At 71.0% G+C, this 114,824-nt stretch carries 98 protein-coding genes, 1 tRNA gene and 3 rRNA genes (2 of these 102 running past the window's edge); 71 read left to right on the top strand and 31 right to left on the bottom strand.

Annotated elements, in window-relative coordinates:
• Both AB8O64_RS08675 and AB8O64_RS08670 read left to right on the top strand, forming a co-directional pair.
• Positions 1-5,439: the 3' portion of a polymorphic toxin-type HINT domain-containing protein gene (locus tag AB8O64_RS08675; protein WP_370418638.1), read on the top strand. The gene continues 1,395 nt to the left of window position 1, outside the view; only the last 5,439 of its 6,834 coding nucleotides appear in the window; its start codon lies off the left edge, out of view; it ends in the stop codon at positions 5,437-5,439.
• A gap of 13 nt (positions 5,440-5,452) precedes the next feature.
• The gene (locus tag AB8O64_RS08670; protein ID WP_370418637.1) at positions 5,453-5,713 is read left to right on the top strand and encodes a MafI family immunity protein; all 261 of its coding nucleotides are present in this window, start codon (positions 5,453-5,455) and stop codon (positions 5,711-5,713) included.
• A gap of 241 nt (positions 5,714-5,954) precedes the next feature.
• Here the strand turns inward: AB8O64_RS08670 and AB8O64_RS08665 are convergent, their stop codons facing one another.
• Positions 5,955-6,512 (bottom strand): hypothetical protein, encoded by a 558-nt coding sequence (locus AB8O64_RS08665; RefSeq protein ID WP_370418636.1) that lies wholly within the window; start codon positions 6,510-6,512, stop codon positions 5,955-5,957.
• A 44-nt stretch (positions 6,513-6,556) separates the two neighbouring features.
• Positions 6,557-7,012, bottom strand: a complete 456-nt coding sequence (locus tag AB8O64_RS08660) for a hypothetical protein (RefSeq protein WP_370418635.1) — start codon at positions 7,010-7,012, stop codon at positions 6,557-6,559.
• A 379-nt stretch (positions 7,013-7,391) separates the two neighbouring features.
• On the opposite strand from AB8O64_RS08660, the gene fabG reads away from it, so the two are divergent.
• From fabG to AB8O64_RS08645, 3 genes are all read left to right on the top strand, one after another.
• On the top strand, positions 7,392-8,111 hold the full coding sequence (gene fabG, locus AB8O64_RS08655; protein WP_130877127.1) for a 3-oxoacyl-[acyl-carrier-protein] reductase: 720 nt from the start codon (positions 7,392-7,394) through the stop codon (positions 8,109-8,111).
• A gap of 5 nt (positions 8,112-8,116) precedes the next feature.
• On the top strand, positions 8,117-8,887 hold the full coding sequence (gene fabI, locus AB8O64_RS08650) for an enoyl-ACP reductase FabI (protein WP_370418634.1): 771 nt from the start codon (positions 8,117-8,119) through the stop codon (positions 8,885-8,887).
• Between the two features lie 187 nt (positions 8,888-9,074).
• Complete coding sequence (locus tag AB8O64_RS08645; RefSeq protein ID WP_365187745.1) at positions 9,075-9,401, top strand: hypothetical protein; 327 nt, start codon at positions 9,075-9,077, stop codon at positions 9,399-9,401.
• Positions 9,402-9,428: 27 nt separating this feature from the next.
• On the opposite strand, the gene AB8O64_RS08640 is transcribed toward AB8O64_RS08645, so the two are convergent.
• Positions 9,429-10,109 carry a FadR/GntR family transcriptional regulator gene (locus AB8O64_RS08640; protein WP_370418633.1) on the bottom strand — a complete coding sequence of 227 codons (681 nt, stop codon included), beginning with the start codon at positions 10,107-10,109 and terminating at the stop codon, positions 9,429-9,431.
• A gap of 55 nt (positions 10,110-10,164) precedes the next feature.
• Between AB8O64_RS08640 and AB8O64_RS08635 the strand changes: the two genes are divergently transcribed.
• The 4 genes from AB8O64_RS08635 to AB8O64_RS08620 all read left to right on the top strand — a co-directional run bounded on the left by AB8O64_RS08635 (position 10,165) and on the right by AB8O64_RS08620 (position 12,624).
• A complete protein-coding gene (locus tag AB8O64_RS08635) occupies positions 10,165-11,490 on the top strand; it encodes a CynX/NimT family MFS transporter (RefSeq protein ID WP_370423821.1) in 1,326 nt (441 codons plus the stop codon).
• Positions 11,491-11,510: 20 nt separating this feature from the next.
• Positions 11,511-11,627 (top strand): SGM_5486 family transporter-associated protein, encoded by a 117-nt coding sequence (locus tag AB8O64_RS08630; protein WP_260420554.1) that lies wholly within the window; start codon positions 11,511-11,513, stop codon positions 11,625-11,627.
• Between the two features lie 187 nt (positions 11,628-11,814).
• Complete coding sequence (locus AB8O64_RS08625) at positions 11,815-12,021, top strand: hypothetical protein (protein ID WP_370418632.1); 207 nt, start codon at positions 11,815-11,817, stop codon at positions 12,019-12,021.
• Between the two features lie 84 nt (positions 12,022-12,105).
• A complete protein-coding gene (locus AB8O64_RS08620; RefSeq protein WP_130877122.1) occupies positions 12,106-12,624 on the top strand; it encodes a histidine phosphatase family protein in 519 nt (172 codons plus the stop codon).
• 267 nt (positions 12,625-12,891) lie between these two features.
• Here the strand turns inward: AB8O64_RS08620 and serB are convergent, their stop codons facing one another.
• Positions 12,892-14,130, bottom strand: coding sequence for a phosphoserine phosphatase SerB (gene serB / locus AB8O64_RS08615; RefSeq protein ID WP_370418631.1), 1,239 nt, complete (start codon positions 14,128-14,130; stop codon positions 12,892-12,894).
• Positions 14,131-14,242: 112 nt separating this feature from the next.
• Positions 14,243-15,880 (bottom strand): streptophobe family protein, encoded by a 1,638-nt coding sequence (locus AB8O64_RS08610; RefSeq protein ID WP_370418630.1) that lies wholly within the window; start codon positions 15,878-15,880, stop codon positions 14,243-14,245.
• Between the two features lie 233 nt (positions 15,881-16,113).
• On the opposite strand from AB8O64_RS08610, the gene AB8O64_RS08605 reads away from it, so the two are divergent.
• Positions 16,114-18,708 carry an FHA domain-containing protein gene (locus AB8O64_RS08605; protein WP_370418629.1) on the top strand — a complete coding sequence of 865 codons (2,595 nt, stop codon included), beginning with the start codon at positions 16,114-16,116 and terminating at the stop codon, positions 18,706-18,708.
• 88 nt (positions 18,709-18,796) lie between these two features.
• Here AB8O64_RS08605 and AB8O64_RS08600 read toward each other — a convergent pair whose 3' ends face one another.
• Entirely contained in the window at positions 18,797-19,504 is a 708-nt protein-coding gene (locus AB8O64_RS08600; RefSeq protein ID WP_370418628.1) for a transglycosylase SLT domain-containing protein, read from the bottom strand.
• Positions 19,505-19,845: 341 nt separating this feature from the next.
• Positions 19,846-20,547: a nitroreductase family protein gene (locus AB8O64_RS08595; RefSeq protein ID WP_370418627.1), complete on the bottom strand. Its 702-nt coding sequence runs from the start codon at positions 20,545-20,547 to the stop codon at positions 19,846-19,848.
• A 258-nt stretch (positions 20,548-20,805) separates the two neighbouring features.
• Here AB8O64_RS08595 and AB8O64_RS08590 point away from each other — a divergent pair, with 258 nt between their 5' ends.
• From AB8O64_RS08590 to AB8O64_RS08575, 4 genes are all read left to right on the top strand, one after another.
• On the top strand, positions 20,806-21,966 hold the full coding sequence (locus tag AB8O64_RS08590; protein WP_370418626.1) for a GAF domain-containing sensor histidine kinase: 1,161 nt from the start codon (positions 20,806-20,808) through the stop codon (positions 21,964-21,966).
• Positions 21,959-22,603 carry a response regulator gene (locus tag AB8O64_RS08585; protein ID WP_370418625.1) on the top strand — a complete coding sequence of 215 codons (645 nt, stop codon included), beginning with the start codon at positions 21,959-21,961 and terminating at the stop codon, positions 22,601-22,603. The genes AB8O64_RS08590 and AB8O64_RS08585 overlap by 8 nt, the downstream gene beginning before the upstream one ends.
• Positions 22,604-22,752: 149 nt before the next feature.
• A complete protein-coding gene (locus tag AB8O64_RS08580; RefSeq protein ID WP_370418624.1) occupies positions 22,753-22,992 on the top strand; it encodes a chaplin in 240 nt (79 codons plus the stop codon).
• Positions 22,993-23,172: 180 nt separating this feature from the next.
• Positions 23,173-23,448: a chaplin gene (locus AB8O64_RS08575; RefSeq protein ID WP_365377193.1), complete on the top strand. Its 276-nt coding sequence runs from the start codon at positions 23,173-23,175 to the stop codon at positions 23,446-23,448.
• A gap of 93 nt (positions 23,449-23,541) precedes the next feature.
• Here the strand turns inward: AB8O64_RS08575 and AB8O64_RS08570 are convergent, their stop codons facing one another.
• Complete coding sequence (locus tag AB8O64_RS08570; protein ID WP_356458596.1) at positions 23,542-24,342, bottom strand: hypothetical protein; 801 nt, start codon at positions 24,340-24,342, stop codon at positions 23,542-23,544.
• Between the two features lie 91 nt (positions 24,343-24,433).
• Here AB8O64_RS08570 and AB8O64_RS08565 point away from each other — a divergent pair, with 91 nt between their 5' ends.
• The 4 genes from AB8O64_RS08565 to AB8O64_RS08550 all read left to right on the top strand — a co-directional run bounded on the left by AB8O64_RS08565 (position 24,434) and on the right by AB8O64_RS08550 (position 27,732).
• On the top strand, positions 24,434-25,243 hold the full coding sequence (locus AB8O64_RS08565; protein ID WP_370418623.1) for an ABC transporter ATP-binding protein: 810 nt from the start codon (positions 24,434-24,436) through the stop codon (positions 25,241-25,243).
• Between the two features lie 119 nt (positions 25,244-25,362).
• Positions 25,363-25,785 carry an NfeD family protein gene (locus AB8O64_RS08560; protein WP_370418622.1) on the top strand — a complete coding sequence of 141 codons (423 nt, stop codon included), beginning with the start codon at positions 25,363-25,365 and terminating at the stop codon, positions 25,783-25,785.
• A 139-nt stretch (positions 25,786-25,924) separates the two neighbouring features.
• On the top strand, positions 25,925-26,860 hold the full coding sequence (locus AB8O64_RS08555) for an SPFH domain-containing protein (protein ID WP_184730966.1): 936 nt from the start codon (positions 25,925-25,927) through the stop codon (positions 26,858-26,860).
• A gap of 104 nt (positions 26,861-26,964) precedes the next feature.
• Positions 26,965-27,732 (top strand): sulfite exporter TauE/SafE family protein, encoded by a 768-nt coding sequence (locus tag AB8O64_RS08550; protein ID WP_370418621.1) that lies wholly within the window; start codon positions 26,965-26,967, stop codon positions 27,730-27,732.
• A 55-nt stretch (positions 27,733-27,787) separates the two neighbouring features.
• On the opposite strand, the gene AB8O64_RS08545 is transcribed toward AB8O64_RS08550, so the two are convergent.
• Positions 27,788-28,291: an HNH endonuclease gene (locus AB8O64_RS08545; protein ID WP_370418620.1), complete on the bottom strand. Its 504-nt coding sequence runs from the start codon at positions 28,289-28,291 to the stop codon at positions 27,788-27,790.
• A 388-nt stretch (positions 28,292-28,679) separates the two neighbouring features.
• Positions 28,680-29,219, bottom strand: a complete 540-nt coding sequence (locus AB8O64_RS08540; RefSeq protein WP_370418619.1) for a YbhB/YbcL family Raf kinase inhibitor-like protein — start codon at positions 29,217-29,219, stop codon at positions 28,680-28,682.
• A gap of 84 nt (positions 29,220-29,303) precedes the next feature.
• Between AB8O64_RS08540 and AB8O64_RS08535 the strand changes: the two genes are divergently transcribed.
• Together AB8O64_RS08535 and AB8O64_RS08530 are read left to right on the top strand one after the other, a co-directional pair.
• The gene (locus AB8O64_RS08535) at positions 29,304-29,771 is read left to right on the top strand and encodes a ribonuclease domain-containing protein (protein WP_370418618.1); all 468 of its coding nucleotides are present in this window, start codon (positions 29,304-29,306) and stop codon (positions 29,769-29,771) included.
• Positions 29,768-30,199, top strand: coding sequence for a barstar family protein (locus tag AB8O64_RS08530; protein WP_370418617.1), 432 nt, complete (start codon positions 29,768-29,770; stop codon positions 30,197-30,199). The genes AB8O64_RS08535 and AB8O64_RS08530 overlap by 4 nt, the downstream gene beginning before the upstream one ends.
• Positions 30,200-30,259: 60 nt before the next feature.
• Here the strand turns inward: AB8O64_RS08530 and AB8O64_RS08525 are convergent, their stop codons facing one another.
• Positions 30,260-31,042 carry a sporulation protein gene (locus tag AB8O64_RS08525; RefSeq protein ID WP_370418616.1) on the bottom strand — a complete coding sequence of 261 codons (783 nt, stop codon included), beginning with the start codon at positions 31,040-31,042 and terminating at the stop codon, positions 30,260-30,262.
• Between the two features lie 53 nt (positions 31,043-31,095).
• On the opposite strand from AB8O64_RS08525, the gene AB8O64_RS08520 reads away from it, so the two are divergent.
• The 6 genes from AB8O64_RS08520 (at position 31,096) to AB8O64_RS08495 (ending at position 39,801) form a co-directional block, all read left to right on the top strand.
• Positions 31,096-31,743 carry a DNA-3-methyladenine glycosylase gene (locus AB8O64_RS08520; protein ID WP_370418615.1) on the top strand — a complete coding sequence of 216 codons (648 nt, stop codon included), beginning with the start codon at positions 31,096-31,098 and terminating at the stop codon, positions 31,741-31,743.
• A gap of 582 nt (positions 31,744-32,325) precedes the next feature.
• Positions 32,326-33,849, top strand: a 16S ribosomal RNA gene (locus tag AB8O64_RS08515).
• Between the two features lie 280 nt (positions 33,850-34,129).
• Positions 34,130-37,254: ribosomal RNA gene (locus tag AB8O64_RS08510) — 23S ribosomal RNA — on the top strand.
• A gap of 110 nt (positions 37,255-37,364) precedes the next feature.
• Positions 37,365-37,481 (top strand): 5S ribosomal RNA (rrf, locus tag AB8O64_RS08505).
• Together the 16S, 23S and 5S rRNA genes form the textbook arrangement of a ribosomal RNA operon.
• A gap of 176 nt (positions 37,482-37,657) precedes the next feature.
• On the top strand, positions 37,658-38,938 hold the full coding sequence (locus tag AB8O64_RS08500; protein WP_370418614.1) for a hypothetical protein: 1,281 nt from the start codon (positions 37,658-37,660) through the stop codon (positions 38,936-38,938).
• Positions 38,939-38,943: 5 nt separating this feature from the next.
• Positions 38,944-39,801, top strand: coding sequence for a hypothetical protein (locus tag AB8O64_RS08495; RefSeq protein ID WP_370423820.1), 858 nt, complete (start codon positions 38,944-38,946; stop codon positions 39,799-39,801).
• An 87-nt stretch (positions 39,802-39,888) separates the two neighbouring features.
• Here AB8O64_RS08495 and AB8O64_RS08490 read toward each other — a convergent pair whose 3' ends face one another.
• A complete protein-coding gene (locus tag AB8O64_RS08490) occupies positions 39,889-41,172 on the bottom strand; it encodes a DUF1015 family protein (protein ID WP_370418613.1) in 1,284 nt (427 codons plus the stop codon).
• A 75-nt stretch (positions 41,173-41,247) separates the two neighbouring features.
• Here AB8O64_RS08490 and AB8O64_RS08485 point away from each other — a divergent pair, with 75 nt between their 5' ends.
• Positions 41,248-42,276 (top strand): HAD-IIA family hydrolase, encoded by a 1,029-nt coding sequence (locus AB8O64_RS08485; RefSeq protein WP_370418612.1) that lies wholly within the window; start codon positions 41,248-41,250, stop codon positions 42,274-42,276.
• Positions 42,277-42,378: 102 nt separating this feature from the next.
• On the opposite strand, the gene AB8O64_RS08480 is transcribed toward AB8O64_RS08485, so the two are convergent.
• Complete coding sequence (locus AB8O64_RS08480) at positions 42,379-43,215, bottom strand: siderophore-interacting protein (protein ID WP_370418611.1); 837 nt, start codon at positions 43,213-43,215, stop codon at positions 42,379-42,381.
• 67 nt (positions 43,216-43,282) lie between these two features.
• Positions 43,283-44,311: an ABC transporter substrate-binding protein gene (locus tag AB8O64_RS08475; RefSeq protein ID WP_370418610.1), complete on the bottom strand. Its 1,029-nt coding sequence runs from the start codon at positions 44,309-44,311 to the stop codon at positions 43,283-43,285.
• A 79-nt stretch (positions 44,312-44,390) separates the two neighbouring features.
• Between AB8O64_RS08475 and AB8O64_RS08470 the strand changes: the two genes are divergently transcribed.
• The 3 genes from AB8O64_RS08470 to AB8O64_RS08460 all read left to right on the top strand — a co-directional run bounded on the left by AB8O64_RS08470 (position 44,391) and on the right by AB8O64_RS08460 (position 47,403).
• Entirely contained in the window at positions 44,391-45,443 is a 1,053-nt protein-coding gene (locus tag AB8O64_RS08470) for a FecCD family ABC transporter permease (RefSeq protein WP_370418609.1), read from the top strand.
• On the top strand, positions 45,440-46,474 hold the full coding sequence (locus AB8O64_RS08465; protein WP_370418607.1) for a FecCD family ABC transporter permease: 1,035 nt from the start codon (positions 45,440-45,442) through the stop codon (positions 46,472-46,474). Before AB8O64_RS08470 ends, AB8O64_RS08465 begins: the two co-directional genes overlap by 4 nt.
• Before the next feature lie 86 nt (positions 46,475-46,560).
• Positions 46,561-47,403 carry an ABC transporter ATP-binding protein gene (locus tag AB8O64_RS08460; protein WP_370418606.1) on the top strand — a complete coding sequence of 281 codons (843 nt, stop codon included), beginning with the start codon at positions 46,561-46,563 and terminating at the stop codon, positions 47,401-47,403.
• Here AB8O64_RS08460 and AB8O64_RS08455 read toward each other — a convergent pair.
• Entirely contained in the window at positions 47,351-47,698 is a 348-nt protein-coding gene (locus AB8O64_RS08455; protein ID WP_130877050.1) for a sterol-binding protein, read from the bottom strand. The genes AB8O64_RS08460 and AB8O64_RS08455 overlap by 53 nt on opposite strands.
• Positions 47,699-47,766: 68 nt before the next feature.
• On the opposite strand from AB8O64_RS08455, the gene AB8O64_RS08450 reads away from it, so the two are divergent.
• Genes AB8O64_RS08450 through AB8O64_RS08440 form a run of 3 tightly spaced genes read left to right on the top strand, consistent with a single transcriptional unit; the run spans position 47,767 to position 49,869 of the window.
• Positions 47,767-48,081 (top strand): hypothetical protein, encoded by a 315-nt coding sequence (locus AB8O64_RS08450; protein ID WP_370418605.1) that lies wholly within the window; start codon positions 47,767-47,769, stop codon positions 48,079-48,081.
• A 13-nt stretch (positions 48,082-48,094) separates the two neighbouring features.
• Positions 48,095-48,910, top strand: a complete 816-nt coding sequence (locus AB8O64_RS08445; protein WP_130877100.1) for a TlyA family RNA methyltransferase — start codon at positions 48,095-48,097, stop codon at positions 48,908-48,910.
• The gene (locus AB8O64_RS08440; RefSeq protein WP_130877049.1) at positions 48,907-49,869 is read left to right on the top strand and encodes an NAD kinase; all 963 of its coding nucleotides are present in this window, start codon (positions 48,907-48,909) and stop codon (positions 49,867-49,869) included. The genes AB8O64_RS08445 and AB8O64_RS08440 overlap by 4 nt, the downstream gene beginning before the upstream one ends.
• A gap of 92 nt (positions 49,870-49,961) precedes the next feature.
• Here the strand turns inward: AB8O64_RS08440 and AB8O64_RS08435 are convergent, their stop codons facing one another.
• Positions 49,962-51,392, bottom strand: coding sequence for a S41 family peptidase (locus AB8O64_RS08435; RefSeq protein ID WP_370418604.1), 1,431 nt, complete (start codon positions 51,390-51,392; stop codon positions 49,962-49,964).
• A gap of 163 nt (positions 51,393-51,555) precedes the next feature.
• Between AB8O64_RS08435 and recN the strand changes: the two genes are divergently transcribed.
• Entirely contained in the window at positions 51,556-53,310 is a 1,755-nt protein-coding gene (gene recN / locus AB8O64_RS08430; protein WP_370418603.1) for a DNA repair protein RecN, read from the top strand.
• A 266-nt stretch (positions 53,311-53,576) separates the two neighbouring features.
• Positions 53,577-54,698, top strand: a complete 1,122-nt coding sequence (locus AB8O64_RS08425) for a glycosyltransferase family 4 protein (protein ID WP_370418602.1) — start codon at positions 53,577-53,579, stop codon at positions 54,696-54,698.
• A 79-nt stretch (positions 54,699-54,777) separates the two neighbouring features.
• Here the strand turns inward: AB8O64_RS08425 and AB8O64_RS08420 are convergent, their stop codons facing one another.
• Positions 54,778-56,418: a PucR family transcriptional regulator gene (locus AB8O64_RS08420; RefSeq protein WP_370418601.1), complete on the bottom strand. Its 1,641-nt coding sequence runs from the start codon at positions 56,416-56,418 to the stop codon at positions 54,778-54,780.
• A gap of 118 nt (positions 56,419-56,536) precedes the next feature.
• Positions 56,537-58,339, bottom strand: a complete 1,803-nt coding sequence (locus AB8O64_RS08415) for a glycoside hydrolase family 15 protein (protein ID WP_370418600.1) — start codon at positions 58,337-58,339, stop codon at positions 56,537-56,539.
• Positions 58,340-58,818: 479 nt separating this feature from the next.
• Here AB8O64_RS08415 and AB8O64_RS08410 point away from each other — a divergent pair, with 479 nt between their 5' ends.
• From AB8O64_RS08410 to AB8O64_RS08370, 9 genes are all read left to right on the top strand, one after another.
• Complete coding sequence (locus AB8O64_RS08410) at positions 58,819-60,483, top strand: CTP synthase (RefSeq protein WP_245381410.1); 1,665 nt, start codon at positions 58,819-58,821, stop codon at positions 60,481-60,483.
• Positions 60,484-60,577: 94 nt separating this feature from the next.
• Positions 60,578-61,204, top strand: coding sequence for an NUDIX domain-containing protein (locus tag AB8O64_RS08405; protein ID WP_370418599.1), 627 nt, complete (start codon positions 60,578-60,580; stop codon positions 61,202-61,204).
• A 185-nt stretch (positions 61,205-61,389) separates the two neighbouring features.
• Entirely contained in the window at positions 61,390-63,717 is a 2,328-nt protein-coding gene (locus AB8O64_RS08400; protein WP_370418598.1) for a tetratricopeptide repeat protein, read from the top strand.
• A 150-nt stretch (positions 63,718-63,867) separates the two neighbouring features.
• A complete protein-coding gene (ald, locus tag AB8O64_RS08395) occupies positions 63,868-64,983 on the top strand; it encodes an alanine dehydrogenase (protein ID WP_356458895.1) in 1,116 nt (371 codons plus the stop codon).
• A gap of 342 nt (positions 64,984-65,325) precedes the next feature.
• On the top strand, positions 65,326-66,456 hold the full coding sequence (locus AB8O64_RS08390) for a ParA family protein (RefSeq protein ID WP_356458885.1): 1,131 nt from the start codon (positions 65,326-65,328) through the stop codon (positions 66,454-66,456).
• Positions 66,441-67,007: a hypothetical protein gene (locus AB8O64_RS08385; RefSeq protein WP_370418597.1), complete on the top strand. Its 567-nt coding sequence runs from the start codon at positions 66,441-66,443 to the stop codon at positions 67,005-67,007. The genes AB8O64_RS08390 and AB8O64_RS08385 overlap by 16 nt, the downstream gene beginning before the upstream one ends.
• 143 nt (positions 67,008-67,150) lie before the next feature.
• Positions 67,151-68,089, top strand: coding sequence for a ScpA family protein (locus tag AB8O64_RS08380; RefSeq protein WP_370418596.1), 939 nt, complete (start codon positions 67,151-67,153; stop codon positions 68,087-68,089).
• Positions 68,086-68,745, top strand: a complete 660-nt coding sequence (gene scpB, locus AB8O64_RS08375; protein ID WP_356458891.1) for an SMC-Scp complex subunit ScpB — start codon at positions 68,086-68,088, stop codon at positions 68,743-68,745. The genes AB8O64_RS08380 and scpB overlap by 4 nt, the downstream gene beginning before the upstream one ends.
• Positions 68,745-70,112: a pseudouridine synthase gene (locus tag AB8O64_RS08370; protein WP_370418595.1), complete on the top strand. Its 1,368-nt coding sequence runs from the start codon at positions 68,745-68,747 to the stop codon at positions 70,110-70,112. The genes scpB and AB8O64_RS08370 overlap by 1 nt, the downstream gene beginning before the upstream one ends.
• Before the next feature lie 88 nt (positions 70,113-70,200).
• Here AB8O64_RS08370 and AB8O64_RS08365 read toward each other — a convergent pair whose 3' ends face one another.
• The gene (locus tag AB8O64_RS08365; protein ID WP_370418594.1) at positions 70,201-70,944 is read right to left on the bottom strand and encodes a DNA polymerase beta superfamily protein; all 744 of its coding nucleotides are present in this window, start codon (positions 70,942-70,944) and stop codon (positions 70,201-70,203) included.
• Positions 70,945-70,996: 52 nt separating this feature from the next.
• Entirely contained in the window at positions 70,997-71,359 is a 363-nt protein-coding gene (locus tag AB8O64_RS08360; RefSeq protein ID WP_370418593.1) for a DUF952 domain-containing protein, read from the bottom strand.
• Between the two features lie 157 nt (positions 71,360-71,516).
• On the opposite strand from AB8O64_RS08360, the gene AB8O64_RS08355 reads away from it, so the two are divergent.
• The 4 genes from AB8O64_RS08355 (at position 71,517) to der (ending at position 75,643) form a co-directional block, all read left to right on the top strand.
• Positions 71,517-72,602: a prephenate dehydrogenase gene (locus AB8O64_RS08355; protein ID WP_130877037.1), complete on the top strand. Its 1,086-nt coding sequence runs from the start codon at positions 71,517-71,519 to the stop codon at positions 72,600-72,602.
• A 157-nt stretch (positions 72,603-72,759) separates the two neighbouring features.
• The gene (gene cmk / locus AB8O64_RS08350; RefSeq protein WP_370418592.1) at positions 72,760-73,464 is read left to right on the top strand and encodes a (d)CMP kinase; all 705 of its coding nucleotides are present in this window, start codon (positions 72,760-72,762) and stop codon (positions 73,462-73,464) included.
• Between the two features lie 62 nt (positions 73,465-73,526).
• A complete protein-coding gene (locus AB8O64_RS08345) occupies positions 73,527-74,129 on the top strand; it encodes a lysophospholipid acyltransferase family protein (protein ID WP_356454759.1) in 603 nt (200 codons plus the stop codon).
• A gap of 53 nt (positions 74,130-74,182) precedes the next feature.
• On the top strand, positions 74,183-75,643 hold the full coding sequence (gene der / locus AB8O64_RS08340) for a ribosome biogenesis GTPase Der (protein WP_130877035.1): 1,461 nt from the start codon (positions 74,183-74,185) through the stop codon (positions 75,641-75,643).
• A gap of 93 nt (positions 75,644-75,736) precedes the next feature.
• Here der and AB8O64_RS08335 read toward each other — a convergent pair whose 3' ends face one another.
• Both AB8O64_RS08335 and AB8O64_RS08330 read right to left on the bottom strand, forming a co-directional pair.
• Positions 75,737-76,063 carry a hypothetical protein gene (locus tag AB8O64_RS08335; protein WP_370418591.1) on the bottom strand — a complete coding sequence of 109 codons (327 nt, stop codon included), beginning with the start codon at positions 76,061-76,063 and terminating at the stop codon, positions 75,737-75,739.
• A gap of 140 nt (positions 76,064-76,203) precedes the next feature.
• Positions 76,204-76,995, bottom strand: a complete 792-nt coding sequence (locus AB8O64_RS08330; RefSeq protein WP_370418590.1) for a hypothetical protein — start codon at positions 76,993-76,995, stop codon at positions 76,204-76,206.
• Between the two features lie 276 nt (positions 76,996-77,271).
• On the opposite strand from AB8O64_RS08330, the gene AB8O64_RS08325 reads away from it, so the two are divergent.
• Genes AB8O64_RS08325 through AB8O64_RS08315 form a run of 3 tightly spaced genes read left to right on the top strand, consistent with a single transcriptional unit; the run spans position 77,272 to position 80,573 of the window.
• Entirely contained in the window at positions 77,272-78,519 is a 1,248-nt protein-coding gene (locus tag AB8O64_RS08325) for a glycosyltransferase family 4 protein (RefSeq protein ID WP_370418589.1), read from the top strand.
• Complete coding sequence (locus AB8O64_RS08320; RefSeq protein ID WP_370418588.1) at positions 78,519-79,472, top strand: hypothetical protein; 954 nt, start codon at positions 78,519-78,521, stop codon at positions 79,470-79,472. The genes AB8O64_RS08325 and AB8O64_RS08320 overlap by 1 nt, the downstream gene beginning before the upstream one ends.
• A 60-nt stretch (positions 79,473-79,532) precedes the next feature.
• Positions 79,533-80,573 carry a helix-turn-helix transcriptional regulator gene (locus AB8O64_RS08315; RefSeq protein WP_370418587.1) on the top strand — a complete coding sequence of 347 codons (1,041 nt, stop codon included), beginning with the start codon at positions 79,533-79,535 and terminating at the stop codon, positions 80,571-80,573.
• Here AB8O64_RS08315 and ctaD read toward each other — a convergent pair.
• Complete coding sequence (gene ctaD, locus AB8O64_RS08310; protein ID WP_370418586.1) at positions 80,461-82,146, bottom strand: cytochrome c oxidase subunit I; 1,686 nt, start codon at positions 82,144-82,146, stop codon at positions 80,461-80,463. The two genes, AB8O64_RS08315 and ctaD, sit on opposite strands and share 113 nt — an antisense overlap.
• 512 nt (positions 82,147-82,658) lie before the next feature.
• Here ctaD and AB8O64_RS08305 point away from each other — a divergent pair.
• Positions 82,659-82,874 (top strand): I78 family peptidase inhibitor, encoded by a 216-nt coding sequence (locus AB8O64_RS08305; RefSeq protein ID WP_370418585.1) that lies wholly within the window; start codon positions 82,659-82,661, stop codon positions 82,872-82,874.
• A gap of 141 nt (positions 82,875-83,015) precedes the next feature.
• Here AB8O64_RS08305 and AB8O64_RS08300 read toward each other — a convergent pair whose 3' ends face one another.
• Positions 83,016-84,023, bottom strand: a complete 1,008-nt coding sequence (locus tag AB8O64_RS08300; RefSeq protein ID WP_370418584.1) for a phosphatase PAP2 family protein — start codon at positions 84,021-84,023, stop codon at positions 83,016-83,018.
• Positions 84,024-84,285: 262 nt separating this feature from the next.
• Positions 84,286-85,476: a mannosyltransferase family protein gene (locus tag AB8O64_RS08295; RefSeq protein ID WP_370418583.1), complete on the bottom strand. Its 1,191-nt coding sequence runs from the start codon at positions 85,474-85,476 to the stop codon at positions 84,286-84,288.
• Positions 85,477-85,659: 183 nt separating this feature from the next.
• Between AB8O64_RS08295 and AB8O64_RS08290 the strand changes: the two genes are divergently transcribed.
• Both AB8O64_RS08290 and AB8O64_RS08285 read left to right on the top strand, forming a co-directional pair.
• A complete protein-coding gene (locus AB8O64_RS08290; RefSeq protein ID WP_370418582.1) occupies positions 85,660-87,345 on the top strand; it encodes an MFS transporter in 1,686 nt (561 codons plus the stop codon).
• 160 nt (positions 87,346-87,505) lie between these two features.
• Entirely contained in the window at positions 87,506-88,693 is a 1,188-nt protein-coding gene (locus AB8O64_RS08285) for an acyl-CoA dehydrogenase family protein (RefSeq protein ID WP_370418581.1), read from the top strand.
• A 187-nt stretch (positions 88,694-88,880) separates the two neighbouring features.
• Here AB8O64_RS08285 and AB8O64_RS08280 read toward each other — a convergent pair whose 3' ends face one another.
• The gene (locus AB8O64_RS08280; protein ID WP_130877026.1) at positions 88,881-89,324 is read right to left on the bottom strand and encodes a cell division protein SepF; all 444 of its coding nucleotides are present in this window, start codon (positions 89,322-89,324) and stop codon (positions 88,881-88,883) included.
• A 271-nt stretch (positions 89,325-89,595) separates the two neighbouring features.
• Here AB8O64_RS08280 and AB8O64_RS08275 point away from each other — a divergent pair, with 271 nt between their 5' ends.
• From AB8O64_RS08275 to AB8O64_RS08240, 8 genes are all read left to right on the top strand, one after another.
• Positions 89,596-90,819, top strand: coding sequence for a DUF5685 family protein (locus tag AB8O64_RS08275; RefSeq protein ID WP_370418580.1), 1,224 nt, complete (start codon positions 89,596-89,598; stop codon positions 90,817-90,819).
• Between the two features lie 501 nt (positions 90,820-91,320).
• A complete protein-coding gene (locus AB8O64_RS08270; protein ID WP_370418579.1) occupies positions 91,321-91,506 on the top strand; it encodes a hypothetical protein in 186 nt (61 codons plus the stop codon).
• 45 nt (positions 91,507-91,551) lie between these two features.
• Positions 91,552-92,580 (top strand): LLM class flavin-dependent oxidoreductase, encoded by a 1,029-nt coding sequence (locus AB8O64_RS08265; RefSeq protein WP_370418578.1) that lies wholly within the window; start codon positions 91,552-91,554, stop codon positions 92,578-92,580.
• Complete coding sequence (locus tag AB8O64_RS08260; RefSeq protein WP_370418577.1) at positions 92,577-93,653, top strand: LLM class flavin-dependent oxidoreductase; 1,077 nt, start codon at positions 92,577-92,579, stop codon at positions 93,651-93,653. Before AB8O64_RS08265 ends, AB8O64_RS08260 begins: the two co-directional genes overlap by 4 nt.
• A 13-nt stretch (positions 93,654-93,666) precedes the next feature.
• On the top strand, positions 93,667-94,461 hold the full coding sequence (locus AB8O64_RS08255; RefSeq protein WP_370418576.1) for a DUF1684 domain-containing protein: 795 nt from the start codon (positions 93,667-93,669) through the stop codon (positions 94,459-94,461).
• Between the two features lie 246 nt (positions 94,462-94,707).
• Positions 94,708-95,631, top strand: coding sequence for a S1 family peptidase (locus AB8O64_RS08250; RefSeq protein WP_356454699.1), 924 nt, complete (start codon positions 94,708-94,710; stop codon positions 95,629-95,631).
• Between the two features lie 204 nt (positions 95,632-95,835).
• Positions 95,836-96,819 (top strand): slipin family protein, encoded by a 984-nt coding sequence (locus AB8O64_RS08245; protein WP_370423819.1) that lies wholly within the window; start codon positions 95,836-95,838, stop codon positions 96,817-96,819.
• A 286-nt stretch (positions 96,820-97,105) separates the two neighbouring features.
• Positions 97,106-98,179, top strand: a complete 1,074-nt coding sequence (locus AB8O64_RS08240) for a S1 family peptidase (protein WP_370418575.1) — start codon at positions 97,106-97,108, stop codon at positions 98,177-98,179.
• Between the two features lie 160 nt (positions 98,180-98,339).
• Here the strand turns inward: AB8O64_RS08240 and AB8O64_RS08235 are convergent, their stop codons facing one another.
• The 3 genes from AB8O64_RS08235 to AB8O64_RS08225 all read right to left on the bottom strand — a co-directional run bounded on the left by AB8O64_RS08235 (position 98,340) and on the right by AB8O64_RS08225 (position 102,220).
• On the bottom strand, positions 98,340-98,777 hold the full coding sequence (locus AB8O64_RS08235; RefSeq protein WP_365209047.1) for a subtilase-type protease inhibitor: 438 nt from the start codon (positions 98,775-98,777) through the stop codon (positions 98,340-98,342).
• 776 nt (positions 98,778-99,553) lie between these two features.
• The gene (locus AB8O64_RS08230) at positions 99,554-101,029 is read right to left on the bottom strand and encodes an NAD(P)/FAD-dependent oxidoreductase (protein WP_370418574.1); all 1,476 of its coding nucleotides are present in this window, start codon (positions 101,027-101,029) and stop codon (positions 99,554-99,556) included.
• A 147-nt stretch (positions 101,030-101,176) separates the two neighbouring features.
• Complete coding sequence (locus tag AB8O64_RS08225) at positions 101,177-102,220, bottom strand: DUF3533 domain-containing protein (protein WP_370418573.1); 1,044 nt, start codon at positions 102,218-102,220, stop codon at positions 101,177-101,179.
• Positions 102,221-102,456: 236 nt separating this feature from the next.
• Here AB8O64_RS08225 and AB8O64_RS08220 point away from each other — a divergent pair, with 236 nt between their 5' ends.
• From AB8O64_RS08220 to AB8O64_RS08200, 5 genes are all read left to right on the top strand, one after another.
• Positions 102,457-103,515 (top strand): vWA domain-containing protein, encoded by a 1,059-nt coding sequence (locus tag AB8O64_RS08220; protein ID WP_356454767.1) that lies wholly within the window; start codon positions 102,457-102,459, stop codon positions 103,513-103,515.
• A 223-nt stretch (positions 103,516-103,738) separates the two neighbouring features.
• Positions 103,739-105,259 (top strand): hypothetical protein, encoded by a 1,521-nt coding sequence (locus AB8O64_RS08215; protein WP_370418572.1) that lies wholly within the window; start codon positions 103,739-103,741, stop codon positions 105,257-105,259.
• Positions 105,260-105,382: 123 nt separating this feature from the next.
• Positions 105,383-108,847, top strand: a complete 3,465-nt coding sequence (locus AB8O64_RS08210) for a DNA polymerase III subunit alpha (protein WP_370418571.1) — start codon at positions 105,383-105,385, stop codon at positions 108,845-108,847.
• Positions 108,844-109,887 (top strand): hypothetical protein, encoded by a 1,044-nt coding sequence (locus AB8O64_RS08205; protein ID WP_370418570.1) that lies wholly within the window; start codon positions 108,844-108,846, stop codon positions 109,885-109,887. Before AB8O64_RS08210 ends, AB8O64_RS08205 begins: the two co-directional genes overlap by 4 nt.
• A gap of 176 nt (positions 109,888-110,063) precedes the next feature.
• Positions 110,064-110,927, top strand: a complete 864-nt coding sequence (locus AB8O64_RS08200) for an esterase/lipase family protein (protein WP_370418569.1) — start codon at positions 110,064-110,066, stop codon at positions 110,925-110,927.
• Between the two features lie 72 nt (positions 110,928-110,999).
• Here AB8O64_RS08200 and AB8O64_RS08195 read toward each other — a convergent pair.
• Positions 111,000-111,087 (bottom strand) — tRNA-Leu (locus AB8O64_RS08195).
• Positions 111,088-111,313: 226 nt separating this feature from the next.
• Between AB8O64_RS08195 and AB8O64_RS08190 the strand changes: the two genes are divergently transcribed.
• The 3 genes from AB8O64_RS08190 to AB8O64_RS08180 all read left to right on the top strand — a co-directional run bounded on the left by AB8O64_RS08190 (position 111,314) and on the right by AB8O64_RS08180 (position 114,023).
• Positions 111,314-112,648: a M20/M25/M40 family metallo-hydrolase gene (locus AB8O64_RS08190; RefSeq protein ID WP_356454724.1), complete on the top strand. Its 1,335-nt coding sequence runs from the start codon at positions 111,314-111,316 to the stop codon at positions 112,646-112,648.
• 143 nt (positions 112,649-112,791) lie between these two features.
• Entirely contained in the window at positions 112,792-113,025 is a 234-nt protein-coding gene (locus AB8O64_RS08185; RefSeq protein WP_370418568.1) for a chaplin, read from the top strand.
• A gap of 137 nt (positions 113,026-113,162) precedes the next feature.
• The gene (locus tag AB8O64_RS08180; RefSeq protein WP_370418567.1) at positions 113,163-114,023 is read left to right on the top strand and encodes a chaplin family protein; all 861 of its coding nucleotides are present in this window, start codon (positions 113,163-113,165) and stop codon (positions 114,021-114,023) included.
• A gap of 99 nt (positions 114,024-114,122) precedes the next feature.
• Here the strand turns inward: AB8O64_RS08180 and AB8O64_RS08175 are convergent, their stop codons facing one another.
• Positions 114,123-114,311, bottom strand: coding sequence for a DUF5703 family protein (locus tag AB8O64_RS08175; RefSeq protein WP_106678739.1), 189 nt, complete (start codon positions 114,309-114,311; stop codon positions 114,123-114,125).
• 47 nt (positions 114,312-114,358) lie between these two features.
• Between AB8O64_RS08175 and AB8O64_RS08170 the strand changes: the two genes are divergently transcribed.
• Positions 114,359-114,824, top strand: the 5' portion of a protein-coding gene (locus tag AB8O64_RS08170; RefSeq protein WP_370418566.1) for a hypothetical protein. 266 nt of this gene lie beyond the right edge of the window; only the first 466 of its 732 coding nucleotides appear in the window; it begins with the start codon at positions 114,359-114,361; its stop codon lies beyond the right edge, outside the window.

The raw sequence follows: 114,824 nt of genomic DNA, 5'->3' as shown, positions 1-114,824 counted from the left end.
CACGGCAACGCGGTCGGCTACTACTACGGCAAGGAGAGCAACTCCTACGGCCGCAACCTCGAGGCCAAGGACGACACTCCGTACACCCGTGGCGGGTACCTCAAGCGGGTCGAGTACGGACTGAAGTCCGCCGACCTGTATGCCAAGCCGTTGGCGAAGGCCGACTTCACCAACGCCGAGCGCTGTCTCCCGCAGGACAAGGACAAGGTGACCTGTGCGGAAGACACGATCGGCGACAAGAAGGCCTACTGGTACGACACCCCCTGGGACCTGAACTGCAAGGCGGGCACCGAGTGCGACAAGGGCCGACTCTCACCGTCGTTCTGGACCCGTAAGCGCCTGACCGACATCACCGCCAGCGTGCTGAAGAGTGATGGCACGTACGCGCCCGTCGACTCGTGGAAGATCGGCCACCGCTGGGGCATGGCCGACACCGACTACCAGCTCCTGCTGGAGTCCGTGCAGCACACCGGTCATTCCGCCAGCCCGGCCATCACCCTGCCGAAGACCACGTTCGCCTACGCCCAAGGCCCCAACCGCCTCGACAAAACCGGCGACGGCAAGGCTCCCTTCATCAAGGAACGGCTGTCCACGATCGCGGACGAGTCCGGCGGCCAGACCGATGTCACCTACTCTTCCCCCGTCTGTGACTGGGGGAAGCTGCCCACCCCTGAGTCCAACACCACTCGCTGCTTCCCGCAGTACCTCAGCGGTGCTGGAAGTGAGGACCCGACCCAGCAGTGGTTCAACAAGTACGTGGTGGACTCCGTCACCGCCACCGACCGCACAGGTGGCTCACCCAACCAGGTCACCCGCTACTACTACCTCGGTGAAGCGGCCTGGCACTTCGATGACGACGACGGTCTGACCAAGGAAAAATTCAAGACCTGGTCAGGCTGGCGCGGCTACGGACATGTGCGTGTCCAGACCGGTGGTCAAGGTGCCGGCGCCATGAAGTCCCAGCAGGACAGCTACTTCCTGCGGGGCATGGACGGCGACAAGAAGGCGACCAGCGGCGGCACCAAGAGCGTGAACGTGACCCTCGGCAAGGACGAGGGCGAACCCATCACCGACCACGAGTCGGCAGCGGGCTTCACGTACAAGACGGAGAGCTACTCGGGCCCGGACGGAAAAGTCCTCGCCAAGACCGTCAGCCGGCCCTGGCACCACGAGACCGCGAAGAAGACCCGCTCCTGGGGTACCGTCACCGCGAACTTCTCCGGCACCGAATCGGCACGGACATCGACGTCCCTCGACGACGGGGCCGGCGTGAAATGGCGCCAGACCGCGACCGCGAGCGTCTTCGACACCGCGACCGGCCGGGCCAAGCAGGTCGACGATTACGGAGACACCTCCACCACAGCCGACGACCGTTGCACCCGGACCACTTACGCGGACAACTCCGACGCGAACATCCTCTCCCTTCCCTCGCGCGTGGAGACGATAGCCACGGCCTGTGACACCACAGTCGTCGACCGGTCCAAGGCGGTCCTCTCCGACGTCCGCACGGCCTACGACGGTGGCGCCTATGGCGCCAGCCCGACCAAGGGTGACGCCACCAGTGTCGCCACTCTCAAGAAGCACGACGGCAGCCAGGCGACGTATCTGGAATCCGCCACCACCGTCGACAGCTACGGCCGCCCCCTGGCCGTTACCGACCTGACCGCCGACATCGTCTTCGATCTCGCGGGCAAGCAGCTCTCGACCACCAAGCGGAGCGATGGCCGCACCACCACTACGGCCTACACACCGGACACCGGATTCCCCACCACCGTCACCACGACCACGCCCCCGTCGAAAGCCGGAGACGGGACCACCGCGCAGACCACGAAGACGACCGTGGACCCGCTGCGCGGCCAGCCGGTGACCAAGTGGGACGCGAACAACAAGCGGACCGACTTCGTCTATGACGCGCTCGGCCGCTCGACGAAAATCTGGTTGGCCAACCGCGCCAAGGCAGCGGGTGGTGCACCGAGCTATGAGTTCACCTACACGATCACCGATGGCAAGCCCGTCAGCGTCGGCACCAGGACCCTCAACAACAAGTCCGGTCAGCTCACGTCATACACCCTCTACGACGGCTTTCTGCGCCCACGCCAGACCCAGGCCCCCGGCCCGGACGGCGGTCGCCTGCTCACCGACACCTTCTACGACGACCGCGGTCTGACGGCCAAGACTTTCGCCACCTACTACGCGCAAGGCACCCCCGCTACCGCGCTCTTCGCACCGGACAACGCCCTCAAGGTGGAATCCCAGGCCTGGAACACCTACGACGGACTGGGCCGTGTCACCGAGAGCAAGCAGATTGCGGGCAACAGCGACGCGGGGAAGCCCCTGGCTACCACCCGCACCCTCTACGGCGGTGACCGCACCACCGTCATCCCCCCGGTCGGCTCCACCGCCACCACGACCGTGATCGACGCCCGAGGCCAGACGAAGGAACTGCACCAGCTCCGCAGCCGCAGCGCCGACGCGGACGCCGATGTCACGCGCTACAGCTACACCTCCGCGGGGAAGCTTGCCGAGGTCACCGATCCCGCAGGCAACTCCTGGTCGTATTCCTACGATCAGCTCGGCCGCCAGGTTTCTGCCAACGACCCCGATAAGGGCACCACCAGCAGCAGCTATGACGACCGCGGTCAGCTGCTCTCAGTCAGCAACGCCCGGAAGAGCAAGAACACGCTCTTCTACGGCTACGACAATCTGGGCCGTAAGACGGAGATCCGCGAAGGCTCCGCCACCGGAAACAAGCTCGCCGAGTGGACCTACGACACCGTCGCCAACGGCAAGGGGCAGATCGCCTCGGCCACCCGCTACGTGAGCAACAACGCCTATACGACCCGCGTGGACGAATACGACTCCCTGCACCGGGCAACCAGCACGAGCACGGTCGTCCCCGCGAACGAAGGTGCCCTGGCCGGCACGTATGTCTCTCGAACCGCTTATGACCCCTCCGGTACCGTCCAGAGCCAGAGCTTCCCTCCCGCCGGCTCTCTGCCCGGCGTCGCCGTCGTCTACATGTACGACGAGACCCTGCGCTCCGTGCAGGCAGGCACTTCCGACGGGCTGAAGGGGGAGATCAGCAGCTACAGCCTTACCGGCAAGCCGCTCCAGTCGAGACTCAGCCACAACGGCGGCAAGGTCACCCAGATAACCAACGGCTACGAGTGGGGCACCCAGCGCCTGGCCAACACCAGGGTCGACCGCCAGGACGCCCGCGCCGCCGACAAGGCCGCCACCTACACCTACGACGAGACCGGCAATGTCCGTGCCGTCTCCGACGCGGCTCCCGACGGCACTGACACCCAGTGCTTCACCTACGACTACCTGCGCCGCGTCACCGACGAGTGGACCCAGCCGACCGCGACTTGTGCGGGCACTCCGGTCGGCAACCTGGTGGGGGGCCCGGCCCCGTACTGGAACTCCTACACGTACGACAAGACCGGCAACCGACTCACCGAGACCCGGCACGACATCGGCGGCAACACATCCAAGGACAGCAAGCGGACCTACACCTACCCCGCCGCAGGCAAGTCCCAGCCGCACACGCTCACCGCGGTGGAGACGACCGGCCCGACGGGCACGGCCAAGGACTCCTACGCCTACGATCCGACCGGCAACACCACCGCCCGCACGCTCGGCGGTGACACCGAGGCACTCGATTGGGACGTCGAAGGCCACCTGGCGAAGGTCACCGAGTCCAAAGACGACAAGGTTGCCGAGACCACCTCGTACGTGTACGACGCAGAGGGCCAGCGCCTCATAGGTCGCACCGATACGGAGACCACTCTCTACCTCGGCGCCACCGAGATCACCCTCGCCAAGGGCTCCACCAAACCGAAGGCCACCCGATACTTCGACCTGGGCGGCGTCCAGGCCGTCCAGAACGATGACGGCACCGCGTCTTTTGTCATCGGAGACCATCTCGGCACCGGCCAGCTCGCGATTGACACGGCGACGACGTCGGCCACCCGACGCCGCACCACCCCCTTCGGTACCCCGCGAGGCGAGCAACCGAAGGCCTGGCCCGGCACGAAGGGATTCATTGGTGGCACGACGGACACGACCACCGGCTTGACCCACCTGGGCGCTCGCGAATACGACCCCACAACGGGCCGCTTCATCAGCGTCGACCCGGTCATGGACCTGGCGGACCCCCAGCAGAACCATGGCTACAGCTATGCGAACAACAACCCGGCTACCTTGTCCGACCCTTCGGGACTGCGACCTGATGGTGCGTGTGGTGGAGCGGGTGCATGCAGGACGAACGACAAAAAGAAAGAGGTCCCGGTCTGGGAGACGTGGGAATACGACGGGGATGGCTGGGAGTGGGGGACGTCGTCGAGCGTAACGAGTAAACCGTGGGAGGAGAACGGTGTCGAATACACCAGGACGGAGTGGTTCGGGAATCAGGGAAATTACTATTCCTACGCCACGACGGTAGACAAGTGGACGCGGCCCGAGAAAAGTGGCCCGTCGGTTGCCTCCATCTTCGCCTCCATCGTGAAGAGTGCGGTTGTTCCCGATTTTCCAGAATGGAAGAAATGCGCTAAGGGGTCGGTGTCCGGGTGTGCGTGGGCCGCAGCCGACCTGCCGAGCCCTCTTAAAGCTGCAAAAGTACTGAAGGTTGCCAAGGATCTAAAGGGGCTGAAGAGGGCTGAGAAGGCGGCAAAAGAATGCCACAGCTTCCTTCCGGGGACGGACGTGCTCCTGGCTGATGGCACCAGTAAGAACATCGAAGAGGTCGAGACGGGCGACAGGGTCCTTGCGACTGATCCGGAGACGGGCAAGACGACAGAGCGGGAAGTCGTCGCAAGCATCATCACGGAGTACGACAAGGACTTCACCGACCTCACGGTGAAGACCGACCAAGGCGAGTCCAGCCTCATCGCCACCGACACGCACCCTTTCTGGGACGCCGGCCTGAAGAAGTGGGTCGACGCCGGCGAGGTCGCCTCAGGTACGCGGCTGCACACCCCGAACGGTGACACGGTCGAGGTAACGGCAGTACGTCATTTCCGCAAGCAGCAACGCACCCATGATCTGACGGTCAACAGCACCCACACGTACTATGTGCTGGCGGGTAAGACTCCGGTGCTGGTTCACAACAGCAACTGTGATGGGGTCGGGCGAGAACTGCTTGGTGACGATGCCCAGCACATCCTCGACGGACACGCATATCCGGGACTGCCTGGAAAGACGGTTTTCCCGAAGGGGTGGAGCCACAATGACATCCTGGACGCCGTGGCGGATGTTGCCACGAGCCCAAACAGTACGCGTGTCTGGAAAACCGGCTCAGCCAATTATGCTGAGAAGACTCTCCGGACGAGGAAGGGCGATCCTGCCGTTCAAGCAATCACTGGAGAGGTGCGAGGGGTTACCATCGAGGTTCGCTATGAACCGCTAACCGGTAGAGTCCTCACAGCTTTCCCGAGGTGAAGGAGCGTGGCATATGGAGAGGTATCAATACCTGCGGACTCTCGTCTCGCAACTCCTTGAGGAATCTCCTCTGACTTCAGAAGAGGTTATTGTCGACGTTCGTCACTTGATGAGCGTCGGCGAAGAGGAGTTGGCATTCGATACGATGTGCTCATGGATCTATGAGGACTCCCTTCCGATCGCCTCGGCCTACTATGAGCGTCTCGTGTCCGCCGCTCAAGAGCTGGGCACTCCGAAATCAATAGATAGACTCGATGAGCTCATCGAGGATTAGGCTTCGAAGTCGGGGCGCCGCTGGAGAATTCGATCTTAAATCGCTGGTTCGGATCGGTCCCCCTCCCCGGGAAGCATAGCCGCGGACCTGAGGCCCCTTCAGCTGTACTTGGCGGGGTCTCAGGTCATTTGCGCAGCGGATGAGATTCGCCAGGCGAGTAGTGTCGTCTTCCGGTTGGTCTGAAGAACGGCCGGGGGGTGGGGCGGCGGCCGTCGTTCACCGGGGGCATCCAGGAACGCGCTCAGCAGCAGCGCGAAGCCGATCTCGGCACGATCTTGAACAGCTGGGTCAGATAGGGCTCACGAGGCACCAGCCACAGGCTGGTGTCGCTCCAGGTGGTCGGTGCCGATTCGCCCTTCTGCCGGTAGAGCGAGTCCTTGGGCGTGACGGCCAGGTGATCGAAGCCCTGGATGGCCGGATGCAGGGTGAAGCTGTCGAGGAGATCGGACCAGCGGACCGTCCAGCGTTCGGTGTCCACGTCCTGGCTGTCCACGACCTTGACGAGCGGGCGGCGGGCGCTGCCGCTGTCCTCGAAGGTGAGCCGCATTCCCGAGCTGATGTTGGTGATGAAGTACCCGCCGGCCTCGGCCGTCTCGAACTTCCACTGGTCGCTCGGCTTGTCGTAGTCACCCCAGTCGCGGTGCAGGACGGCATCGAGGGCGGCGCCCTTGGATTCCGTGCCGGTGACGAGGTGCAGTCCGCTCTGCAAATGATCGATGCAGACGTTGAGCCCGATGGGCACCGGCGCTCCGGGTGGGTCCGGGGTGGGCTTCGGACTGCCGGGCATGGGAGTGGGCACGACGACTTCCCCTTTCTGCTCGGACGGCCGTAGTGCTGTGCCGGCTATGGGACCTGCTGCTGGGAGAGATGGAGGACGCCGACCTGGCCTCTGCCCATGCGGATCTGGCTGCCGATGGGGGTCGTGCTGGCCAGAGCGCTGAAGGAGTAGTCGTATGAGGTGCCGGAGACCACGGCACGGACCGATTCGACCACCAGAGGGTCGCCGGACGCGGGCTCGAACCGGATGTAATTCGGGAAGAGGTCGAGGCTCCGCACATACGTCTGCGGGCTCCGAGGGTCGTTCAGAACGGGGTCCTGGATGCCGTGATCCTCTCCCAGGACGAAGGTGTACGTACCCCCACTTTTTTCGAACTCCTGCTGTTCCGTCGTCGCCGAATTCCGCAGCGTGAATTCGCGTCCTGCCATACCCAGCCGGAGGTACCCCTTGGGGTTCGATCCCGTCGGTGAGACGGCGAACGAGAACGTCACGGTGATTTTCCTGATGGCTTCCGATGACATGGGGGCAGGCTCCCTCGGCTGGATACGACGGTCGTGCCGGGCGCCCGCGAGAAGACGACGTGCACGGCGAACGCACCCGAGTCGATTACCGCCCACCCCCGCAAGCCGCGCAAATCGGCACCGCGTCGACGCAGCGCGGAAACCCGGGTCCCGCGCTCCGGCGGGCCCGCCCCCGCCCGCCCTCGGAGTCGCCCCGCTTCCGCTCGGCCGCCCGGGGGCGGCGACTCCGTCGGCGCCCCGCCCGAGCGCTTCTGTAGAGATCCAACAGTGACTGCCGGTCCCCCCTGTCGCAGGTCGAGTGTCTCTTCGGTGACCTCTACCGATACGTTTCGGTGTAGTCGAGCACGACCTATGCACATGGAAACGGAAGGGTGATCCTTTGAGCCGCTCGGTTCTCGTCACCGGAGGAAACCGGGGCATCGGCCTCGCCATCGCCCGTGCCTTCGCGGAGGCCGGCGACAAGGTCGCCTTCACCTACCGGTCGGGTGAGCCGCCGGCCGAGCTCATCGACCTGGGCTGCCTCGCCGTGAAGTGCGACATCACGGACCCCGAGCAGGTCGAGCAGGCGTACAAGGAGATCGAGGAGAAGCAGGGCGCGGTCGAGGTGCTGGTGGCCAACGCCGGCGTCACCCGCGACCAGCTGCTGCTGCGCATGTCCGAGGAGGACTTCACCTCCGTGGTGGACACCAACCTCACCGGCACCTTCCGTGTCGTCAAGCGCGCCTCGAAGGGCATGCTGCGCGCCCGCAAGGGCCGTGTCGTGCTGATCTCGTCCGTCGTGGGCCTGCTGGGCTCGGCGGGCCAGGCGAACTACGCCGCCTCCAAGGCCGGGCTGGTCGGCTTCGCCCGCTCGCTCGCCCGCGAGCTGGGCTCCCGCAACATCACGGTCAACGTCGTCGCCCCCGGCTTCGTCGACACCGACATGACCCGCGTGCTCAGCGACGAGCAGCGGGAGAGCATCACGAAGCAGGTTCCGCTCGCGCGCTACGCGCAGCCCGAGGAGATCGCCGCCTCGGTCCGCTTCCTCGCCTCCGACGAGGCCGCATACATCACTGGAGCCGTCATTCCTGTCGACGGCGGATTGGGCATGGGTCACTGAACGTCATGAGTGGAATCCTCGCAGGCAAGCGCATCCTGGTCACGGGCGTCCTCACGGAGTCCTCGATCGCCTTCCAGGCCGCCAAGGTCGCCCAGAACGAGGGCGCCGAGGTCATCCTGACCGGCTTCGGGCGGCTCTCGCTCGTCGAGCGCATCGCCAAGCGGCTGCCCAAGCCCGCCCCGGTCATCGAGCTGGACGTCAGCAACCAGGAGCAGCTCGACGGGCTGGCCGACAAGGTCCGTGAGCTCCAGGGCGACGACGCCCGTCTCGACGGCATCGTGCACTCCATCGCCTTCGGCCCGCAGGGTGCCTTCAACTTCCTGGAGGCGAGCTGGGAGGACGTCTCCACGGCCGTCCAGATCTCGGCGTACTCCTACAAGTCGCTGGCCACGGCCCTGCTGCCGCTGATGCCGCAAGGCTCCGCGATCGTCGGTCTGACCTTCGACGCGCAGATCGCCTGGCCGAAGTACGACTGGATGGGCGTGGCCAAGGCGGCTCTGGAGTCCACCAACCGCTACCTCGCCCGCGACCTCGGTCCGAAGGGCGTCCGCTGCAACCTGGTCTCGGCCGGCCCGATCAAGTCGATGGCCGCCAAGTCCATCCCGGGCTTCGAGGAGCTCGCGGACGTGTGGAACCACCGCGCCCCGATCGGCTGGGACCTGGCCGACCCGGAGCCGGCGGGCCGCGGCGTCGTCGGTCTGCTGTCCGACTTCTTCCCGCGCACCACGGGTGAGATCGTCCACGTCGACGGTGGCGTGCACATGATGGGGGCCTAGTTCCCCAGCCGTCGGACGGAGTCCGGCGCAGCCGTCTCCCACAACGGCGTTCGAAGGCCGCGTGACCCCGTCCCCCGGACGAGGTCACGCGGCCTTCGCGTACCCCCGAGTCGAGAACCGCGCCCACCACCCGCACACTGGGATGAACCGGGAGGTTCCCGGCGCACCGTGGGGAGGAGGTACGGGCGTGCGTGCACCCATCCGCCGTACGGCGGCGTTGCTGCTCACCGCCGCCGCCCTCGCCGGCTCCCTCGCTCCCATGGCGGCCGCGGCCCCCGCGGAGCCGCAGGAGGCCGAGTGCCGCACCCGGATACACGGCTCCCACGCCACCGCCGTCTGCTTCAACGGGCACGCGCGCCCCGACCGCGTCCAGCTGCACGTCGAGTGCGCCCGCTGGTGGGACCCGGACATGGACACCGCCCCGGTCACCGTCGATCCCGCCCGCCATGCCTCCCTCGCCCAGCGCTGCTGGCTGGAGATACGCCACGCCTGGGTCACGCACACCCCGGGCTGACGCACCATCCCCAGCTGACAAGCCCGCTCAGGACCCGTCGGCCCCCTGACGGCAGCCGAACGGATGGGCTCCCGCCTCGGCCGACGCCGTCGCCTCGTCCCGGTCCCTGATCGCCGCCACCAGCCGCGCGTGGTCCGTGTACGCCTCCGGCCGCAGCTCGGGGCCGACGTCCGCGCGCAGGAAGTCGCGGACCACCGAACCCAGGTCCGCGTACAGCTCGGCCAGCACCTCGTTGTGCGCCGCCGCGACCACCGCCGAGTGCAAGGTGGCGTCGGCCTCGACGAACCGCTCCGCGTCCCCCGAGTCCCAGGCCCGCTCGCGTCGCTCCAGCAGCGTGTCCAGCTGCCGCAGGTCCGCCTCCGTGCGCCGCAGGGCCGCCAGCCCCGCCGCCTTCGTTTCCAGCGCGCTGCGCAGCTCCGCCACGTGCAGCGGATCCGCCTGGGCGAAGCGCCGGCGCATCACACCGGCCAGCTCGCTGGTGGCGGCCACATACGTCCCCGAGCCCTGCCGGATGTCCAGCAGGCCGTTGTGCGCGAGGGCGCGTACCGCCTCGCGCACGGTGTTGCGGGCCACCCCGAGCTGCTCGACCAGCTCGGGCTCGGTGGGAATGCGCGAGCCGACCGGCCATTCGCCGGAAGTGATCTGGTTCCGGAGCCCGGCGATCACCTGGTCGACGAGCGGGGAGCGCCGAGGCGAGTTCAGTGGCATGGAATTCCGTTTCGACGATTCATCCCATGATTCTATGATGGTCTTCATGGCACCCATGGCAGACGAAGACCGCGCGGCGGCCGACACCGCCGCACCCACCCGTACCACCGCGCGCAGACCGGCGGCCGAAGCCGCGCCGGAGTCCGGCGCCGCGGGCCGGCAGCGTCTCCTGCTGGTCGTGGGGCTCGTCATCGCCGCCCTCAACCTCCGGCCCGCCATCACCAGCCTCGGGCCGCTGATGAAGGAGGTCCGCGACGACCTCGGCATGAGCGGCACCCTCGCCGGGCTGCTCACCTCCGTGCCCACCCTGTGCTTCGCGGTCTTCGGTCTCGCCGCGCCCCGGCTGGCCCGCCGCTGGGGCCCGGCCGCGGTCGTCTGCGCCGGCATGGTGGCGATCACCGCCGGTCTCGCGGTCCGGCCGTACGTGGGCGGCACCGCCGGTTTCCTCGCGCTCAGCGCCCTCGCGCTGGCCGGCATAGCGGTCAGCAACATCCTCATGCCCGTGATCGTCAAGCGCTGGTTCCCGGACCGGGTGGGTCCGACGACGGGCATCTACTCCATGGCCATGTCCGCCGGCACCTCCCTCGCCGCGGCCGCCACCGTGCCCATGACCGACGCGCTGGGCGGCAGTTGGCGGCTCGGCCTCGGCATCTGGGCGCTGCTCGGCGCCGCCGCGGCCCTGGTCTGGCTCGCCGTCGCCCGCAGCCGTACGGCCCGGACGACGAACGCCGCCGACAAGGGGGCCACGCCGGGCGCGGGCACCGCGCCCGCCGGTGCCGCCGTGCGCATCACCCGCAGCCCCACCGCCTGGGCCCTGGCCGTCTTCTTCGGCCTCCAGGCCACCGGCGCCTACATCACCATGGGCTGGATGCCGCAGATCTTCCGGGACGCCGGGGTCTCCGCCTCCACCGCCGGGGTGCTGCTCGCCATGACCATGCTCATGGGGGTGCCGCTCTCCTTCGTGCTGCCCCGGCTGGCGGCCCGGCTGCCCCACCAAGGCGTCCTCGTGCTCGTCCTCGCCGCCTTCGGCCTGACCGGCTACACCGGGCTGTGGCTGGCCCCGGCCGCCGGCGCCTGGGTCTGGGCGCTGCTGCTCGGCGTCTCCAACTGCGCGTTCCCGCTGGCCCTGACGATGATCGGGATGCGGGCGCGGTCCGGCGCCGGCGTGGTGCGGCTGTCCGCCTTCGCCCAGAGCACCGGCTACCTCATCTCCATCCCCGGCCCGCTGCTCGTCGGCGCCCTCTACGAGCGCACCGGCGGCTGGGACCTGCCGATCGCCCTGATGGCCGCCCTGATGGTGCCTCAGGCCGTGGCGGGCGTGCTCGCCGGTCGCGACCGGACCGTCGAGGACGAGACCGGGCCCGCCGCCCCGACCGCGTGAGCGGGTGCGACACTGGTGCCATGAGCGTGCTCGACCCGAACCCCAAGAACGGCCAGAAGACCCTGGTCACCATCCTCGGCGTGATGCTCGGCATCACCGTCGTCATCGGCGTCATCGCGACGCTCGCCTCGCCCTGACCCCGCCTCGGCGCGGACGCGCGGCCCCCGTGCGTCCCGCGCGGGGTGGGGCTGGCCCCACCGTCCCCTAGGGGGCCAGTGTCAGGGGTAAGTGGGTGGCTCACCGGATGGGGGCCGGGCGCCCGTCTCCGTAGGTTCGTAGGACACCGCGACGGCGCGGTGCACCGAACCGCTCGGAGGCGATCCCATGTCCGCCGGTACGCGCCCCAGGACACCCGGCACCGCTGCGCAGACCCGCCTGCCGTGGTGGGCGCTCGTGCTGCCCGCCCTCGCCTTCGTGGTGCTGTTCGTCCTGCTGGCCTCGCCCGCCTCCGCCGACACCGGTTCCACGGCCTTCGGCGAGGGCACGGTCTCCCGCGCGGTGGAATTCGTCCGGCACGCCCTGCGGAGCTGAGCCGGGCGGGGCTGGGGTACCCCCACGGGGCAAGCCTCTCAACACCCCGCGCCTCGCCGTCCGTTTCATGCGAAGCTGGAAAACATGAGCGCCGAACCGACCCGCAGGATTGTTCTTCTCCGGCACGCCAAGGCCGAGTGGTCCGACGATTCCGACCATGAGCGCCCGCTCGCGGAGCGCGGCCGCAAGGATTCCCCGGTCGCCGGGCGCCGGCTCGCCACCGCCGGCATCATCCCCGACCTGGCCCTCTGTTCGACCTCCGTCCGCACCCGGGAGACCTGGAAGCTCGCCGTTCACGAGCTGCCCCAGCGCCCCCGCACGGTCTATGAGGACCGGCTGTACGAGGCCTCCCTCGGCGAGCTCATCGCGGTGATCAACGAGACCTCCGACGAGGTGGCCGACCTGCTGCTCGTCGGGCACAACCCCGGCATGCACGCCCTGGCCGACGCGCTGGCCGGCGAGGCCGAGAGCGACCTCCTGCCCCGGCTGAACCGCTCCGGATTCCCCACCGCCGCGATCGCGGTGCTCACCTTCAGCGGGCCCTGGAAGAGCGTCGAGCACGGCACCGGCAAGCTCGTCGCCTTCTGGCCGCCGCACGAGTAGGTCTGCCGACCGGGGGTGGGGTGTGCGTTCCCGGGCCGTCCTCCGCAGACGGGGCTGCATGTGTCGCCTGCGGCGGGGCGCCCAGCGGGCGCGTCCTCAAACGCCGGACGGGCTTGTTGTGGCCGGGCGTGGGGTGTGCGTTCCCGGGCCGCCTTCCGCGGACGGCGCCACATGTGCCGCCTGCGGCGGGGCGCCCAGCGGGCGTGTCCTCAAACGCCGATGCGGGCTTGTTGTGGCTGAGCTCAGCTACAACAAGCCCGCACCCGCTCACTCGTGGTCGTGGGTGTTGGCGGCCTCGACCTCTTCGCGGGTGATGCCCAGCAGATACAGCACGGTGTCCAGGAACGGCACGTTCACGGCGGTGTGTGCCGCCTCGCGCACCACGGGCTTCGCATTGAACGCCACGCCCAGGCCCGCCGCGTTGAGCATGTCCAGATCGTTCGCGCCGTCCCCGATCGCCACCGTCTGCGAGAGCGGAACCCCCGCTTCGGCGGCGAACCGGCGCAGCAGCCGGGCCTTGCCCGCGCGGTCCACGATCTCGCCGGTGACCCGGCCGGTCAGCTTGCCGTCGACGATCTCGAGGGTGTTCGCGGAGGCGAAGTCCAGCCCCAGCCGCTCCCGCAGATCGTCCGTGACCTGGGTGAAACCGCCGGAGACGACACCCACCTGATAGCCGAGCTGCTTCAGCGTCCGGATCAGCGTCCGGGCCCCCGGCGTCAGCCGGACCTCCGCGCGCACCTTCTCCGCCACCGACGCGTCCAGCCCCGCGAGCAGCGCCACCCGGGCGTGCAGCGACTGCTCGAAGTCGAGCTCGCCCCGCATCGCCCTGGCCGTCACCTCCGCGACCTCGGCCTCACAGCCCGCGTGTGCCGCGAACAGCTCGATGACCTCGTCCTGGATCAGCGTCGAGTCGACGTCCATCACGACCAGGCGCTGTGCCCGCCGCTGGAGCCCGGCCGCCACGACCGCCACATCGACACCGAGCGCGGCCGACTCGGTGGCCAGCGCGGTGCGCAGCGCCTCCGTCTCGGTACCCGAGACGGCGAACTCCACCGCCGTCACGGGGTACTTGGCCAGCCGGAAGATACGGTCGATGTTGCCGCCCGTACCGGTGATCCGGGCGGCGATGGCCGCCGTCGACTCGGCCGTGAGCGGGTGCCCGAGGACGGTCACATGGGAACGGCCCGTGCCGCGCGGCCGGTTGTCGCCCCGGCCGGAGATGATCTCCGCCTGGAGTCGCAGGGACTCCGCCCAGCTGTGCACGGTCGACCGCAGGCCGCCCTCGACGCCGGGGCCGCCCTCGGGGGCGGTGACCAGGACACACAGGGTGATCCGGCCCCGGGTGACGATCTGCTCGATGTCTATGACATCCACGGCGTAGGCGGCGAGGGTGTCGAAGAGCCCGGCGGTGATGCCCGGCCGGTCCTTCCCGAAGATCTTGACGAGGAGGGTGGGGTCGTCGTCGCCGAGTGCGGCGGTGGCAGGCGGGGTCTGCGATGCGCTCATGGTGACCCCTACGTTATCCGGCGCCGCTCCGGACCCGTACACGTGTCCCGGGGACCGGACGGGGGGTGAGGGCCACCGGTCCCTGCCGCTCGCCGGTCCGTACAGCCCGGCGTCAGCGCCGCCGGCCCGGTACCCCCGGCGGTGGCGGCTCCTCCGGCGGCGTCCCGAACGGCCGCCCGTACCGGGGGCGGGGCCGGGGCGGCAGCGGCGGCTGCCCCGTCTGGGTCTGGGTCTGGGCGCCCGGATCACCCGCGCCGGGGAACCGGGGCGGGTCGCCCACGACCGGCCGCAGATAGGGATTGGTGTCACCGCGCGAGGGACGGTACGCCGACGAGGGGTTGTACGGCCCCGGCAGCCAGGCCGGACCGGGGTACCCGCGGGCCGCGCCCGGCCCCGGCGCGTCCGTGGCGGCCCGGAGCCCGGCCGCGCCCGTGGCCAGGGCCAGCAGTGCTCCGCCCGCCCCGGCGCCGGCGCCCCACACGGCGCCCAGCACCAGTGCCACGGGGAGGTTCCCGCTCAGCTCCAGCCCCGCCCCGAAGGCGTCGAAGCCGAGCACCGACAGGCTCGCGTCCGCCTTCACCCGCGTCAGCAGCACCAGCAGCGGCAGCACGAGCGCCGAGGCGAGAGCGAGCCGCAGCGCGCACCGCGCGACGAAGCCCACCGGCCCGGCCCCGCCGCGCGGCGTCCGGACCGCGGTCAGCAGCCCGGCGGTGAGCATGAGCAGCGCGCACGCCACGGTCAGCAGCCACACCCGGCTGTCGTACTCCGCGAGCCGGCCCACCGTCACCGTCTCGTCGGCGCGCATCCCCAGCAGCTCGTCCAGCGGAGTGGGTAGCACCTGGGTGAGCGCCCCGCTGGCCGAGCCCCGCCAGGGGACGAGCAGTCCCAGCGGCACCCCCAGCCACACCCCGTTCGGCGCGCCGAGCAGGGCCGCCCCCAGGATCCGCCGCGGATGCCCGTCGCCCGTCGCCGCGTACACCGCCGCGGCGAGGCCCGCGCCGACCGCCAGCACCAGCACGGCGCACAGCGCCGAGACCGCCGGGCGCACGGCGCGGTCCACCACGCCCCAGCCACGCGGCAGCGGTGCCCGGCGCGAGACCAGCAGCGCGATCACCAGGACGGCGAGCACCCACAGCGCTCCGGCCAGCAGCGAGGGCCCGGTCCGCACGCTGAAACCGACCGCCGCCTTGGCGCCCGCCAGGTCGGCGAGCCGGTCCGGCAGGCCGCCGCCGATGTCGCCGAGGCCGGGAATCTCCAGGTGCGGGCCCCCGCCGGAGCCGCCACCGAGGCCGAGCTCCTTGCCGTCGATGGTGATGGAGTCCTCGCCCGCCCAGGCGAGACCGGCGAGCAGCAGCAGAAAGAGCCCGGCCACCGCGACTACCCGGGCGAGGAGCTCGGCCGGGCGCGGGTTGCCCCCGGCCGCCCGCAGCGACCGGGCGAAGATCCAGCCCAGGAGCAGCGCCCCGGCCAGGCCCACTCCCAGTGGCGCGATGTCGATCGCGGTGTACGCGCCGGACGCGTGCAGACCAAAGGCCTCTACATCGCCCGAAGGTGTGACGGATCCCCCCACGGCGAGCACGATCGCGGCCGCCGTCATCGGGCCGAGCGCACCCGCCCCGTCCGCCCCGAGCAGGTGCAAGCCCGCCGCCGCCACCCCCGCCATGGCGAGAAAAGACCAGCTCACCGCCGCTATCGCGGTGAGCAGTACATGTGCGACGCGCAGGCGGCGACTGCCGCTGCCGATGGTCATCACGGCCCCCCGATCCCGACCCCTTGCCCGGAAGCGCACGTTCCGTACGCATCCATGGGCGGTTACTACTCTCCGGGCGAGTTTCGGCCGAGTCAACGGTGCCTGTTACAGGACTGCGTCAGTCCCCGAGTTTCGATTCGGCGACTGGGCCTGAAATAGTTCCACCCGATGTTCGCCATCCCTAGACTCCCTGTGCAGACTTCCTGCGCGAGGGGTGCATCGGGGGACAAGTAGTGGGGCATGGAGTGCCGGAACTCGTACTGGAATTGAACGGACAGACGTGGACGCTCGATCCGTCCAGGTCGTACACCCTGGGGCGCGATCCCCAGGGTGACATGGTGCTGGAGGACGCCCGGGTCTCGTGGCGGCACGCCACCGTGCGGTGGGGCGGGCACAGTTGGGTCATCGAGGACCACGGCAGCACCAACGGCACCTATGTACAGGGCCAGCGGATCCAGCAGATGGAGATCGGCCCCGGCCAGGCGGTGAACCTGGGCAACGCGACGGACGGTCCGCGGCTGAATCTCACCGTTGCCGGCGCCTCCGCACCGGTCGCGGACATCTACAACGCGCACACCGCGATGGCCGCGCCCGTGCAGGGCCGTCAGGCGCCCGGGCAGCACCAGCAGCCGGGCATGGGCTGGCAGCAGCCCCAGCAGCCGCAGCCGTATCAGGACCCCGCGCAGCAGCAGGGTGGCTGGCAGCAGCCCCAGTACCAGCAGCCCCAGCAGGCGCAGCCGCAGAACCAGCAGGCGTACGTCCCGCAGCAGCAGTCCGCCGCGCACCAGGTGCCCGGCGGCGGCGCGGGAGGCCCGTCCGCCCACGGTGACCGCAGCCCCACCAGCTTCCACCAGATGGCGCTCGGCCGGGTGATGCGCATCGGTCGTGCCCTGGAGAACGAGCTGGTCGTCTCCGACCTCCAGGTCTCCCGGCACCACGCCGAATTCCGGGCCACGCACGACGGCCGCTTCGAGATCGTCGACCTCGGCAGCCACAACGGCACGTATGTCAATGGTCAGCCGGTCCGCCAGCAGATCATCGGCCCGAACGACATCATCGGTGTCGGTCACTCCACGTTCCGCCTCGTCGGCGACCGCCTCGAGGAGTTCGTCGACACCGGCGACGTCTCCTTCTCCGCCCGTCACCTCACGGTCACCGTCGAGGGCGGCAAGCAGATCCTCAAGGACGTCTCCTTCGGTGTCCCCGAGAAGTCGCTGATCGCGGTCATCGGCCCGTCGGGCTCCGGCAAGTCCACCCTGCTCAAGGCGCTCACCGGCTACCGCCCGGCCAACGAGGGCGATGTCCTCTACGACAACCGGAATCTGTACAAGCAGTTCGCCGAGCTGCGTCAGCGCATCGGTCTCGTCCCGCAGGACGACATCCTGCACAAGGAGCTCACCGTCCGGAAGGCGCTGAGGTACGCGGCCAAGCTCCGCTTCCCCGGCGACACCGCGGCGTCCGAGCGCGAGGCCCGTATAACCGAGGTCCTGGGCGAGCTGAAGCTCGACATCCACGCCGACAAGAAGGTCACCTCCCTCTCCGGCGGCCAGCGCAAGCGCGTCTCCGTCGCCCTGGAGCTGCTCACCAAGCCGTCGCTGATCTTCCTGGACGAGCCGACCTCCGGTCTCGACCCGGGCATGGACCGCGATGTCATGCAGCTGCTGCGCGGCCTCGCCGACGACGGCCGTACGGTCCTCGTGGTCACCCACTCCGTCGCCGAGCTGGCGCTCTGCGACAAGCTGCTGGTCATGGCGCCCGGCGGCTCGGTCGCCTACTTCGGCCCGCCGGAGGAGGCGCTCAACTTCTTCGGGTACGAGACGTGGGCCGATGTCTTCTCGGCCTTCGAGAACTACCGGGACTACGACTGGTCGGGCCGCTGGCGCGGCTCGCAGCACTACCAGATGTACGCCGCGGACCTCGACGCCGTGGCCCCGCAGTCCGTACACGTACAGCCCCAGATGGTCCGCCCGCCCAAGCCGCAGAGCTGGGGCTCCCAGCTGTGGACGCTGATGCGCCGGTACGTCTCGGTCATCGCCTCCGACCGCGGCTTCATGGGGCTGATGCTCATCCTGCCCGCCGTGCTCGGCGGCGTCAGCTGCGTCATCCCCTCCGACTTCGGCCTGGCGGCGCCCGGAAAGGGGCACTTCAACCAGGACGCCGGCACGATCATGCTGATCCTCGCGGTCGGCGCGTGCTTCTCCGGCGCGGCCAACTCCGTCCGTGAGCTGATCAAGGAACGGGTGATCTACGAGCGGGAGCGCGCCGTCGGCCTCTCCCGGTCGGCGTATCTGATGTCAAAGGTGATCATCCTCGGTCTGATCACCGCGGTGCAGGGCGTGATCATCTCCGCGATCGGCTTCTCGGTCCGCGAGCTGCCGGCGGAGGGTCTGATCCTCAAGGCCCTGCCGGCCGCCGAGCTCTGCCTGGTGATCATCGCGCTCGGCTTCACCTCGATGATGATCGGCCTGGTCATCTCCGCCCTGGTGAAGACCGCCGAGAAGACCATGCCGCTGCTCGTCATGTTCGCGATCGTCCAGGTCGTCTTCACCGGCATCATGTTCAAGATCTACGACTCGCCGGGCATCGAGCAGTTCGCCTGGCTGATGCCGTCCCGCTGGGCCATCGGCGCCGCCGGTGCCACGCTGGACCTCTCGCACATCATGGCCCCGATGGACAAGGGCAACCCGAAGAACCTCGATCCGCTCTGGGAGCACACCGCCGCCCAGTGGGGCATCGACATGACCGTGCTGATCGTCCTCGGCGTCATCTGCGGCTTCGCGGTCGCGCGCCTGCTGCGCCGCCACGAGCCGGAGGTCATGCGCAACTAATCGCGCTCGTACTCTCGCTCCCGCATACGCCGAAGGGCGGCACCCGGACCGGGTGCCGCCCTTCGGCGTATGCGCTGTCCGTCGACTCTTAGTAGGCGGAGTTGACGTTGTCCATCGAGCCGTACTTGTCGGCCGCGTAGTTGCAGGCCGCGGTGATGTTGGCGACCGGGTCGTAGATGTCCCAGGAGGTGCCTTCGACGTGGTACGCCTTGAAGGTCGGGTCGATCACCTGGAGCAGGCCCTTGGAGGGGACGCCGTTGATGGCGTTGATGTCCCAGTTGTTGATCGCCCGGGGGTTGCCGGACGACTCACGCAGGATGTTGCGCTTGATGCCCTCGAAGGAGCCGGGGATGCCCTTGGCGCGCATGACGTCCAGCGCCTCGTTGATCCAGCCGTCGAGGTTGTTCGCGTAGGTCTTCTTCGCCGGGGCGGGGGGCGGGACCGGGGCGGGCTTGCGCGCGGCCGAACGGCTCGCGGCTTCCTTGTCGGCGCGCTCCTTGTCGGCCTTGGCCTTGGCGGCCTCGGCGTCGGCCTTCTTCTTGGCCTCGGCCTGCGCCTTCGCCACCTTGGCGGCGTTGTCGGACTGCTTGGTCAGCTCGTTCTGCTGGTGCTCCGTACCGAACTCGGAGGCGCTCCATGCGACCGGCTTGACGGCGACGGACTGCTTGTCCTCGTCGGCGGCGGCACCGGGGACGACGGCGAAGACCAGGGAGGCGGCGCCGACCGCGGCGATACCGGCCACGGACATCTTGTGGGCCTTGGTCAGGCGGCTATAACCAGAGATGGGGGAGCGCATGAGTGAGCTGAACCTCTTCCAATCGCGTGAGTCGCAAGGGCCGGACTGGCGCGGTGAGCGCCGTTTTTCGTTCGACGGCGCCGTGCGACTGGGCAATTGTTAGCGGCTGCAAAATCCTGTGGCAAAGGTGTGACGTACTATCCCGCTTCGTTGCGACGGGGGGTGCGGAGGGCACCGAAATCGCCCCGGCTACCCGCTTACAGCGGTCTTATCCGTCCACTAGCCGAGGTCGTAAGTGATGTGGGTCCTATGCGCGGGGTCACACCGGAAGGCCCCGACGGTCGCCCGGTGTGACCGTTCGCGTACGCGGATATGCCCGTCCGCGGCCTCGCGGCGGCCTCTCAGATCTCGACCAGCACCTGATCGAGGCTCTTGCGGACCAGATCCGGCACCCGGCAGTCCGCCGCCGGGTACCCCACCGGGATCACCGCGAAGGCCTTCTCGTTCGCCGGGCGGCCCAGCACCTCGGCCAGGAACCGCATGGGGCTCGGCGTGTGCACCAGCGCCGCCAGCCCCGACAGGTGCAGGGCCGAGAGCAGCATCCCGACCGCGATGCCTACCGACTCGTCCACGTAGTAGTGCTTGCGCTTGTCGCCGTCCTCGCCCAGCCAGTAGCGCTGCTGGAAGACCACGATCAGCGCGGGCGCGTCCGTCAGGTGCGGCTTGACCTCGTCCGTGCCCAGCGGCCGCAGCGCCGCCAGCCACTCCTCGCCCAGCCGGCCGTCGTAGGAGATCCGCTCCTCTTCCTCCGCGGCCGCCCGGATCCGCCGCCGCACCTCGGGGTCCTTCACCAGCGCGAACGTCCACGGCTGCTGGTGTGCCCCGGACGGCGCGGTGGCCGCGCAGGCGATCGCGTCCCTCACCACCTGCTCGGGCACCGGGTCGGCCGAGAACTGCCGGACGGTCCTGCGCCGGTCCATCCGCTCCCGCAGCTCGGCGGCGCGGGCGAGGGACTCCTCGGCGGGCATCCGCTCGGGGCGGTAGGGCACCGGCCGGTAGGGGGCACCGTGGGTGGGGGTCCACTGCGTCGTTGGTATAGACATATTCCGAGTCTGGTCCCCGGCCGGGCGCGATGAGGGGCACATGCCGGAACTCGTGCCCCGGATACCGGTGACCACACACCCAGGGGGCGACTCAAAGGCCCACCCCCTTCCGTCCCCTTATATAGGCGATGAATCCATATGTCGTTTTTGGGGTGCCGGGGAAGCGGCTCCGGAGGCACTTCGACCTAGGCCCCAAGGCGTACCCCCGGCCGTCGCCGGTCCGATACGCCCCTACCCACCCGTCGGTACGGTGAGGCCATGACCAATGGCCCACGCTCCGGCCTCACCGCCGTGAGCACCGCGCTCCTCGCCATGAGCCGGCACCTCGAGGTACGCGACGTCCTCAAGACGATCGTCGTCTCCGCCCGCGAGCTGCTGGACGCCGAGTACGCCGCGCTCGGCGTCCCCGACGATCACGGCGGCTTCGCCCAGTTCGTCGTCGACGGCATCAGCGACGAGGAGTGGAAGGCCATCGGCCCGCTGCCGCGCCAGCACGGCATCCTCGCCGCGATGCTCCAGGAGGCCACCACCCAGCGTCTCGCCGACGTCCGCGAGGACCCCCGCTTCGAGGGCTGGCCCGACGCCCACCCCGAGATGAGCGACTTCCTCGGCATGCCCGTCGCCGACGGCGACGAGATCCTCGGCGCACTGTTCCTGGCCAACAAGAGGACCACCGCGCGGCGGCCCCCGTCCGAGCCCGGCGGCTGCGCCTTCACCGCCGAGGACGAGGAACTGCTCGGCGTGCTCGCCCAGCACGCCGCCATAGCCCTCACCAACGCCCGCCTCTACGAGCGCAGCCGTGAGCTGACCATCGCGGGGGAGCGGTCCCGCCTCGCCCACGAGCTGCACGACGCCGTCGCCCAGAAGCTCTTCTCCCTGCGGCTGACCGCCCAGGCCGCCACCGCCCTGGTGGACCGCGACCCCGCCCGCGCCAAGGGCGAGCTGCAGCAGGTCGCCCAGCTCGCCGCCGAGGCGGCCGACGAGCTGCGCGCCGCGGTGGTGGAGCTGCGCCCCGCCGGACTCGACGAGGACGGGCTGGTCGCCACCCTGCGTACCCAGGTCAAGGTGCTCGACCGGGCCCACGCCGCCCACGTCACCTTCGCCTCGAACGGCGTACGGGCCCTGCCGGCCGCCCAGGAGGAGGCGATGCTGCGCGTCGCCCAGGAGGCCCTGCACAACGCCCTGCGGCACTCCGGCGCCAAACACGTGGAGGTCGTCGTCAGCCGCGTCGGCCCGGTGGCGGCGCTGCGGGTGACCGACGACGGGCAGGGCTTCGACCCCTCCGCCGTCCGCCGGGCCGGCCGCCACCTGGGCCTCGTCTCGATGCGGGACCGGGCGAGCGGCGTCGGCGGCAGGCTGACCGTGACATCGGAGCCCGGCAAGGGCACCACGATCGAGATGGAGGTGCCGGGTGTCTGACCGCGTGATCCGGGTCCTGCTGGTCGACGACCACCAGGTGGTGCGCAGGGGGCTGCGGACCTTCCTGGAGGTCCAGGACGACATCGAGGTGGTCGGCGAGGCGGCGGACGGCGCCGAGGGTGTCGCCCGCGCCGAGGAGCTGCGCCCCGACGTCGTCCTGATGGACGTGAAGATGCCCGGCACCGACGGCATCGAGGCGCTGCGCAAGCTGCGGGAGCTGGCCAACCCCGCGCGGGTGCTGATCGTCACCAGCTTCACCGAGCAGCGCACCGTCGTCCCGGCGCTCCGGGCCGGGGCGGCCGGCTACGTCTACAAGGACGTGGACCCCGACGCGCTCGCCGGTGCGATCCGGTCCGTGCACGCCGGGCATGTGCTGTTGCAGCCCGAGGTCGCCGGTGCCCTGCTGGCCCAGGAGGAGACGGGCGGCGGCCACGGGCGGGGCAACGGGCTCACCGAGCGGGAGCGCGAGGTGCTCGCGCTGATCGCGGACGGGCGGTCCAACCGGGAGATCGCCCGTGCCCTCGTGCTGTCGGAGAAGACTGTCAAGACCCACGTGTCGAACATCCTGATGAAGCTCGATCTCTCCGACCGGACCCAGGCGGCGCTTTGGGCGGTTCGCCACGGGATCGGGGATTGAGTCCGTCATAACGGAACGTCGTCTTCTGATCAGAGATTCATACGGTCGTGTGGTCGTAGGCCCGGCCCCGCATCCAGACCGGCGGTGACCCGTTCTCCATGCGTACCGCGGCGGCTGGCCGTGGCAACGTTCAGGAAGGTCATTAAGAAGTGAAGAACATGAAGAAGGCCGCTGCCGTCACGATCGCCGTCGGCGGTCTCGCCCTCGCCGGCGCCGGTGCGGCCTCCGCCCACGGTCAGGCCGACGGCAACGCGCAGAACTCCCCGGGTATCGCGTCCGGCAACGTTGTCCAGGTGCCCGTCAAGGTCCCGGTCAACCTGTGCGGGAACACCGTCAGCGTGGTCGGTCTGTTCAACCCCGCCGCCGGGAACGTCTGCATCAACAAGTAATTCCGGCGCATCCCGCCCGCCCGGCTCCGTTCCGACGGAGCCGGGCTCCGGGGACGAGCGATCGTCCGAACGAGGGCAACACCGCCGATGGCCGTGCCATCGGCGGTTCGCTGACGTTCATCAGTACGCGACCCCGCGGTCGGGGTCGCCACAGGGACATCAGCAAAAGGAAGACACCTCATGAACAGTGCCAAAAAGGCCGTCGTCGTTCTGGCCGCGGCAGGCGTCGTCGTCGGTAGCTCTGTCGGCGCCGCGTCAGCGAACGACGACCACAAGGGTCGCGACGGCCATCACGGCGCCGGTGCCCACGGTGTGACCAAGGGTTCGCCGGGCATCGTCTCGGGCAACGTCATCCAGGTGCCCATCGACATCCCGTTGAACGTCTGCGGCAACACCATCGACATCCTCCTCGGCATCCTCAACCCCACGTTCGGCAACACCTGCGTCAACGCCTGACGCACCGCATCTCACCCCGAGCGTCGGAGAAGGCCCCGCGGACCGGTCGGCCCGCAGGGCCTTCTCGCGCGTCGGCACGGATTCGGTGCCGATTCAGTGCCGCTCCCGCTCCTCCACCATGGCGTTGTACGCGGCCACCTGGGCCCGCCGGGCCGTCCGCTCCACCGGCCGCAGCGCCTCGGCCCGCGCGGCGATCTCCGAGGCGCTCACCGCTCCGCCGTGCTCACGGCCCTCGCCGTCACCCGGCTCGTAGGCGATCGCGATCAGCGCCCCCACCCGCTGCGCCAGCTCCAGGACCCGCACCGCACGCGGCGGATATCCCGGCGCGAGCACCTCGCGCCCCCGCTCGGCCCGCGCCCGGTAGGCGTCCAGGGCGGCCTGCGCGACCGGGCCCGAACCGGCGACGTCCAGCCGGGAGAGCACCTCGGTCGCGTCACGCAGGGCCTCGGCCAGCTCCCGCTCGGCCTCCCCGAGCGAGGGGACGTCCGCGGGCGGCGCCTCCCGCACGGGCAGGCAGTGCCACAGCACCTCCACATGCACATCGCCCTCCGGCCCGGCCTCGTACACCTCCGGCACCAGCCCGAGCGCGACGCCGGAGGCGACGACCGCCTCCTCGGCCTCCAGCGCGCGGGCGTTGAACTCCGGCGGGCCGCTCAGCCCCAGCGGGTGGCCCGGCGCGGGCAGCGCGAGCCGCAGTCCCCTCGCCCCGAGCGCGCGCAGCCTGCCGAGCGCGAGCGTGAGTCCGACCGGGCCCGATTCCCCGGGCAGACCGGTGACGCGATGCACAACGTCGTCCCCGGTGATGTGGTGTGCGGCGTCATCGGGCGCGGCAAATCCGGCAATCAGGGCATTTCCCCATGCTGTGAGCCGTCCTGAGCGATGTTCATCGAGCATGGCCACCAGCCTAAGGACTGGCACCGACAGCCGGTGGCGTAGGTTTTCCTTGGGGACTGCGCCGACAGGCGCAAGCGACGACGAGACTGTAATGGGAGACAACGCGCTCATGAGCGATGTGCTGGAACTGGTGGACGTATCCGTGGTCCGCGAGGGCCGGGCTCTGGTGGACCAGGTCTCCTGGTCGGTCAAGGAGGGGGAGCGCTGGGTGATCCTCGGCCCCAACGGGGCCGGCAAGACCACTCTCCTCAATGTCGCCTCCAGCTACCTCTTCCCGACCAAGGGCTCGGCCACGATCCTCGGTGAGAAGCTCGGCAAGGTGGACGTCTTCGAGCTGCGCCCCCGCATCGGCATGGCGGGCATCGCCCTCGCCGACAAGCTGCCGCGCACCCAGACCGTCCTGGAGACGGTGCTGACCGCCGCGTACGGCATGACGGCCACCTGGCAGGAGGACTACGAGGAGGTCGACGAGCGGCGCGCCCGCGCCTTCCTCGACGTGCTCGGCATGACGGACTTCCTGGACCGGAAGTTCGGCACCCTCTCCGAGGGCGAGCGCAAGCGCACCCTCATCGCCCGCGCGATGATGACCGACCCCGAGCTGCTGCTGCTCGACGAGCCCGCCGCGGGCCTCGACCTCGGCGGCCGCGAGGACCTCGTCCGCCGTCTCGGCCGGCTCGCCAAGGACCCGCTCGCGCCCTCGATGGTCATGGTCACCCACCACGTCGAGGAGATCCCGCCCGGCTTCACCCACGTCCTGATGATCCGTCAGGGCAAGGTGCTCGCCGCCGGCCCCGTCGAGCTGGAGCTCACCTCCCGCAACCTCTCCCACTGCTTCGGCCTCCCCCTGATCGTCGAGCGCAACGGCGACCGCTGGACCGCCCAGGGCCTGCCGCTCTCGTAAGCGACACCGCGCCCGCCGGGCGCGTTGCCCCCGGCCCACGCCCGAGGACCGGGGGAGACGCCCCGAAGGGCACCCCCGGCACCCTGTCCCGCCGACGCCCCCGCGCCTACCATGAACGAGTGGACGCATGGGTGTGGTGGCTCGTCGCCGCCGTCGGGCTGGGTATTCCGCTGGTCGTTACCGCGATGCCCGAATTCGGCATGTTCGCGGTCGGCGCCATCGCCGCCGCCGTCACCTCCGCCCTCGGCGGCGGCACCGTGATGCAGTTCATCGTCTTCGCCGCCGTCTCCGTCGCCCTGATCGCCGTGGTGCGCCCCATCGCCGCCCGGCACAAGGCGCAGCGCCCCGAGCTGAGGTCGGGAGTCGACGCCCTCAAGGGCCGTCAGGCCGTCGTGGTCGAGCGGGTCGACGCCGGCGGCGGCCGCATCAAGCTCGCCGGTGAGATCTGGTCGGCCCGCTCGTACGACACCGAGCGGAGCTTCGAGGCGGGGCAGCAGGTGGACGTCATCGAGATCGACGGCGCGACGGCCATCGTGATGTGAGCGATCCGCGCGATGTGGGCCCAACGCCTGCACGGCGGCGGGGGGTTCTGAAAGACTTCATGGAGTCGATCAACGACTGCCCGGACCGACAGCCCGATCGACCACACCCGACATCACGACCAAGGCACGGGGAGCCACGATGGAACCGATCATCATCGTCCTGATCATCCTGGTGGTGCTCGTCTTCATCGCCCTCATGAAGACGGTGCAGGTGATCCCACAGGCCAGCGCCGCCATCGTCGAGCGCTTCGGCCGCTACACCCGCACCCTCAACGCGGGCCTGAACATCGTCGTCCCGTTCATCGACTCCATCCGCAACCGCATCGACCTCCGCGAGCAGGTCGTGCCGTTCCCCCCGCAGCCGGTGATCACCCAGGACAACCTCGTCGTCAACATCGACACCGTCATCTACTACCAGGTCACCGACGCCCGGGCCGCGACCTACGAGGTCTCCAGCTTCATCCAGGCCATCGAACAGCTCACCGTCACCACCCTGCGCAACATCATCGGCGGCATGGACCTCGAGCGGACCCTCACCTCCCGTGAGGAGATCAACGCGGCCCTGCGCGGCGTCCTCGACGAGGCCACCGGCAAATGGGGCATCCGCGTCAACCGCGTCGAGCTCAAGGCCATCGAGCCGCCGACCTCCATCCAGGACTCGATGGAGAAGCAGATGCGCGCCGACCGGGACAAGCGCGCCGCGATCCTCACCGCCGAAGGCATCCGCCAGTCGCAGATCCTGACCGCCGAGGGCGAGAAGCAGTCCGCGATCCTGCGCGCCGAGGGCGAGGCCAAGGCCGCCGCGCTGCGCGCCGAGGGCGAGGCCCAGGCGATCCGCACGGTCTTCGAGTCCATCCACGCGGGCGACGCCGACGAGAAGCTGCTGTCCTACCAGTACCTCCAGATGCTTCCGAAGATCGCCGAAGGCGACGCCAACAAGCTCTGGATCGTGCCCAGCGAAATCGGCGACGCCCTCAAGGGCCTGAGCGGCGCCGTCGGCAACTTCGGCCCCATGAGCCGGGGTTCGAAGGAGGCCAAGGAGCCCCCGCGCCGCGAGCAGCCGCCGATCGACTGAAGCCCCGTGGACTGTTGACGAAGATCAGTCCTGGTGCATGATCAGTGTGGCCCCTCGACCCCTTAACCGGCGGGGAGGCGACACACTGACCAAAGGAGATGGCGTTGTCCATCTGGGAAGCACTCGCGGTCTTCGCGGCCGGCATCGGCGCCGGCACCATCAACACCATCGTCGGCTCCGGCACCCTGATCACCTTTCCGGTGCTCCTCGCCACCGGACTACCGCCCATCACGGCCAACGTCTCCAACACGCTCGGCCTCGTCACCGGCAACATCAGCGGCGCCCTGGGCTACCGCCGCGAACTGCGCGGCCAGCGCCGCCGCGTCATCCGCTTCGGCGTCACCGCCCTGATCGGCGGCCTCGCCGGAGCGATCCTGCTGCTCGCACTCCCGTCGAAGGCATTCGACGCGATCGTGCCCGCCCTCATCGCCATCGCCCTGGTGCTCGTCGTGCTCCAGCCCCGGCTCGCCAAGGCCCTCGCCCGCCGCCGCGAGCGCAACGGCACCGAGGCGGGCGGCGACGGCGGCATCGCCCTGCTCATCGGCCTGCTGCTGTCCAGCATGTACGGCGGCTACTTCGGCGCGGCCCAAGGAGTCCTCTATCTCTCCCTCATGGGCCTGCTGCTCCGCGACGACCTGCAGCGCATCAACGGCATAAAGAACATCCTCGCCGTCGTCGTCAACGGCGTCGCCGCGCTCTTCTTCCTGTTCGTCGCCGACTTCGACTGGACCGCCGTCGTGCTCATCGCGGTGGGGTCCGCCATCGGCGGCCAGATCGGCGCGAAGGTCGGCCGCCGGCTCCCGCCGACCGCCCTGCGCGGTGTCATCGTCGCCGTGGGCATCGTCGCGATCGTCCAGCTCCTGCTCGGCTGACGCGGCACCCGGGGTGACGTCCTGTCGGGACGTCACCCCGGGCCGGCACCACGGCTCACGCCGGCTCGGCCAGCCAAGAGGGAAGGGCAGCCCGGCTGTCCGCCCCCAGGGTGAACAACAGCGACTCGGACGGCGTCGGCTCGAAGGGCCGGGTCAGCAGGCGCATTCCGGCCTGCTCGGGCGTACGGTCCGCCTTGCGGTGGTTGTCCTCCGCGCACGCCGCGACCGTGTTCAGCCAGCTGTCCGCACCCCCGCGCGAGCGCGGCATCACGTGGTCCACCGTCGTCGCCCGCCGTCCGCAGTACGCGCACCGGTGCCGGTCACGCACCAGCACCCCCCGCCGGGTCCACGGCGCCTGTCTTCGGAACGGCACCCGTACGTACCGGGAGAGCCTGATCACCCGGGGCACCGGCACCTCGACGGCCGACGCGCGGATCCGCAGACCGGGATGGGCCTGCTCGACGACGGCCTTGTCCTGCATCACGAGCACCACCGCCCGGCGCAGCGACACCGTCGCCAGCGGCTCGAAGCTCGCATTGAGAACCAACGTCTCCCGCATCCGTCCACCTCCCGGCCCGTCCCCGCCCCAGCGGCAAAGATGGCTCAACTGTGCCGGTCGAGATGGCTTGGAACAACGCAATTTCCGCAAGGGAAAAGGGAGTTGATGAAACATCAGGAGGGTGGGAAGGGGGAAACGCTCCGGGCCCTTCCCCCGTACGAACACGGGCCCGGAGCGCACGGCAGCGGACGCGGGCACCCGGCGCGAGCCGGGCTCCGGCAGACGACGGGCGCCTCTCTCGCGCCCCGCCGCCCCCGCCACTGCGGTATCTGCTGCCCGACGACCGGATGAGAGCCGTCAGCCATGCACCACTGTGCGGTTCGCGGCGGCCGGGCGCAACGGAATTTCCGGACGCGACCCAGAGGCCGCGCCCGGACCGCGGGGAAGGTCAGGAGGAGGCGGGAGCCTCGTACTCGCCGATCAACTCGGCGCGCGCCAGCGCGTGGAACCGCAGATGGAAGCCCACCACGGCAGGGGTGGCGTCCTCGTCCGGCCCCAGCTTCTCCCGGTCCACGGCGTACACCGTGAACACATAGCGGTGCGGCCCGTCCCCGGGCGGCGGAGCGGCCCCGCCGAAGTCCCGCGTCCCGTAGTCGTTGCGCACATGCACCGCGCCCTCGGGCAGCCCCTTGAACCCGGCACTCCCCGCACCGGCCGGCAGCTCCGTCACGGACACCGGGATGTCGAACAGCGACCAGTGCCAGAACCCGCTGCCCGTCGGCGCGTCCGGGTCGAAGCACGTCACGGCGAAGCTCTTCGTGCCCTCGGGGAAGCCCTCCCAGCGCAGCTGCGGCGAGGTGTTGCCCCCGCTCTGCACCTGGGCGTCACTGAGCGTCCCGCCCTGGGTCACGTCATCGCTCACCACCGTGAACGAGGGCACCTCCGGGTGGAAATCGTGGGGGAGCGGCCGCCTCTTGTGCTCGGACACCTCAACACCTCCTGTACGCGCGGATCAGTGAAAGTGCCCAGCCTAACGAGGCTGTGACCGGCACCGGCTGCGACCATACGGAGTGTGCTTCGACAAAACGGACGACGACACGGACGGCCGCCGGGCAGGCCCTGGCGCGCACTGACCGTGCTGCTGGCCTCGATCCCCCTGCTCATGCTGCCGGCGTGCTCTTCCGGCGCCGCCAAGGCCGACAAGACCCCGCCCGCGTCCTCTGCCGGGACCGCCACCGCGATCCCCGCCTGGGCGAAGGGCATGAAGACCGTCACCCGGGACCGGCTGCCGGCCGAGGCCCGCCGTACCCTCGAACTCATCGACAGGGGCGGCCCCTTCCCGTACGACAAGGACGGCACCGTCTTCGGCAACTACGAGAACCGGCTGCCCAAGCAGACCCGCGGTTACTACCACGAGTACACCGTCCCCACCCCGGGTGCCCGCACCCGCGGCGCCCGACGCATCATCACCGGCGACCACGCCGAGCGCTACTACACCGGCGACCACTACCAGACCTTCGAAGCGGTGGTACAACCATGACCGGCCCGCTGCCCGCACCAGGCCTCTCCGCGCTCCTCCACGGCTCCACCCCGCCGGGCGTCTACGACCTGCCCCCCACCGAGACCCCCGCCCGCGTCCTGGCACTCGCCACCGACGCCGACTGGCATGGCGCGCCCCTGCGCCTGGACGGCGTGACCGACAAGAGGGCCTTCCTCGGCCGGTGCGCGGCCGACCTCGGCTTCCCCGACTGGTTCGGCCGCAACTGGGACGCCCTCGCCGACTGCCTCATGGATCTCTCCTGGTGGCGCGAGGGCAGCAAGGTCCGCGGCTTTCTGCTGATCGCGGTGGACTGGGACGCCTTCCGCAAGGCCGCCCCCGAGGACGCCGGCACCGCGCAGGCGATCTTCGGTGAAGCCGTCGACTACTGGGCCGACAGCGAGTCCCCGCTGACGGTGCTGCTCACCTGACGACGCGGACCGGCAGCCACCGCCGGGCGAGGGGCGCGCCAGCGCGCGCCCCTCGATCGATCACAGCCAGTTGCGCTGCCCGCCGACCTCCGCGAGCCACTGGTTGAGGTAGGCCGCCCAGTCGGTCTGCGCGAACGACTGCAGATCGACGGTGAAGGAGCGGTACGAGTCGCTGCCCTCGGTGAAGAGCCCCGGCTTCTTGTCCATCTCCAGCACGACGTCCATCTCGCGGTCGTCCGCGACGAACGACAGCTCGACCTGGTTCAGCCCCCGGTACTGCGGCGGGGCGAAGAACTCGATCTCCTGGTAGAAGGGCAGCCGCTGCCGCGTCCCACGGATGTGGCCACGCTCGAGGTCCGCGCTCTTGAACGAGAAGCCGAGCTGACCGAAGGCGTCGAGGATGGCCTGCTGGGCCGGCATCGGGTGGACGTTCACCGGATCGAGGTCGCCGGAGTCCACCGCGCGGGCGATCGCCAGCTCCGTGGTCACACCCACGTCCATCCCGGTCAGGTGCCGGCCCATGAACGTGGTGACCGGCGTCTCCCACGGGATCTCCAGCGCGAACGGCACCGAGTGCACCGCACCGGCCTGCACCTCGAAGGCACCACCCAGCTGAAGACGCGTGAACTCGACGTCCTGCTTGTACTCGCTGTCCCCGCCCTCCACCTCCACCCGCGCCTGGAGGCCCACGCTCAGCCCCTCGATCCGTTGTGCGACGGAGCCACCCTGGATCCGCACCTCACCCTGCACGACCCCACCAGGGACGACGTTCTCCTCGAACAACACCGTCTCGACGGAAGCGCCTCCGGCACCCAGGCTCGCCAGCAGCTTCTTGAAACCCATGCTCTTCCTCCCCGGGCCCCGTTTTCCGGGCCCTTCCGTTACGCTCGATCGGCATGATCGACGCGCCTGACCGTATGCCACTCACCCGGGAATTCTTCGACCGTCCTGTCCTGGAGGTCGCACCGGACCTCCTCGGACGGACCCTCGTCCGTATGACACCGGACGGGCCGATCGAGGTCCGCCTGACGGAGGTCGAGGCCTACGCCGGCGAGGCGGACCCCGGCTCCCACGCCTACCGCGGCCGTACCCAGCGGAACGCCTCGATGTTCGGACCGCCCGGGCACGCCTACGTCTACTTCATCTACGGCATGTGGTTCAGCCTCAATCTGGTCTGCGGCCCGGAAGGCACCGCGAGCGGTGTTCTCCTGCGCGGGGCAGAGGTGATCAAGGGCGCCGACCTCGCCCGCGCGCGACGCCCCAAGGCACGCAAGGACCGCGAGCTGGCCCAGGGCCCGGCCCGGCTCGCCACCGCGCTCGACATCGACCGCACCCTGAACGGCATCGACATCTGCGCCGGCCCGGAGGCCCCCCTCTCGGTCCTCACCGGCACCCCGGTCCCCGCCGCCCACATCCGCAGCGGCCCCCGCACGGGCGTCGGCGGCGAGGGCGCGACCCACCCCTGGCGCTTCTGGGCCGACGGGGATCCGACCGTCAGCCCCTACCGGGCTCATGTGCCGCGTCACCGGGGCAAGCAGGAGTAACGTGGAGGGTGCTTGACTCTGAAGCGCAGAGCGCCTAACGTGGCCCGAGCCGCTTGAGATGGACAGCGCCATGTGCGTGGGCCGCTGGGTGGCACAACCACTATGACAAGGACGCACCCCGGATCGGGGTCTGTTTCGCTATCCCGAAATAAGACCTCGATGGGCTCGATTAGGAGCCACCAGGGAAATCCGCTAACGTAGTGGACACGCCGCAAGGCGCGAAACAAACCCCCTCCGATGGGGATCGGAAACGAAATTCGAGCCGGGAACGGCACGGAAAAGGATCTGATAGAGTCGGAACACGAAATACCGAAGGGAAGCGCCCGGAGGAAAGCCCGAGAGGGTGAGTACAAAGGAAGCGTCCGTTCCTTGAGAACTCAACAGCGTGCCAAAAGTCAACGCCAGACTATAAAATACCCCGTCTCCGATCGCTTCTGCGATTGGGACGCGGTTCCTTTGAAAGTCCTGCCGGTCCCTTCGGGGTCTGGTGGGCAACAACACAGCGAGGACGCTGTGCACGGCCGGACTTATTCCGTCTGGTTGTGCCGCTCAACGCGAGTGTCACCGGATAACCGGTAAACATTCACGGAGAGTTTGATCCTGGCTCAGGACGAACGCTGGCGGCGTGCTTAACACATGCAAGTCGAACGATGAAGCCTTTCGGGGTGGATTAGTGGCGAACGGGTGAGTAACACGTGGGCAATCTGCCCTTCACTCTGGGACAAGCCCTGGAAACGGGGTCTAATACCGGATATGACCTGCCTCCGCATGGGGGTGGGTGGAAAGCTCCGGCGGTGAAGGATGAGCCCGCGGCCTATCAGCTTGTTGGTGGGGTAATGGCCTACCAAGGCGACGACGGGTAGCCGGCCTGAGAGGGCGACCGGCCACACTGGGACTGAGACACGGCCCAGACTCCTACGGGAGGCAGCAGTGGGGAATATTGCACAATGGGCGAAAGCCTGATGCAGCGACGCCGCGTGAGGGATGACGGCCTTCGGGTTGTAAACCTCTTTCAGCAGGGAAGAAGCGAGAGTGACGGTACCTGCAGAAGAAGCGCCGGCTAACTACGTGCCAGCAGCCGCGGTAATACGTAGGGCGCAAGCGTTGTCCGGAATTATTGGGCGTAAAGAGCTCGTAGGCGGCTTGTTGCGTCGGATGTGAAAGCCCGGGGCTTAACCCCGGGTCTGCATTCGATACGGGCAGGCTAGAGTGTGGTAGGGGAGATCGGAATTCCTGGTGTAGCGGTGAAATGCGCAGATATCAGGAGGAACACCGGTGGCGAAGGCGGATCTCTGGGCCATTACTGACGCTGAGGAGCGAAAGCGTGGGGAGCGAACAGGATTAGATACCCTGGTAGTCCACGCCGTAAACGTTGGGAACTAGGTGTTGGCGACATTCCACGTCGTCGGTGCCGCAGCTAACGCATTAAGTTCCCCGCCTGGGGAGTACGGCCGCAAGGCTAAAACTCAAAGGAATTGACGGGGGCCCGCACAAGCAGCGGAGCATGTGGCTTAATTCGACGCAACGCGAAGAACCTTACCAAGGCTTGACATATACCGGAAACGGCCAGAGATGGTCGCCCCCTTGTGGTCGGTATACAGGTGGTGCATGGCTGTCGTCAGCTCGTGTCGTGAGATGTTGGGTTAAGTCCCGCAACGAGCGCAACCCTTGTTCTGTGTTGCCAGCATGCCTTTCGGGGTGATGGGGACTCACAGGAGACTGCCGGGGTCAACTCGGAGGAAGGTGGGGACGACGTCAAGTCATCATGCCCCTTATGTCTTGGGCTGCACACGTGCTACAATGGCCGGTACAATGAGCTGCGATACCGTGAGGTGGAGCGAATCTCAAAAAGCCGGTCTCAGTTCGGATTGGGGTCTGCAACTCGACCCCATGAAGTTGGAGTTGCTAGTAATCGCAGATCAGCATTGCTGCGGTGAATACGTTCCCGGGCCTTGTACACACCGCCCGTCACGTCACGAAAGTCGGTAACACCCGAAGCCGGTGGCCCAACCCTTGTGGAGGGAGCCGTCGAAGGTGGGACTGGCGATTGGGACGAAGTCGTAACAAGGTAGCCGTACCGGAAGGTGCGGCTGGATCACCTCCTTTCTAAGGAGCACATAGCCGACTGCGAGCGAATGACTCGCACGGTTGCTCATGGGTGGAACGTTGACTATTCGGCTGGTTCAGGGTTGTCCTGTTAGTACTGCTTCGGCGTGGAACACATGGATGGTTTGGACTGGTCGGGCACGCTGTTGGGTATCTGAGGGTACGGACTTTCGAGTCTGAACCTTCGCGATGCCGGCCCCAGTGAACTCGACACCTTGGTGTTGGGGTGGTGGGTGGCTGGTCGTTGCTTGAGAACTGCACAGTGGACGCGAGCATCTGTGGCCAAGTTTTTAAGGGCGCACGGTGGATGCCTTGGCACCAGGAACCGATGAAGGACGTGGGAGGCCACGATAGGCCCCGGGGAGCTGTCAACCGAGCTTTGATCCGGGGGTGTCCGAATGGGGAAACCCGGCAGTCGTCATGGGCTGTCACCCGCTGCTGAACACATAGGCAGTGTGGAGGGAACGCGGGGAAGTGAAACATCTCAGTACCCGCAGGAAGAGAAAACAACCGTGATTCCGGGAGTAGTGGCGAGCGAAACCGGATGAGGCCAAACCGTATGCGTGTGATACCCGGCAGGGGTTGCGTGTGCGGGGTTGTGGGAGTTCTCTTGATCAGTCTGCCGGCTGGTCGGCGAGTCAGAAACCGTACAGGTAGGCGAAGGACATGCGAAAGGTCCGGCGTAGAGGGTAAGACCCCCGTAGCTGAAATCTGTACGGCTCGCTTGAGAACCACCCAAGTAGCACGGGGCCCGAGAAATCCCGTGTGAATCTGGCGGGACCACCCGTTAAGCCTAAATATTCCCTGGTGACCGATAGCGGATAGTACCGTGAGGGAATGGTGAAAAGTACCGCGGGAGCGGAGTGAAATAGTACCTGAAACCGTGTGCCTACAAGCCGTGGGAGCGTCGCTGTATGTGCTTGCACATGCAGTCGTGACTGCGTGCCTTTTGAAGAATGAGCCTGCGAGTTTGCGGTGTGTTGCGAGGTTAACCCGTGTGGGGAAGCCGTAGCGAAAGCGAGTCCGAATAGGGCGATTGAGTAGCGCGCCCAAGACCCGAAGCGGAGTGATCTAGCCATGGGCAGGTTGAAGCGGAGGTAAGACTTCGTGGAGGACCGAACCCACCAGGGTTGAAAACCTGGGGGATGACCTGTGGTTAGGGGTGAAAGGCCAATCAAACTCCGTGATAGCTGGTTCTCCCCGAAATGCATTTAGGTGCAGCGTCGTGTGTTTCTTGCCGGAGGTAGAGCACTGGATAGGCGATGGGCCCTACCGGGTTACTGACCTTAGCCAAACTCCGAATGCCGGTAAGTGAGAGCGCGGCAGTGAGACTGTGGGGGATAAGCTCCATGGTCGAGAGGGAAACAGCCCAGAGCATCGACTAAGGCCCCTAAGCGTACGCTAAGTGGGAAAGGATGTGGAGTCGCAGAGACAACCAGGAGGTTGGCTTAGAAGCAGCCACCCTTGAAAGAGTGCGTAATAGCTCACTGGTCAAGTGATTCCGCGCCGACAATGTAGCGGGGCTCAAGCGTACCGCCGAAGTCGTGTCATTCCAGCACATACCCCCAACGGGGGCTGGGATGGGTAGGGGAGCGTCGTGTGCCGGGTGAAGCAGCCGCGGAAGCGAGTTGTGGACGGTTCACGAGTGAGAATGCAGGCATGAGTAGCGATACACACGTGGGAAACGTGTGCGCCGATTGACTAAGGGTTCCTGGGTCAAGCTGATCTGCCCAGGGTAAGTCGGGACCTAAGGCGAGGCCGACAGGCGTAGTCGATGGACAACCGGTTGATATTCCGGTACCCGCTTTGAAACGCCCAATATCGAATCAGACGATGCTAAGCCCGTGAAGCCGTCCTGGATCCTTCGGGTGAAGGGAAGTGGTGGAGCCGGTGACCCGGATCTGTAGTAGGTAAGCGATGGGGTGACGCAGGAAGGTAGTCCAGCCCGGGCGGTGGTAGTCCCGGGGTAAGGGTGTAGGGCGCTGTCTAGGCAAATCCGGACAGCATGAAGCCTGAGACCTGATGCCGAGCCGATTGTGGTGAAGTGGATGATCCTATGCTGTCGAGAAAAGCCTCTAGCGAGTTTCATGGCGGCCCGTACCCTAAACCGACTCAGGTGGTCAGGTAGAGAATACCGAGGCGTTCGGGTGAACTATGGTTAAGGAACTCGGCAAAATGCCCCCGTAACTTCGGGAGAAGGGGGGCCATGTCTGGTGATGAGGTTTACCCTCTGAGCTGGGTGTGGCCGCAGAGACCAGCGAGAAGCGACTGTTTACTAAAAACACAGGTCCGTGCGAAGCCGTAAGGCGATGTATACGGACTGACGCCTGCCCGGTGCTGGAACGTTAAGGGGACCGGTTAGCTTGGATTCGTCCAGGCGAAGCTGAGAACTTAAGCGCCAGTAAACGGCGGTGGTAACTATAACCATCCTAAGGTAGCGAAATTCCTTGTCGGGTAAGTTCCGACCTGCACGAATGGCGTAACGACTTCTCGACTGTCTCAACCATAGGCCCGGTGAAATTGCACTACGAGTAAAGATGCTCGTTTCGCGCAGCAGGACGGAAAGACCCCGGGACCTTTACTATAGCTTGATATTGGTGTTCGGTTCGGCTTGTGTAGGATAGGTGGGAGACTGTGAAGCATGCACGCCAGTGTGTGTGGAGTCGTCGTTGAAATACCACTCTGGTCGTGCTGGATGTCTAACCTGGGTCCGTGATCCGGATCAGGGACAGTGTCTGGTGGGTAGTTTAACTGGGGCGGTTGCCTCCTAAAGAGTAACGGAGGCGCCCAAAGGTTCCCTCAGCCTGGTTGGCAATCAGGTGTTGAGTGTAAGTGCACAAGGGAGCTTGACTGTGAGACCGACGGGTCGAGCAGGGACGAAAGTCGGGACTAGTGATCCGGCGGTGGCTTGTGGAAGCGCCGTCGCTCAACGGATAAAAGGTACCCCGGGGATAACAGGCTGATCTTCCCCAAGAGTCCATATCGACGGGATGGTTTGGCACCTCGATGTCGGCTCGTCGCATCCTGGGGCTGGAGTCGGTCCCAAGGGTTGGGCTGTTCGCCCATTAAAGCGGTACGCGAGCTGGGTTTAGAACGTCGTGAGACAGTTCGGTCCCTATCCGCTGTGCGCGTAGGAATATTGAGAAGGGCTGTCCCTAGTACGAGAGGACCGGGACGGACGAACCTCTGGTGTGCCAGTTGTCCTGCCAAGGGCATGGCTGGTTGGCTACGTTCGGGAGGGATAACCGCTGAAAGCATCTAAGCGGGAAGCCTGCTTCGAGATGAGTATTCCCACCCCCTTTGAGGGGTTAAGGCTCCCAGTAGACGACTGGGTTGATAGGCCAGGTGTGGAAGACCGGTAACGGTTGGAGCTGACTGGTACTAATAGGCCGAGGGCTTGTCCTCAGTTGCTCGCGTCCACTGTGTGGTTCCCGGGTTGCGAACAGTCGCACCGGTTGAACCAGTATCACCTTAATTAAAGAGTGTGCTTGTTCGCTTGGAACACCCGAAGGTGTTTCGGTGGTCATTGCGTTAGGGAAACGCCCGGTTACATTCCGAACCCGGAAGCTAAGCCTTTCAGCGCCGATGGTACTGCATGGGGGACCGTGTGGGAGAGTAGGACGCCGCCGAACAATATTTCAAGGACCCTTGGTCCCAGCGTTCACGCTGGGACCAAGGGTCCTTTTTGTTTTTTGCCGAAGCGCGCCGGCCAGCCGGGTGCGCGAGAATGACTGCGGTACCCGAAGACTAGGAGTCACGTCGATGTCCACCAACTCTCCCGACGATCGATCGGGCAGCGAGCCGAGGCGTGGTGCCCCTCGCGGGCCTCGACGCGACGACACGCGCGGCGGTTTCCGCCGCGACGACCGCCGCGATGACCGTCCTGCCTTCCGTCGTGACGACCGTGGGGACGACCGTCCCCGTGGCCCGCGCCGTGAGGACGACCGTGGTGGTCGCCCCTCCGGCGGTGGCTACGGCGGTCCCCGCCGTGACGACGACCGCGGTGGGCGCCCCACCGGTGGCGGCGGCTACGGCGGCCCCCGCCGTGACGACCGTGGTGGCCGTCCCTCCGGTGGTGGCTACGGCGGCCCGCGTCGCGACGACGACCGTGGCGGCTTCCGTCGTGACGACCGTCGCGATGACCGTGGTCCCCGTCGTGATGACGACCGTGGTGGCCGTCCCGGCGGCTTCGAACGCCGAGACGACCGCGGTGGCCGTCCCTCCGGTGGTGGCTACGGTGGCCCGCGTCGCGATGACCGTGGCGGCGACCGCCCCGCATTCCGCCGTGACGACCGTCGTGACGACCGCGGCCCGCGCCGTGATGACGACCGCGGTGGTCGCCCCTCCGGCGGTGGCTACGGCGGTCCCCGTCGTGACGACGACCGCGGTGGCTTCCGTGGCGGCCGTGACGACCGTGGCGGTGACCGCCCCGGTTTCCGTCGTGACGACCGTCGTGACGACCGTGGCCCCCGTCGTGATGACGACCGTGGTGGCCGTCCCGGCGGCTTCGACCGCCGCGACGACCGTGGTGGGCGTCCCTCCGGTGGCGGTTACGGTGGCCCGCGTCGCGATGACCGTGGCGGCGACCGCCCCGCATTCCGCCGCGACGACGACCGTGGCGGTTTCCGTCGCGATGACCGTCGCGATGACCGTCGTGACGACCGCGGCGGCGACCGTCCGATCTTCCGTCGCGACGAGCGTGCCCCGCGTCGCGAGGACGACCGTGGCGGCTTCCGCCGTGACGACCGTCGTGACGACCGTGGCGGCGACCGCCCGACGACCTTCCGCCGTGACGAGCGTGCCCCGCGCCGTGAGGACGACCGTGGCGGCCGTCCCTCCGGTGGTGGCTACGGCGGTCCCCGTCGTGACGACGACCGTGGTGGCTACCGTGGCGGCCGCGACGACCGTGGTCCGCGCCGTGATGACGACCGCGGTGGTTACCGTGGCGGCCGCGATGACCGCGGCTCGCGTCCGTCGTACCGCGACGACCGCCAGGGCGGCGGCTACCGTGGCCGCGACGACCGTTCCGGTGGGTACGGGCGTCGTGACGACCGACGTGACGACCGTCGTGACGACCGCGAGCCGGTGAAGCGTCTGCCCATCCCGGACGACGTGACCGGCGACGAGATCGACAAGGACGTCCGGCAGGAGCTCATGAGCCTGCCCAAGGGCCTTGCCGAGGAGGTCGCGCGCAACCTCGTCATGGTGGCGAACCTGCTCGACGAGGACCCGGAGCAGGCGTACGCGTACTCCCGGATCGCGCTGCGGCTCGCCTCCCGTGTCGCCGCCGTGCGTGAGGCCGCAGGCTTCGCCGCGTACGCGACCGGCAAGTACACCGAGGCGCTCGCCGAGTTCCGTGCCGCCCGCCGCATGACGGGTTCCGTCGAGCTGTGGCCCGTCATGGCGGACTGCGAGCGCGGCATGGGCCGTCCCGAGCGCGCGCTGGCCATGGCCGGCGAGCCCGAGGTGGCGAAGCTGGACAAGGCCGGCCAGGTCGAGATGCGCCTCGTCGCCGCCGGTGCCCGTAAGGACATGGGCCAGGCCGACGCGGCCGTCGTGACGCTGCAGGGCCCCGAGCTGGCGTCGAACTCGATCCAGCCGTGGACCGCCCGACTGCGTTACGCCTACGCGGACGCGCTGCTCGCGGTGGACCGCGAGGCCGAGGCGCGCGAGTGGTTCGCCAAGGCCCTCGAGGCCGACCAGGGCGGCATGACCGACGCGTCCGACCGGCTCGCCGAGCTCGACGGCGTGGAGTTCACGGACGCCATGGGCGACGAGGACGCCGCCGAGGCCCCCGAGACCGCCGCCGCTGTCGAGGCGGACGCGGACGAGGAGCCGGCTGCCACCGAGGCCGAGGCCGAGGTCGAGAGCGCCTCCGTCGAGGATGTCCAGGACGACAAGGCCGCCGATGACAAGGCCTCTGACGGCCAGGGCTCCGACGACAAGAGCTGATCGCTGAACGTGGAGGGCGGCACCCCGGAGTCCCGGGGTGCCGCCCTCCACGCGTATCCGGACGCCGCCTGTCGCGGCGGCGGGTGCTCAGTTCAGCGCGAGACTGCGCAGGACCAGGCCGGTGGCCGGCTTGGGGCCGAAGGACGTCGACTTGCGGGGCATGGTCACGCCCTGCGCGGCCAGTTCCCGTACGACGTCCTCGTGGACCGGGTGCATCAGCACGGCCGTGCCGCCGTGCCGCTCGGCCTGGGTGACGGCCGCCGCCGTCTCGTGGATGTAGCCGATGTGCTCCGGGTCGTCCGCCACCCGCCAGACGTGCTCCAGCAGGACGGAGTGCAGGACCGTCGCGTCGAGCGTGCGCCAGGCCTCCGGGCGGTCGGCGGGGACCGTACGGGCCAGGAGGTCCGGATCCGGGCGGTCGAGGAGGTGGAAGCGGCCGTCACCGGCGAGCACGAAGGCGTTGCCCCCATCGGCCACCGCCTCGTCCAGAGCCTCCAGCGCGCTCGACAACGGGCCCTCGACGGTGCGTACCCGGAAGAGGCCCTCCACGGCCGCCAGGGCCTCGGCCACCGGGAGACGGTGCAGGAGGCGGTGGATGGCCCGGACCCGCAGCGGGTAGCGGGAGGTGTCCACCAGGAGCACCAGACCGAAGTCCCAGGGGCCGGGGGCGGGCTGCTCGGCGTGCAGCCGCAGGTAGGTGGCCCAGCGGTGGTGGCCGTCCGCGATCAGGGCCTGCCGGCTGGAGAGGTCCTCGTCGATCCGGGCCAGGTCGTCCGGGTCGGTGATCGACCACAGGCGGTGGGCGTAGCCGTCCTCCGTGGTCGTCGACAGCAGCGGCTCGCAGCGGATGACGCGCTCGATGACGTCCGCCGTGCCGTTCGTGCCGGCCTCGCCGCCCCGGTAGGAGAAGAGCAGCGGCTCGAGATTGGCCGCGGTGTCGCGCATCAGGGCGGCGCGGTCCTCGACGATGTGCGGCATGACGTCCTCGTGGGGGAGGACGACGCCTTCCTCGCGGGGGCTGAGGCGCAGCGCGCCGATCAGACCGCGCTGCAGTATGCCGTCACCGCGCTGCTCGTAGACGTACAGGGCGGGCTCGGGGTCGGCGGCGAGGATCCGCTCCTCCTGCCACTGCCGCAGCGTGTCCGCGGCCTGCCGGTGCCGGTCGGCGGCGGTGGCGGCCTGGGGGAGGATCAGTCGCACGATGTTGTGCGGGTCGGCGGTCTCCAGGTGGCGCAGACCGTCCGGCCGCACGACGACGTCATAAGGGGGCGATGTGACAGCGGCGAGGCTGCCCACTCGCTCGGGGACGTAGCGCAACCCTCGGAAGGGGGCGAGTTGAAGACCCTGCCCTGCGTGACCTGGAGTGCTCATTGGGAAATGTTATGTCTCATGGGCGGATGAGCAATGATCTGGGAAGAGACGTACAGCACAAGGAGAGATCACACGATGAACCAGACCGTCCGGACCGGCCCCGACGGCAGCGGGAAGCGGCTCAGCGAGGCCTATGACACCGCGCTGCTGGACCTCGACGGCGTGGTCTACGCGGGCGGCGAGGCCATCGCGCACGCCGTCGAGTCGCTCGGCACGGCCCGGGACGGGGGCATGCATCTCGCCTACGTGACGAACAACGCCGCCCGTACCCCGGAGACGGTGGCCGGGCACCTGACGGAGCTGGGTGTGCCCGCCGAGCCGAGCGATGTGATCACCTCCGCGCAGGCGGTGGCGCGGCTGATCGCCGATCAGCTTCCCGCCGGATCCCGGGTGTTGGTGATCGGCGCGGAGGGGCTGCGGGTCGCGCTGCGCGAGCGCGGGCTGGTGCCGGTGGACTCGGCGGACGACGACCCGGCCGCCGTGGCGCAGGGCTACGGCGGCCCGGACATGCCGTGGTCGCGGCTGGCGGAGGCGTCGTACGCGGTGGCGCGCGGGCTGCCGTGGTTCGCCTCGAACACGGATCTGACGATTCCGAGCGCGCGGGGCATCGCGCCGGGCAACGGCGCGGCGGTGCAGGTCGTCCGGATAGCCACGGGTGCGGAGCCGCAGGTGGCGGGCAAGCCGCTGCCGCCGATGCACCGGGAGACGGTGCTGCGGACGGGCGCGGAGCGGCCGCTGGTGGTCGGGGACCGGCTCGACACGGACATCGAGGGCGCGCACGTGGGCGGTGTGGACTCGCTGCTGGTCCTCACCGGGGTGACGACGGCGGCGCAGCTGCTCGCGGCTCCGCCCGAGCACCGGCCGACGTATGTGACCGAGGACCTGCGGGGGCTGCTGGAGCCACAGCCGTCGGTGGAGGCCGCCGGTGACGCCTTCCGCTGCGGTGGCTGGACGGCTACGGCCGACGGCGAGGCGCTGGCGCTGGACGGGGACGGCGACCGCATCGACGCTCTGCGCGCGCTGAGTGCGGCGGCGTGGACGGCCGCGGGGGAGGGCTCCTGCGACCTGGACGCGGCGCAGGCGCTGGGGCGGCTCGGCTGGTAGTCGGTTCTTCGGCTGCGGGCTGTCTTGCCGCCTGCGGCGGCGGGCGCCCTGCGGGCGCGTCCTCGAACGCCGGACGGGTGCAATGAGCCCGTCCGGCGGCTGTCACGCCAGTTCGGCGAGCAGGTCCTCTTCGGTGGCGCCGCGGCGCCAGTAGCCCGTGAAGGTCACCGCCCGGCGGTCGAAGCCGCGGTCGCCGACGAGGTGGCGGCGGAGCGCGCGGACGGTGCCGGACTCGCCGGCTATCCAGGCGTACGGGGTGCCGGCGGGCAGTTCCGCGGCGCGGAGGGCGTCGAGCACCGGCTCCGGGTCGGTGCCGCGGACCAGCCAGGTGATGTCGGCGTCGGCGGCGGTGGGGAGGTCCTGGACGTCGTCGGCGTGCGCGACCTCGATCCAGACCTTGGCCTTGGTGCCCGCCGGGAGCCAGGCGAGGATGCCGGCCGTGGCGGGCAGGGCGGTCTCGTCGGCGGTGACGAGGACCCAGTCGGTGCCGGCCGGCGGCTGGAAGTCCGCGCCGCCGTTGTCCGTGCCGACCGGGGCGAGGAGTACGGCGCGGTCGCCGGGGCGGGCGGCGTGGGCCCAGGTGGAGGCCGGGCCCGCGTGGCCGCCCGACGCGTCGTCCCCGACGCCGTGCAGCACGAAGTCGACGTCCATCTCGTCCGGCCCGTAGCGCATCTCCCGGACGGTGTAGGTGCGCATGACGGCCCGTTCGGACGGGTCCTGTGCCCGCCACTCGCCGAACCAGCTCTCGTCGCGGGCGGGCAGCACCGGCGCCTCCTGCCCCGGCTGGGGCAGGAACAGCTTGAAGCGCTGGTCGCGGCCGTCGACGACGACGTCACCGAGGTCGTCGCCGCCGAAGGTGACACGGGTCATGGCGGGGCTGATCCGCTCGGTGCGGACGACGTGCGCGTCGAAGAAGCGGTAGGGCGGGGCGTCGGTCATGCGGCGGGTCCTTTCGGGCGTCGTCAGGAGGCGGGGCGGGCGGCGGGCGCCGACCAGGGAGGGGGCCTCAGCTGACCTTCTTGGCCTTCTCGATCGCGGCGGCGAGGCTCTCGACGAGGGGGGCGCAGCCGGCGTAGGAGTAGCGGGGCTCGCTGAGCCAGGGGGTGATCTGGCCGGCCTTGACGGCGGGGAGCCCGGCCCAGGTGGGCTTGGACTCGAGGTCCTTGGGCTGCAGGGCGGAGGTGCGGTTGTCGAGCAGGATCAGGTCGGCGGCGTACTTGCCGGCGTTCTCCCAGCTGAGGCTCTCGAAGAAGCCGCCGGTGACCTTGTCGGGGACGATGAACTCGACGCCGAGCTGCTTGAAGTAGGTGAGGTCGGCGTAGACGCCCGGCTCGGAGACGTAGAGCAGGTCGGCGGAGCCGGACGCGCAGAGGACCTTGAGGCCCTTCTTGGCCCTGGCGGCCTGGCGGAGGGTCTCGGAGGCCTTCTCGAAGCGTGCCTTCGCGTCCGTGACCTTCTTGGCCTTGAGGTCGGCGCCGAGCGACCCGGCGAGCTCGGCGTAGCGTCCGATGACCTGGGTCAGCGAGACCTTGGTGACGTTGATGCCGACGCTGGGGGCGAGGCCGAGGATCTTCTTCTTGCTGTCGTCCGGCACGTACCAGAGTTCCTGCGCCTGGAGCATGTTGGTGACGAGCAGTTCGGGGCTCATGGCCGCGTACTTCTCGACGTTGAACTCGCCCCAGGCGTTGCCGAGGACCGTCACCTTGTCGACGTCGAGGTCGCCGGCCTGCGGGTCGGGCTTGCCGTCCTTGAGCTTCGTCGGGCCGAAGACGCCCGCGCACTCGAAGCCGAAGTCGTGCAGGGCGGCGGCGGTGCCGGTGAAGGCGACGACCTTCTTCGGGGTCTTGTCGGCCTTGACCGTGGTGCCCCGGTCGTCCTTGAAGGTCCAGGGGCCGGAGTCCGAACCCGAGCCGTTCCCGCCCGAGTCCTTCGAGCCGCCACCCCCGCAGGCGGTGAGGAAGGCGCCGATGCCGAGGGCGCCACCGGCGGCGAGGATGCCGCGGCGGGACGGGGAGTGGGTGCGGGAAGTGCTCATGGAGACGTTCTTCTCTCGGGGGTGCGTTCGAACGAACCTCGTTCGATGGGGTGGCGTCAGGGTAGGCTAACCTAACCGCGTGTTGGTCGAGAGTCCCCCCCAAACCTCAGCGGAACCGCCGAAATCGGCGGCGTCCCGCGGCCGGAGCACGGCACGGGCCGCCGGGCTGCTCGCCTCGGTCGCGCTGCTGGCGCTGGTCGTCGTCGCGAGCATCGCCGTCGGCGCCAAGCCGATCCCCCTCGACCAGGTCTGGCACGGGCTCTTCCACGCCACGGGCAGCGACACCGACGTGGTCGTGCGCGACGTACGCGTGCCCCGCACCCTGCTCGGACTGCTCGTCGGCGCCGGGCTCGGACTCGCCGGCGTCGTGATGCAGGCACTCACCCGCAACCCGCTCGCCGACCCCGGACTGCTCGGCGTCAACGCCGGAGCCTCGGCCGCGGTCGTCTCCTCCGTCACCTTCTTCGGCGTCACATCGGTCCGCGGATACGTGTGGTTCGCCTTCCTCGGCGCCGCCGTCGTCGCGGTCGTGGTCTACGCGCTCGGTGGAACCCGTGGCGCGACCCCCGTGCGGCTCGCGCTCGCGGGCACCGCGGTGACGTACGCGCTCTACGGGTACGTCAACTCCGTCCAGCTCCTGGACTCCGCCGCGCTCGACAAGATGCGCTTCTGGACGGCCGGTTCGCTCGCCGTGGCCGACATCGACGTCGTAGGGCAGATCGCGCCGTTCATCGCGGCCGGTGTGCTGATCGCCCTCGCGCTCGCCCGTCCCCTGAACGCGGTGGCCCTGGGCGACGACACCGCGCGGGCGCTCGGCGCCCGGCTGACGCGGACCCGCGTCCTCGCGATGGCCGCCGTCACGCTGCTGTGCGGCGCGGCGACCGCCGCCTGCGGCCCCATCGTCTTCATCGGCCTGATGGTCCCGCACATCGTCCGCAGCCTCACCGGCCCGGACCTGCGCTGGGTCATGCCCTACGCGGCCGTGCTGTCACCGGTGCTGCTGCTCGGCGCGGACGTGATCGGCCGCATCGTCGCCCGCCCCGGCGAACTCCAGGCCGGCATCGTCACCGCGCTCATCGGCGGGCCCGTCTTCATCCATCTCGTACGTCGCCGGAGGATGGCCCAGCTGTGACCGCCAAAACGATCCGCACCCGTGGCGGGCTGTCCCTGCGCGTGGCTCCCCGGTCGGCGCTCGTCGTAGCTCTGCTCCTGGCCCTCGCGCTCACCGCCTCGGTCGTCCTCATCGGCACCGGCGACTTCCCCATGACCCCCGCCGAGGTCCTCACGACCCTGACCGGCGGCGGCACCCCCGCCCAGGAGTTCATCGTGCAGGACCTGCGGCTTCCGCGCGTCCTGGTCGGGCTGCTCGTCGGGGCGTCCCTCGGGCTCGCCGGCGCGGTCTTCCAGTCCGTCTCCCGTAACCCGCTGGGCAGCCCCGACGTGATCGGTTTCGGCCAGGGCTCGGCGGCCGGGGCCCTCACCGTCATCGTCCTCTTCCACGGTGGCACGTTCGCCGTGGCGGGCGGCGCCGTCGTCGGCGGCGTGCTCACCGGCCTCGCCGTCTATCTGCTCTCGTGGCAGAAGGGCATCCACGGCTACCGCCTCGTCCTCGTCGGCATCGGTGCGACCGCCGTGCTCACCGCCGCCCGGGACTACCTCATGACCAAGGCCGACATCGTCGACGCCACCCGGTCGATGGTGTGGATGGTCGGCTCGCTCAACGGCCGCGACTGGGCCCAGGTGTGGCCGCTGCTCGTCGTGTGCGGTGTGGTCTTCCCGGTCGTTTTCGGCCAGGGACGGTCCCTGCGGATGCTGGAGATGGGGGACGACGCCGCGTACGCGCTCGGCGTACGGGTCGAGCGGTGCCGGCTCGTGCTGGTGGTGGCCGCCGTGCTGCTGACCGCCGTCGCGACCGCCGCCGCCGGGCCCGTCGCCTTCGTCGCGCTGGCCGCGCCGCAGCTCGCCCGGCGGCTCACCCGCGCCCCCGGCCCCAACCTGGCCGCCGCCACCTGCATGGGCGCGGCCCTGCTGGTCGGCGCCGACTGGGCGTCCCAGCGGGTCTTCGGGGCGGACCAACTGCCCGTCGGCGCCGTGACCGGAATGCTCGGCGGCTGCTATCTGCTGTGGCTGCTGATCACCGAGCGCAGGGCGGGCCGGATATGAGCGGACCGGATACGAGCGGACCGCACACCGACCGCCGGCCGGCTGACGGCCGGCCGCACAGCGCCCAGGATTCCAGGAGAGACCCCATGAGCCGACTGGCGGCCGAATCCGTCACCCTCGCCTACGACCGGCGGGTCATCGCCGAGGACCTCTCGGTCGCGGTGCCCGACAACTCCTTCACCGTCATCGTCGGCCCCAACGCCTGCGGCAAGTCCACACTGCTGCGCGCCCTGTCGCGGATGCTCAAGCCGACCGCCGGAGCCGTCCTCCTGGACGGCTCCGCCATCGACTCCCACCCCGTCAAGCAGGTGGCCCGCACGCTCGGACTGCTGCCGCAGTCCTCGGTCGCCCCCGACGGGATCACCGTCGGCGACCTCGTCGCCCGCGGCCGCCACCCGCACCAGGGACTGCTGCGGCAGTGGTCGCGGGAGGACGAGCGGATCGTGGGCGAGTCCATGGCCGCGACCGGCGTCGACGCGCTCGCCGAGCGGTACGTCGACGAACTCTCCGGCGGGCAGCGCCAGCGGGTCTGGATCGCGATGGCCCTCGCCCAGCAGACCCCGCTGCTGCTCCTCGACGAGCCGACCACCTACCTCGACATCCAGCACCAGATCGAAGTCCTCGACCTCTGTGCCGAACTGCACGAGGAGCAGGGCCGCACCCTGGTCGCCGTGCTGCACGACCTCAACCACGCCGCGCGCTACGCCACGCACCTGATCGCGATGCGCGACGGGCGGGTCGTCGCCGAGGGGGCGCCGACGGACGTGGTGACGGCCGAACTGGTGGAACGCGTGTTCGGTCTGCGTTGTCAGGTCATCGAGGATCCGGAGACCGGGACGCCCCTGGTCGTTCCGGCCGCCCGGCGGTCCCGGACCGCTACAGCAGCGACCGCAGGCGCAGCACGTCCCGCAGGCTCGCCTGCACCCTGACCCGGCCGGCGGCCCAGGCCTTCGCGAACTTCAGCCTGCCGTCGACCAGCGCCACCAGATCGTCACCGGACATCGTCAGGGCGATCTCCGCCCGCCGCTCGGGGGTGCCCGGCAAGGTCCGTACGTCCTGGATGTGGCCGCCCGCGAGATGACCCACGAAGGTGACGTCGAGGTCGGTGATGTGGCAGCTGAGCGAGCGGTCGGGCGCGGCGGCGTCGCGGAGGTCACCGCTCGCCCCCGCGAGGTTCTCCGCCAGCCGGTCGAGTGCGCTGCGGCACTCCTCGATGGTCGCCATCGGTAGGGACGGTACCCCAGCGGACCGCGTACGCCGCTCAGGCACCGTTTGGAGGTAGCGTCGGAGCCATGACCGATCCGATGACCGGTGCGCGGGAGCTGCGGGTGCCCGAGCCGGAGAGCCCCGCCCCGGACGCCGTTGCCGGCGCCGGCCGGCCGCTGCCGCTGGGCGTCGACCGCACCCCCACCGGCGACGCCGCCGTGGACGCCCAGCTGGCCAGGCTGGCCGATGCCGACCACCTCGCGGCGAGCGGCCACCTGGAGGTGTACGAGGATGTACACCGGGGCCTGCGCGACGCGCTCACCGCGCTCGACCGGCGCCCCGGCCCGTCCGCACCGTCCGTGCCCGTCGGGTCCCCCGCTTCGTACGACAACAGGAGCTGAACCACTCGTGGCAGTGACCCGCCCGCGCCGCAGCCGACTCGACGCCGAGCTGGTGCGCCGGAAACTCGCCCGCTCCCGCGAGCACGCGAGCCAGCTGATCGCGGCGGGCCGGGTGACCGTCGGCGGCACGACCGCGACCAAGGCGGCCACCCAGGTGGAGATCAGCGCCGCCGTCGTCGTCACCCAGGACGAGAACGACCCGGACTACGTCTCCCGCGGCGGCCACAAGCTCGCGGGCGCCTTCGCCGCGTTCGTCCCGCTCGGGCTGAAGGTCGAGGGCCGCCGGGCGCTCGACGCCGGCGCCTCCACGGGCGGCTTCACGGACGTCCTGCTGCGCGCGGGCGCGGCCCACGTCGTCGCCGTGGACGTGGGCTACGGACAGCTCGCCTGGTCGCTCCAGAGCGATGAGCGGGTCACCGTGAAGGACCGCACGAACGTCCGCGAGTTGACGCTGGAGCAGATCGACGACGAACCCGTCGACCTGATCGTGGGCGATCTGTCCTTCATCCCGCTCGGCCTGGTGCTGCCCGCCCTCGTGCGCTGCGCCGCGCCCGACGCCGACCTGGTGCTGATGGTGAAGCCGCAGTTCGAGGTGGGCAAGGAGCGGCTCGGTACCGGTGGCGTGGTGCGCAGCACCCAGCTGCGGGCCGAGGCGGTCCGCGCGGTCGCCGCCCGGGCGGCGGGCCTCGGGCTCGGTGTGCTGGGCGTGACGGCGAGCCCGCTGCCCGGGCCCTCGGGCAACGTCGAGTACTTTCTGTGGCTGCGCGCCGGAGCGCCCGAACTGGACCCGGCGGACGTTGACCGTGCAGTGGCGGAGGGGCCCCGTTGACCACTTCAGAAGCAGCATCAGCAGCATCGCAGGAGCAGAACCCGGCGGGGGAGGAGGCCGGCGGACGCACGGTCTTCCTCCTCGCCCACACCGGCCGCCCGGCGGCCATCCGCAGCGCCGAGCTGGTCGTCCAAGGACTGCTGCGCTGCGGAATCGGCGTGCGGGTGCTGGCGGAGGAGGCCGCCGACCTGCCGCTGCCGCCCTCGGCCGAGCTGGTGGAGGCCGGCCCGGGCAAGCCGGACGTCCTGGAGGGGTGCGAGCTCCTGGTGGTGCTCGGCGGGGACGGCACGCTGCTGCGGGGCGCCGAGTTCGCGCGGCGCTCGGGGGTGCCGATGCTGGGCGTCAACCTCGGCCGGGTCGGCTTCCTCGCCGAGGCCGAGCGGGACGACCTCGACAAGGTCGTCGACCGGGTCGTGACGCGGGCCTACGAGGTCGAGGAGCGGATGACCCTCGACGTCCTCGTGCGCAACGACGGACACGTCGTGCACACCGACTGGGCGCTGAACGAGGCGTCGGTCGAGAAGGCCGCCCGCGAGCGCCTGCTGGAGGTCGTCACCGAGGTCGACGGCAGGCCGGTCTCGCGGTTCGGCGGCGACGGCGTCGTCTGCGCCACCCCGACCGGCTCCACCGCCTACGCCTTCTCGGCGGGCGGCCCGGTGGTCTGGCCGGAGGTCGAGGCGCTGCTGATGGTCCCCATCAGCGCGCACGCGCTCTTCGCCAAGCCCCTGGTCACCGCGCCGGACTCGGTGCTCGCGGTGGAGGTTCAGCCGCAGACGCCCAACGGTGTGCTGTGGTGCGACGGCAGACGGACCGTCGAACTTCCCGCGGGCGCGCGGGTGGAGGTACGGCGGGGCGCGGTGCCGGTGCGTCTCGCGCGCCTGCACCACGCCTCGTTCACGGACCGGCTGGTCGCGAAGTTCGCCCTGCCGGTCGCCGGGTGGCGGGGCGCGCCGCACTAGCGGTGTCCGGCGGATCCGAATCCAGCCCGTCCGGCGATTGAGGACGAAACGGCGGGCCAGCCGTCGGCTCGGGTGCCGGACGGGCTCGCCCGTCAGCGCAGTCGCCTGCGTGCCTCGGCGAGAGCCGAGTCGCGGCCTTCCGTCAGCTCCTTCTCCGTGAAGACGTCCGTGCGGATGTGCGGCGGTATGCCCGCGCCGTCGTACGTCGTACGGCCGTCCTTCGCGCTCAGGAACTCCTCGTTCGGGAGCCAGAACTTCCAGCCGTTGGGCAGCGTGCGCTCCAGCTTGTCGGAGAACAGCCCCTGGGTGTTCTCACCGATCAGCGTGGGCTTCGGCCCGCGGCCCAGCAGGGCCTGGGTGAGGGTCTCGCCCGCGCTCATCGTCAGCCGTCCGGTGAGGACGGTCAGGGGACCGGTGTATACCGGCCCCTGGTGCGGGCGGACCCGGACCGGCTCGGCGGGGGTGAACTCACGGGGGTCGCGGGCGTCGTTCCGCGCGTGCTTGAGGTAGGCCGTGTAGGGCCGGTCGGTCAGCCGCTCGGCCACGTCCAGGGCGAGACGGTCGGAGCCGCCGCCGTTGAGCCGCAGATCGAGGATCAGGCCGCGCAGGGCCTTCGGGCCGCGGGTCCGGGCGGCGGTGAAGACCTCGTCGAGGGCTTTGCCCAGCACGGCCTTGTCGGCCTCGTAGCCGTCGCCCTGCCCGTAGTTCTGGAAGCCGGTGATGCGGAGGAAGCCGATCCGGTCGGTGCCCTCGGAGTAGGTGATCTGCCCGTTGCCCTGGGTGAGCAGGAGATCCCCGACAGGGCCCGCGAGGACCACCTCGTCGATGCGCTTCCGCCCTTCCCCGTCAGGCATGACGGTGTCCTCGCGGATTCCGGAGAAGTACTCCTTGGGCCGCGTGAGGTCGACCAGCCCGGTGTGCCCGTCGTGCAGCGGCCGGATCATCTCCGACAGGATCGAGAACAGCTCGGCCGGGCTGGTCGTGCGGGTGACCCGCGGCCGGAAGCGGTCCCGCACGGCGTTCCAGTCGATGTTCCGGGCGGCGAAGAAGGGATAGTTCTCGGCGTAGGTCTGCCAGTAGACGTCGAAGACGTCCCGCGGGTCCGCCTTGGTGTCCGGGGCGGGAGGGGTCTGGCCGTGGCAGTTCGCGGGCAGCGCGGCCGTGCGGCGCAGCGTGCGGTGGCCCACGTTGTCGGCGAAGGCGAACTCCGCCCGGTCCGGACCCGTGGCGTTCACCGTGAGTACGTCGCCGTCCTGCCGGAAGGGGCCCGTGGCGGTCGGCCGGGTGGCGGTCACCTCACCGGGGACGCAGCTGACGGCCGTGGTCTCGTACGTCCGCAGCAGCCGCCCGCCGTTCTCGACGGAGACGACCGTGCCGTAGCCGTCCATGCGCCACGTGCCCTCCAGCCCCGCCGGGCGGGGGCTGTGGGCGACCGCGTCCCCGGTGCCGGCGGCGGTGGTCAGGGCGACCGCGGCGGCGAGCAGGAGTGTGGTGGCGCGGGGAGTACGGGATCGAACGGTCATGTTGACCTCATGATGTGTGGTGTCGGAACCGGCGGGAACTGCCACGACAAGCCTCGCGGGCAGGGGGATCCGGGGCCATGGAGTGATCACCCGGACCGGTGGTGGGGGTATCCCCAGGGCGGTCCGCGGGGGTGGCCGTCGCGAGGCGCCCTCAGAACCTCGTATGGTCGTATCCGTGTTGGAGGAGATGCGGATCCGGTCCTTGGGCGTCATTGATGACGCGGTGGTCGAGCTGTCACCCGGTTTCACCGCGGTGACCGGTGAGACCGGCGCGGGCAAGACCATGGTCGTCACCAGCCTCGGTCTGCTGCTCGGCGGGCGCGCCGACCCCGCCCTGGTGCGGGTGGGGGCCAAAGCCGCCGTGGTCGAGGGGAGGATCACCGTCGACCACACCTCGCCCGCGGCCGTACGGGCCGAGGAGGCCGGCGCCGAACTCGACGACGGCACGCTGCTCATCAGCCGCACCCTCTCCGCCGAGGGGCGCTCGCGCGCCCACCTCGGCGGCCGGAGCGTGCCCGTGGGGCTGCTGGCCGAGCTGGCGGACGACCTCGTCGCCGTGCACGGCCAGACCGACCAGCAGGGGCTGCTGCGCCCGGCCCGGCAGCGGCAGGCCCTCGACCGGTACGCGGGCGACGCGGTGTCCGTGCCGCTCGCCAAGTACGGCGGCGCCTACCGCAGGCTGCGGGCCGTCGTCGGCGAGCTGGAGGAGCTGACCACACGCGCCCGCGAGCGCGCCCAGGAGGCCGATCTGCTGCGCTTCGGCCTGGACGAGATCGCCGCCACCGCGCCCCTGCCGGGGGAGGACGCCGAACTCGCCGCCGTGGCCGAGCGGCTCGGCCACGCCGAGGCCCTCGCCTCCGCGGCCACCGCCGCGCACGCCGCCCTCGCCGGGAACCCCGAGGACCCCGAGGCGTTCGACGCCACCAGCCTCGTCGCGGGCGCGCATCGCACTCTGGAGTCCGTGCGCTCCCACGACCCCGCCCTCGCCTCGCTCGCCGAGCGGCTCGGCGAGCTCGGCATCCTGCTCGCGGACGTCGCCGGGGAGCTCGCCGGTTACGCCTCCGACCTCGATGCCGACCCCCGCCGGCTCGCGGCGGTGGAGGAGCGGCGCGCCGCCCTGACCCACCTGACCCGCAAGTACGGGGCGGACATCGCCGCCGTGCTGGCCTGGGCCGAGGAGAGCGCGGCCCGGCTCGGCGAGCTGGAGGGCGACGACGACCGCATCGGCGAACTCACTGCCGAGCGGGACGCGCTCCGCGCCGAGCTGGGCGAGCTGGCGCAGGCACTGACCGACGCCCGGACGGAGGCGGCGAAGCGATTCGCCGACGCGGTCACCGCCGAACTCGCCTCGCTCGCCATGCCGCACGCGCGCGTCACCTTCTCCGTCCGGCAGACCGAGGTGGACCGGCCGGAGACCGGCATCGAGGTCGCCGGCCGGGCCGTCGCGTACGGCCCGCACGGCGCCGACGACGTCGAGCTGCTGCTCGCCCCGCACCCCGGCGCCCAGCCCCGCCCCATCGCGAAGGGGGCGTCCGGTGGTGAGCTGTCCCGCGTCATGCTCGCCGTCGAGGTGGTCTTCGCGGGCTCCGACCCCGTGCCGACGTATCTCTTCGACGAGGTCGACGCCGGTGTCGGCGGAAAGGCCGCCGTCGAGGTCGGACGCCGGCTGGCCAAGCTGGCCCGGACCGCGCAGGTCGTGGTGGTCACCCACCTCCCGCAGGTCGCGGCCTTCGCCGACCGCCATTTGGTGGTGGAGAAGACCCACGAGGGCTCGGTGACCCGAAGCGGTGTCCAGGCGATGGAGGGCGAGGACCGGGTACGCGAACTCTCCCGCATGCTGGCGGGCCAGGAGGACTCCCAACTGGCCCGTGCCCACGCCGAGGAACTCCTGGCGGCGGCGCGCGACACGGGGCACTGAGCGGGCCCCTGACGGGCACTGACCGGGCTGGGCCGGGCGGGGGGCGTCCGCTCGTGGGCGATGGTCCGGCCTGGTCTTGGTTACGGACGCCCTGGTCACTCATGTGAGTGAATCCGTGGATGCGTGGGCGAGGTAAGGCCGACAAATCACGCAATGCTGGTGCAGGGAGGGCATGGGGGGCTGGCATCCTGGGCTCAGCACCGTGTCGTACGACTCTGCCCGACTCTGCCCGACTCCGCCGACGTCGAATCAGGAGCTCCGCCCGCGTGAGCAGTACACCCGGCCCGTCGCACGCGCGGCCGTCCCTGCACGCCGTACAGGTCCTGGGCAGCGGGAGCGCGGGCAGTGGCGCGCACGTGCGGTCGCTCGCGGCCGGGCTCGTGGCGCGCGGACTGCGGGTGACGGTGTGCGCGCCGCGCGGGACCGGCGAGGGGTGGGCTTTCGCGGGCTCGGGAGCCTCGTTCGCCCCGCTGCCGACGTGCGCGGACGCGTCGGCGGTCGCCGGGATCCGGGCCGCCAGCCTCAGCGCCGACGTCGTGCACGCGCACGGCCTGCGCTCGGGGGTGCTGGCGGCGCTGGCGCTGCGCGGCCGGCCCACCCCGCTGGTCGTCACCTGGCACACGAAGGTGCGCGCGCAGGGCGCGCGGGCCCACGTCGTGCGGCTGATGGAGCGGCGCGCGGCACGGGCGGCGGCCGTTCTGCTCGGCGCCTCCTCGGACCTCGTGGACCGGGCCCGGCGGCGCGGCGCGCGCGATGCCCGGCTGGCGCCGGTGGCGGTGCCCGCGCCGCGCCCCGCACCGCCGGAGGACGACCACCTGCGGCACAAGGCGCGCGCCGAACTCGGCGCGGTGGCCCGGCCCTTGCTGGTCGCCGTCGGCCGTCTGGAGCCGGGCCGGGGCTACGGCCCGCTCCTCGACGCCGCCCGGGCCTGGCGCGAGCTGGACCCCGAACCGCTGCTGATCGTGGCGGGCGAGGGCCCCGAGCGGCCGTGGCTGCAGCACCGGATCGAGACCGAGGCCCTCCCCATCCGGCTGGTCGGCCGGCGCGACGACGTCCCCGAGCTGCTGGCGGCGGCCGACGTGGCGATCCTGCCGAGCCGTTGGGAGGCCCGCTCGCTCCTCGCCCAGGAGGCGCTCCACGCCGGCGTCCCGCTGGTCGCGACCTCGGTCGGCGGCGTCCCCGACCTGGTAGGCGACGCTGCCGAACTCGTCCCCTACGGCGACCCGGACGCCCTCTCCGCCGCCGTCACCCGCCTCCTCGACGACCCCGACCGCCGCACCGAACTCATCGCCGCGGGCCGGGCCCAGGCAGCGAGCTGGCCCACGGAGGACGACACGGTCGCCCACGTCCTGAGCATCTACGACGAGCTGAGCCAACGGGGTTTCTGACGGGCATGGTGTCGTCAGGCGCGCTACGCGCGGTGTCCTCAAGCGCCGGACGGGCTCTAAAAGCGCTTGAGGACACAGGTCACGTCACATGCCGCCGCGCCTGCAGGGCCAGGCTCAGGGCCAGGGCTGTCTGCGGGTCCTCCAGGTCCGTGCCCAGCAGACGGGCGATGCGGGCCAGGCGGTCGTAGAGGGTCTGGCGGTTGAGGTGGAGTTCGCGGGCGGTTTCCGCCTTGCGGCCCGCGCAGGCGAGATAGGTCTCCAGCGTCGGCAGGAGCGGCGGGCGGGCGGCGCGGTCGTGGGCGAGGAGCGGGCCGATGACCCGCTCGACGAACGCCGACAGATCGCCGTGGGAGCGCAGCCGCCACAGCAGCAGGTCGACGTCCAGCCGCCGCACATCGTGCCAGGGCCGGTCCGGCAGCCCCTGCGCCGCCGTCGCCGCGTCCGCCGCGTGCCGCAGGGCCGCACCCGCCGCCGCCCAGCCGACCGCCGCGCCGACCACCACGACCGGCGGCCGGGAACCCGCCCGTTCCGGCCACGCCCGCTCCACCCCCGCCCGCAGCGCAGCCGCCACCCGCTCGGCGACCGCCGCCCGGTCGGACTCCTCGCGCAGCCCGACCAGCAGCGGCATCCGGCCCTCCGGCAGCCGCACGCCCAGCAGCACCGGCGCGCCCACCGCCGTCAGCTCCTCCCGCACCGCATGGGCCAGCGCCGACCAGCTGTCCGCCGGCGCCGGTCCCGTGTGCCGGTCCTGCGGCCGCAGCACCACCGGCAGCAGCGGCCCCGGGCCCGGCCTGAAGCCCAGCACCCGGGCCTGCGCGGGCGCGTCCGCCGGGTCCAGCCGCTCCTCGGCGAGGTCGGTCAGGAAGTCGCCGCGCCCCCGCGCCGCCAGCTCCTCCTCCTGGCGCTCCTGGAGCAGGACGACCGCCAGCAGCCCCGCCGTGCGGTCCGCGGCGATGCGGTGCACCGGCGCCAGCGGCGCGTTCACCGGCAGGACGGCCAGCCGCGCCCGTACCGCGTCGGGGCCCGGACCGCTGCCCGGGATGTCGGCGACCACGCTGCCCGTGAGGCGCCCGCCCGCGGCGGCTCCGGCCCGCAGCCCCTCCCAGACCTGGAGCGGATCGGCGGCGCCCGGCTGGGGCTCGGGCCCCGTCGCGTACAGCAGCCTGCCGTCCGGCGTCTCCAGGAAGACCGGATTGCCCGCGAAGCCCGCGAACAGCCGGAGGATCTCGGGCACCCCGCCCCCGTCCAGCAGCACCCGCGTGCACTGCCGGTGCACCTCCTCGGCGCGGCGCAGCAGGGCGTAGTGCTCATTGACCAGCTCGGTGTGGATCTCCTCGGTCACCGCCACGAACGGCACCTCCCGGTGCAGCTGGACGAGCGGCAGACCGTAGGAACGGGCCGTGTCCACCACCGCGGCGGGCAGCGTCGCGAAGCGCGCGCCCAGCTCCACCACCAGGGCCGCGATGTCCCGCTCCACCAGTCCGCGGACGAAGGCGCGCTGCTCGGCCGGGCGGGTGCCCACTCCCAGGCCGGTGGTCAGCAGCAGCTCGCCGCCCTTGAGCAGTGCGGCGATGTTCGGCGCCTCCCCGGCGTGCACCCAGCGCACCGGCCGGTCCAGCCGGTCGGCGGCAGCCACGACCTCGGGCAGCCCCCGGCGCAGCGCGGGCAGTTCGAGAGCCCGCGCCACGGTGATCGTCCCTTGCGGGCCTCGCGGTTCCATTCCCCGATCCTCGCAGGGAACGTCCGCGGCCCGGACGGAAGGCGGCCGCGTCACCCCTGGCGGGGCGCCTCGGCCACGGCGGGCCGAAGCGCCGCCGCGACCGTACGCGTCCCGCGGGTCAGCCCCCGAACGCGCTCGACGCCGTCAGCCGCAGCGCAGTGTCGATCAGCGGCACGTGGCTGAACGCCTGCGGGAAGTTGCCCACCTGCCGCTGCAGGCGCGGATCCCATTCCTCCGCCAGCAGCCCCAGGTCGTTGCGGAGCGCCAGCAGCCGCTCGAAGAGCTGCCGGGCCTCGTCCACCCGGCCGATCATGGCGAGGTCGTCCGCGAGCCAGAAGGAGCAGGCCAGGAAGGCCCCTTCGTCACCCTCCAGACCGTCCACGCCCGGGTTCTCACCGGCGGTGGGGTAGCGCAGGACGAAGCCGTCCGGCGTCGACAGCTCGCGCTGGATGGCCTCGATGGTGCCGATGACACGCTTGTCGTCGGGCGGCAGGAAACCCATCTGCGGGATCAGCAGCAGCGAGGCGTCCAGCTCCTTGGAGCCGTACGACTGGGTGAAGGTGTTGCGCTCCTTGTCGTACCCCTTCTCGCAGACGTCCCGGTGGATGTCGTCGCGCAGCTCGCGCCAGCGCTCCAGCGGGCCGTCGACGTCCCCGGACTCCAGGAGCTTGATGGTGCGGTCCACCGCGACCCAGGCCATCACCTTGGAGTGCACGAAGTGGCGGCGGGGGCCGCGCACCTCCCAGATGCCCTCGTCCGGCTCGTTCCAGTGGTCCTCGAGATAGCCGATGAGGCGCAGCTGGAGGAGCGAGGCGTAGTCATTGCGGGCGAGCCCCGTCATGTGCGCGAGGTGCAGCGCCTCGGTGACCTCGCCGTAGACGTCCAGCTGGAGCTGGCCCGCGGCGCCGTTGCCGATCCGGACCGGGCTGGAGTTCTCGTAGCCCGGCAGCCACGGCAGCTCGGCCTCGCCCAGCTCGCGCTCGCCCGCGATGCCGTACATGATCTGGAGGTTCTCCGGGTCGCCGGCGACCGCGCGCAGCAGCCATTCGCGCCAGGCCCGCGCCTCTTCGCGGTAGCCGGTGCGCAGCAGCGAGGAGAGGGTGATCGCGGCGTCCCGCAGCCAGGTGAAGCGGTAGTCCCAGTTCCGGGAGCCGCCGATGTCCTCGGGCAGCGAGGTGGTGGGCGCGGCGACGATGCCGCCCGTGGGGGCGTAGGTGAGCGCCTTGAGGGTGATCAGCGAGCGGACGACGGCGTCCCGGTAGGGGCCGTGGTACGTACAGTGCTCGACCCACTCCCGCCAGAACTCCTCCGTCGCCTCCAGCGACCCCTCGGGGTCGGGCAGCGCCGGGGCCTCGCGGTGCGAGGGCTGCCAGCTGATGGTGAAGGCGACCCGCTCGCCGGGGGAGACGGTGAAGTCGGAATAGGTGGTGAGGTCCTTGCCGAAGGTCTCGGCCGAGGTGTCCAGCCATACCGAGTCGGGGCCCGCGACGGCCACCGTGCGGTCGCCGACCTTGTGGACCCACGGCACGACCCGGCCGTAGGAGAACCGCATCCGCAGCGAGGAGCGCATCGGCACCCGGCCGCTGACGCCTTCCACGATCCGGATCAGCTGGGGCGCGCCGTCACGCGGCGGCATGAAGTCGATCACCCGCACGGTGCCGCGCGGGGTGTCCCATTCGGATTCGAGCACGAGGGAGTCCCCCCGGTACCGGCGCCGGTCCGCGTGCGGTGGTGCCGCCCCCGAGGGGTGTGCGGGCCCGATGCGCCAGAAGCCGTGCTCCTCGGTGCCCAGCAGCCCGGCGAACGTCGCGTGGGAATCAAAGCGGGGGAGGCACAGCCAGTCGGCCGTACCGTCCCGGCAGACAAGGGCGGCGGTCTGCATATCGCCGATGAGTGCGTAATCCTCGATACGCCCGGCCACGTCATCTCCAGTCGAACGGCCACGTGACCCCGAAGGGTCCTCTTGCGGTCAAGCGATCTTTGACGAGCTCTTGTTCCGGGGAGGGGCAGGGATGGTGCCGTGCCGGCCGGCTCGCTGCATGTGTCCGTGCAGGATACGACGCCCAGTTGGTGTGACGCGCGACAGTTGGTGGAGGAAACTGTGCCGAATGGGTGGCCCGGGAGGCCGGACCGGACGGGCCGGCCAAGGTGTCCGGGAGGGGCCGCCGAGAGGGCGGCGAGGTGCCGTGGAAGGGACACGAAGGAGGCACTCCCGGAGCCCGTGAGGGACCGTCGGGGGGCCGCCACGGCGCCGCCGGACGCGCCCGGGCCCGGGCGCTGATACCCTGGTACCCCGTGGACCGGTGGGCGCAAGACCCCCCAACCGCAGCGACGGCACCCCCGAAGAAATCCGGGTGATCGCCGATACGCACCTCACCTCGCGACCACGGGAGCCCCCCTTTGGCCATTGCCGCAAAGCCCACGACGACCAAGCACCTCTTCGTCACCGGGGGTGTCGCTTCCTCGCTCGGCAAGGGGCTGACCGCCTCCAGCCTGGGTGCGCTGCTCAAGGCGCGGGGTCTGCGGGTCACGATGCAGAAGCTCGACCCGTACCTGAACGTCGACCCCGGCACGATGAACCCGTTCCAGCACGGTGAGGTGTTCGTCACCAACGACGGCGCCGAGACCGACCTCGACATCGGCCACTACGAGCGCTTCCTCGACGTCGACCTCGACGGCTCCGCCAACGTCACCACCGGCCAGGTCTACTCCACCGTGATCGCCAAGGAGCGGCGCGGCGAGTACCTGGGCGACACCGTGCAGGTCATCCCGCACATCACCAACGAGATCAAGCACCGCATCCGGCGCATGGCGACCGACGACGTCGACGTCGTGATCACCGAGGTCGGCGGCACCGTCGGCGACATCGAGTCGCTGCCGTTCCTGGAGACCGTCCGCCAGGTCCGCCACGAGGTCGGCCGCGACAACGTCTTCGTCGTGCACATCTCGCTCCTGCCCTACATCGGCCCCTCGGGCGAGCTCAAGACCAAGCCGACCCAGCACTCGGTCGCCGCCCTGCGCAACATCGGCATCCAGCCCGACGCGATCGTGCTGCGCGCCGACCGCGAGGTGCCGACCGCGATCAAGCGCAAGATCTCGCTGATGTGCGACGTCGACGAGGACGCGGTGGTGGCCGCGATCGACGCCCCGTCGATCTACGACATCCCCAAGGTGCTGCACACCGAGGGCCTGGACGCCTACGTCGTGCGCAAGCTCGACCTGCCGTTCCGCGACGTGAACTGGACCCAGTGGGAGGACCTGCTGGACCGCGTCCACAACCCCGACCACGAGGTCACCGTCGCGCTCGTCGGCAAGTACATCGACCTGCCCGACGCCTACCTCTCGGTCACCGAGGCCATCCGCGCCGGCGGCTTCGCCAACCGCGCCAAGGTCAAGGTCAAGTGGGTCGCCTCGGACGACTGCAAGACGCCCGCGGGCGCCAAGAAGCAGCTCGCCGACGTCGACGCGATCTGCATCCCGGGCGGCTTCGGCGACCGCGGTGTGAACGGCAAGGTCGGCGCGATCACCTACGCCCGTGAGAACAAGGTCCCGCTGCTGGGCCTGTGCCTGGGTCTGCAGTGCGTCGTCATCGAGGCCGCGCGCAACCTCGCCGGCATCGAGGGCGCGAACTCCACCGAGTTCGACCCCGCCACCGCCAACCCGGTCATCTCCACCATGGCCGAGCAGATGGACATCGTCGCCGGTGAGGGCGACATGGGCGGCACCATGCGACTCGGCATGTACCCGGCGAAGCTCGCCGAGGGCTCCATCGTCCGTGAGGTCTACGACAACGAGCCCTACATCGAGGAGCGCCACCGTCACCGCTACGAGGTGAACAACTCCTACCGCGCCGAGCTGGAGAAGAAGGCCGGTCTGGTCTTCTCGGGCACCTCCCCGGACAACAAGCTCGTCGAGTACGTCGAGTACCCGCGTGAGACGCACCCCTACCTGGTCGCCACCCAGGCGCACCCGGAGCTGCGCTCCCGCCCGACCCGTCCGCACCCGCTCTTCGCGGGTCTGGTCAAGGCGGCCGTCGCCCGCCGTCAGTCCGCTCAGCAGGGCTGATCGCGGGCCGACCGGCAGTCGGCCTATACGGTTACCGGGGTGAGGGTCTTCCAGGAGACCCCCACCCCGGTTTCTGTTTTTCGGAAGGACGCACATGGGCATCAAGGACAACGCCGAGGAGTGGCGGGTCACCGAGACGAAGACGCCGTTCGTCGGCAACAAGACCAGCGTGGTCACGGACGCGGTGGTGATGCCGGACGGCTCCACCGTCACGCGCGACTACCAGGTGCACCCCGGATCGGTCGCCGTCCTCGCCCTCGACGACGAGGACCAGGTGCTGGTCCTCAAGCAGTACCGCCACCCGGTGCGCCAGCGGCTGTGGGAGATCCCGGCCGGTCTGCTCGACATCCCCGGCGAGAACCCGCTGCGCGCGGCCCAGCGCGAGCTGTACGAGGAGGCGCACGTCAAGGCGGAGGACTGGCGGGTCCTCACCGACGTCTACACCACGCCGGGCGGCTGCGACGAGGCCGTACGGGTCTTCCTGGCCCGCGATCTGTCCGATGTGGAGGGCGAGCGGTTCGAGGTCTCCGAGGAGGAGGCCGACATGGAGCTGGCGCGGGTCCCGCTGGACGAGCTGGTGCGCGGCGTCCTCGCGGGTGACCTGCACAACAACTGCCTGGTCGTGGGTGTCCTCTCGCTCGTCGCGGCGCGGGCCGCGGACGCCCTCGACGACCTCCGCCCGGCACAGGCGCCCTGGCCTGCCCGGCCGTTCGAGGTGTGAGAAGACCCGCCGCGCAGCGGGGGTCACAGGCGCGACCCGTCGGACTATCGGGCCAACCGAATAGGTGATCTTCGGTGAGGCGGATCAGGCTTCCCCCGAGGTGTGGTGGGCGGTGAACTAGGCTCGACGCGTTCCCGCCGCGGCCGCGACGGGCTCGTGCGTGCAGGTGGACGGGAGTGGGCCCCGTGGCGGAGCAGGCGGTGGAGACCGGAGGACTGGCGGCGGCTCCGCCCGAGCGGCGGCTGTCCGCCATGGGTACCGGGGTGAGGGCCCGTCAGGGCGGCGCCCCGGCGGGCCGGTTCGTCGGCCGGGGCCGTGAGCTCAAGGCGCTGCGCGCCGACATCGTCCGCGCGGGGCTCGACACGCTCTCCGGCCGCAAGACCCCGCGCAGCCGGGTGCTGCTCATCGCCGGACGGCCCGGCTCCGGACGCACGGCGCTGGCCGAGGAGCTGGTGAGACGGCTGGCCGGGGAGTACCCGGACGGGGTGGTGCGCGCCCGCCTCACGGGGGTCGACGGGGAGCCCGTCCCCACCGAGCGGACCGCCCGCGCCCTGCTCACCGCGCTCGGCGCGCCGGTACCGGCCGGGGCCGGGGAGGACGAGCTGACCGAGGCACTGCGCGGCGCGCTCGACGGCCGCCGGGTGGTGCTGCTCTACGACGACGCGGCGGGCGCCGAGCAGGTGGACCCGCTGCTGCCGGACGAATCGGCGTGCCTGGTCGTCGCCGTCTCCCGGGGCCCGCTGACGGGCGTCCCCGATGTGCGGCCCTGCACCCTCGGCGGGCTCGACGTGGCCGCCGCCGTCGATCTTCTGGAGGGGTACGCGGGCCCCACCCGGATCACCTGCGACCCGGTGGCCGCCGCCTGCGTCGTGGAGGAGTGCGGCGGTCAGCCCGCGGCGCTGGTCCTCGTCGGCGGCTGGCTCGCGGCCCGGCCCAAGATGTCGGTCGTCGACGTGGCCAAGCGGCTGCGGGAGCTGGCGCCCGCCGAGGGCCATGAAGGGGTCGGCGGCCGTCCCCTGGGGCGGGCCTTCCGGCTCGCCTACGAATCGCTGCCGCAAACCCCCGCCCGGCTCCTGCGGCTGCTCGCCCTGGCCCCCGCCGGGCTCGTCGACGCCCACACCACCTCCGCCCTGGCGGGCTGTTCGCTCTCCGCCGCCCAGGCCGCGCTGGAGGAATTCACCGCCCAGGGCTTCCTGCGCGCCGAACCCGCCGAGGTGCCGGCCGGGGCCGGCACCCGGTCCTGCGAGCCCCCGGCACCGCAGTACCGGGTGCCCGGCTGCCTCGCGCCCATGCTGCGTGCCGCGCTGTACGAGCGGGAGCGGCCCGCCGAGGTGGAGTTGGCGCGGGCGCGGATGCTGGAGCGGACCGTACGCCAGCTGCACTCCTGCCGGGCCATCACCGAAACGGGGGACCTCGCCACCCGGAAGAGGATCGCCGAACTGCCGCGCCCGCTGCGCTTTCCCACCCGTGAGGCCGCCGAGGAGTGGCTGCTGGCACGGCTGCCGTCGCTGCTGGCCGCGGCCCGGCTGGCGGTCGAGGACGGCCGGCTCGACACGCTCGCCCGGCGGCTGGTCTCCGCGCTGACCCGGGCGCTGACGGCCCATCTGGGGGCGGAGCGGGCGGCGCCGGAGCTGTACGGACTGCACCAACTGGTCCTCGACGTCGCGCAGCGCTGCGAGATGCCCCTGGAGAAGGGCGCGGCACTGCTGAACCTCGGTGACCTCGACGCCCGGGCGGGCCGTACGACGGAGGCGCTGGACCGCTACCGGGAGGCGCTGCGGGCGGCGCGCGAGTCGGGTGACCCGTACGCCACCAGCCGGTCGCTGGAGTCCATCGCCGCCGCGCACCAGGAGCTCGGCGACTGGCAGCGCGCCGCCGACTGGTACCGGCGGGGGCTGGAGCTGCGGCTGACGCGGGGTGAACTCGCCGACGAGGCACGGCTCTACGGGCGGCTCGGCGCGGTGTACACCTACGCGGGCGAGTGGGGCGACGCGCTGCGCAGCTGGCGCGCGGCGGCTGCGGCGTGCCGCAGGCTGCGGGACCAGCCCGGCCACGCGCGGGCGCTGAGCGAGGCCGCCCGGGTGCAGGAGTACGCGGGCCGGCCCCAGGAGGCGTTGCGCACCTGCCTGGAGGCGGTGGAGTGCGCACGGCAGGCGGGTGACATACGGCTGCAGGCAGCGGTCCGGCTGCGGCTGGCGGACACCCTGGAGCGCCTCGGCGACCGTCCGGCCGCCGATCTGCACCGTGCCGAGGCCGAGCGACTGCTGGAGGCGGCTCCCGCCGTCTCCGGCGCCGCCGGGCCGGAAGCGGCCGGTGACCCGCTGCCCGGCGCGGCCGGGGCCCCGATAGCCGGGGGCGGTGGGATCGCCGGCCTCGCCGGGACCACGGATTCGAAGGCGGCCCGGAAGCGGAGCCGGAACCGGAGCCAGGACGGGGCCCAGGATCGGGCCCAGGACCGGCCCGAGGACCGGCAGGGCCAGCAGGCCCCGAAGGGTGGCCTACGAAATCAGTAGTGGTTCGCGAAAAGATTGACCCTTTACAAGGCTAGACAGCGCGAGATCCTTCATTAGACTGGTCGGGCCGCGATCGACGCGGTCTGCTCTGGTATGCCCCGGCGTATCCGGATTAGCCTGTCATTATCTGATTCAAGGACCGTGATCGACGTGAAGGTCGGCATCCCCCGCGAGGTCAAGAACAACGAGTTCCGCGTGGCCATCACGCCCGCCGGCGTGCATGAGCTGGTGCGTAACGGCCACCAGGTCTACGTGGAGAAGAACGCCGGTGTCGGCTCCTCCATCACCGACGCCGAGTACGTCGCCGCCGGGGCGAACATCCTGGAGACGGCCGACGAGGTCTGGGAGACCGCCGACCTGCTGCTGAAGGTCAAGGAGCCCATCGCCGAGGAGTACCACCGCCTCCGCAAGGAGCAGACGCTCTTCACCTACCTGCACCTCGCCGCCTCCCGCGAGTGCACGGACGCGCTGCTGGAGTCCGGCACCACCGCCATCGCGTACGAGACCGTGGAGACCGCGACCCGCGCGCTGCCGCTGCTCGCCCCCATGTCCGAGGTCGCGGGCCGGCTGGCCCCGCAGGTCGGCGCCTACCACCTGATGCGCTCGGCCGGCGGCCGCGGCGTGCTGCCGGGCGGCGTCCCGGGCACCTCGGCGGGCAAGGCCGTCGTCATCGGCGGTGGCGTCTCCGGCTGGAACGCCGCTCAGATCGCCATCGGCATGGGCTTCCACGTCACGCTGCTCGACCGTGACATCAACAAGCTCCGCGAGGCCGACAAGATCTTCGGCACGAAGATCCAGACGATCGTCTCCAACGCCTTCGAGCTGGAGAAGGCCGTCGTCGAGGCCGACCTCGTCATCGGCGCCGTCCTCATCCCGGGCGCCAAGGCCCCGAAGCTGGTCACCAACGAGCTCGTCGCCAAGATGAAGCCCGGAAGTGTCCTTGTCGACATTGCGATCGACCAGGGCGGTTGCTTCGAGGACTCCCGTCCCACCACCCACGCGGAGCCGACCTTCGAGGTCCACAACTCCGTCTTCTACTGCGTCGCCAACATGCCGGGCGCAGTGCCGCACACCTCCACCTACGCGCTGACCAACGCCACGCTGCCCTACATCGTGGAGCTGGCGAACCGCGGCTGGCAGGAGGCGCTGCGCCGGGACGCCGCTCTCGCCAAGGGTCTCAACACCCACGAGGGACAGGTCGTTTACGGCCCCGTCGCCGAGGCGCACGGTCTGCCGCAGGTCGAACTGAGCACGCTTCTCGGCTGACTTCTCCGCTGAATCCCGGTGCGTCGTCAACGCGACACACCAAGAGCGCGCACCCGGCCGGGCCTTGCTGAGCAAGGCCCGGCCGGGCTGTTTTCGCATCGGCGCGCCCGCCCGTGAAAGTTCCGGGTTATAGGCCGTACACCCTTGACAGAAGGCTGTTCGATCGCCGACACATCGCGCTGTCTCCGGCGGATTGTGTTGCTGCGAACCGCCGACACGCCATAGAGTCGCAGACCGTCGGCATGGTGCCACGCTGACCTATCTAGATGTTTCCTGGTCACCAAGGAGGTAGGACGACTTGTGAATGAGTCGACATTTGCTCCCGGGGGTGGTCACCCAGGAATGTCTGCGCAGGGCCAGAGTCCCGTGGGGCTCGAAGCTGTCGGCTCCGTCGCTGTCCACACCTTCGCAGCCCGCCACCACACCCAGAGCACGACGACGACAGCCCACCAGAGCATGGACGGCCATCACGTGAACGCCATGGCCGGCGACCGCGGCGGCAGAGACTCCGCCCCTCTCGCCGACTACGAGGACGTGCCCGAGGGGCACTTTTACGACCCCGACGCGGAGTACGAGCCCGATCCCGAATACGCGGCCACGCTCGCGCCCGACGCCGCCCGTCAACGTCGCGAGCGCATCGGTCCCACCGGGCGGCCGTTGCCCTACTTCCCGATCCCGGGGCCGCTGACCGACCACGGCCCCGCGAAGATCATCGCGATGTGCAACCAGAAGGGCGGGGTCGGCAAGACCACCTCGACCATCAACCTGGGCGCCGCGCTCGCGGAGTACGGACGCCGGGTGCTGCTCGTCGACTTCGACCCGCAGGGCGCCCTCTCCGTCGGCCTCGGCGTCAATCCGATGGAGCTGGACCTGACGGTCTACAACCTGCTCATGGAGCGGGGCATGCAGGCCGACGAGGTGCTGCTGAAGACGGCCGTGCCCAACATGGACCTGCTGCCCAGCAACATCGACCTGTCCGCGGCCGAGGTCCAGCTCGTCAGCGAGGTGGCCCGCGAGTCCACCCTGCAGCGGGCCCTCAAGCCGCTGATGGCCGACTACGACTACATCGTCATCGACTGCCAGCCCTCGCTCGGTCTGCTCACCGTCAACGCCCTGACGGCCGCTCACAAGGTGATCGTGCCCCTGGAGTGCGAATTCTTCGCGCTGCGCGGTGTGGCGCTGCTCACCGAGACGATCGAGAAGGTCCAGGAGCGGCTCAATCCCGAGCTGGAGCTGGACGGCATCCTCGCCACGATGTACGACTCGCGGACCGTGCACAGCCGCGAGGTCCTCGCGCGCGTCGTCGAGGCGTTCGACGATCACGTCTACCACACCGTCATCGGCCGTACGGTGCGCTTCCCCGAGACCACGGTCGCGGGCGAGCCCATCACCACGTACGCGTCGAACTCCGTCGGTGCCGCCGCCTACCGTCAGCTCGCCAGGGAGGTGCTCGCCCGGTGTCACGCCGAGTGAGTCTGCCCGGCGCCGACGAACTGTTCCGCACCACCGGAGGGATGGGACTCCAGTCCTCCTCCCCCCGTCGGAAGGAGAGCGGCGAGGCGCCCCCGCGGGTCCCCGGCCAGGCCGCCGAATCCGACTCCGCGCCCGAGCAGGGCTCCGGGCCCCAGGGGGACGGACACGAGCGCGGCGGTCGCGGCGGAGCCGGTACGGACCGGGAGCAGCCCGACGGGCGGCGCTCCGCCGCCGCGGACCGGGACCGCCCTGCGGGCGCCCGGCCGGCGGCCGCGCAGAGCGAGCCCGCCGCCTCCGCCCAGGGCCGCCGCCGGGGCCGGGGAGCGGGCCGTCGGCCCAGCGGCCGCGAGCGGCACGACGAGAAGATCACGGTCTATGTCTCCGCCGAGGAGCTGATGGACCTCGAACACGCGCGGCTGGTGCTGCGTGGCGAGCACGGACTCGCCGTCGACCGCGGCCGGATCGTGCGGGAGGCCGTCGCGGTCGTCCTCGCCGATCTGGAGTCGCGCGGCGACGCGAGCATTCTCGTACGGCGGCTGCGCGGGCGCTGAGCGGGTGTGCCCCGATAGCCTGGCCTGCCCGTACGGGACGGCCCGTACCGGCTCCGGGGGTTCTCCCGTACCCACGCGTCGTGCCGGGCTCCCGTGCCCGGTCCGTCAGGGCCGCCCCTCCCCAGCACCATGGACCCCGATCGATGCCGACACACCCGCCCGCCCGCCGAGCCCTCGGCCACGGCGCGGCCCGGCCGCCGCAGGAACCACGCCAGGCACCACCACCGGCCGACGCCGCCGGGGAGGACGGCACAGCGCCCGCCGACGCCCGGTTCACCGTCCGGCTCGACAACTTCGAGGGCCCGTTCGACCTGCTGCTCCAGCTGATCGCCAAGCACAAGCTGGACGTCACCGAGGTCGCCCTGTCGAAGGTCACCGACGAGTTCATGGCACACCTGCGGGCCATGGGCCCGGACTGGGACCTGGACCAGACCACCGAGTTCCTCGTCGTCGCGGCGACGCTCCTGGACCTCAAGGCCGCGCGGCTGCTGCCCGTCGCCCAGGTCGAGGACGAGGCGGACCTCGCGCTGCTGGAGGCCCGTGACCTGCTGTTCGCCCGGCTGCTGCAGTACCGGGCGTACAAGCGCATCGCGGAGATCTTCAGCGGCCGGCTGGCGGCGGAGGCCCGCAGCCACCCCCGCACCGTCGGCCTCGAACCGCACCACGCCGAGCTGCTCCCCGAGGTCGTCCTCGGCATCGGCGCGCAGGGCCTCGCCGAGCTCGCCGCGAAGGCGATGCGGCCCAGACCGCGGCCCGAGGTGTACGTCGACCACATCCACGCGCCGCTGGTCAGCGTCCGCGAGCAGGCGGAGGTCGTCGTGGCCCGGCTGCGGGACGCGGGCGAGGCGAGCTTCGGACAGCTCACCGCGGACGCCCCGGACACCCTGACGGTCGTGGCGCGCTTCCTGGCGCTGCTGGAGCTCTACCGCGAGCGGGTGGTCGTCCTGGACCAGGAGCAGGCGCTGGGCGCGCTGACGGTCCGCTGGACGGGTGCGGCGGACGCGCGGCCGGTGGTGACGGACGAGTTCGACCGCGAGCCGGGCGAGGACCCCGAACAAGGCCCGCGAAAGGAGACGGCATGAGCGACGAGGCACCCGGACACGAGGACGCGCCCGCGGGCGAGCGGACGGTCGCGGACCTGCCCCTGGGCCCCGCCCTGGAGGCGGTCCTCATGGTCGTCGACGAGCCGGCCACCGAGGAGCACCTCGCCAGGGTCCTGGAGCGGCCCCGCCGTGAGGTCGCGCAGGCGCTGCGCGAGCTGTCCGAGGAGTACACCGCGCAGGGGCGCGGCTTCGACCTGCGGATGGTGGCCGGCGGCTGGCGCTTCTTCACCCGCCCCGCGTACGCCGACGCCGTCGAGTGCTTCGTCCTCGACGGCCAGCAGGCCCGGCTGACCCAGGCCGCGCTGGAGACCCTGGCCGTGGTCGCGTACCGTCAACCGGTCAGCCGATCGAGGGTCTCCGCCGTACGGGGAGTGAACTGCGACGGCGTGATGCGCACCCTCCTCCAGCGGGGTCTGGTGGAGGAGACGGGGACGGAACCCGAAACAGGTGCGATCCTGTACAGGACGACGAATTACTTTCTGGAGCGAATGGGCCTGCGTGGCCTGGACGAGCTCCCGGAGCTAGCGCCCTTCCTCCCCGAGGCGGAAGCGATCGAGGGCGACACTCAGGAAGGTGTGCCGTCGTTCGATCCGGACGCACCGGACACCGACGCAGACGACAAGACGGAACTTTGATGCGAAGCAGCGGCAGGAACAGCGGAAGCGGCAACCGGGACGACCGGGGCGCACGAGGCGGGTCCCCCCGGCCGGCGTCCGGGGGCGGACGCTCCGGTGGCGGGCGCCCCGAGGGCGGTCGCTCCGGCGGCGGTCGCCCTGAGGGCGGTCGCTCCGGCGGCTACGGCGGTGGCGGTCGTTCCGGCGGCGGTCGCCCCGAGGGTGGCCGCTCCGGCGGCGGCTACGGCGGCGGTCGCCCCGACGGCGGACGTTCCGAGGGTGGCCGCTCCGAAGGCGGTCGTTACGACGGCGGCCGCTCCGGGGGCCAGCGCGACGACAGGCCGCAGGAGCGTCCGCGCCGTCCCCGCCCGGAGGAGCGCCGCTACGACGTGGGCCCCGACGCCGAGCGCACCCGCGGCGGCGCCACCAGCGGCCGCACCAGCGGTCCCACCAGCAGCGGCCGGGGCGCGGCGGCCCGCGGTGGCGCCAAGGGCGGCCCCCGCCGGAGCTCCACCGCCGGTGCCGGCGGCCGGACCAGCGGGCCCGCCCGCGGTCACTCCGTCCCGGCCCGTCCGCGTGAGCTCGACGCCAAGATCGAGGAGCGCAACCGGGAGCGGCACAACAAGCCGCAGGTCAAGACCCCCAAGACGTTCCCCGGTGCCGAGCAGGAGGGGGAGCGTCTGCAGAAGGTGCTCGCCCGTGCCGGCATGGGCTCGCGGCGCGCCTGTGAGGAGCTCATCGAGCAGTCCCGGGTCGAGGTCAACGGCGAGATCGTGATCGAGCAGGGCCTGCGCGTGGACCCGGAGAAGGACGAGATCAAGGTCGACGGCCTGACGGTCGCCACCCAGTCCTACCTCTTCTTCGCGCTCAACAAGCCGGCCGGTGTCGTCTCCACCATGGAGGACCCCGACGGCCGCCAGTGCCTCGGCGACTACGTCACCAACCGCGAGACCCGGCTCTTCCACGTCGGCCGTCTCGACACGGAGACCGAGGGCATCATCCTGCTCACCAACCACGGTGAGCTGGCCCACCGCCTCACCCACCCGAAGTACGGCGTCCAGAAGACCTACCTCGCCGCCATCACCGGCCCGCTGCCGCGTGACATCGGCAAGCAGCTCAAGAGCGGCATCCAGCTGGAGGACGGCTGGGCCCGCGCGGACAACTTCCGGGTGATCCAGCAGACCGGCAAGAACTACCTGGTCGAGGTCACCCTCCACGAGGGCCGCAAGCACATCGTGCGCCGCATGCTCGCCGAGGCGGGCTTCCCGGTCGAGAAGCTGGTCCGCACCAGCTTCGGCCCGATCCCCCTGGGCGACCAGAAGTCGGGCTGGCTGCGCCGTCTGACCAACACCGAGGTCGGCATGCTCATGCGCGAGGTCGACCTCTAGGCCAGCCCCTGTGCGGTGTCCTCGATCGCCGGACGGGCTGCACATGCAGCCCGTCCGGCGATCGAGGACGAAACGGCGGGTCGGCCGATCAGTCGGCCGGACCACTGGCCCCCGCCGAAGCGCGGCGCACGCGGACGAGGAAGCCCTCGACGCGGGCGCGGTCCGGCTCGGGCGGCAGCGGGGTCCGCTGCAGCGCCGCGTCGGTCTCGGCGCGCAGCCGGTCCATCCACGCGGCGACCTCGGGCCACCCCACTTCCCCGCGCTTGACGGCCAGCAGTCGCTCGCGCTCCTCGCCCACGTCGAGGGTCAGCACGCCCGTACGCAGCACATCGCGTCCGCTCCTCAAGAGCCTGAGCAGGTGCATGGCGTGCTTCCAGCGGGGTGTGCCGTGGGTGCGCAGATCGGCCTCGATCCTGCGGCGCTGGGCGGTGGCGTAGCCGGTGAAGGACTGGTGGGCCCGGCGGGAGAGGAACGCCTCCCGCAGCGACAGCAGCTCGCGGCCGGTGTCGTCGATGTGCTCGACGAGCGGCGAGTGCAGGCACTCCAGGACGTTGGGATTGGCACGCAGCGCCAGCTCGCAGAACCGCTCCAGCTCCCAGGAGAACTGCTCCTCGGCCGGCCCGTCGACGTGCGTCGGCGGCTTGTCGAAGCGCCAGAAGAGCGGTGCCGGCGCGGCGTACACCCCACGCCGGTCGGTGTCACTGGCCGCCGTCGCCAGCCCGAAGGCGCGCGAACCCATCACACAGGCGTAGATCGTGTGCCGGGCGACGAGCCCGTGCCCTTCCGCGACGGAGGGGCCGACGGTGGCCGTGGCTTCGGGGGAGTGGCGCATGGCCGCGATTGTTCCCCGGCCCCGCCCGGCCTGTCACCGTGATTTCGCCGCTCTACGACCACACCTCGAGGCCCAGTGCCCGGCCCTCCTCGTCGCGCCGGACCTCCATCATCCCCTCGACCGCGTCACGGCTGATCCGGCCGTAGACGTGCGGGAAGAGCGTCTGTGCCGGCACCCCGGGCGGCGGCGCCGGGTCCGCCGCCTCCCAGCGGACCATGACATCCAGCTTGTGCTCGTCGATCAGCAGCACCATCAGCGGACCGGTGGTCTCACGGTAGAAGGCGGACGCCACGGCGAGCGTGGTCTCCTCGTCCGGGGAACAGTGCACAAAACCGTCGGACGCCAGTGACGCGGGGGAGTACGGGCGGTCGGGCACGGCCAGCCAGTCGTCCAGGGGAACCAAGTGGAAGATCATGGACACGTTCTACCCGACGCGGGCGCGCCCGTCCCGGAGGGCGGTCGCCGGGAACGGGCCGCCGAACGGCTGGCTAGGGTGGACGGACACACATGATCCACGTACGACCCACGCGAACGCACCCCACCGCGGCCGCCCTCCGCAAGGACATCGCCCAGTGAGAACCGCCCTCGTCATCGGCACCGGACTGATCGGCACCTCCGCAGCGCTCGCTCTCGCGGGCCGCGGGGTCCAGGTGCACCTCATGGACCACGACCCCGCCCAGGCCCGGACGGCCGCCGCCCTCGGCGCCGGCACGGACGAGGCGCCCGAGGGGGCCGTCGACCTCGTCATCGTGGCCGTACCGCCCGCGTACGTCGCCAACACCCTCGCCGAGGCGATCCGGGGCGGCCTCGCCCGCGGCTACCTCGACGTCGCCAGCGTCAAGGGCGGCCCGCGCCGCGAGCTGGAGGCGCTCGGCTGCGACCTCACCGGCTACCTCGGCACGCATCCGATGGCCGGCCGGGAGCGCTCCGGCCCGCTGGCGGCCACCGCCGACCTCTTCGAGGGCCGCCCCTGGGTGCTCACCCCCACCCGGGACACCGACACCGAGGTCCTCAACCTCGCCCTCGAACTCGTCGCGCTGTGCCGCGCCGTCCCCGTCGTCATGGACGCCGACGCCCACGACCGGGCCGTCGCGCTCGTCTCGCACACCCCGCAGCTGCTCTCCAGCATGGTCGCGGCCCGGCTGCGGGACGCGGACGAGACGGCCGTGCGGCTGTGCGGGCAGGGCATCCGTGATGTGACCCGGATCGCGGCCTCCGACCCCCGGATGTGGATCGACATCCTCTCCGCCAACCCCGGCCCGGTCGCCGACGTCCTCGCGGCCGTCGCCGGTGACCTCGACGAGACGGTACGGGCCCTGCGCGCCCTGCAGTCCGCCGAGGAGGACAAGCGCGACGAGGGCGCGGCCGGCATCGAGGACGTCCTGCGGCGCGGCAACGCCGGCCGCTCCCGGGTCCCCGGCAAGCACGGCGCGGCCCCGGCCGCGTACGAGACGGTGACCGTGCTCATCGGCGACCAGCCGGGCGAGCTGGCCCGGATCTTCGCGGACGCGGGCCGGGAGGGCGTCAACATCGAGGACGTCCGGATCGAGCACGCCACCGGTCAGCAGGCGGGTCTGATCCAGCTGATGGTCGAGCCGAGCATGGCTCCGGGCCTCACGGCGGCGCTGCGCGAGCGGGGCTGGTCGATCCGGCAGTGAGGCGGGCGGTCCCCTGCCGGCGGGGGCCTGTCGCGGGAGCCGGAAACCATCGGCTGCGCGGGGCGGTCCGGGGAGCCAGTAACCTTGAGCGGAGGCTCTCTCGGGCCCGTACCGCAAAAATTTTCCCGCCCTGTGCTTGAGGAAGGTGTCTGACACCGTGGAAACCGCCGCCCGGACCGCACCGGCAGCAGTGATTGTCGGCATCGACGGCCCCTCCGGCACGGGCAAGTCCAGCACCTCCAAGGCCGTGGCCGCCAAGCTCGGGCTGCGCTACCTGGACACCGGCGCCCAGTACCGGGCGATCACCTGGTGGATGCTGAACAACGGCATCGACGTGAACGACGCCGAGGCCGTCGCCGACGCCGCCGGCAAGCCCGAGATCGTCTCCGGCACCGACCCCTCGGCGCCGACCATCACGGTCGACGGGGCCGACGCGGCCGCGCCCATCCGCACCCAGGCGGTCACCGCCGCGGTCAGCGCCGTCAGCGCGGTGCCCGAGGTGCGGACCCGGCTGACCGAGCTGCAGCGCGCGATCGCCGCCGAGGCGCCGCACGGCATCGTGGTCGAGGGCCGTGACGTCGGCACGACCGTGCTGCCGGACGCCGACCTCAAGATCTTCCTCACCGCCTCCGCCGAGGCCCGTGCCGCGCGTCGCAGCGGCGAGCTGAAGGGCAAGGAGGCCACCGATCTGGCCGCCACCCAGGCCGCCCTGATCAAGCGGGACGCCGCCGACTCCGGTCGCAAGACCTCGCCGCTGGCGAAGGCGGCCGACGCCGTCGAGGTGGACACCACCGAGCTGACGCTGGAGCAGGTCATCGAGTGCGTCGTCACGCTTGTCGAGGAGAAGCGGGCGGTCGCGTGACAGGTTCGGTGACGGGCTCCGAGTCCGGTGCCGCCGTCGGGCGGCGGATCGGTATCGGGCTCATGTACGGGCTGTGGAAGCCGCGTGTGCTGGGTGCCTGGCGGGTGCCCGCCGCGGGGCCCGTCGTGCTGGCCGTCAACCACTCCCACAACATCGACGGTCCGATGGTGATGGGCACCGCGCCCCGGCCGGTGCACTTCCTGATCAAGCGGGAGGCGTTCGTCGGCCCGCTGGACCCGTTCCTGCGGGGGATCGGTCAGCTGAAGGTGGACCGGACGACGGCCGACCGGGCCGCGGTCATCGACGCGCTGGGCGTGCTGGAGCGCGGCGGTGTGCTGGGGATCTTCCCCGAGGGCACCCGGGGCGAGGGCGACTTCGCGTCGCTGCGCGCCGGGCTCGCCTATTTCGCGGTGCGCTCCGGCGCACCGATCGTGCCGGTCGCGGTGCTGGGCAGCGCCGAGCGGCGCGGCCGGGCGATACCGGGCCTGCCGCCGCTGCGCAGCCGTATCGACGTGGTCTTCGGTGACCCCTTCGAGGCGGGCGACGGCAGCGGCAGGCGCACCCGGGCGGCGCTGGACGCGGCGACGACCCGCATCCAGGGGCGGCTCGCCGCACACCTGGCGGACGCCAAGCGGCTGACCGGCCGCAGCAACGACGAGACTTGAGTAGCGGGACCGCAGACGGGACCGCCGATGACGAAGAACGAGGAACGGACTTCATGAACGACCAGATCCACTCCGGCGACGAGCACGGTGAGCTTGGCGACGCCGAGTACGCGGAGTTCATGGAGCTCGCGGCGCAGGAAGGCTTCGACCCGGAGGACATCGAGGGCGAGCTCGCCGCCGCCGGGCACGGGCCACTGCCCCGGCTCGCCGTGGTCGGCCGCCCCAACGTCGGCAAGTCGACGCTGGTGAACCGCATCATCGGCCGCCGCGAGGCCGTCGTCCAGGACAAGCCCGGTGTCACCCGTGACCGGGTGACGTACGAGGCCGAATGGGCCGGCCGCCGCTTCAAGGTCGTCGACACCGGCGGCTGGGAGCAGGATGTGCTGGGCCTCGACGCCTCCGTCGCCGCCCAGGCCGAGTTCGCCATCGAGGCCGCCGACGCGGTGGTCTTCGTGGTGGACGCCACGGTCGGCGCGACCGACACCGACGAGGCCGTCGTCAAGCTGCTGCGCCGGGCCGGCAAGCCCGTCGTGCTCTGCGCCAACAAGGTCGACGGCCCGTCCGCCGAGGCCGACGCCGCGATGCTGTGGTCGCTGGGCCTCGGCGAGCCGCACCCGGTCTCCGCCCTGCACGGCCGTGGCACCGGCGACATGCTGGACGCCGTCCTCGAGGCGCTGCCCGAGGCCCCGGCCCAGACCTTCGGCGCCACGGTCGGCGGCCCGCGCCGCATCGCCCTGATCGGCCGCCCGAACGTCGGCAAGTCCTCGCTGCTGAACAAGGTGGCGGGCGAGGAGCGCGTCGTCGTCAACGAGCTGGCCGGCACCACCCGCGACCCGGTCGACGAGCTGATCGAGCTGGGCGGCGTGACCTGGAAGTTCGTGGACACCGCCGGCATCCGCCGCCGCGTCCACCTCCAGGAGGGCGCGGACTACTACGCCTCGCTGCGTACCGCGGCCGCCGTGGAGAAGGCCGAGGTCGCGGTCATCCTGATCGACGCGAGCGAGTCCATCAGTGTCCAGGACCAGCGGATCATCACGATGGCCGTCGACGCCGGCCGTGCGATGGTCGTGGCGTTCAACAAGTGGGACACGCTGGACGAGGAGCGCCGCTACTACCTGGAGCGCGAGATCGAGACCGAGCTCGCTCAGATTCAGTGGGCCCCGCGGGTCAACGTCTCGGCGATGACCGGCCGCCACATGGAGAAGCTCGTCCCGGCGATCGAGACCGCCCTGGCCGGGTGGGAGACGCGCATCCCGACCGGGCGGCTCAACGCCTTCCTCGGTGAGATCGTCGCCTCGCACCCGCACCCGATCCGTGGCGGCAAGCAGCCCCGCATCCTGTTCGGCACCCAGGCGGGCACCCGTCCGCCGCGGTTCGTGCTCTTCGCCTCCGGCTTCCTGGAGGCCGGCTACCGCCGCTTCATCGAGCGCCGTCTGCGCGAGGAGTTCGGCTTCGAGGGGACGCCGATCCACATCTCCGTGCGGGTGCGTGAGAAGCGCGGTCGTAACAAGTAACGCGGCCGGTCGGACCCGGCCGGGACCCGGGTGAAGCGGTTCCGGACGGGCGGGCGAGCGGCCGTGCGAAGTGACCGGGACGCGCGGCTTCGGCTAGAAGCCGCGCGTCCGGTTGTCGCGTGGAGCGGGCGGCAGCGCGGCGGGCACCGGCCCGCCGCGCTGCCGCCCGTAGTACGAGTCCCAGGAACCGGGGTAGCCGGACTGTCCCGAGTACGACGACTGCCCGGACTGGCCCGGGGAGTTCTGCCCGCCGTACGCCCGGTGCTGGGCGCCGAAGCCCTTGAAGCCCAGGTCCTCCTCGCCCGAGCGGTCGCCCGGGAGCGCCCGGAACGACCTGCGGTACTCGGAGTAGAGCGCGTCGTAGATCGGCGTGACCGAGACGGCGAGGGCGTCGGGGGCGGCGTCGCGGGGTGGCCGCATACCGGGAATGTGGTTGTACGAGGTCCTGGATGCGGGATCGTATGTGTACACATCAGTGCCAACGACCCCGTGGCCCGTCGGATGCGGGCCTGACTGCGAATGGCCCGCCGGTGCGTGGCGGGCGGGGTGCATTCCGCTGATCATGTGCCCGCGAGGGGCATCGCGGCCGCGACCAGCTGACCGCGCGCCGCGGCCCGGTCGAGCGCCTCGCGCAGCAGGTCCTCGCGCGGCTGCTGGCCGATCGTCCCGACCGGGGCCGCGAAGACCAGCACCCGCTGGGTCTTGTTGACGGCGGACCGCCACTCGGCGGCGACCTGCATCGCCTGGTGCGCCTGCCACCAGGCGGTGGGCGTGCCGCCGCCGGTGCCCGGCTGGAGGATCGCGTGCAGCTGGCCCATGGCCAGCAGCACCGACCAGCCCGGGGTGGGCGCCGGGACCTGGTCGACGGCGGCGACCGGTGCGAAGCCCTGCTCGATGAGCAGCGGCAGGAAGACGTCGACCGGCCCGTCCGTGCCCGGGCGGGCGATGGGGCCGAGCGGTTCGACGACGAGCGCCGGCTGCAGCTCGCCGCCGATCAGGAGCAGTCCGCTGGTCACCCCCAGCTCGGCCTGGAGGGGGCTGTCGGGGGTGATCGGCGCCGGGACGTTCTGCTCGCTCGCGGCCGTGATGGACCGCACCGCTCCCTGGAGCTGCTCCTCGGAGACGGGAACGACCTGCGAAGGGATGCAGGCGGCGTGCGCGAAGGCCAGCACGGCCGTCTCCTCGCCGACGAAGAGCACGGTGCTGGTGCGCTCCCGCTCGGTGTGGCCGGGGGTGCGGCAGGACGTGCAGTCGTAGCTGCCCGGGGCACTGTCACCGCCGAGCAGTCGGGCGGCTTCTTCGTCACCGATCTCGGCACGTACGTCGTCGCTGACGTCGAGCATGCGCGGCACGGGGGGCTCCTCGAACTGTGGGTCGTCACGCGCCGGGCGGTTCCCGGCTCGTAAGGAGACAACGGGCGATCCCGGGCGGGGGTCACGCCCGGGCCGGGCCCTGTGGCGGCTTTCGGGGAAGATCACCAAAAGTTCCCCGGATCCGCTACCGATTCCTCATCGGTTCGAGAACGAGTTGGTGATCAGGGCCAACCCCGAAGCCCTCACCACGGTCTAACCTCTCAGTAGGCGGGCTGCTTGGTAACGTCCGCGGCAAACGGCTGCATACGGGGACGAATGCACATCTCATTCCTGATTCACAACGCGTACGGAATCGGTGGCACGATCCGCACCACGTACAACCTCGCGAGCACGCTCGCCGAGCAGCACGACGTGGAGATCGTCTCCGTCTTCCGCCATCGCGAGGAGCCCGTCTTCGCCCCCGGCGCGAAGGTGCGGCTGCGCCACCTGGTGGATCTCCGCAAGGGCACTCCGGGCTACGAGGGCGACGACCCCGAGCAGGAGCGCCCCGCCTCCGTCTTCCCCGCCACCGAAGGCCGCTACAAGCAGTACAGCGCGCTCACCGACCGGCGGATCGCGGAGCACCTGGGGAGCCTCGACTGCGACGTCATAGTGGGGACCCGCCCCGGGCTCAACGTGCACATCGCCCAGCAGGCGCGGCGCGGTCCGGTCCGCGTCGGCCAGGAGCACCTGACGCTGAGCACCCACACCCCGCAGCTGAAGCTGACGCTGCGCACGCACTACCCCAGGCTCGACGCGGTCACCACCGTCACCGAGGCCGACGCCGCGACCTACCGCAAGCTGATGCGGCTGCCCGGTGTGCGCGTCGAGGCGGTGCCCAACAGCATCCCCGCCCCGGCCCTCGCCCCCGCGGACGGCAGCGCCAAGTGGGTGGTCGCCGCCGGCCGGCTCGCCCCCGCCAAGCGCTACGACGTGCTGATCCGCGCCTTCGAGAAGGTCGTCGCCGAGCGCCCCGACTGGCGGCTGCGGATCTACGGCGCCGGCGCGGAGCGCGCGAAGCTGCGCGCCCAGATCGACAAGCGCGGCCTGTACAACCACGTCTTCCTCATGGGCCCCGCCAACCCCCTGGACCCCGAGTGGGTCAAGGGCTCCATCGGAGCGGTGACCTCCAGCCTCGAATCGTTCGGCATGACCATCGTCGAGGCGATGCGCTGCGGCCTGCCCGTCGTCTCCACCGACTGCCCGCACGGGCCCGGCGAGATCATCAACGACGGGGTCGACGGTCTGCTGGTGCCCACCGGCAAGGTCGACAAGATCGCCGCCGGGCTGCTGAAGCTGATCAACGACGACGAACTGCGCCAGCGGATGGGCCGCGAGGCGCTCTCCAGCTCGGCCCGCTTCGACCCGGCCCATGTCGCCGGGCGCTACGAAGAGCTCTTCTCCGACCTGACCCGGCGCGGCGGCCTGCGCGGCTCGCTGCACCGCACCCGGGGCGCCCTGCTCAGCAGCGCGTTCCAGGCCAAGGACGCCAGTAGGTCCGCCCTGCGAAAGGTGCGTGCCTGATGACGCCTCCCGACCGGCCCGCCGGCGCGGCCCGTTCCGGGCAGACCCACCCGACCGACACTCCCGAGGAGCCCACCACCGTGTCTGCCCCTCCCCTGGCCTTCGGCATGGGCAACCCCACGGCCGACTGCATCGCGGACTCCGCGGGCGGACTGACCTTCGACCTCGACGCCCCCGAGCGCTCCGACACCTCGGACCACTGGTCCGCCGCGCTCGTCCTGCGCCGTCGGGCCGGCGGGGCCGAAGAGGCCGAAGAGATCCGTCTGCCGCTGACGCCCAACGGCGACGGCCGGCTGCGGGCGGTGCTGCCCAGCACCGTCGCGCTGCCCGAGGGCCGCTGGGACGTCCACGTCGCCCAGGGCGACGAGGACCCGGTGCGGCTCGTGCCCGGGCTGCTCGATCTGCGCTCGCTGGTCGACCGCAGACCCGGCCCCAGCACCTCGCCGCTCGCCGTCCGCATCCCCTACGCGACGAAGCACGGCAACCTCTCGCTGCGCAGCTGGCTGCGCGGCCCCCACGCCGAGGCCGGGGACATCGTCCTCGACGACGACGCCCTGACCGTCCACGGGGTCCTCTACCGGGTCGAGGACCCCGGGGCATGGCTCGCCGACGCGGTCGTGGAGGCCCGCTGCCGCCGCGACGCCGACCTGGTGGTCACCGCCCCGGTCACCGCCGACGACGCGGACTTCACCTTCACCCTGCCGTACGCGGAACTGTCCGCCGAGTGGCGGGGCGGCCTGGACGTCTGGGATCTGGCCCTGCGCCGCCCGGACGACACGGACCCGGTCCGGATCGCCCGTCTCCTGGACGACGTCGTCGACAAGCAGCAGATTTTCGCTTATCCGCCGCGCGCGATCGACACCCCCTACGCGGCTGCCCAGGCCGGGCCGTATTACACCGCCGACAACGACCTTTCGGTCCGGATCGACGAGCGGCCCCCGGCCACCCGGTAGGCCCTGCGGTGCGGCCGTCGAGGACAGCAGCTGTCCTCGACGGCTGGCAGACTCGGTCGCATGGTGGAGACCTCGGCACGACTGCTGCGCCTGCTGTCCCTCTTGCAGGCCCATCGCGAATGGTCCGGCCCGGACCTCGCCGAGCGGCTCGGCGTGACGGCCCGCACGGTGCGGCGGGACGTCGATCGGCTGCGCGGGCTGGGCTACCCGGTGCACTCCGCGCCCGGCACGGCCGGCGGCTACCAGCTGGGCCCCGGCGCCCAGCTGCCGCCGCTGCTGCTGGACGACGAGGAGGCCGTGGCTGTCGCGGTGGGGCTGCGGACGGCGGCGAGCGGTGGCGTCGAGGGCATCGAGGAGACGTCCGTGCGGGCGCTCGCCAAGCTGGAGCAGGTCCTCCCCGAGCGGCTGCGGCGCCGGGTGAGCGCCCTGAACGCCTTCACCGTGCCGATGCCCGCCGGCCCCGGCCGGCCCACCGTCGACGCGGAGGTCCTCACCGAACTCGCCCACGCCTGCCGGGACAGCCGCCGGCTGCGCTTCGACTACCGCGGCCACGAGGGCGAAGCCACCCGGCGGACCGTGGAGCCGCACCGGCTGGTGTGGGCCCAGCGCCGCTGGTACCTCGTCGCGTGGGATGTCGACCGCGCGGACTGGCGGACCTTCCGCGCCGACCGCATCACCCCCACACCGCCGCACGGACCGCGCTGCGCTCCCCGGCAGCCGCCCGCCGAGGACCTGGCCGCGTATGTCTCCCGGGGCGTCTCCACCGATGTCTACGCCGAACAGGCCACCGTGCTGCTGCGGGTGCCCCTGGAGGAGGCGGCGCAGCGCGTCTCGCCCACGGCCGGGGTGCTGGAGGCGGTCGACGAGCACAGCTGTCTGCTGCGCACGGGTGCGCACACCCTCGATGTGATGGTCATTCACATCGTGCTCATGGGGTTCGACTTCGAGGTCCGTGAACCGGAGGCGCTGAACGACCGGATACGGGAGGTCAGGGACCGGCTCGGTCGGGCTCTACCGGAGGTGAGGGCTCCTCGAGCCGAGCCACCTCCGGGTGGTGCAGATCGAAGGCCGGCGACTCGGAGCGGATCCGGGGCAGCGTGAGGAAGTTGTGCCGGGGCGGCGGGCAGGACGTCGCCCACTCCAGCGAACGCCCGAAGCCCCAGGGGTCCTCGACCTCGACCTGCGGGGCGTACTTGGCCGTCTTCCAGATGTTGTAGAAGAACGGCAGCGTGGAGAGCCCCAGCAGGAACGCGCCGATCGAGGACACCGTGTTCAGCGCCGTGAAGCCGTCGGCCGCGAGGTAGTCCGCGTAGCGCCGGGGCATGCCCTCGGCGCCCAGCCAGTGCTGGACCAGGAACGTGAGGTGGAAGCCGACGAAGAGGGTCCAGAAGTGGATCTTCGCCAGCCGCTCCTCCAGCATCTTCCCCGTGAACTTCGGCCACCAGAAGTAGAAGCCCGCGAACATCGCGAAGACGACCGTCCCGAACACCACGTAGTGGAAGTGGGCGACCACGAAGTACGAGTCCGTGACGTGGAAGTCCAGCGGCGGCGAGGCCAGGATCACCCCGGTGAGCCCGCCGAAGAGGAAGCTCACCAGGAAGCCGGTCGCCCACAGCATCGGCGCCTCGAAGGACAGCGACCCCTGCCACATCGTGCCGATCCAGTTGAAGAACTTCACCCCGGTCGGCACGGCGATGAGGAAGGACATGAAGGAGAAGAAGGGCAGCAGCACCGCGCCCGTCGCGAACATGTGGTGGGCCCAGACCACCATCGACAGGGCGGTGATCGCCATGGTCGCGCCGATCAGCATCACATAGCCGAAGATCGGCTTGCGGGAGAAGACCGGGATGATCTCCGTGATGATGCCGAAGAACGGCAGCGCGATGATGTAGACCTCCGGGTGGCCGAAGAACCAGAAGAGGTGCTGCCACAGCAGCGATCCGCCGTTCTGCGCCTCGAAGATCATCGACCCGAACCGCCGGTCCGCCTCCAGGCAGAGCAGCGCCGCGGCGAGCACCGGGAAGGCCATGATGATGAGGATCGAGGTGAACAGCACGTTCCAGGTGAAGACCGGCATCCGGAACATCGTCATCCCCGGGGCGCGCATCCCGATGATGGTGGTGATGAAGTTCACCGCGCCGAGGATCGTGCCGAAACCGGAGAGCGCCAGCCCCATGATCCACATGTCCGTGCCGATGCCCGGCGAGCGGACCATGCTGTTCAGCGGCGCGTAGGCGGTCCAGCCGAAGGTCGCGCCGCCCTGCGGCATCACCAGGGCGGCCACCACGATCAGGCCGCCGAAGAGATACAGCCAGTACGCGAACATATTGAGCCGCGGGAACGCCACGTCCGGGGAGCCGATCTGCAGCGGCATGATCGCGTTGGCGAAGCCCGCGAAGGCCGGGGTCGCGAACAGCAGCAGCATGATCGTGCCGTGCGCCGTGAACGCCTCGTTGAACTGCTCGTTGTTGATCAGCTGCATGCCGGGGCGGGCCAGTTCGGCGCGCATGAGCATGGCCAGCAGCCCGCCCAGGACGAAGAAGGCGAACGAGGTGATCAGATAGAGGGACCCGATCTTCTTGTGGTCCGTGGTCGTCAGCCAGTCGACCACGATCCGCCCGCGGCGTCGCTCCCGGATCTGCCCGGCGGACGCCTGTGCGGTGTCGGTCCCCATCCGCGTACCCCTTCGCTTCAGCTCACACGGGCTTTCGGGCACCCGTCATGATGCTCGTCGCGGGGGCGGGGCGCGAGGGTGCCTCACCCGTCCGGCGTGTCGGTCGGCCACCGGTCCAGCCCAAGAGGGGCAGGGCCGACGCCCCGTCAAACACCTGCCCGGGACTCATGCGTCCGACAGGCGGAATTGTTCCTTCCATCGGCTTGGGTCCGCACTTCCGAAGGCCGGGAACCACCCCGGGGTAATGACGCCCACATGCCTTTCCGGTAAAAATTCCACCCTCTTGGGGGGAGTTTTCGGAGGTGTTCGGAAAAGGCCTGGTGAATTCACCCCGGAAGTCACCGGAAGGCTTGAGGCGGGAGATGAGAAGGCCCGTACGAGTGACCCGCGTTACGGCAAACCGGCGCGAGTTTTCTGTAACACAAGTGTGACCAGTGGCGGACGTGGGGCGGATGAGGTCATGGCACGACCCGCCTTCCACCGCCCCCGCCGGGCCGCCTACGGTGGCTGGCATGGCACCTCTACCGAACTTTCCGACGGACCCCGACGACGCCCCCGAGGCGTATGTGGGACTCGATGCCGGGTCGGCCGCCGACCGGGCGCGGGCCCGCGGCTGGGCCACGGTCCGGGCGCTGCCGCCCGGCGCGATCATCACCATGGAGTACCAGGTGGGCCGGCTCAACTTCGAGGTCGAGGACGACACCGTACGACGCTGCTGGAAGGGCTGACCGGGCCCGGCGCACCCATGGGGGGACCGCGGACGGACCGGCCCCGGAAGCTCGGTGGAACTTCCGGGGCCGGTCCGTGGGCCGTGCTCTGTCCGGCGCGGGGGAGTGGTGCGTACCGCCCCCGCGCCGCTGTGTCTTCGGTCAGCCGCCGACGGTGCGGCCGCGACCGGTGGCCGGGAGCACCGGCGAGGTGCGCGGCGCCCGGTCGGAGTGCGGCGGGCGGCGGCTGCCGGTCGGGGTGACCGGCGTCCGCTCGGAGCGCGCCGTGTGCGGCCGGGGGGGCAGATGGGGTCTGCCGTCGGGGACCCGCCCACCGGTGCGGCTGCCGGCGCCCACCGGTTCGCGGGCGGGCAGTTCGTCGTCGACCGGGGTGCGCGGGCCGCCCAGGGCGATCGGTGCGACCGGGGCCGGTACGAGCGCGGTGCGCTCGCGCAGCCGGTGCCAGATGCCCAGCAGCCACGCCTCGGCGACCGCCATCGGCGCCTCGAACCACGGCAGGGAGAGCAGCACCAGCAGTCCGGCGCTCCAGCCGAGCGTCACATCGCTGATCCAGTGGGTGCCGAGGTACACGGTCGTCATGCCGACCCCGAGCGCGAGGAGCGCGGCACTGACGGAGGCGACCCGGCGGCTCCGCGGCGTGGTGGCCAGATAGGCGAGGACGCCCCAGGTCACCACCGCGTTCGCGGTGTGGCCGGAGGGGAATATGTCGCCGCCGGCGAACATCTCGTTCGAGCCGATCGAGGTGGCGTAGTGCGGACCGAGCCGGCCCATGCCGATCTTCGCGGCGCCCACGGTGGCGTTGAGCAGCAGCAGCGAGGTGCCCAGCACCAGCAGCGGGCGCAGGGTCTTCTGCTTGTAGGTGCACCAGCCCAGCCAGGCGGCCACCGCGACCGCGGTCGGGCCGCGCTGGCCCAGGACCACGAAGTAGTCGAGGAAGGTGTGGATCTCCGGCCACTGCTTGTACGGCCGGAAGAGCATGACCTGCCAGTCGAAACGCACGGGCCAGGACGTGGTGAGCACGCCGACCACGATCGCCACATAGACCGTGAGGGTCGCCACGAAGATCCCCAGACGGGTCCGGGTCATCCGTGGTCGCACGGGTTCGGTGGGGCGCTCCTCCACGTGGGCGAGCTCGTCGTTGGTACGCACTCAATGGACGTTACATTGCGTGACGGGAGGCTTCGGCCGATCAGGCCTCATTGTGATGGCGATGTGATGTGGAATGCGTCTCAAGCCGGGCCGTCACCACTTCGAGCAGGCGGAATAAGAAACGCCTAAAGAATCCGGCGCAGGGTGCCGGACAAGGTCCGCGATGCGTTAATTCTCTTTTGTGTGACACCGTTTATCAGTACGTGGCCGGGGCGTTCCGCGCCGTTTCCCCGACCGGCCGCTCCGGCCCCGAAATTGACGATCATGGCGGGCCGGAGCCGTGCAGCCAGAACGCTCCGTAGAGCGCGGACACCAGCGCCACCGCCGCGAGCGTCCCCGCCGCCCGCGCCGTCCGCAGCCGTGCGAGCGCCACCGCCAGGGGCAGCAGCAGCGGGAAGGCGGGCAGCATCAGGCGCGGCTTGGAACCGAAGTACCCCTTGGCGGTCAGGGCGAGGAGCAGGACCACCCCGGCGTAGACGAGGAGCGGCAGCGGCTGGCGCTGCCGCACCCCCGCCAGGTACAGCCAGATCACCAGGGCGACGCCGATCAGCAGGCCGACGCCGGCGGGCCAGGCGGGGCCCGACAGACGCCCGGCTATGAAGGAACCGAAGGCCAGCCCCCCGTCGAAGCCGTTGCCCCAGCCGCCCTGCACGTCCAGATAGCCGGTCACGCCGCCGGTCCGCACACCGACCCAGGCGAAGTACGCGAGCCAGCCGAGCGGAGCGAGCACCACCCCGAGCGCGATGCGGGCCAGCGGCTCCCGCCCGCCACTGCGGCGCGCCCGCAGCAGCGTCACCGCCGCCGTGATCCACACGGCCGCCACGACCGCCGCCCCCACCGGCCGGGTCAGCCCGGCCAGTGCCGCGAGCGAACCCGCCCACACCCACCGGCCGGTCAGCACGCAGTACACGCTCCACGCGGCCAGCGCCGTGAAGAGCGACTCGGAGTAGGCCATCGACTGCACGATGCCGACCGGCAGCGCCGCCCACAGCGCCGCGAGCGCGACGCCGGTGCGCCGCCCGCCGACCCGGTCGCCGACCGCGAAGACCGCCCAGGCGGCGAAGAGCGAGGCGACGGCACTGATCACGAGCCCCGCGTCGGCGGCCGAGAGCGACAGGACGGCGGACAGCGCCCGCTCCAGCCACGGCAGCAGCGGGAAGAACGCCAGATCGGAATGGACCTTGCCGCCACTGAGATGCAGCGTGTACCCGTAGCCCTCCTCGGCGATCCGGGAGTACCAGAGCGAGTCCCAGCGGGCCGAGAGCAGCTGATGCGGATCCTTGCCGTCGACCCACCCCCACACCGCGAGCACCACGATCCCCAGCACCCGGATCCCCGCGTACACCAGCAGCGCGGGAGCGGCGTGCCGCAGCGCCGCGCGGGCGCCGGGCGGACGGCCGGTACCGGCGGCCGCGGGGGCGCCCGAGCCGGTGGGGGAAAGGAGATCGGTCACCGACCGATTGTCCAGCATGCACACCCGTGCCCCGGGCGGTCCGTCGTTCGACGTGAGCGAGGCCACGTATGACGGTCCGGGACTCGCGTACGCTGTCGACTCACTCGCCCAGGTCACCCGCGGGTCCACAGTCCCCCAAGGCCCGCGGTCGGCGGCGAGCGCGCATGACACGGAGGTGTATGAATGTCCGGGACGACCACGGCCGGCCCCTCACGGGCGGCGGGCGTTCCCCGGCAGCGGTCCCGGTACGGACAGCGGCAGCGGCCGCGCCGCGGGCACGGACCGGGAGCCGGGGCGAACCGCTGGACCGTCCTCGTCGTCCTGTGCGTCAGCCTGCTGCTGGTCGCCGTCGACGCGACCGTGCTGCACGTCGCCGTACCGGCCGTCACCGAGGACCTGCGGCCCGGCGCGATCCAGCTGCTGTGGATCGTCGACGTCTACCCCCTCGTCTGCGCCTCGCTCCTCATCCTCTTCGGCACCCTCGGCGACCGGGTGGGCCGCCGCCGGGTGCTCCTCCTCGGCTACGGGCTCTTCGGCGTCGCCTCCGCGCTCGCCGCGGTCGCCACCACGCCCGAGGTGCTCATCGCGGCCCGCGCGCTGCTCGGCGTCGGCGGCGCGATGATCATGCCCGCCACGCTCTCGATCCTCCGGCAGGTCTTCCCCGACCGGCGGGAGCGGGCGCTGGCGATCGGCATCTGGAGCGCCGTGGCCGCCGTGGGCGCGGCCGCCGGCCCGCTGCTCGGCGGATTCCTCCTCGAACACTTCTGGTGGGGTTCGGTCTTCCTCATCAACATCCCGCTGATGGTGGTCAGCCTCCCGATCGGACGCTGGCTGCTGCCCGAGTCGACCGGCGACCGGGACGGGCCGTGGGACGTCCTCGGCGCGCTGATGGCCGCCTTCGGACTCTTCGGCATGGTCCTCGGCGTGAAGCGGGCGGGCGGCGGCGAGCTGCTGAGCCTCGCCACCGTCGTGCCGACGGCCCTGGGCATCGCCCTGCTGATCCTCTTCGCCCGCCGGCAGCGGCGCCGCAAGCACCCCCTCGTCGACCTCACCCTGTTCGCCCGGCCGGCCTTCGGCACCTCGGTGGGCTGCATCGTGCTGGCCATGCTGGCGCTGGTCGGCCTCGAACTGATAGCCGCCCAGTACCTCCAGCTCGTCCTCGGCCTCACCCCGCTCGAAACCGGTCTGCGGCTGCTGCCGCTCACCCTCGCCGCGATGGCCTCGGGCCTCGCGGGCTCGCGCATGCTGCACCGCTTCGGCCCGCGCGCGATGGTGAGCCTCGGCTTCGTGCTGACCGCCGCGGCGGTCCTCTCCCTGACGCTGATGGGCCAGCACGACCGGCCCGCCGTCCTCGTCGCGGGCTTCGTGCTCCTCGGCTTCGGCCTGGAGACCACGCTCTTCGGGGCGTACGAGTCCATGCTCAGCGAGGCCGCCGCCGAGTCCGCGGGCGGCGCCGCCGCGATCGGCGAGACCTCCTACCAGCTCGGCGCGGGCATCGGCATCGCCCTCCTGGGCACCGTCATGAACGCCGCCTACGGCCCCGGCGTCACCTCGGCCCCCGGTGTACCGAGCGCGGCCGCCGCGGACGCGAGCCACTCCCTCGGCGAGGCCTACGAGGTCGCGCACCGCCTCGGCGGCCCGGCCGGCGAGGCCCTGCGCACCGCCGCGCGCGACTCCTTCGTCCACGGCCTGCACGTCACCCTCGTCGTCAGCGCCGGGCTGCTGCTCCTCGGCGCGCTCGCGGCCCTGCGCCTGCCGCGCGTCATGGAGTGCGGCGCGCCGTCCGCCGAGGACGCGCCGTGCGGCGCGGACGACGCCGAGGCGGCACCTCGCGACCGCGCCCCGGTGGGCGGGGCCACGGCGGGCTGACCCCGGCCGGGCCGCGGCGGGTCCGCGCCCGGGCACCGGCATGCCGCAGCCCGGCCCACGAGGGTCTGGACGGCGGGGGTTACCCGGTCGTAGCGTCGGGGCGACTGGGATGATCACACCGCGGGCGGAGGGCGCGTCCGTACCGAGCCGGAGGCCGAGCATGTCCGTACGCACGCTGCCGTCGTTCGACCCGCGCGACCCGCTGGGCCTCGACGATCTGCTGACCGACGAGGACCTGGCCGTCCGCGACACCGTCCGCCGGTGGGCCGCCGACCGGGTGCTGCCCCACATCGCCGAGTGGTACGAGCGCGGCGAACTGCCCGGCATCCGTGAACTCGCCCGTGAGCTGGGGTCCGTCGGCGCCCTCGGCATGCAGCTCACCGGCTACGGCTGCGCGGGCGCCAGCGCCGTCCAGTACGGCCTCGCCTGTCTGGAGCTGGAGGCCGCGGACTCCGGTATCCGCTCGCTCGTCTCCGTCCAGGGCTCCCTCGCGATGTACGCCATCCACCGCTTCGGCTCCGAGGAGCAGAAGCGGCAGTGGCTGCCCGGCATGGCCGCCGGCGAGATCATCGGCTGCTTCGGGCTCACCGAACCCGACCACGGCTCGGACCCCGCGGGCATGCGCACCCACGCCAAGCGCGACGGCGGCGACTGGGTGCTGACCGGCCGCAAGATGTGGATCACCAACGGTTCGGTGGCCGGGGTCGCCGTCGTCTGGGCCCAGACCGACGACGGCATCCGCGGCTTCGTCGTCCCCACCGACCGTCCCGGTTTCTCCGCCCCCGAGATCCGGCACAAGTGGTCGCTGCGCGCCTCGGTCACCAGCGAGCTCGTCCTCGACGAGGTACGGCTGCCCGCCGACGCGGTACTGCCGGAGGTCACCGGGCTGCGCGGGCCGCTCAGCTGCCTCAGCCACGCCCGCTACGGGATCGTCTGGGGCTCGATGGGCGCCGCACGCGCGAGCTTCGAGTCGGCGCTCGACTACGCGAGGACGCGGGAGCAGTTCGGCAAGCCGATCGGCGGCTTCCAGCTCACCCAGGCCAAGCTCGCCGACATGGCGGTGGAGCTGCACAAGGGCATCCTGCTCGCCCACCACCTGGGGCGGCGGATGGACGCGGGGAAACTGCGGCCGGAGCAGGTCAGCTTCGGCAAGCTCAACAACGTGCGGGAGGCGATCGAGATCTGCCGTACGGCCCGTACGATCCTCGGCGCGAACGGGATCTCGCTGGAGTACCCCGTGATGCGGCACGCCACCAACCTGGAATCGGTGCTCACCTACGAAGGCACCGTCGAGATGCACCAGCTCGTGCTGGGCAAGGCGCTCACCGGGCTCGACGCGTTCCGGTGAGCCACCCCCCTGTCGGTTTAGACCCCCATGCTCACTCGGCTCCGAAAACCCCCGGACCCCGGTCGGAACCACTGGTTCTGATTGCTGTGTCTCCCGGGGAGCGACCCCCGGACCCCCGGCCGGAAACCACTGGTTCTGATTGCTGTGTCTCCCGGGGAGCGACCCCCGGACCCCCAGCCGGAAACCACTAGTTCTGATTGAAGAAGCCGCCGTTCGCGCGGCCGGAGTGCTCGCCGCTGACCACCTTGTAGTCGGCGGGGGTGAGCAGGAAGACGCGGTTGGCCACGCGCTCGATCGTGCCGCGCAGGCCGAAGGTCAGGCCGGCCGCGAAGTCCACGACGCGCTTGGCGTCGTTCGGTTCCATGCTGGTGAGGTTCACGATCACCGGGACACCCTCCCGGAACAGCTCTCCGATGCCGCGGGCGTCCCGGAAGCCGTCCGGGGTGACCGTGGCGATGCGGGTGCCCTGCTCCTGCGCGGCCTCGTCGGTCACCAGCACCTTCGGGTTGGTCACCCAGGAGTCGCCGGGCACCGGTCCCTCGGCGTCGGCGTAGTCGTCGTCGTAGTAGCGCTCGTCATCGCTGTCGTCGACGAGGCCAAGCCAGGCACTCGCCTTGCGCACCGATCCCATGGACGCCTCCTCTCACACGCGGTGTGTTCCGCCCGCTCCTCTATGGTCGTCCATGATGCGGATGATGTGCCAAGTGGATAGCCGCCACACGTGGATTTCGTGACGCATCTGGTGCAAAGCGGTTGGCGATGCGTCAGAAACCCCGAGATGTCCGCCACAGGCGCTGGACCTGGGCATATGCGACGGCGATCGGGGTGTGGGCCCCGGCTCGGCGCGTTCCTCCGGTCAATAGGATGCCCGGGTTGATCGGCACCACACACGGGGGCGGGATTTGTTCGGGATTATCAGGCCTTGCAGGCACCGGCTGTCCGAAGGGATGCGGGCGGAGTGGATGGCCCATCTCTGCGGACTATGTCTCACCCTGAGGGGGGACCACGGTCAGTTCGCGCGAATAGCCACGAATTATGACGGGCTGATCATATCCGTCCTTGTCGAGGCGCAGTCGCCCCGTTCCGAGGGGGCGAACTCCTGGCGGCGTACGGCCGGGCCGTGTCCGCTGCGCGGCATGCGCACCGCGTCCGTGGCGAAGGGCGAGGGCGCGCGGCTGGCGGCCTCCGTCTCGCTCGTGCTGGCCTCGGCGAAGATGCGCGACCATGTCGCCGACGGTGACGGAATGTTGGCGCGGCGGCCCGTGGCGGCCGCGGCCCGCAAGGTCGCCGCCAAGTGGGACCGGGCGGGCGCACGCACCGGCTCGGACCTGGGGTTCGACACCTCCGTGCTGGTCGAGGCGGTCGAGCGGCAGTCGGGGATCGAGGCGCTGGCCGGTCTCGGCACACCGCTGCTGGAGGTCACCGAGCCGACCGAGACGGCCACCGCCGCCGCCTTCGGATACACCGCGGTGCTGGCCGGACGGCCGGAGAACCGGGCGCCGTTGGAGGAGGCGGGCCGGCTCTTCGGCCGGCTCGCGCATCTGCTGGACGCCGTCGAGGACTTGGCCGAGGACGCCGAGGCCGGCGCGTGGAACCCGATCGCCGCGACGGGGACGGACCTCGCCGAGGCGCGGCGGCTGTGTGACGACGCCGCCCACGGGGTGCGGCTGGCGCTGCGCGAGGTCGAGTTCGGCAGCAAGGGGCAGGGCAAACTCGCGCACCTCCTGCTGGTGCACGAGCTGGAGCGCGCGGTCGACCGGGCGTTCGGCACCTCCGGCTGCGGACACCAGGCCCATCAAGGGGCCGACGGGCAACAGGCGCACCAGGAGCACCAAGGCGCCTTCGGGCCGCCGCCGGTGATGCCGCCCGGCGCGCCGCCGGAGCCGCCGAGGCAGGGCAGGCGCCGCGGGCTGCTGGCCGGCTGCGCGGTGTGGTCCGCGCTCTTCTGTTCGTGCCAGATCTGTTGCAGCGGTGAGTACAACGACCCCTGGGACGGCGAGAAGCGTGAGGGCTGGTGCCACAAGTGCGACTGCTGCGATAACTGCGGTGACTGCGGCAACTGCTGTGATTGCTGTGACTGTTGCGGTAAGTGCTGCGAGGGATGCGACTGCGGCTGTGACTGCTGACGCCACATAGGCAGGTGTGCCGGGCCGGAGACGTGTCGCCTCCGGCCCGGCTGACCGAACTGGGGAAGCAGGATGGTGCGAGGGGAGGGGTGCGGCCGACGGTCGCGGATGTGAAGACGCGCTGATACGGCGTGATGACGGGCGGGGTGCCTCGGCTGCCCCGTCAACGCCGGTGGTCGCGCCATGACATGGCGGGCCGGCGTCGGGCAGCGACAGGCGGGGTCAGCCCGTACAGGACGCCGACCACACCCGACCGAAGTCGATGTGGCCCCGCGTGACCAGCCGTTGCCCTGAGTTCATGGGGTAAGTGGAACAGTCATCTGTTTCCGCGTCAATCCCTTACCTGCCGTCCCGTGAGACGCGGTGCTCACAGTTCGGACAGGCTTGACAGGGGGCCGTGGCCTCGCCATAGCCTCAACCCTTGGCCTGTGCTGAGGGGCGCGGCCAAAGCTGAAGGCGCCACCGTCCCGTGTTCGCTCTCTGCATCCACGGAGCCTGCGCATGCCCGCGTGCTTCTCGTACCCGGCCCCTCTCCCCGGCGACTTGTCGGCCGCGCCCGTCCCCTTCGTCGTCGAGGCCCGGCGGTCCGCGCCCGAGGTGCCGGCCTTCCGGCAGTACGACGGCCCCGCCGCCCTGAGCTTCCCGCGCCGGCTCTCCTGTCGCGGCCCGCTCGGCGCCGACGCCTGAACTCCGCGCGACCGCACCCACCCCACACCTACCCAGGGAACCCCCATGCCCGTACCCACCCGGCCCCTGCACCTGGCCGTCGCCATCGACCGGCCCGGTGACTTCGACGCCGAGCCGTACGTCCGCGCGGCCGCTCTCGCCGAGCGCGGTCGGCTCGACTTCGTCACCCTCGGCGACGGCTTCACCCCGCCCCGGCGGGGGCGGGGCCGCCCCGACGCCCTCGCCACGCTGGCCCGGGTCGCGCCCGCCACCCGGCGGATCGGGCTGGTGCCCACCGTCACCACCACCTACACCGAGCCCTTCCACGTCTCCTCCGCCCTCGCCACCCTGGACTGGGTGAGCCGCGGCCGGGCGGGCTGGTCGGTCGGGGTCTGTGCGGACGGGGCCGAGGCACGGCACTTTGGCCGCCGGGCCGCCCTGCCCGCCGCGGAGCTGTGGCGGGAGGCGGAGGCGGTCGCCGACGTCGTCACCCGGCTCTGGGACAGCCGGGAGGACGGGGCGGAGATCCGCGACGCGGCGACCGGGCGGTGCACCGACCACGCCAAGCTGCACCGCGTCGACTTCGAGAGCCCCCGCTTCAGCGTCCGCGGACCCGCCGTCGTGCCACGGCCCCCGCAGGGCCGGCCGGTCGTCGCCGTCGACGCCACCGATCCGCTGCCCCGCGCGGCCGCCGCCCGCCACGCCGACGTCGCGTTCATCCGGACCCGCAACGCCTGCGGCCTCAGGGCGGTCCGTGCCGCCGCCGACGACTTACGCCGCCGCGTCCGAGCCGAGGGCCGCGACCCCGCCCGGACCGTGGTCCTCGCCTCCCTGTCCGTCGCGCTGCACACCAGCGGCGATGCCGTCGCCCTCGCGGACCTCGTCGGCACCTGGTACGCGGACGGGGTGGTGGACGGCTTCCACTTCCGGCCGACGGACGTCGACCGCGACCTCCCGCTGCTCGTCGACGGCACCGTGTCCGTACTCCAGCACCGCGGCCTGCCGCGCTCCTTCTACCCGGGCGCGACGCTCCGCGAGCACCTGTGTCTGCCCCGCCCCGCCAACCGCTCCGCGCGCGCCAGGGAGACCGCATGACCACCCGCACCGGGCAGCGGCAGCTCCATCTCGCCGCGCTCTTCACCGGCGTCGACACCACCGGCCGGGCGGACTTCGCCGGCTTCGAACACCTCGCGCGCACCGCCGAACGCGGGCTGTTCGACTTCCTCCTCCTCGCCGAGGGGCCGCGGCCGCATGAGCACCAGGGGCCGGTGCACGACCTCGACGTGGCCGCCCGGCCCGAGTCGCTCACCGTGCTCAGCGCCCTCGCGGCCGTCACCGAGCGGCTCGGCCTGGCCGCGACGGTCGACGCCACCTTCCACGAGCCCTATGAACTCGCCCGTCGGCTCGCCTCCCTGGACCACCTCAGCGGCGGGCGCGCGGCCTGGCACGTGGTCATCTCTTCCGACGCCCTCACCGGGGAGAACTTCCGGCGCGGCGGCCGCCTCGACCGGGCCGGAAGCCACACCCGCGCCGCGGAGTTCGTCGCCACCGCCCGCGAGCTGTGGGACTCCTGGGCGCCCGACGGGACGCCCCGCCCCTTCGCCCACCACGGGCGGCACTTCGACATCGCCGGGGAGTTCGACGTGGCGCGCCCACCCCAGGGGCACCCCGTCGTCATCCAGGCGGGCGACGTCGAGGAGGGGTGCGACGCCGCCGTCACCGCCGATGTGATCCTCACCCGGCACGGCACCCCGGAGGCGGGCCGTGCCCTCCACGCCGACGTCGAGCGCCGCCTCGCCGCGCACGGCCGACGGCCCGAGGGCCTGAAGATCATGCCGGTGGTGACCTTCGTCCTCGGCGACACCGCCGCCGAGGCCCGGGAGAAGGCCGAGGGGCTCCCGGTACGGCAGACCGCGATCGGGACGACCGGACGGCCGTCCTTCGTCGGCACCCCTTCGGAGGTCGCCGACGGGCTGACGCGGTGCGTCGAGGAGGACGCCGCCGACGGCTTCGTCCTCGTCCCGCACCTCACCCCGGACGGGCTCGACGACTTCGTCGACCGGGTGGTGCCCCTGCTCCAGGAGCGTGGCGCGTTCCGTACGGAGTACACGGGCTCGACTCTTCGCGAGCACCTCGGCCTGCCGCTGCCCGCCGTGAAAATAGCGTGAAAGGTTGACGGCCATGAGCTCTGACGCACAACAGCAGTGGAAGGCGTGGCGCGAGCAGCGCACCGAGGCGGTCTCAGCACCGTACGGGCCGCTCGCGCTCATCGGCACATACTGGCTCGCCGATATCGCCCATAACTTGGAGGGACGAATTCCGGCCGCCCCGGGACAGTGGACGGACGAAGGTGACGCCGTGCTGCTCACCGCCACCGCGGCGGACGGTCTCACCCTCGACGGGCGGCCGTTCACGGGCACGGTCCGGCTCACCGTCGACGGCGGGCCCGAGACCGCCCGTGTCGCGCACGGCGACCGGCGGCTGCCGGTGCTGCGCCGTGAGGGACTGTGGGCGGTCCGGGTCTTCGACCCCGACGCGGCGAGGCGCCGGGAGTTCACCGGCATCGACGTCTTCGACCATGACGAACGCTGGGTGCTGCCCGGGCTGTTCCGCCCCTACGAGGAGCGCCGCACGGTCGCGGTGGAAAACGCCGACGGGCGGGAGCGGGGGCTCGGCCTCGCCGGTGAGCTGGCGTTCACCGTCGACGGCGAGCCGCACACGCTCCAGGTCGCGACCGAGGCCGACGGCTCGCTGTGGACGGTGTTCGCCGACGGCACGAGCGGCAGGTCCAGCTACCGCTTCCGCTTCCTGCGGCCGCCGGCGCCCGACGCCGACGGCAAGGTGACCGTCGACTTCAACCGCGCGCTGCTGCCGCCGTGCGCCTTCGCCGACCACTTCGTCTGCCCCTTCCCGCCGCCCGGCAACACCCTGCCGGTCGCCATCCCGGCGGGGGAGCGGAACCCCATCGGCCGATGACCCGTCGAAGCGGTACGACCCGGTGGGTCGACCCGCTCCAGCCCCGGCGGCACAGGCCGTCGGGGCCCTCGGTCATGCCCGGACGGGCGTCCGAAAGGTGCTCTTGCGCCGCAAGGTCCACGGACCGAATACTCCCGAACAGCGCTTGTCAGGGGCACGGCGAAAGCGGAACCCGGTGTGCCTCTTGGCTGCGCCTCACGGGCCCGCGCGCTCGGCGGACCCCCGACCCCACTCGGGAGGAACAACGTGAGGATCAAGCGCACCACCCCCCGCAGCGGTACCGCGAGACGTGCCCGGCTGATCGCCGTGGCATCCTCGCTCGCGGCCGCGTCCGCACTCGTCGTCACCAACGCCCACGCCGAGGCCGGTTCGGCCGCCACGCCCGCTACCGCCTCCCAGCTGTCCGCCGCGAGTGCGGCCGTGCGGACCGCTGACGTCCCGGGCACCGCCTGGATGGTCGACAAGAAGACCGGCACGCTCCTGGTCTCCGCCGACTCCACCGTCTCCGCGGCGGAGATAGCGAAGATCAAACGGGAGGCGGGCGCCAACGCCGACGCGATACGCGTCGAGCGGGTCGCCGGCACCTTCTCGAAGTTCCTGCGCGGCGGCGACGCCATCTACGCCCCGAGCTGGCGCTGCTCGCTCGGGTTCAACGTCCGCAGCGGCAGCACGTACTACCTTCTGACCGCCGGCCACTGCACCGAGGGCAACCCCGCCTACTACAGCAACTCCGGTCACACGACCAGCATCGGCCCGACCACCGGATCGAGCTTCCCCGGCAACGACTACGGGATCGTGAAGTACACCAACACCTCGCTCGCGCACCCGAGCGAGGTCAACCTCTACAACGGCAGCTCCCAGAAGATCACCTCCGCCGCCAACCCGACCGTGGGACAGAGCGTCCAGCGCAGCGGCTCCACGACCGGGCTCAAGAGCGGCAAGGTCACCGGCCTCAACGCCACGGTCAACTACGGCAACGGCGATGTGGTCTCCGGCCTCATCCGCACCACCGTCTGCGCCGAACCCGGCGACAGCGGCGGCGCCCTGTTCGCCGGCTCCACCGCACTCGGCCTCACCTCCGGCGGCAGCGGCAACTGCCGCTCCGGCGGCACGACCTTCTTCCAGCCGGTCGTCGAGGCACTGAACGCCTACAACGTGACCATCCCCTGACACCGGTCGACACCTGAGCGCACCACGCACGACATCTGAACCCGTCCGACCTCCTTCCGGCCGCGAGCACGCACCTTCTTCCCCCTCGCCTGCGGCCGGCGGGTGCCAGAGCCCCCGATCCGTGCCCGGATCGGGGGCTCGACCCCTGCCCTTCGGGGGCATACCGTGGTAGACGACACCCGATGCGGATGGCTGGGGGTCGTGATGCTCGAAGAGCTGGTGGTGGCGGCGGTGGCCGCGGGCTCAGCCGGTGTGCTGTACGTGGCGTCGGCGGCCCGGGTGGTCAAGCAGTACGAGCGCGGCGTGGTGCTGCGACTCGGCCGGCTCCGGGACGAGATCCGTCCACCGGGGTTCACCATGATCGTGCCGGGCATCGACCGGCTCCGCAAGGTGAACATGCAGATCGTCACCATGCCCGTCCCCGCGCAGGAGGGCATCACCCGGGACAATGTGACCGTGCGGGTCGACGCGGTCGTCTATTTCAAGGTCGTGGACCCGGCGGAGGCCGTCATCCAGGTCGAGGACTACCGCTTCGCGGTCTCCCAGATGGCCCAGACCTCGCTGCGTTCGATCATCGGCAAGAGCGACCTCGACGATCTGCTCTCCAACCGGGAGAAGCTCAACCAGGGCCTGGAGCTGATGCTCGACAGCCCCGCCATCGGCTGGGGCGTGCACATCGACCGCGTCGAGATCAAGGACGTCTCGCTGCCGGAGACGATGAAGCGCTCGATGTCCCGGCAGGCGGAGGCCGAGCGCGAGCGCCGGGCCCGCGTGATCAACGCCGACGCCGAGCTGCTGGCGTCGAAGAAGCTCGCCGAGGCGGCCGCGACCATGTCCGAGCAGCCGTCGGCCCTCCAGCTGCGGCTCCTGCAGACCATCGTGGCGGTCGCCGCCGAGAAGAACTCCACGCTGGTGCTGCCCTTCCCCGTGGAGCTGCTGCGCTTCCTGGAGCGGTCGGCCCAGCAGGGCCCGCCCGCGGCCGCCACGCCCCCGGCTCCGCAGCCGGCCCCGCCCCCTGCGGATCCGGTGGCGCCCGCTCCCGAGTCGGTGCCGCTGGATCCGTCGCCCGCCTCGGACGCCGCGCTGCCGCCCGGGTTCCCGCAGTCCGTCCGGGCTGATGACGAGATGCCGGGCACCGGTGAACCGCCGGAGCACGGCACCGGAAGAACACCGCCCGGACCGGTGTGAACGGGCTTTCCCGGCCCGGGAGTTACGCCTCCACGCCCTTCCGTAACGCCTGACTCACCTCACGGCTGACCCGCGCGCCCGTGAGTGTGCCGCGTGCGCCCTCGGCGTGCGCATAGCCATGCGCGCAACCGGAATTCATACTTGTGCACTCCCTCCGCCGGTCGGGATACTCGACGGGCAACTTGGCATGGACGCGCCTTTCGTACAGGGGAGGCGGGCCTGTGTCGCCTGTCCTCCGGGCCCAGGCCGCCCTACCGCCGGGCCCAACCCCACCGGAGGTGCCGAGTTGAAGCCCAGCCTGATGCGCGCGCGCACCGCCCTGGCCGCCGTGGCGGTGGCCGCCCTCGCGGCAGTGACCCTCGGTCCGCAGCACGCCGACGCGTCGATCGCCCCGGAGCCGCACGCGATGTCCGCGGCCTCGGCCGGGCAGCTCGCGAGAACGCTTCCCGCTCGGCTGAAGGACGTGGGGGCCGGTTCGTACTACGACGCGGCGGCCAGGAAGCTCGTCGTCAACATCACCGACCGGAAGGCCGCGGGCGAGGTCCGTGAGGCCGGCGCAGAGCCCAGGGTCGTCCGTTTCTCGCAAGCCCGGCTCGCCTCCGCGCAGACCGTGCTGGCCTCCCGGGCCGCGATCCCCGGTACCGCCTGGGTGGCGGACCCGAGGGCCAACCGCGTCGTCGTCACCGCCGACCCCACCGTCACGGGCGAGAAGCTGACGCGTCTCAACAAGGTCGTCGGCTCCCTCGGCGAGGCGGTGGTGGTGCGGAAGTCGTCCGCCCGGCTCATGCGCTTCGTCCGGGGCGGTGACGCGATCCACGGGCCTTCCGCGCGCTGCTCGCTCGGGTTCAACGTCGACAGGGGCGGCAGGCCCGCCTTCCTGACCGCCGGTCACTGCGGCAAAGCCGTCACCGACTGGTCCGTGAGCCGGGGCGGCGCGGTGATCGCCCGCACCCTCGGGGCCGGCTTCCCGGGCAACGACTACGCCCTCGCTGAGTACACCGACCCGACCGTGGCGCCCCGCGGCTCCGTCAGCCTCGGCGGCGGCCGGTCGCAGACCATCAACGGCTTCCGCGACGCGGTCCTGCGGGAACGCGTGGCGCGCAGCGGTTCCACGACCGGGCTGCACCGCGGCAAGGTCACCGGCCTCGACGCCACGGTGAACTACCAGGAGGGCACGGTCACCGGACTGATCCAGACCGACGTCTGTGCCGAACCGGGCGACAGCGGCGGTGCGCTCTTCGCCGGTGACCGGGCGCTGGGGCTCACCTCGGGCGGCACCGGCAACTGCGTCGTGGGCGGTACGACTTACTATCAGCCGGTGGGGGAGGCCCTGGCGGCCTACGGCGCGACCCTCCCGTAGCGGATCCCATGGCGGACCCGGAGCGAAGCCGGTCCGCACCCACGGACAGCGGCCCCCGGACACACCTCCACGGTGTCCGGGGGCCGCTCCCTTGCGCGGGTCGTGCAGGTCGTGCAGGTCGTGCGGGTCATGCCGGGCTGTCGTTCGGGGGCGGTTCGCCTCAGAACTCGAAGACGACGCCCTTGCCGTCAGACGCCATGCACGGGTTGGCGAACTTGTGCTCGTACGAGACGCGGTGGCCGTCCCAGACGCCTTCCGCGGTGATGACGATCGGGCGGTACTCCTTGGTGCAGATCCGGTCGGACTTCGTGGTGACGAGGGCCTTGAAGTCCCCGTCGACGGCACGCAGCTGGTCGCACGCGGCGCGCGCGGCCGGGTGGGTACCCGAGGCCTTCGGCGTGCAGTTGAGCGTCACCGCGCGCTGTACGCCCGAGTCCGCCGCGCTCTCGCCCTCACCGACGGTCAGCACCAGTGCAGAGGGCGCGAACAGACTCTGCGTCTGCGCGGAGGGTGCGGCGGTCGCCGCCGTTCCGGCGCTCAGCAGGCCGCCCAGCGCCACGGCGGCGCCCAGCGCGATCCCCCCAGTGATGTACCGCATTACGAACACTCCTTTGGTGGTTGCTTCAGATAACGGACGGAGTCTTGCGTAACCCGAGCATGAACGCACACCGATCGAACACTTTCAGTCGCTGGTTGAAAACCCTGTGTAGTGGCGTGATTTCGTGTGAGGCAGGTCTCGCGAGTGTCCTCAAGGGAGTGACGGGCGTCGACGGGGGCCAGGATTGGGTGGGAATGGTGGGAATTAATGTTTCGGGAGTGTTGACCAGCGGGGATCCCTTGAAATCATTGCCAAAACCGAAGCGAAGGCTTCAAGGGGGTGAATTTTGGCGCAACTGACCATGGGATCGAAGACTTGGCGGTCCGGCTGGAGAGCCCCCGGGGGTCCGGCCGAAAAGAGGCCCGCCCGATGACGGTGCGGCGTCCGCAGCGATTCAGGAGTGCCGCAGCAATGGCCGAAGAGCACTCAGGCGGACCGTCGGACCCGGTCCCACACGGCCCTTGCGTCACTGCCGTTCGCGTCGTCCGACGGGACGGGACCGGCACGGCCCCGTTCACCGTCGTTCCGCCGGGTGCCGCCCCCGCGCCCGCCCGGCCCCGCCTTCACGTTCGTATGCAAAGCGCCGCTCGTTTTCCCGACACCGCCGCTACTCCTCGCGCTCGCCCCCGCTCGCATGACGCACAGCCAGAAGGCCGTCTATACGCGGGAGCTGCTCGCCGCGACCATGTGACTTCCGGGGTGAAAACTCCGCGCCGCCGCTCGTGGAGGGGACGGGCGGTGGCGCGGGACGGTGCTCCGCGCCGCCGCCCGTGGCTTCACTCGCCGGGCAACGGCCCGGGCAGCGGTCCGGACAAGGAGCCCGGCAGGGGGCCGAACGTCGGCCCGGGCAACGGCAGCAGCGCGTCCTTGCGCGGCGCCGCGCGGAGCAGACGCAGCAGCACCGCGGGGTGGACCAGGCCCGCCGGGCTGCCGAGCATGTGCTGGACGCGGGCGAACCGGCGGTAGACCGCGGGGTCGTCGGGGAGGACGGCGAGGAGATTGAGCACGTACCAGCGGGCGATCCGGTGGACCATCGACGGCCGGCAGGCGCGGCCGGCCGGGTCGACACCGGTGGCCAGCGTCCACGGCACGCGGACGATCCGGGCGCAGCGCCGCTGGAACCGCTGGGCGAGCCCGGCCGGGTCCCCGGCGGTGGCGCACTGCCGGACCATGCTGCGCAGCAGCGTGGCCTCGGCGGCGGCGACGGTCATCCCCTGGCCGTAGACGGGGTTGAAGGTGCACACCGAGTCGCCGAGCGCGATCAGCCCGTCCGGCCAGGGGGTCACCTTGTGGAAGAGCGTCCAGCGGTTGCCGGGGTGGGTGTAGCGGTGGGCGCGGGAGAGCGGGGTGCCCTCCGCCACGCACGCGGCGACATCGGGATTGCGCAGCGTCGCCGCGAACTCCTTGAACCCCGCCTCGTCCGTGGGGGGCAGCTCGCCGGCCGCCGCGATGAGGCAGACGATCCAGCGCCCGCCGTCGACGGTGAGGATGCCGCCGCCGCGCGGCACGCCGGGGGCGTACGGGGCTTCGACGGAGGCGAGCCAGTCGTGCCGCTGCCCGGACTCGGGGATCCGGTACAGCCGTGAGGTGTAGGTGAGCCGGGCGTCGACGACGAGCTGCTCGGGGCGGGGGAAGTCGGCCTTCTCCAGCCAGCGGGGCAGCCGGGAGGCGTGCCCGGTGGCGTCCACGATCAGATCGGCCTCGATGGTGAGGCTGTCGGCGCTGGGCCGCTGGGAGAGCCGACGGCCGGTGACCGCGCGTGCCCTATTGGTGCCGCGGTCGATGACCAGGCCGTCGGCGTGGAAGCCGTCGAGGGTGTGCACCCCGGGCAGCGCGCTGACGCGCCTGCGCAGCCGGTCCTCCAGCGTGGGCCGGCTGAACGACTGCAGCGGTATGCCCAGGGGGGTGCGCGGCGCCCAGCCGGTGGGCAGCAGGGTGCGGTAGGACGTGCCGAAGTCGAAGACGGGGGCCTTGAGGGCGGCGAGCTCGCCGCGCAGACCGGGGAAGAGGGCCTCCAGCAACTGGCCGCCGTGGGCGAGCATGCCGTGCGGGTGATGGGCCTGCGGCACCCCGTCGCGCGGGCCGCCGCCGGGGCGCAGCCGGTCGCGCTCGAGGATGGTGACACGGGCGAAGGTCTCCGAGAGCACCCGGGCGGCGAGCAGTCCCGCGTAGCCCCCGCCGATCACCACGGCGCGGTCCCAGCGGCGTGGCCTCCGGATTCCGCCCCGGTCATCGCCCGTTCCGAACGCCACAGCCGCCTCCCCCTTCCGCCGGAGGCGTCGGCGCGCCTCCGCAGTCCGAGCCCACCTCACCAGGGTGGCCTCGCGGCCCGGCCGATACCACCGCTCACCAGAGCATCTGTCGGCGCGCGCGTGCTTCCAAGCGCCGGGCCCGGAGCCTCAAGAGGGCGTCAGGCCGTGCGTCTTCCGCCGGAACGCGGCGCATACGAAAGTAATCACGGTGCCCGCCACCGCCCACGCGGACAGCACCAGGAGCGGGCCCGTCAGCGCGTTGCCCCCGAAGTAGGCGAGGGAACGGGCGGACCAGGTGCCGGCACCCGGGGGGAGGGCGGGGCCGACGGCCCGCCAGAAGCCCGGCAGCAGCGGATAGGGGTAGGCGCCGCCCGCGCTCGGATTGCCCATCACCACGACCACCGCGATGGCGAGGCCGATGCCGAGGACGCCCGCCAGCCCCTGGAGGGCCAGCGTGGTGGCGCCGACCGCGAAGACCACCAGCGCGCCCACGCCCCACAGGCCGAGGATGCTGCCGGGCAGCGCGTCGAGCACCGGGCCCGCGATGACGGCGCCGCCCAGGCCCGAGGCGATCGAGTAGAGGGCGAGCGCGGCCAGCCGGACGAAGGCCCGCCGGGGGTTGGCGGGGCGCGCGCCCGCGCTGATGGCGAGGATCGCGGCGCACAGGTACCCGCCCACGCACCAGCCCACCACCAGATAGAACGAGGACAGCCCCCGGGCGTCGCCCCGGGCGGCGGGGGCGACGTCGACGACCTTCACCTCGCGCTTCTCGGCCCGCTCGGCGCGGGTGACGACCGTCTCGACGGCCTGGGAGAGCGAGGCGCCGGCACCACTGGCGACGAGCAGGGTGTCGGTGCTGCCGCGCGGGTCGACGATCAGCGCCCCGTCGGTGTCGCGGTCGCGGATCTGCCGCTCGGCCTGCGCCCGGTCGTCGACGGCGCGCGGGTCGAGGGGGTCGCCCGACAGCGCCCCGAGCTTCTCCGTCAGCTGCCCGCTGATCTGCTGCGGGGCGACGACGCCGAGCGGGATGTCGGTGGGCTTCGGGCTGTGGAAGGCACCGATGTAGGAGGTGATGAACGCGAGCTGGAGCACCAGGACCCCGAGCACCAGCAGCGCGGCACGGCCGGTCACCGCGTTCCGCACCTCCTGGAGGAAGGAGGGATGGGTGCCGCCGGTCATATAGCTGGCCATGCGTCGCTCCTCGCCGCGCCGGTTCGTTCTCCGGTGTGATCCTTTTGTCCTCATGGTGCGGGTCCGGAGGGATTGCCGCAGGTGGCGTGGGCCGTTCGGGCGGGCCGGGGTGCGGGTGCGGGTGCGGAGCGCCACGCCCCGGGGGAGGGCGGCAGGTGCCGGAGCGTCAGGCGCCGTTGTCAGTGCCTCCCCATACAGTGAAATCACTCGGCGAACTTCGGAGAAGGAGCACCACCATGTCCGCCAACAGGCTTCAGCACAAGGTGAATCACGTCGCGCTGGTTGTGGACTGTTCTGGTTCCATGCGCCCGCACCAGGATCAACTCGTGCGTGTGGTGGACGAGTTCGTGGCGGGATTGAAGGCCGAGTCGGACAGCCTCGGCCACGAGACCCGGATCAGCCTCTATTCCTTCGACCACCGGGTGGAGAATCTGGTGTGGGACATGGACGTGAAGCATCTGCCGTCCATGCGGGGGCTGTACCGGGTCAACAATGGCGCTACGGCACTCATCGAGGCTTCTTTGAAGTCCCTGGACGACCTGGGGCATATCTGGGAGGAATACGGTGAGCACAGCTTCCTCCAGATCGTGGTGACGGACGGCGAGGAGAACGCCTCCGGCGGTGACCGGCGGCACGACGGCGACATGGCCGTTCTCGGTCCGTGGCTCGACAGGATCGCGGCGAGGATGGGCGGGCTGCCGGGCCATTGGACTTCCGCGATCCTCGTGCCGAACTCCCTGGCCAAGCGGACCGCCCAGAACTACGGTTTCCCGGCCGGAAACATCGCCATCTGGGACGCGGATTCCCAGGAGGGCGTCGAGGAGGCCATCGGCACCGTGCGCGCTGCCGCCACCAGCTTCCTCCGGGCCCGCGAGCAGGGGGTGCGCGGCACGAAGAATCTGTTCGCCGTCGGCCAGGACATATCGATCGACGAGGTGCGGGCGAATCTCGAACCGATTCCCGCGAACATGTACCGGCTTCTGAAGGTCGACAAGGAGGTCGAGATCCGCCCCTTCGTCGATTCGCATCCCGGCGTGACGTACGAACGCGGTGCCTGTTACTACCAGCTGGGTGCCCGTGCCCAGGTCCAGCCGAACAAAGAAGTCATCGTGGTGGAGAAGGACACCGACCGCGCCTACACGGGCGACGCGGCGCGCAGCCTTCTGTTCGGCACCGGAATCCAGGGGACCGTCTCGGTGAAGGCGGGGAACAATCCCCAGCTGGAGGTCTATGTGCAGAGCCGTTCGGTGAACAGGAAGCTCAAGCCGAAGACGCGGCTGCTCATCATGCTCTGAGGGCCTGCCGCCGACGGGGCTGTACGGGGGCGTACGGGGCTGTACGGGGGCGCCCCCACTCTTTTGGCTACAGGTCCGTAATACGCATAATGTACCGAACGCGGGGGTGCATTCTGCGCGGTGTCACACACGGTGCTGTTTCGCCGCCCGTCCCGGCACCGCCCGGTGCGGGAGTGCCAGCGACGAAAGCATCACCGTGACAGCCACCTCGCCCCACCCCTCGATGCCTGTCATACCCGGCGCGTCCGCCGGCCGTGCCCGCTGGATGCGCGCGGCCGGGTGGACGCCGCCGGTCCTCGGGCTCGTCCTCGGAATCTGGGGGAACACCGAGCCCTCCGCCTGGACCGACGAGATCGTCACCATCGACGTGGCACGGCGGTCCTGGCCACAGATGATGGAGTTGCTCGGGCAGGTCGACGCGGTGCACGGCCTGCACTACGTGCTGATGTACCTGGTCGGGCAGGCGAACGGGGGGCTCAATGAGTTCCTGACGCGGGTGCCCTCCGCGGTGGCGGTGGCCGTCGCGGTGGCCGGCCTCTCATGGCTGGGACGGCTGCTCGGCGGCCCGCGTCTCGGGCTGTGCGCGGGGCTGCTGCTCGCCGTTCTGCCGACCGCGTCGCGGTACGCGCAGGAGGCCCGCTCGTTCGCCTTCGTCATGGCGGTGGCGGTGCTGGCCACGGGCGCCCTGGTGAAAGTCCTGGCCGGCCGTGCCCGGGGCCGGTGGCTGACCGGCTATGCCGTACTGATAGCCCTGCTGGGCTGGTTCAACGTGCTGGGGCTGCTGCTGTTGGCCGCCCACGCGGTCACCGTGGTCCTCCTGCGCCCCGGCCGCCGCGTCGTCGTGCACCTGCTGCTGGCCCAGGCCGCGGGCATCGCCGCCGTCGTCCCGTTGCTGGTCCTCGCCTCCGCCCAGAGCTCCGCCGTGGGCGACGCCGCACCCGTCACCGTCACCACGCTGTTCAACTACTTCACCTGGCTCCTCACCCCCGGCCAGGACACCCTCCCCCTTGCACTGAAACTCCTGCTCACCCTCACCGCCCTCGCCGCCCTGGCCCTCCTCGTGGTGCACCGGCGCACGGCCCCGCCCCTGGCCCTCGCCGTCGGTGTGCCCTGGCTGGCCGTCCCCCCGCTGCTCCTCATGGTGGTCTCCCTCGGCCACCCCCTCTTCGCCTACCGCTACCTGCTCTTCTGTCTGCCGGCCCTGGCCCTGCTGCTCGCGACAGCCGTCACGGTCGTCCCTCCGCGCCGGCAACTGCTGCTCGTGCTCCTGGCGGCCGTCCCCCTCGCCGCGTCCCACCTCGCCATCCGGCAGGAGGACAGCCGCCAGTGGGACACCCGTGCCGTGATCAGAACCCTGCGTATCCACGACGCCCCCGGCGACGCCGTCCTCTTCAGCGGCGCCCGGTGCGGCCTGATCGCCACCGCCTTCAAGGAGGCGTTCACGGGCCGCCCCGACCTGGGCACGGCCCGGACGGCCGCCGGATTCGGCGCCCTGGACAACCTGCCCGCCGACCCGGACCTCCTGCAGCGGCGTCTGGCCCACACGCCCCGCGTCTGGCACATCACCTGCAACCACCTCTCCTCCGGCGCCCGCCAGGCAGCCACCCGCGCCACCGCCTCCCAGGAGCGGGCCCTCGCCCGCGCCGGCTTCTCCCCGGTCTCCCACCACAGCGCCCGCGGCGTGGACATCACCCTCGAACAACGACCCACTACCGGACGGCCCGCCGGCAAGCCCGCCCCCTGACCCGGAACGGGCACGTACGACCGGGCGGCCGAATGTGTTCGTACGAATGTTCGAGAGTTGGTTTATGGTGGATACAGGAGGGGGTCAGGTTCGGTCAGGGGGTGCACAAGCGCAGGAGGTGCGATGGCAGGGTTCACGCACCTGCACACCGCGTCGGGGTTCTCGATGCGGTACGGGGCCTCGCACCCGGAACGGCTGGCCGAGCGGGCCGCCGAGCGCGGCATGGACGCGATCGCCCTCACCGACCGCGACAGCCTCGCCGGGGCGGTCCGGTTCGCCAAGGCGAGCGCGAAGGCCGGGGTCCGGCCGCTGTTCGGCGTGGACCTGGCGGTACGGGAACCCGAGCCCGAGGCGAGCCCGACCGTCCGGCGGCGCACCCCCGTGCGCGGCGGGGCGTTCGTCGACGAGTCCGCGCCCCGCGCGGTCTTCCTCGCCCGGCACGGCGCGGCCGGCTGGGCGGCGCTGTGCGGCCTGGTCTCCGCCGCCCACGCGGGCGGCACCGAACGGCCCGAACTGACCTGGGAGGACCTCTCCGGTCTCGCCGGCACGGTGTCCGCCACGACCGGGGACTCCCCGGTCACCGTGCTGCTCGGCGCGGACTCCGAGGTCGGTCGCGCGCTCGCCGCCGGCCGCCCCGACCGGGCCGCGCGGCTGCTCGCCCCCTGGCGTGAACGGTTCGGTGCCGCCCTGCGGCTGGAGGTCGTCTGCCACGGCCGCACCGGCACCGGCCCCGGTTCCCTGCGGCTCGCCGCCCGTACCACCGGCTTCGCCGTCGAACAGGGCGTACGGGCCGTCCTGACCAACGCCGTGCGCTACGCCGACCCCGGACAGGGGCCCGTCGCCGACGTCCTCGACGCGGCCCGGCGGCTGGTGCCGATCGACCTCCGCAGGCCCGAAGGGCTCGACAGCGGTGAGCGCTGGCTCAAGGGGCCCGGCGACATGGCCGCCCTCGCCGACCGGATCACGGAGGCCGCCGGCTTCCGGCGCGACACCGCGCACCGGCTGCTCACCATGACCGAGGAGACCGCGGCCGCGTGTCTCGTCGACCCCGAGGACCACCTGGGCCTGGGGTCCGTCCACTTCCCCGAGCCCCACCTGGTCGGAGCCGGCCCGCGCACCGCCGACCGCGTGCTGCGCTCCCGCTGCGCGGCGGGCCTGGTGCTGCGCCGCCACGACCGCGACCGCCGCTACTGGGACCGGCTGGACCTCGAACTGCGCACCATCGAACAGCGCGGCTTCGCCTCGTACTTCCTCACCGTCGCCCAGGTCGTCGACGACACCCGCGCGCTCGGCATCCGGGTCGCCGCCCGGGGCTCCGGCGCGGGCTCCCTCGTCAACCATCTGCTGGGCATCACCCACGCCGACCCCGTCGAGCACGGCCTGCTGATGGAACGCTTCCTGTCGAGGCACCGGGCCGCGCTGCCCGACATCGACATCGACGTCGAGTCCGCGCGCCGCCTGGACGTCTACCGCGCGATCTTCGACCGGTTCGGCGCCGAGCGGGTCGCGACCGTCGCCATGCCCGAGACCTACCGGGTGCGGCACGCCGTACGGGACGTGGGCGCGGCCCTCGGCATGGAACCCGCCGAGGTGGACCGGCTCGCCAAGGCCTTCCCGCACATCCGGGCGCGCGACGCCCGGTCCGCCCTGGCGGAACTGCCCGAGCTGCGTGGTGTCGCCGCCGGACGGTACGGCCCCGCCGCCAGCAGACTGTGGGGGCTCGTCGAGGCGCTGGACGCGTTGCCGCGCGGTATCGCCATGCACCCCTGCGGGGTGCTGCTGTCCGACGCGACCCTGCGCGGCCGTACCCCTGTCGTGCCGACCAGCGGCGAGGGGTTCGCGATGTCCCAGTTCGACAAGGACGACGTGGAGGACCTCGGGCTGCTCAAGCTCGATGTCCTGGGGGTGCGGATGCAGTCCGCCATGGCGCACGCGGTGGGGGAGATCGAACGGGCCACCGGACACCGGCTGGACCTGGACGACCCCGCCCAGGTGAAGCCGGGCGACCGGGCGACCTACGAGCTGATCCGGTCCACCGAGACCCTCGGCTGCTTCCAGATCGAATCACCCGGCCAGCGGGACCTGATCGGGCGGCTCCAGCCGTCGACCTTCCACGACCTCGTCGTCGACATCTCGCTCTTCCGGCCCGGCCCGGTCTCGGCCGACATGGTGCGGCCCTTCATCGACGCCCGGCACGGGCGGGCACCCGTCCGCTTCCCGCACCCGGACCTGGCGGAGGCGCTGGGCGAGACCTACGGCGTGGTCGTCTTCCACGAGCAGATCATCGAGATCCTGCGGATCATGACCGGCTGCGACCGGGACTTCGCGGACGAGACGCGCCGCGCGCTGTCCGACCCCGAGCTGCTGGGCCGGGTGCGGGCCTGGTTCGCGGCCGAGGCGGCGGGACGCGGTTACCCGCCCGACGTCGCCCGCCGCACCTGGGAGATCGTCGAGGCCTTCGGTTCGTACGGCTTCTGCAAGGCGCACGCCGTCGCCTTCGCCGTGCCCACCTACCAGTCCGCCTGGCTGAAGGCGCATCACCCGGCGGCCTTCTACGCCGGGCTGCTCACGCACGACCCGGGGATGTACCCGAAACGACTGCTGCTGGCGGACGCGCGGCGGCGCGGGGTGCCGATCCTGCCGTTGGACGTGAACCGGTCGGCGGCGGCCTATCGGATCGAACTGGTGTCCGAGGAGAAGGGGTACGGCATCCGGCTCGCGCTCTCCGAGGTGCACGGCATCACCGAGGCCGAGACGGACCGGATCACCGCCGGCCGCCCGTACACCTCGCTCCAGGACCTGTGGCTGCGCGCCCACCCCTCCCGGCCCGTCGCCGAACGGCTCGCGCGGGTCGGGGCGCTGGACGCCTTCGGCACCAACCGCCGGGACCTGCTCCTGCACATCGCCGAACTCCACCGGCGGCAGCGCGGCGCCACGGCCCAACTGCCGCTGGTCGACAGCGCGCGGGCCGAGCCGGTCGGGCTGCCTGACCTCGACGACGCCGAGCGCCTCGGCGCGGAGCTGAGCGTGCTCGGCATGGACACCTCCCGCCATCTGATGTCCGACCACCGCGAGTTCCTGGCGGAGCTGGGCGCACTGCCGGCGAAGCGGCTGCGCGACGCGCGGCACGGCGAGACCGTCCTGGTCGCGGGCGCCAAGGCCGCCGTACAGACCCCGCCGATCCGCTCGGGGAAGCGGGTCGTCTTCACCACCCTCGACGACGGCACGGGCCTGGTCGACTGCGCCTTCTTCGACGACTCCCACGCCGCGTGCGCGCACACGGTCTTCCACTCCTGGCTGCTGCTGGTCCGCGGAGTGGTGCAGCGCCGCGGCCCGCGCAGCCTCAGTGTGGTGGGCGCGGCGGCGTGGGACCTGGCGGAGCTCACCGCGCTGCGCGCGGAGGGCGGGCTGGACGCGGTGGCGGCGGTGCTGGCGCATCCCACGGTTCCCGCCGGTGCGGTCCCGGACCGGCGCATCCGGATGTCCACCGGCTACGCCATGCATCCGTGGGCGGATCTGCGGCCGGCGGGTGAGGGGGCGGCCACGGGGCGCAAGCTGTGGCACGCGAGCCAGGGGAGTGCGGGATGAACACGCGAAGGCTTTCCCCGGTCCCGCCCCTTCCCGACACCGGGGGCGGAGGCACCGTCCTGTACGTGCACTTCCACCCCGCCGCCGGGGCCGCCCTGGAGGAGGAGACCTACGACGGGCTGCTCGCCCTCCTCACCGAGGTGACCCCCGTCGTCCAGGCGCTGCCCCCCGACGCCGCGCTCATGGACGTCCGGGGCGCGCTGCGCTACTTCGGGCACGATCCGGCCGAACTCGCCGGCATCCTGCGGATCCGGTCGCTCGCCCACTACAGCGTGGACTGCACGGTCGGGATCGCGGGCAATCCGATGCTCGCGCGGATGGTCGCCCAGGACGGGGCCCCCGGAGCGGTCCGCGGGCTGTCCGGCGACCCGGACACGGTGGCGGCGTTCCTCGCGCGCAGACCCGCCGCCGCGCTGCACGGGGTGGGTCCCGCCACCGCCCGCACCCTGTGCTCGTACGGCCTCGACAGCATCGGCCGGATCGCCGAGGCGCCGCTGTCCGCGCTGCAGCGCATCCTCGGCGCGACCGCCGGGCGCCGGATCCACGAACGGGCGCGCGGCATCGACCCGACCCCCGTCACCCCCGACGAACGGGCCCGCTCGATGGGTGCCGAGCACCGCTTCACCCACGACGAACTGGACGCGGAGTACCGCCGCCGCGCACTCCTCACCCTTGCCGACGGCCTGGGAGCCCGGCTGCGGGAGGGCCGACAGGTGGCCCGTGGGCTGACGCTCACCGTCCGCTACGCCGACGGCTCCTCGACCACCCGCTCCAGGACCTTCGCCGAGCCCACCGCGCACACCCCGGCACTGACCGCCACGGCATACGCGCTGCACGGCGCACTCGGACTGCAGCGCGCCCGGGTACGGGCCGTGGCACTGCGCGCGGAGGGGCTCGGCGACGCCGCACTCGCCTCGCGCCAGCTGACCTTCGACCTCACGGACGACAAGGCGTACCGCGTCGAGGCAGCCGTCGACCGGGCGCGGGCGCGCTTCGGGGTGGCCGCGGTGGGGCCGGCGGCGACGCTGGACGTGGCGTGAGCGAGCGCAGGGGGGGCCGATGGTCCGTTCAGGTCGCCTATATTGACCGGGGTCTGACGGGCCCGCATCCTACTCGAAAGTAATGTGACGGGCCCTCAGCCCGCTTTCCGGCCTGCCGCCACCCGGATCACCGGGTGGACATCAGTGTGCTCATCACTCCCTCACGAGGTGTTCGGATGACGCTGACCTGGAGACCCCTCCGCACCCTTCTGCCCGCTCTCGCCCTGGCGTTCGCCGCCGTGGCGGCCCCGAGCGCCGCAGCCGCCGCCCCCACCCGCGCCCCGGCCGTGAGCAGCGGGTGGAACGACTACTCCTGCAAGCCCACCGCCGCCCACCCCCGGCCCGTCGTGCTCGTGCACGGCACCCTCGCCAACTCCGTCGACAACTGGGTCACCCTCGCCCCCCACTTGGTGGGTCGCGGCTACTGCGTCTTCTCCCTCGACTACGGACAACTGCCGGGCGTGCCCTTCTTCCACGGCCTCGGCCCGGTCGCGAAGTCGGCCGAACAGCTCTCCGCGTTCGTCGACAAGGTCCTGGCGGCCACCGGCGCGACCAAGGCCGACCTGGTCGGCCACTCCCAGGGCGGTCTGATGCCGCGCCACTACCTCAAATTCCTCGGCGGCGCGGCCAAGGTGAATGCCCTCGTCGGCATCGCCCCCGACAACCACGGCACGACCCTGCTCGGCCTGACCAAGCTCCTCGACATCGTCCCCGGCGCCCGCGACGCGATCCACGGCCTCACCCCCGGGCTGACCGACCAGGCGGCGGGCTCCGACTTCCTGCGGCGCCTGAACGAGGGCGGCGACACGGTGCCCGGCGTCCGCTACACGGTGATCGCGACGAAGTACGACGAGATCGTCACGCCGTACCGGTCCGGATATCTCTCCGGCCCCGACGTCACCAACATCCTCATCCAGGACCGCTGCGCGCTCGACCTCTCCGGACACGTGGCGATCGGCGTCCTCGACCGCCTGGCCTTCCACGAGATCACCAACGCCCTCGACCCCGCCCACGCCACCCCGGTCACCTGCGCCGGCTGACCTTCGCTGCACCGCGCGGGCGCCGACTGGCCGCAAAAACCAAAAAACCCCAGCTGAGCTGGGGTTTTTCACTGGTGTCCGAGGGGGGACTTGAACCCCCACGCCCGATAAAGGGCACTAGCACCTCAAGCTAGCGCGTCTGCCATTCCGCCACCCGGACAAGGTGTCTGTCCTCGGGGCCGCTGCCCTTCCGACAAGGAAAACAATAGCAAACATCCAGGGGTGCTCGATCACCCGGCCGGGCGCCCCGGGGGACTCGTGACGGGCGTGTGTCGGCAGCATTGCGGCCTTGGGCTGTGCGGGTGGGAGAGAGAGGATGGCCGTGGACCCACGCCGGGTGCCGCCGGGCTGTGGCGGCACCCGGCGGCGAACCACGAGGAGGCAGCGTGAGCGAGTCGAAGCCGGGCCGTAGCGGAACGGGCCCGAGCGCCGAGGACGAGGTCGTCGACCTCTGTCGTGATCTGATCCGGATCGACACCAGCAATTACGGCGACCACTCCGGCCCCGGTGAGCGGGCCGCCGCCGAGTACGTCGCCGAGAAGCTCGCCGAGGTGGGGCTCGAACCCCAGATCTTCGAGTCCCACAAGGGACGGGCCTCGACGGTGGCGCGGATCGAGGGCGAGGACCCCTCCCGGCCCGCGCTGCTGATCCACGGCCACACCGACGTCGTGCCCGCCGACGCCGACGACTGGACCCACCACCCCTTCGCGGGCGAGATCGCGGACGGCTGCCTGTGGGGGCGCGGCGCGGTCGACATGAAGGACATGGACGCGATGACGCTCGCCGTCGTCCGCGACCGGATGCGCTCCGGCCGCAAGCCGCCGCGCGATGTCGTCGTCGCCTTCCTCGCCGACGAGGAGGCCGGTGGCACCTACGGCGCCCGCTTCCTGGTGGACAAGCACCCCGGGCTCTTCGACGGGGTGACCGAGGCGATCAGCGAGGTCGGCGGCTTCTCCTTCACCGTCAACGAGAACCTGCGGCTGTATCTGGTGGAGACCGCCCAGAAGGGCATGCACTGGATGCGGCTCACGGTGGAGGGCACCGCCGGGCACGGTTCCATGACCAACACCGACAACGCGATCACGGAGCTGTGCGAGGCGGTCGGCCGGCTCGGCCGGCACCGGTTCCCGGTCCGGGTGACCAAGACCGTGCGGTCCTTCCTCGACGAGCTGTCCGACGCGCTCGGCACCCCGCTCGACCCCGAGGACATGGAAGCCACCCTCGCCAAGCTCGGCGGCATCGCGAAGCTCATCGGGGCGACCCTGCGCAACACCGCCGCCCCGACGATGCTCGGCGCGGGGTACAAGGTCAATGTGATCCCGGGGCAGGCGACGGCCCACGTCGACGGACGTTTCCTGCCGGGGTACGAGGAGGAGTTCCTCGCCGACCTCGACCGGATCCTCGGGCCAAAGGTCAAGCGCGAGGACGTCCATGCCGACAAGGCACTGGAGACCACCTTCGACGGCAAGCTGGTCGACGCCATGCAGACGGCGCTCAGGGCCGAGGACCCGATCGCGCGCGCCGTGCCGTACATGCTCTCGGGCGGCACCGACGCCAAGTCCTTCGACGACCTGGGCATCCGCGGCTTCGGGTTCGCGCCGCTCAAGCTGCCGCCGGAGCTGGACTTCGCCGGGATGTTCCACGGCGTGGACGAGCGAGTGCCGCTCGACGGACTGAAGTTCGGCGCGCGGGTGCTCGACCGGTTCCTGGACGAGGCCTGAGCATTTCGTCAACGTGTGCGCTTCCGCCGTGCACTTAACCGGAAAGGGTGAATGGCCAAAGCATCACGTAGCTCGCCCACCTCCTCGTCGTTACATCTATGCGGTCCGCGGCTGGGACCGCATTGCCAACAAGGAGGAACCCCATGCTCAAGAAGGTTGTCGCTGCTGCGGCTGCCACCAGTGGTCTCGTGCTCGCCGGTGCGGGTGTGGCCGCTGCGAACTCGGGCGCCCAGGGGGCTGCCGTCAACTCGCCCGGTATTGCTTCCGGCAACGTCGTCCAGGTGCCGGTCGCGGTGCCGGTCAACGCCTGTGGCAACACCCTCAACGTCGTCGGGCTGCTGAACCCCACCTTCGGTAACACCTGCGTCAACTACTGACGTTGTTCCTCAGCCCGTAAGGGTGTGAATCAAGGCGGCCCCGGAGTGCGCGCCATGCGCTCCGGGGTCGCTGGGCATTCGGCGCACGGCCGACTCGGCCGTGCGCATTCCGCTTGGTAGAAGCAGAAGGAATAGCTATGCGACAGGTCGCCAAGAAGGGCTTGCTCACAGCAGCGGCGGCAAGCGGCGTACTCGCCGTGACCAGCGGCTACGCCGCACACGCGGACTCGGGTGCCATGGGCACCGCCGCGCACTCGCCGGGCGTCGCGTCCGGCAACACCGTCCAGGTCCCGGTGCACGTGCCGGTCAACGCCTGTGGCAACACGGTGAACGTGGTCGGGCTGCTCAACCCCGCCTCGGGCAACAAGTGCGCCAACGTGTCCGGCGGCCACGGCAAGCACGCTGACAAGGGCCACGGCAACCACGGCAACGGCCAGGGTCACCACGGTCACGGAAAGGGCGGCCACCACGGCGGCGGTCACGGCTCCGGCGCCGACGGGAAGAGCGTCGGTTCGCCGGGCGTCGCGTCCGGCAACACCGTCCAGGTCCCGGTGCAGGTGCCGGTCAACGCGTGCGGGAACAGCGTCGACGTCGTCGGTGTCGGCAACCCCGCCACCGGCAACGAGTGCGTCAACAACGGCCACGCCCGCGGCCACGGCCCGCAGGGTCCGGGTCACAAGCCGCCGCACGAGCGGCCCGGCCACCCGACCCCGCACGAGCCCCCGGCGAAGCACAACCCGCCCGCCGAGAAGCCCGGTCACAAGCCCCCGGCGAAGCACACCCCGACGGCGGAGAAGCCCGGCCACAAGCCGGCCGGTCACGCCAAGCCGCCGACCGAGGTGAAGGCCGCCCACCAGGAGGAGGCCTCCTTCCCGGTGGCCAAGGCCAGCGAGCTCGCGCACACCGGTGCGGGCCAGCTCGGCATCGCCGTCCCGGCCGTGGGACTCCTGCTCGGCGGCGCGGTGCTCTACCGCCGCGCGCGTGCCGCGCAGGGCTGAATCACACCGCTTGATCCCGGACGGCACTAGTCCGGGGCCGGCAGCCAGGCCGACAGCACGGAGCGGGTCCCGCAGTGGCGGGGCCCGCTCCGTACGCTTTCACCACGTGGCACGCACCTGGCGGATGATCCGACGCCGCAGCCGCACCCGGCGGCTGCCGTCGGGATAAAGACGCAGTCGGTCCAACTCCCAGTGTCCGTACTCGGCATGGTCGGTCAGCAAGCGAGTGGCTGCTCCTCGAGAGACCCCTCGAGGCACATACACATCACAGAATTCGTATTCCGGCATCGCATCTATTGTGCGGGAACGGGCTCGGTGCGGATAGCGTCTGCACTATGTCTGATGCTGCGCAGCCAACCGCTGCCGAGGTACGCGCCGCCGCCGAGGCGGTCAAAGCCGCGCTGGACCGCCACCTCGATGCCGTCGAACACCGATCGGGGGCGACCGATCCGGCTGTCTACGCCGCGTTCAACGAGCTGGCCGCGACAGCCGAGGCGTACGACGAGCTGTTGTACGACGCCTATGACGAGGTCACACCCTTCGAGATCCCCGGTGACGACACGCTGCCCGCCTACGCCGGGCCCGAGGAGCCCAGCGCGCTCAGTGTGCTGATCCGCAGGGACTACGCGGTGGTCGAACCACACCGGCTCCTCGCCCAGGCCCAGCGCGTCGCCGACCTCGATCCCGACATCGACGCGCCCCCGGGTGCGCCGGGGAACGCGGCGGACCTCGTCGGCAGCAGTGTCCATGCCGCCCTCGGGGTGCTCTTCGGAGAGTACGAACCGGACGAGATCGCATCCC

The organism is Streptomyces sp. QH1-20, assembly GCF_041283565.1.
In the GTDB taxonomy this organism is placed as follows: Bacteria; Actinomycetota; Actinomycetes; order Streptomycetales; family Streptomycetaceae; genus Streptomyces; species Streptomyces syringius.
This window is presented reverse-complemented; position numbering and strand designations above follow the sequence as displayed.

What these genes read in the sequence shown, in the direction of transcription:
- AB8O64_RS08670 (WP_370418637.1), top strand. Translation starts at nt 5,453, where the DNA reads ATGGAGAGGTATCAATACCTGCGGACTCTCGTCTCGCAACTCCTTGAG.
- AB8O64_RS08660 (WP_370418635.1), bottom strand. Translation starts at nt 7,012, where the DNA reads ATGTCATCGGAAGCCATCAGGAAAATCACCGTGACGTTCTCGTTCGCC.
- fabI (WP_370418634.1), top strand. Translation starts at nt 8,117, where the DNA reads ATGAGTGGAATCCTCGCAGGCAAGCGCATCCTGGTCACGGGCGTCCTC.
- AB8O64_RS08640 (WP_370418633.1), bottom strand. Translation starts at nt 10,109, where the DNA reads ATGCCACTGAACTCGCCTCGGCGCTCCCCGCTCGTCGACCAGGTGATC.
- AB8O64_RS08635 (WP_370423821.1), top strand. Translation starts at nt 10,165, where the DNA reads ATGGCAGACGAAGACCGCGCGGCGGCCGACACCGCCGCACCCACCCGT.
- AB8O64_RS08630 (WP_260420554.1), top strand. Translation starts at nt 11,511, where the DNA reads ATGAGCGTGCTCGACCCGAACCCCAAGAACGGCCAGAAGACCCTGGTC.
- AB8O64_RS08625 (WP_370418632.1), top strand. Translation starts at nt 11,815, where the DNA reads ATGTCCGCCGGTACGCGCCCCAGGACACCCGGCACCGCTGCGCAGACC.
- AB8O64_RS08620 (WP_130877122.1), top strand. Translation starts at nt 12,106, where the DNA reads ATGAGCGCCGAACCGACCCGCAGGATTGTTCTTCTCCGGCACGCCAAG.
- serB (WP_370418631.1), bottom strand. Translation starts at nt 14,130, where the DNA reads ATGAGCGCATCGCAGACCCCGCCTGCCACCGCCGCACTCGGCGACGAC.
- AB8O64_RS08610 (WP_370418630.1), bottom strand. Translation starts at nt 15,880, where the DNA reads ATGACCATCGGCAGCGGCAGTCGCCGCCTGCGCGTCGCACATGTACTG.
- AB8O64_RS08600 (WP_370418628.1), bottom strand. Translation starts at nt 19,504, where the DNA reads ATGCGCTCCCCCATCTCTGGTTATAGCCGCCTGACCAAGGCCCACAAG.
- AB8O64_RS08595 (WP_370418627.1), bottom strand. Translation starts at nt 20,547, where the DNA reads ATGTCTATACCAACGACGCAGTGGACCCCCACCCACGGTGCCCCCTAC.
- AB8O64_RS08590 (WP_370418626.1), top strand. Translation starts at nt 20,806, where the DNA reads ATGACCAATGGCCCACGCTCCGGCCTCACCGCCGTGAGCACCGCGCTC.
- AB8O64_RS08575 (WP_365377193.1), top strand. Translation starts at nt 23,173, where the DNA reads ATGAACAGTGCCAAAAAGGCCGTCGTCGTTCTGGCCGCGGCAGGCGTC.
- AB8O64_RS08570 (WP_356458596.1), bottom strand. Translation starts at nt 24,342, where the DNA reads ATGCTCGATGAACATCGCTCAGGACGGCTCACAGCATGGGGAAATGCC.
- AB8O64_RS08565 (WP_370418623.1), top strand. Translation starts at nt 24,434, where the DNA reads ATGGGAGACAACGCGCTCATGAGCGATGTGCTGGAACTGGTGGACGTA.
- AB8O64_RS08555 (WP_184730966.1), top strand. Translation starts at nt 25,925, where the DNA reads ATGGAACCGATCATCATCGTCCTGATCATCCTGGTGGTGCTCGTCTTC.
- AB8O64_RS08545 (WP_370418620.1), bottom strand. Translation starts at nt 28,291, where the DNA reads ATGCGGGAGACGTTGGTTCTCAATGCGAGCTTCGAGCCGCTGGCGACG.
- AB8O64_RS08530 (WP_370418617.1), top strand. Translation starts at nt 29,768, where the DNA reads ATGACCGGCCCGCTGCCCGCACCAGGCCTCTCCGCGCTCCTCCACGGC.
- AB8O64_RS08525 (WP_370418616.1), bottom strand. Translation starts at nt 31,042, where the DNA reads ATGGGTTTCAAGAAGCTGCTGGCGAGCCTGGGTGCCGGAGGCGCTTCC.
- AB8O64_RS08520 (WP_370418615.1), top strand. Translation starts at nt 31,096, where the DNA reads ATGATCGACGCGCCTGACCGTATGCCACTCACCCGGGAATTCTTCGAC.
- AB8O64_RS08490 (WP_370418613.1), bottom strand. Translation starts at nt 41,172, where the DNA reads ATGAGCACTCCAGGTCACGCAGGGCAGGGTCTTCAACTCGCCCCCTTC.
- AB8O64_RS08485 (WP_370418612.1), top strand. Translation starts at nt 41,248, where the DNA reads ATGAACCAGACCGTCCGGACCGGCCCCGACGGCAGCGGGAAGCGGCTC.
- AB8O64_RS08480 (WP_370418611.1), bottom strand. Translation starts at nt 43,215, where the DNA reads ATGACCGACGCCCCGCCCTACCGCTTCTTCGACGCGCACGTCGTCCGC.
- AB8O64_RS08475 (WP_370418610.1), bottom strand. Translation starts at nt 44,311, where the DNA reads ATGAGCACTTCCCGCACCCACTCCCCGTCCCGCCGCGGCATCCTCGCC.
- AB8O64_RS08460 (WP_370418606.1), top strand. Translation starts at nt 46,561, where the DNA reads ATGAGCCGACTGGCGGCCGAATCCGTCACCCTCGCCTACGACCGGCGG.
- AB8O64_RS08455 (WP_130877050.1), bottom strand. Translation starts at nt 47,698, where the DNA reads ATGGCGACCATCGAGGAGTGCCGCAGCGCACTCGACCGGCTGGCGGAG.
- AB8O64_RS08450 (WP_370418605.1), top strand. Translation starts at nt 47,767, where the DNA reads ATGACCGATCCGATGACCGGTGCGCGGGAGCTGCGGGTGCCCGAGCCG.
- AB8O64_RS08435 (WP_370418604.1), bottom strand. Translation starts at nt 51,392, where the DNA reads ATGACCGTTCGATCCCGTACTCCCCGCGCCACCACACTCCTGCTCGCC.
- recN (WP_370418603.1), top strand. Translation starts at nt 51,556, where the DNA reads ATGGTCGTATCCGTGTTGGAGGAGATGCGGATCCGGTCCTTGGGCGTC.
- AB8O64_RS08420 (WP_370418601.1), bottom strand. Translation starts at nt 56,418, where the DNA reads ATGGAACCGCGAGGCCCGCAAGGGACGATCACCGTGGCGCGGGCTCTC.
- AB8O64_RS08405 (WP_370418599.1), top strand. Translation starts at nt 60,578, where the DNA reads ATGGGCATCAAGGACAACGCCGAGGAGTGGCGGGTCACCGAGACGAAG.
- AB8O64_RS08390 (WP_356458885.1), top strand. Translation starts at nt 65,326, where the DNA reads ATGTCTGCGCAGGGCCAGAGTCCCGTGGGGCTCGAAGCTGTCGGCTCC.
- AB8O64_RS08380 (WP_370418596.1), top strand. Translation starts at nt 67,151, where the DNA reads ATGCCGACACACCCGCCCGCCCGCCGAGCCCTCGGCCACGGCGCGGCC.
- scpB (WP_356458891.1), top strand. Translation starts at nt 68,086, where the DNA reads ATGAGCGACGAGGCACCCGGACACGAGGACGCGCCCGCGGGCGAGCGG.
- AB8O64_RS08370 (WP_370418595.1), top strand. Translation starts at nt 68,745, where the DNA reads ATGCGAAGCAGCGGCAGGAACAGCGGAAGCGGCAACCGGGACGACCGG.
- AB8O64_RS08365 (WP_370418594.1), bottom strand. Translation starts at nt 70,944, where the DNA reads ATGCGCCACTCCCCCGAAGCCACGGCCACCGTCGGCCCCTCCGTCGCG.
- AB8O64_RS08360 (WP_370418593.1), bottom strand. Translation starts at nt 71,359, where the DNA reads ATGATCTTCCACTTGGTTCCCCTGGACGACTGGCTGGCCGTGCCCGAC.
- AB8O64_RS08345 (WP_356454759.1), top strand. Translation starts at nt 73,527, where the DNA reads ATGTACGGGCTGTGGAAGCCGCGTGTGCTGGGTGCCTGGCGGGTGCCC.
- der (WP_130877035.1), top strand. Translation starts at nt 74,183, where the DNA reads ATGAACGACCAGATCCACTCCGGCGACGAGCACGGTGAGCTTGGCGAC.
- AB8O64_RS08335 (WP_370418591.1), bottom strand. Translation starts at nt 76,063, where the DNA reads ATGCGGCCACCCCGCGACGCCGCCCCCGACGCCCTCGCCGTCTCGGTC.
- AB8O64_RS08325 (WP_370418589.1), top strand. Translation starts at nt 77,272, where the DNA reads ATGCACATCTCATTCCTGATTCACAACGCGTACGGAATCGGTGGCACG.
- AB8O64_RS08320 (WP_370418588.1), top strand. Translation starts at nt 78,519, where the DNA reads ATGACGCCTCCCGACCGGCCCGCCGGCGCGGCCCGTTCCGGGCAGACC.
- AB8O64_RS08315 (WP_370418587.1), top strand. Translation starts at nt 79,533, where the DNA reads ATGGTGGAGACCTCGGCACGACTGCTGCGCCTGCTGTCCCTCTTGCAG.
- ctaD (WP_370418586.1), bottom strand. Translation starts at nt 82,146, where the DNA reads ATGGGGACCGACACCGCACAGGCGTCCGCCGGGCAGATCCGGGAGCGA.
- AB8O64_RS08305 (WP_370418585.1), top strand. Translation starts at nt 82,659, where the DNA reads ATGGCACCTCTACCGAACTTTCCGACGGACCCCGACGACGCCCCCGAG.
- AB8O64_RS08290 (WP_370418582.1), top strand. Translation starts at nt 85,660, where the DNA reads ATGTCCGGGACGACCACGGCCGGCCCCTCACGGGCGGCGGGCGTTCCC.
- AB8O64_RS08285 (WP_370418581.1), top strand. Translation starts at nt 87,506, where the DNA reads ATGTCCGTACGCACGCTGCCGTCGTTCGACCCGCGCGACCCGCTGGGC.
- AB8O64_RS08280 (WP_130877026.1), bottom strand. Translation starts at nt 89,324, where the DNA reads ATGGGATCGGTGCGCAAGGCGAGTGCCTGGCTTGGCCTCGTCGACGAC.
- AB8O64_RS08270 (WP_370418579.1), top strand. Translation starts at nt 91,321, where the DNA reads ATGCCCGCGTGCTTCTCGTACCCGGCCCCTCTCCCCGGCGACTTGTCG.
- AB8O64_RS08265 (WP_370418578.1), top strand. Translation starts at nt 91,552, where the DNA reads ATGCCCGTACCCACCCGGCCCCTGCACCTGGCCGTCGCCATCGACCGG.
- AB8O64_RS08260 (WP_370418577.1), top strand. Translation starts at nt 92,577, where the DNA reads ATGACCACCCGCACCGGGCAGCGGCAGCTCCATCTCGCCGCGCTCTTC.
- AB8O64_RS08255 (WP_370418576.1), top strand. Translation starts at nt 93,667, where the DNA reads ATGAGCTCTGACGCACAACAGCAGTGGAAGGCGTGGCGCGAGCAGCGC.
- AB8O64_RS08245 (WP_370423819.1), top strand. Translation starts at nt 95,836, where the DNA reads ATGCTCGAAGAGCTGGTGGTGGCGGCGGTGGCCGCGGGCTCAGCCGGT.
- AB8O64_RS08235 (WP_365209047.1), bottom strand. Translation starts at nt 98,777, where the DNA reads ATGCGGTACATCACTGGGGGGATCGCGCTGGGCGCCGCCGTGGCGCTG.
- AB8O64_RS08225 (WP_370418573.1), bottom strand. Translation starts at nt 102,220, where the DNA reads ATGGCCAGCTATATGACCGGCGGCACCCATCCCTCCTTCCTCCAGGAG.
- AB8O64_RS08220 (WP_356454767.1), top strand. Translation starts at nt 102,457, where the DNA reads ATGTCCGCCAACAGGCTTCAGCACAAGGTGAATCACGTCGCGCTGGTT.
- AB8O64_RS08215 (WP_370418572.1), top strand. Translation starts at nt 103,739, where the DNA reads ATGCCTGTCATACCCGGCGCGTCCGCCGGCCGTGCCCGCTGGATGCGC.
- AB8O64_RS08210 (WP_370418571.1), top strand. Translation starts at nt 105,383, where the DNA reads ATGGCAGGGTTCACGCACCTGCACACCGCGTCGGGGTTCTCGATGCGG.
- AB8O64_RS08205 (WP_370418570.1), top strand. Translation starts at nt 108,844, where the DNA reads ATGAACACGCGAAGGCTTTCCCCGGTCCCGCCCCTTCCCGACACCGGG.
- AB8O64_RS08200 (WP_370418569.1), top strand. Translation starts at nt 110,064, where the DNA reads ATGACGCTGACCTGGAGACCCCTCCGCACCCTTCTGCCCGCTCTCGCC.
- AB8O64_RS08185 (WP_370418568.1), top strand. Translation starts at nt 112,792, where the DNA reads ATGCTCAAGAAGGTTGTCGCTGCTGCGGCTGCCACCAGTGGTCTCGTG.
- AB8O64_RS08180 (WP_370418567.1), top strand. Translation starts at nt 113,163, where the DNA reads ATGCGACAGGTCGCCAAGAAGGGCTTGCTCACAGCAGCGGCGGCAAGC.
- AB8O64_RS08175 (WP_106678739.1), bottom strand. Translation starts at nt 114,311, where the DNA reads ATGCCGGAATACGAATTCTGTGATGTGTATGTGCCTCGAGGGGTCTCT.